A 115,343-nucleotide genomic window follows, 5' to 3' on the forward strand; every position below is an offset into this window, starting at 1 on the left:
ATGGCGGTGGCCATCTTCTGCAATGTCTCTGCGGTGGAACTGATTTCGGACGGCTCGCCGCGGACGAGCTCTTTGGGATCCTCGGTCTCGCCGAGTTCTTCCTCGTCGACGGCGCCGCCGGTGCCCGAGGCGATATTGTCGCCGAGGTCGTCCAATCCTTCGGCGAGACCGTCCAGGCCGACATATTTCGCGCCATCGGACAGGACGTCCAAACCGTCGTCGATGACCTGACCGGCGCCTTCGACAACTTTTTCGACACCCTTCTCGATCGCATCGCCGATATCGTTGACGACATCCCAGAGTCCCAAAGCTACTTGCCCTCTGCATCCTTCATGATTTTCGCGGCCTGCTCCGACGCACCGGTGTTCCAGCCGGGTGTCTGACCGGTGAGCAAGCTGCCGGTGACGGGGGAAATGTTCGCGAAGGCCTGCGGGCCGACCGCTTCGATCACCTTGAAGTTCGTCTGGATCGTCTTGTTCGCTTTCTCGAACGACTGCATGCTGTAGTCCGCGTTGCGAATATGGTTGAAGGAGTTGTCGGCGAACGTATCTCCCCACGAGCGCTTGGTGATTTGTTCATCGGTCAGGTGCGGGTTGCCCGCCAGGTGCGTCCACATCTTCTTCAGCATGCCCTCGGCTTTGGCGTCCATCTCGTGATACCGACCGGCCGCCAAACCCAGCGTCTTGGCGATCGAGTTGCCTGCCTGCACCAGTGCTCGCACGCCCCAGGACCACCGTTCGGTGAACTCCTCGAACGTCTTCTGGACCGTGTGCTTGCCCGCCTCCATCGTCGACAGGGTCAGCAGCGAGAACCCGCGCCCCATGTTGCCGGTTTCACCGATGCCCATGCCCGACAGCTCACCGATGGTCGCTTGGATCCCTTTAGCGGCTTGCTGCAATACCGCAGGGTCGAGCTTTACCTGCTGCGTCACGATGCCCCCTCGATTCGGTTGTTACTCGGTTACTTCAGGCGGAAATGCCATGGGGGTCGACCCGATGATGTCGACCGCGACGCCCGTGGGCTGGTCTCTCGACTCGGCGTAGTCGAGGAGTCGCCAGCCCGACAGCGTGTGATATCGATACTCGCGCTCGGCCTCGATGCCGCCCTCGGTCAGGTAGCCGCGCGTCATCATGAATCGGGCGTACTCCTCGATGCTGGTGAATGCACACAGCCAATCGATGCCGCCCAGGTGTGAAATGGTGACGCGCTCCTCGTCGGTCACCGGCACGAACAGCGCCGCCTGGCGAAATGCGGCCTGCAAGGCTTCAGGCTGACCGAAACCGGCATAGAACGCGTGGATTTCACTGCGCAGAGTATCCCGGCCGTCGGTATCGGACATCCCCCGAACCTTCCCTGTGTGCACTGTCCGCTGAACGAGCTCATCAGAGTGTAAGCATGCCCGCCAGTGCACCGGATGCACCAGGTGTTTGCTATTGCACTCGCAGTTTCCGTGGTGCAGCCGGTCTGAGCTGGGACGCAATACGTGTTGACAGGATGTGGCAATTTTCGGGCATTGGCTGATGCCAATGGAACTGGGGGCACAGAGTCCCTTTTTCCGCTCAGGTCAACTGTGCTGCCAGCCGCTTCGCGTTCATGTAGGCGATCGCCTCGATCGAGATCATCGGGTTGACGCCGGAGGCGGTGGGGAAGCAGGAGCCGTCGGCGACGACGATATTGGCGACCTCCCAGGTGGCGCCGTCGGGATCGGTGGCCGAGAGCTGCGGCGAGCCGCCCATGCGGGCCGAGCCCATGATGTGCAGGGCGCCCATCGCGCACTGCCCCGGTCCGTAGCCCGCGTCGCGGCAGGAGGCGGCGAACTCGGCGTGCGAGCCGCGGCGGCCTGGTTCGTATGCCACGCCGGTTTGATGGCCGGAGAAGATGCGGCGTGCGCCAGCTGTCTCCAGAATGCTTGCGGCGCCTTCGATTCCGGTGTGCAGGTGGGCGGCGTCGTAGGCCGAGAGGCGGTAGTTGACGATCGGTTCGCCGGATTTGTCGACGGTGACGGTGCCCGAGTCGCGGTCGCGAGTGATGACGCCGATCGGGGTGGTGCGGGCGAAGTCGAGCAGCGTGCCGCGGTGCGCGTCCGCGCCGCGCCAGCCCATGAAGCCGATGGCCAGGCCGGGATGGACCGGACCCGTCTCGTAGATGACGCCGTAGCCGTTGCCGTCGAGATCCGCGTGCTGACGGCAGATGCGTCCCTGTAGCGCGCCCTCCCAGCCGCGCAGCTCCTCGTCGAAGACGCCGAACACCGCGGCGGCCGGATGCAGGCGCAGGTGGCGGCCGATGTTCTCGTTGCGCAGACCGGATCGGCGCAGCAGCGCGGGAGTCTGCACCGCGCCCGCCGCGACCACGACGGCGCGGGCTCGCACCTCGATCTGAGCCCCGGATTGGGTGATTGCCGAAACGCTTTCGGCACGACCATTTTTCACCTCGATGCGACGGACGTTCGCGTCGATGACCAGTCGAGCGCCTGCCGTGGCCGCATCGGCGAGCCAGGTCTTGGTAGCCGACTGCTTGGCGCCGAGACGGCAGCCGTAACCACAGCTGCCGCATTCGGTTCCGGCATCGCAAGCCTCGGAGACGTTGCGCGGCAACGCGTCTACTTCCCAGCCGAGTCCGTGCGCTCCGCGCTCCAGGACGGCGTCGCGGGCCGACAGCGGCGAGCGGGTGTCGGTGACGGCGAGTCTGCGGCTCACCGCGGCGAGGGCTTCGCCGAACTCAGCCTCGGCGAACTGTGTTGCACCCAGTTCGGCCCATTCCGCGCGGACGTCATCGGGGGTGGGCAGTGAGGTGCTCCAGTTGACCACGGTGCCGCCGCCCAGGCAGGCTCCGGCGACCAGGGTGATCTGTCCCTCGGATGAACTGGCGCCGGGGGCGTAGAGCTGTTCCAGGGCGGCGAGTTCGCCCGCGCCGAAATCCTTGTCGTCGTAGTAGTTTCCGCGTTCGAGCACGATCACGTCGAGACCGGCTTCGGCAAGCACGGCCGCCGCGGTGCCGCCGCCCGCGCCCGAGCCGACGATCACGACATCGCAGGTGAGCGTGGTGTTCTCGGCATGCCTTGTCGGTGCCAGTGTCGGCTGTGGTGCGGTGCTGAGCGGGCCGGTCGGTGCCGGGTAGCCGATCTCTTTCCATAGTGGGTTTGTGCCGGTGGGGCCGGGAGTCACGTTGTAGGACAACAGCGCCGCCTGCTTCAGCGCTTGGAAGATCGCGCGCACGGGCGCCAACCGTGAATCGCCGAGGCGCAGCAGCGCCCGCTCCCGCCCCGATTGTGACAGCGTGGAGAACCGGCGCGGGCCCGCACCGAGGAGCAACCCGGTGAGACGAGAATCCCACCACCCCAACAGCATTGCCAGCTGCTTGCGATCGGCCTCCCGCGGGCTGCGGCTCAACAACCGGAAGACGGTGTCGACCGCGCCGAGCTCGCTCGCCGGTGGCAAGGTCAATCCGTCGCCGGGAACGAAGGTATCGCAGATCATGCTCAGCGCTGCCCGCTGCGCGGCCGTAGGCTCCATGTGAAACTCCCCTTTTCCAGTGGCGGTCGAGTTAATCATGTCGACCCGACTCGGCGCACTGGTTGGGATGAAGATGCAGGTGGAGGCGTTGCGAGGGTGGAATGACAATTCACTTGCTGGGCCGGACTCGAGTCGATCCGAGATCGCGAGGACGGTGGTTGACGCAGAAAACCGAGGCGTGGGGCCGAAGGCGCCACGCCTCGGTCATCTCGGCTCGGTCAGCGGACGGAGCCTGCGGCGGAGGAGGCGTCGGCGCCGTAGTTGGTGAGCCGGCCGCCGGTGTTCACCCGGACGCCGTTGCGTTCGGCATAACCGGCGTAGGCCCTGCTGCCTTCGTAGAAGGTCCAGCCGCCAAGGGTTTTGCCGTTCACCGCGACCGCGCCACCGTTGGTGTTGTACAGCGACATGTGCACATGCGCGCCGCTGGCACTACCGCCACACGGTAGCTGGGTGCCGATCCTGCCGAGGTAGGTGCCTGCCGCGATCTGGGTACCGTCCTGGGCGTTGATCAGGTTCGTCATGTGGTAGTAGGTGGTGGTGTAGCCGTTGTCGTGCACGAGTTTGACTTCCGCGCTGTTGGCGCGCACACAGGTCTTGTAGACCCGGCCTGCGCGCGGGGCCAGTACCCGTCCGTCACCGCCGTTGAAGTCGATCGAGTTGAAGGGGCGGCTGTTACCGCTGTAGCCGTGCGGTCCGCCGCCCATGTACCAGCTGTCGCCCTGCCGCCAGGGCAACGCCATCCCGATGTTGATGCCTCGGGTCTGCGGCGCGGTGAAGGCCCTCTTTTCGCCACTGCTCACGACGGATTCGGGCGCGCGCTGGACCATGCTGCCGAACTCGGCGGTCCCTTCCAGCGCCACCTTCCATTTGTCGCCGCTGCGTTCGGCGACATACAACGAGGAGATCGGTGCCTCGTCGGCGTTTCCGACAGGGATCGTCGCGGCGCCGAAGGCCCAGTTGCCCTGCTCGCGCATGTGGTCGATCACCGGTGCCGGTGTACGCGCGCGATCGGACTTCTTCTGCTCGAGCACGGTGGCGGTGACTGCTTCGTCCAATCCCGGTGGTGCGGCGGTGACCTGGGCGGTGGTCAGCGGTAGGAACATCGCCATCGCGATGGTCAGTGTCAGAATTATGCTGCGGGTAAGCCGCCTGGTGGATCTGCGTTTGTTGAATTCCATTGTCTTGTAGGCTTTCTGGAGGGTGCTTCGTGCAGTGTGGGAATGATGTTGTGCCGACCTGCAATTCGCGTATTCGAGCTGCTTGTGTGGTCGTCGCGTAAGCCCTGTGCTCGGGCGAACATGCCCGGTCGGGGACATACCTCACTGTAAATCTCCGGTACGCGTTCGAAGCTCCCCAATGGAAGTGGGGAGTATTCCGAAACAGCTAGACTGCCTATAGGATTCGCGCACGTTTCAGTGACTGTGCTGCGGCGTGTAGCCATTCGTTTGTGTCTGTGGCCGCGCGCGTTTCGCGCTGAAGCGAAATTTCGCATGTTCCGGCACCGGTATGACGCCCAACCCGACAGGGGTGCTGTTACCGAACGAATGCACCAGCCTGACGACCAACGATCCGGACGCGTGGCACTGCGCTGCCGCCTGGCCACCGCTGGCCGGAGCTGACGCGCCCGGCATCACCCGCCGCGCTGCGGCCTGAGCGGTCGAGTCGGCGGACGCAGGACGCTCAGGGGGCGTGCCGCGATGTCGGCTGCGGGACGTGAGAGGTGCAGGGCGGTGTGGAAATACCCTGCTGTTTCCTTGCCTCGGGGTTCTGCTCCCAGCGCGGTTACCTCCTCGATGGCGTACTGCTGCTCTTCGGTGCTGGTGAAGCGGCGCTGGGGAAAGGTCGAAGCAGCTGTTTCGGTGATGAGTCCATGGCGAGCCAATCCGTCGGCGATCGGCTGGTAAGACCCGGTCCGCAGGACAAACGCGGCAACCCATGCCGGTGCGTCGGTGCCGGTGAGAATCGCTTGGAATGTGCGGGGCGATAGAAAACTGGCTCCGCCGGTGATGGTGATCAGGCGGGCGTGCCGCGCGGCGCGGCGAAAATCCTGGCTGGGTGGCGCGGTCTCGAGGTTTTCAGCAAAGCCCGCATCCAGCAGGCCTACGGCGGTGGCGTAGTCGATCGCGTTGCGGGCCGCATCGAGTCCGATGACCGGGATCGGGTCCGGGCGTCGATGGGCCGCGTAGAAGGCACGGTCGTATTCGATCAGCTGTGCGGTCGTCAGCGTGGCCACCGCAGGCGAGACGTAATGGGCGTACAGGTCGTTCAGTGTCAGGTCGTGGTTGAGCAGAGCGGCATTGATTCCGTATGAGCAGCAGATATCGAGCACCGTGATCGGTCCGGAGCTGCCGGTGGTCGCCGGGTAAGTATCGACCAGGCGGCGAAAAATCCGTTGGGCGTGCTGCGGGGTCTGGTAATCGAACTCGCCCAGTACTCGAAAGTAGGCTCGCGGGTCGGGCTGGTCGTAGATGTTGTCGAAGGGAGTCATGTTCTGCTGCGCGGAAGGGTGCGCCTCCGTGCGATGGTTCGCGGTCCCTGCTGTGGGTTGTCCGTCAGCCATCAGGTGCTCCCTGTCTCGCCAGCCCGCAAGTCTCTGCCGATGTACCGGACCACTATGCACCACAAGATCATTCGGATGGGGCTGGAACGAGTGGTCCGTGCCAGGCAAGAGACCCACGGACCGTCGACGCGGAGCGAGCTGAAGGAATCCGGATTGGGTAAGAATCGCCTGTGCCCGTGGAGCGCGCTGGCGCCAGGAGCGCGGCGTTGTCTGGAAAGATAGTGGTCGTGGGAGTGCAGCCGAAGGACTACTCGAACGTGCGAATTGTTGTGCGTCCGTTCGGTGAGATGATTAGAGCCCGGCCTGAAATGTACTTCGGGCGCTGCCGCCGTGAGAATCCCCGGTTGGCCGGCGCGGTGGTCGATGCGGTGGTGGCGGATACGCTATCGCTGCCGGATCAAGCGGCCCTGCAGGTTGACGTGGTCATCGAGTCGGACCACCGGTTCACCGTCACGGACAACGTTGTCAACGAGATGAGCAAGCTCGACGAGTACGGGTTGCCATTCAATCGATGGGCACTCGGCGCGTTGCTTGCGGTCAGCGCACGAACCTGGATCGAGATCCGAACCGCGGATCGACACTGGCTGCAGGAGTTTGCGGGGACAACGCCCGTCGAACCCCCACGCGAACAGCAGCCGACCGAGAGATTCGGCACTCGAATCACGTGCGAGCTCGACCACGACTATTTTCCTGCGACGACAGTGCTGCCCGCTGCCGCAGACCTGCTGCACGCACGGGACGACCGGGTGATCGTCATGGATCTGCGGGATCAGCGGCCCACCCACTGAACCTGGCCGTAGCCGATGGGCGAGGCGTTGTCATCGGCGATACATCCACTCGCGTAGTTCTTCCCGGCCAGAGCCGTAGCGGGCACGTCGGCGGATTCTTCGGTAGGAATGGAACAGCCTCGTGGTGAGCCCGCAGCGCTCGTCCTCGCTCCGTCGGACCTGTGCCTAACGCTGTTCATGTCCGCGAACAAGTTGGAGGAGTACCCAGTGGAACTACGGGATTCGCGCAACGCCACCGTGCTGTCGATCGGCTTGGCGCCCAGCGCCATCGACTACAGTCGCTACCCCGGTCTCGACGAAGCGACACTCACCGCCCGCATCGAGGCGGGCGAAAACGCGCTCCGCGCAGCGGGATTCGACCTCGTTTCGTGCCAGGTGCCCGCGGACCCCGACGCCGCCGAGGCGAAGCTGCGCGAGTGTGCCGCGGGTAGCTCGTTCCGGGTAGCCATGATCGGTGCGGGAGTACGCATGGCACCCGAGCACACCCTGCTGTTCGAGCGTCTGGTGAACGTGGTCACCGAGATCGTCCCTGGAATTCGGCTGTGCTTCAACACTTCTCCGGAAACCACGATCGATGCCCTGCGCCGCTGGGTCCAGCCCATCGAGAGCTGAGATCGGACGAGGTCGTCGCGGGCCGACCGCAGGACTTGCGTCTGCGGTGCCGGCGCCGCCCCTCCGGTCAGGAGTGGGACCTCTGGATCAATTCGGTGGCGCCGATGATCGCACGGGCGCAATGATGACGATATGAGACCCGCCGTCGGTGCCGCTCTGCTGCGATGCGACGAGTGCGGCGGATACGAGTACGGCGGCGCCCCCGACTGCCGTCGATGCCGGCACCTCGTCGACGACATCATCGAGGAGGAGTGGCATGACTTCTTCGATCAGTGGCAGGGCGAAGACGAACACGACGTCGCCCAGCTGATAGTCACCGAGCCCGACCGGCACGACTGGCGAATCATCGACGCCGCACTCGACCGTATCGTCTGCGACGAGTGCGGCAGCCGCCTGAGCCGCGGCCCGATGAACTGCTCCACCTGCAACCTCGCGCATGGATTCCGTTACGCCGCAATTGAAACCGACCGCCCAGGCGTCCCACCGCGCAACGAACACGCGATCCGCGTCAACGTCTCGGTAGTCCGCAGGCCGCAGATGACATCAGCACAAGAACTACTGGCCCGCCGCCTCTTCCTCCCCGCCCTCCTGGTCGGTTTCTTGCCCACCACCGCAGAAGCCCAGCGCATCAGCGCACTGATCAAGACGGACCCGACCCCACAACAAGCCTGCGGTTTGGTAGACGACTGGTTCCGCAATCAGCGGAAGTCGTGAATGCACGGCCGCCGTGTCCTCCTCACTCGGGAGAGTTGAGATCGACCCCAGACCACCAACCCGACCTCGGCACGTGTGCACGTTTCGCTTGCAGCCTCTGAGATGCGCGGCTGAACAAGCGATCAGGGGGAACTGAGGTAACTCGCCTCTCGGCCGATGCCATCCTCGATTCCCCCTGATCGACCGACCAACACAAAGTCAGTGCCGTGGGCGCGCGATCGCACGGTGCGGTGGCGGTATGACTGCGGTCGCCTGGTGTAGGTATCGAACGTCGGCAAGGGGCGCGTCATTTGGTGCGTGACTCGCGGGGGAATGCGAGTGAATTCGCCGAAAAGCCGAATGCAACGTCGCTGGATCTGGTACAACATCGCCGATGGTGGCTGCCAGCGGTGGGCTGGGTCGCAGGCGGATCTTGCCGGGTCGGCCGTGTCGATGGTTGTGGGTCGCGAGGTAGTGGACTCGGGCGGCGAGTCCGGTCCAGCCGCGGGCAGTGTTGATTGATTGTGCGTTAAGCTCTCGGAACTTGAGGTTGCTCCTCCGTTTACGGCTGTGTCTGCAAGAGGTTGATAGCGGGCGTCGGGGGAGTCGTTCGCATGCACAGCGGGCCGCGAAGGTGCTGTACGGGCCCTGAACTCAGCACTACCCGGTACCTCTAGGAGAACCCATTCGTGTCCGTATACCTCTATCGGTGGGGCAAATTCGCCTTCCGCCGCAAGTGGATCGTTCTGCCGGTGTGGCTGGTGCTGCTCGGTGCGCTCGGCACCGCCAGCGGAATGCTGAGTACATCGATGAGCGACGAGTTCAGCATGCCGTCGCTGCCGTCGGAACGCGCCACGCAGATCTTGGACAAGCAGTTCCCGGGCATGTCCGATCAGTTCAGCATCGACGCCGTCAGCGGTACCTACGTCATCAAGGCGCCCGACGGTACCAAGCTGACGGACAAGAAGAACAGTGCCGCCATCGATGGGCTGATTACCGAGTTGAAGGCGCTGTCGGTAGCGGACCATGAACTTGTCGCCGAGAAAGACGCTGCGGCGCTCAAGAATCCGGTCGCCGCGACCGAGGCGATGGGCTGCCTGAAAAGCGCCGACCCGGCCGTGTGCGCAGGCGCCCCACTCAATGTGCTGAGCGCGGACGCACCGGCCACTGTCGCTGTGCTGTCGGTGCAGTTCGACATCGCGTCGTCGATGGACATCACCGATGAAGAACGCAGCGCCGCTTACGATGTGGCGAACCCGGCCCGCGAGCAGGGCCTGATCGTCGAGCTCGGCGGAGCCATCGAGCAGCAGCAGGAGCAGCCCAGCGGCCAGGCCGAGATGATCGGCATGGGTGTGGCGCTGGTCGTCATGGTGATCGCCTTCGGCGCCATCGTGGCCGCGTTCGTGCCGATCATCACCGCGGTCGTCGGCCTGGGCGCCGCCATGTTGCTGATCTCGCTGAGCACCTCGCTCATCGAGGTCCCGAGCTTCACGACGTTCCTGGCATCGATGATCGGTATCGCGCTGAGCATCGACTACGCACTGTTCATCGTCTCGCGCTACAAGCACGAACTGCGGGTCTCGGCCAATCCCGAAGAGGCGGCGGGCATTTCGGTCGGCACCGCCGGGTCCGCGGTGGTGTTCGCCGGTCTCACGGTGATCGTCGCCCTGGGTGCGCTGAGTATCGTCGGGGTGAACTTCCTGACCTTCATGGGCCTGGGTGGCGCCATCGCAGCCTTGTTTGCCGTGCTCACCGCCATCACCCTGATGCCAGCGCTGCTCGGCGCCTTCGGCCGCTTCCTGTTCAAGCCGAAGCTCCCGCTGGTCGCCCGGCACGACCCGGAGGACGACACCTCCGTCACCAACGGCATGCGGGTGGGCCGGCTGATCGGTAGGCGGCCATGGATCGCGCTGACCATCGCCGTGGCCGCCTTGGCCGCACTGTCCATACCGGCGCTCGGGTTGCAGTTGGGTCTGCCGGGTGAGGACAGTTTCCCGCCCGAATCCACGGTCCGCCAGGCCTACGACATCCGGACGCAGGGCTTCGGCGAAGGCAGCAACGGCGTCCTGACCGTGGCCGCCGACCTGGAAAACGTGCCGGAAAGCGCGCGGGCAACCGCGGTCACCGCGCTGCGCGACCGGCTGGCCGAGTTCCCGGCGATGGATTACGTCACCACGCCGCAGTTCAGTGCGAACAAGCTCGGTGTAATGCTCAGCGGTGTCCCGAAATCCGGTCCGAACAATCAGGACACCAAGGATCTGGTGCGCGACGCCCGCGCTGCCGAAGGCGCACTGACCGAGCAGTACGGCATCGAGTACGGAATCACCGGCACTACCGCGATTTACGCCGATATGGACCACGTCCTGCTCGGCAAGATCGTCCCCTACCTGGCGATCGTGGCGGGTGCGGCCTTCGTACTGTTGATCCTGGTGTTCCGGTCCATCCTGGTTCCGCTCACCGCGGCCCTGGGTTTCCTGCTGTCGATGGCGGCCACCTTCGGTGCGACCGTATTGATCTTCCAGGAGGGAGCTTTCGGTCTGATCGCCGATCCGCAGCCGATCGTCAGCTTCCTGCCGATCATGTTGATCGGGTTGGTATTCGGGCTCGCGATGGACTACCAGGTGTTCCTGGTGACCCGCATGCGCGAGGAGTACGTACAGGGCCAGTCGCCGAGGTACGCCATGATCTCCGGCTACCATCACGGAGCCCGGGTGGTCACCTCGGCGGCGATCATCATGATCTCGGTATTCGGTTCGTTCCTGCTGGAATCCGACGCCACCGCCAAGTCCATGGGCTTCGCCTTGGCCTGCGGTGTCGCCATCGACGCCTTTGTGGTGCGCATGGTGCTGGTCCCGGCGCTGCTGGTGATCATGGGCAAGGCGTCCTGGTGGATGCCGCGGTGGCTCGACCGCCTGCTGCCGGACATCGATGTGGAGGGGGCGAAGCTGCGCGAACTGCGCTCCGCTCGCACCGAGCCCGAACCGGAACCCCGGCGCGAGTCGGTGTTCGGACCGATTGTCGCTGCGGACTCCGAGCAGGTGGAGTCGGTGCGGGTCGGGGAGGAGATCTGGGAACCTGCCGCCCCGGCCACCGCCGAACCGGAGCCGACCACAGCTGTGCATGAAGCGACGAACAATATTGGAGCGCAACGGATGTCGAGCATCGCGACCGAAAAGTTCGTCGCCTCGACAAGCCGCCGGACGATCGGCGGCTGCATTCGCCGTGACGATGGGCACCCGGTGCCGGACGCGGCCTTGACGCTGATCGACCAACGCGGACAACAGGTTTCGCGCAGTACCGGCGACAGCCACGGTAATTACCACATCGAACCGCCCACCCCGGGCAGCTACGTCCTGATCGTCTCGGCTAACGGGCATCAACCGGCCGCGGTGAACGTCACCGCCTCGGGCTGGGCTGCGCAGCACGTCGACGTCACGTTGCAAGGGGCCGGCGAGTTGTCGGGTGTGGTGCGCACCGCCGCGCGCGAGCCGGTGTCGGATGCCACGGTCACCGTGACCGACCTGGCCGGCGAGGTGGTCGGATGTGCCAAGACAGCCGCGGACGGCGCTTACGCCTGTAAGGGCGTGCTGGCGGGAACCTACACGCTGGTGGCGGTGGCCGCCCGGATGCGGCCCACCGCAACGACATTGACCGTGCCGGACAGTGGCCGGTTGCGCTTCGACGTCGAGTTGGCGCCGATGGCGATGCTGTGGGGAACGGTGCGGGCCGGCGACCGGGCGGTGTGCGACGCCCGGGTCACCGTGCTCGACTGGTCCGGTACGGCCGTCGGCACCGCCCATACCGACGAGAACGGCCGGTACGCGGTGACCGACCTGCCCGAGGGTGAATACACCGTGCTGACTCGGGGTTATCCGCTGGTGACCGGCCGGGTGACCATCACCGGCAGCCGAGTCGACCACGATGTCCGGCTGGGTTTCGACGTCGACGAGTACGTGAATCAGCTGTGACCCCGGCACTTTTCGCGCAGGACGCCGGATTGCGTACCCCGCAGGCCGGTACCGTGCCGGCCGGCGGACATCAGGCTGGTTGAGGTCAGGAGCCTACGTCCCGCTACGACAAGATCTCGACGTATCCGTCCGTGCCGTTCACGCGGATGCGCTGCCCGTCGCGGATCAGCTCGGTGGCATGCTCCACGCCGACGACGGCGGGCAGGCCGTACTCGCGGGCGATCACCGCGCCGTGCGTCATCAGTCCGCCGACTTCGGTCACCAGCCCTTTGATGGCGACGAACAGCGGGGTCCAACTCGGATCGGTGTAGGCGGTGACCAGGATGTCGCCCGCTGCGAGATCGGCCTGCGCGATGTCGGTCAGGACGCGGGCGCGTCCCTCGATCGTCCCGGCGGACACCGCCATACCGGGCAGGGCACCTGATGGCAGGTCCGCGCGCCGATACGCGCCGGTGAGGGCCGCACCGTCGGAGGTCAGCACGCGTGGCGGCGTGAGCGCCTGAAACGCGCGGAACTCGTCTTTGCGCTGGTCGATGAGTTCAGCACTCGCGCGCTGGCTGCTTACCACCTCGCGGAGCTCATCGAATCTCAGGTAGAAGATGTCATCGGGCGCACGAAGAACACCGGCCGCCACCAGACGTTCGGCCTCACGCAATAGGGCCTGCTTGTAGACGAAGTAGCGGCTGATCATGCCGTACTTCGGATACTCTCGATACCCGGAGAACGTCCGGACGCGGTCGATCATCCGCTCGGTCTCTGCCGCCTTCTGCGCGCCATCCGGCAAGGCGCGCAGGCGTTTCAGGAGTTGCTCCTTCTTCTGCGCGGCGTCGCGCAATCCCTTCTCGAAGCGTTGCCTGCCCGCACCGGGCCCGAAGTTCTTGATATTGCCGAGAATCGTCGGCACGAGGGTGACGGGGCTTTCGCGCCACCGCGGTCTGGTGATGTCGATCTCGCCGGCACAACGCATGCCGTACCTGTCGAGAAAGTTCTCGATCGCGGCTCGTGTCTCGCGGCCGCCGGGGTATTCGGCCAGCTCGTCGAGGAAGCCGTCCTGCGCGTGCTGCAGGTAGGCCACCACTTCGGGATGCGGGCGGATGACATCGGCGACGTCCAGCAGTGCCAGGCCCATCTCCGATGTCACGTTTCCGGGAACCGACTGGGTGAGCGCGTCGGCGGCGTTCTTCTCGCCCAGCCATTCTCGCAGCCGGTCGTTGAGCCATTCTGAGGCATCCATCGCGGCGGTGATCACCTGTAAACCGCGCGGTGTGAACAGGACTCGGCGCAGCTCCTGGATATCGGCGTGGATGAAGTCGAGCAGCGCCGGTCCGGACTGGGTCCGGATATCCTGTTTCAGAGCGGTGAGGGAGGCTTCACTGTCCGCGATCAGCTCGGTGACGATGTCGGGATCGGTCTCGATGGCCGAGGGTGCGGCCTGGGGCGCCGGTGCTTGGGCCGAATCTTCTTCCGGCACTTGGCGAACGAAGTCATGGTCGATCACGGCTTGCAGCGCGTCTGCGATCAGTGGATCGGACTCGCCGAGTGCCGCGACCAAGCCGGCGCTGGTTGTCGGGGACGACAGCGCTGTGGTGACATCCACGAACAACCGGCCGCCGGCGTCGCGCATGGGCGCCCGGCTGGTGAGCTGCCACAGTGAAATGCCAAGGGGCTTCATCGCATCGGTCATCATCTGCTGGTGGCCGACCGATACGTAGACGCGATTCTCTTCGTCCGCGGCCACCGGAATCGGGAACAGTGTGGTGATCGGCCTGCTCTGCACGATGCGGATATCCGCGCCGTCCAGACACCATTCGATGTCCTGCGGGCTGCCGAAATGTGCTTCGATGCGGCGGCCCAGCTGTGCGAGCCGCAGCACTTCGGCATCGGAGAGCACCGGTTCGTTGCGCTGTTCCTCGGTGATCTCCCGCACCTGTGTTCCGCCTGTCGGAGCAGGCTCGACAGCGAGTTTCTTGGTGGCGATCGTGCTGCTGCTGATGGTGTTGTTGCGAACCTGATAGACGTCGGCGTTGACGAGGCCGGACACGAGGGCCTCGCCCAGGCCGAAGCCCGCATCGATGGAGACGACGGTCCGGTCGGAGGTGAGTGGGTCGGCGGTGACCAGGATGCCCGCGGCGCGCGGGAACACCATCCGTTGCACGACCACCGCCATGCGAATTGCTCTGTCGCCGAGACCGTTTCGTAGACGGTAAGTGACTGCCCGCTCGGTGAACAGCGAGCCCCAGCAGCGGCTGACATGTTCGAGGATCGCAGCGGATCCCACGATATTGAGATAGGTGTCCTGCTGGCCCGCGAAGGACGCGGTGGGCAGATCCTCGGCCGTCGCGCTGGAACGGACGGCGTAGGCGCCTTCCGCACCGAGCCGGGTGTGTGCGCCGATGATCTCTGCCGCGACATCCTCGGGAACGGTGAGTTCTTCGATCGCGCATCGGATCTGCGCGCTCAGTACGCGGATCGCTTCCTGATCGTGCGGTTCGAGGCGCGACAGCTCATCTATCCGGTCCGCGATCGACGGGGCGCCCGCCACGGTCCGCGCGAAGGCGTCCGTGGACACGCAGAAGCCGTCCGGCACCTCGACGCCGTCGATCCGCGTGAGCTCACCGAGGTTCGCACCCTTGCCGCCGACGATCGCGGTCTGTGTCCGGTCGATCTCCCCGAAGCCGAGCACGTAGGCCATTCCGCTACTCCTCACCTGGTGGTTTCGCATATCGCGAGCGATTATGGACTACAAATCGGCGTCTCATGAGGACCCGGGATCGTGTATAAAATAGAAGGGGGAAGGGATCATGCCGCCGGTCGCGGCGGTACCTCCTGCGTCAGCCTGATCTGTCGTGGAGGCCCAGGTGCGTAGTAGGCGCCGTCCAGGCAAATCTCTTGATGACGCAGTTATCGCTGCGCGGCTGTGGTTTTCATGGATACGGCCTTCTCCTTGCGGACCCCTCACGTGGTGGAATTTAAGCTCAGCTTCACTCCATCAATCGCCGAGCTAATTATCCCGCCTCGATTGGAATTCGGCACTGCATGACACTGTAGAAACTGTTACGTTCGTTACCCAAGGAAAGGAGTATGGGTGACTCGCAACACTACGGTGCGTGAACAGGGCCGCCGGTATGCGCCGCGCCGGAATCGTAGGATCGGAAACGTCATTGCCGCGGTCTTACTCGCCGGCTTCGCGATGAACACAACGAGTCCGGCCGCGGTCGCCGCGCCGAATCATTGTGAAACGAACGCTTGGGAATCGATAACCTCCACCATCCCGGAGGCGCGGCTCACCGATTCGATGCGACAGCAGATCCGCAAGGGACCCGATGTCGGGGGATCGTGGGATCTGAGCTCGACCGACGGGTTCGTCATCTGGGCGATGGCGCCCCGGTTGGGCGGGCCGTCGCTGCTGCCGAAGGAAGTCGCCGACGGCGCGCTGCCGCTGGCGAAATATGGCTTCGCCACCAGGTATTCGAACACACCCGTCGGTCCCTACAACGAGATCACCGGGATGCTCTCCTACGCCCGCCTGCGCAACCCCGGCATGTTCGCGCACTCGCCGTTCATGGTGGTGGACAGCCCGGAGACCGCGAAGAACGGACGCAACAACTGGGGCTTCCCGAAGTCGCTGGCCGACTTCGTCGGCACCCCGCGCATCGGGGAAACGCTCACCGCCAGTGGTGAAGGCTGGTCGGTGTCGGTGTCCTCGAAGCCCCTGCTCTTCGATATCCATATGACCCTCCCCGAATTCCTCGGTTATATCCAGATGCCGGAGCAGATATCGTTCGAACAGCCCTCGCCCGCATGCGGCACGAAGAAGATGCGCAGTCTGCGTCTCGGTGGGATGTCGGGATCGGTGCAAGTTGCCCTGATCACCGTGAAAACAGAAGGCAGTGACGAACTACGTGCGTTGCTGCCGAGCGGTGTATATCCGGGCGGATACATCACTTTCGATCATCTGGGTTTCGACAAGCCCGGTATGAACTAGCACATTCCGCAGGACTGATCGGGCGGCAGCGGTGCGTCGCCTGATCAGTCGTGCCCGAGTGACGTCTCAGGAGAGGCTCGAATCTCGATGCATCGATCATCGTTGACCCGCCGCACCCTGCTGACCCGTGGGGCGGCGATTGCTGCCGCGACATGGAGTGCCCCACTACTGCTTCCGGCGCGGGCGCGGGCACAGCCTCGAACACACCACGACGCGATCGTCATCGGTAGCGGCTTCGGCGGGGCCATCGCGGCGTATCGGCTGGCGACGGCAGGCATCGATGTCCTCACCCTCGAGCGCGGCCGCGCCTGGTGCCAGAGCGACGACGCGATCGTCTTCGACTCCGCCTTGGACTACCGCGACCCCCGCTGGTTGTGGGAACCGAAGGTGACCAGAACATCAGGGCTGATGCAGCCCTACCTCGCGGGCTCGGTCGGGATCGCGACCACGGCATGTGTCGGCGGCGGGTCCATCATCTACGCGGGCGCCACGGTGCCGCCGGTCCGCCGGTATTTCGAGAAGATCTTTCCGGCGGCACTGAGCTACGACGAACTCGAAACGGTGTACTGGCCGCGGGCTCTCGCGCGTTTGGACGCGACGCAGGCACCCGCCGACCTTCTCGGCAGCGCACCCTTCGCGCACGTCCGGTCGGCCGACGCGCAGCTGACGCGCGCGGGAATGGTGACCGAGCCGGTGCGGTCCACGTTCGACTGGGACATCGTGCGACAGGTATTCGATCGCCCGGGTGGGTCGCGGACCGTCGACACGGCGGGGTGCTCCTGGAACAGGAACTCCGCGAAGAAATCCGTGACCCGAAATTACCTCCGCTGGGCCGCCGATCGCCCCAGCTGGAGTCTGCTGCCGCTGCGGGACGTGCAGAACATCGCGCACGAGAACGGCAAATTCGTCGTCGATGTGGCGGTGATCGACGAGGCCGGCGGCAGCGAAACCTACACCTGTAACCATCTATTCGTCGCTGCCGGTTCCATCGGAACTACACGTCTGCTGCTCCGGGCCCGGGCCCGCGGCGGACTGCCCGACCTCAACGAGCACCTCGGCACGATGGTCGGCGACAACGGCGACCAAGTGACCTGGCGCGTCGCCGACGAGTTGGCCGCCGCAGGCCCGCAAGCGAGCGCGATCGTCACCTCGGCCCTGGTCGACGACGAACCCGACCACCCGCCGATCCGCGTCGAGTCGATCGGTCTCCCCGGACCTCCCGGCGAAGCGCCGATTCTCGCCCAGTTGTCGACCACCGCGGACTGGGAGAACCGAGCCTCCTGGACCATGCAAGGCTCCGAACCGACACTGTCGTTCGCACCGGACAGTTGGCGCGATTCCCTGTCCGCCGCGCTCCGCGTGCACGAGCGGGTCGGCGTGTCCGCCAGCGCACTGTCCCGTGCGGGCGGAGCCCCTTTCGTCCCCGGAATGTCGCTCACCGCGCACCCGCTCGGCGGCGTGCCGATCGGCCGAGCAACGGATATCGACGGACGCGTAATCGGCTACCCGAACCTGTACGTCATCGACGGCTCACTGATCCCGGGCAACTGCGCCGCCGCCAATCCGTCACTCACGATCGCCGGAATCGCGGAACGAGTGATGGATCGAGTGATCGCCGACGTCGTCCGGTAGCGTCTCGCAGTTCCCAGCGCCGCTGCCGAGGTCGGGACGTCCGCCGAGTTCGTCGGAACGCCTCTGCCGCAGTCTCTTTCATCGTCCTTCCTCGATGGTGTACCGGAAATGGCGGCGGACGATCGTGACGGTCGACTCCGAATCGGGTGACGGGGGCTCCGGGTGAGCGATCGGGGTGGCGGTGATGGTCAGCTGGGCTGGATCGACCGGATGCCTCTGTGCCAGCGCGATAATCAACTCGTCCCTCGCGGAAGGGCCGCCGTAGCTGCGAAGTCCGTCGCCGCCGATCAGTACGAGGCTGTGCTGGTCCGCGTCGAGTAGGCCGAAGGCGATGTCGACCGGGTCGGCGAGGGTGAAGACCTGGATTGCGCGGGGGTCGTGCAGGGCGAGGGTGGCGAACCAGTGTTCGGACAGGGTGGGTACTGGTTCGGTGGTCGGCGTGGTTGCGAGGAGCGTGCGAAGGGTGTCCAGGCGTTCGGCGGACAACCCCTCGCAGGTGGCGAATTGGGAGTCGGTGATGCTGCGGTAGCTGTCCGGGCCTGCGTGCTCGCCGCGCAGGCGCAGGAACGCGCAGTGCACTGCGGATCGGCCGACGAGCACGCCGTCGGTTTTGCTGAACCGCACCGAGAGTTCGATCCCCGGGCGCAGCCACAGCGGGGCGACCAGGGTGCCGCCTTCGCGGAGCTGGTCGAGCCAGCGTGGTGACAGGTCGAAAACGCCTACGGTGGCGATGATTCGGTCGAACGGGGCCGCGGCGGGCAGCCCGTCCCACCCGTCGCCGACGTGCACGTCGACCGGTAAGCCGAGCTCTCGCAGACGCGTCTCGGCCGCGGCGGCGAGGGACGGATCGATCTCGACGCTGAATACCCGGCCGTCGGCGCCGACGAGGTGTTGCAACAGTGCGGCGTTATAGCCACTGGCCGTGCCGATCTCGAGTATCCGATCGCCCGGTTCGGCGGCCAGTTGCTCGAGCATGGCAGCCACCATCGTCGGCTGGCTGGCGGTGCTGAGGGGAAACCCGTCGTCGCCGACGGCCAAGGTCACCGGCTTGTCCGCGTAAGCGAGCTCGACGGGGATCTCTGCGGGCAGGAAATCCTCGCGCGGTACCGCGGACAGTGCGGCGCCGATAGCGTCGGGCAGCCCGGCGACGGTCCGTTGTAACTCGGCAACCATGCCCGCACGCGCAGCCGCGGACGACCTCTCTCGGTTCATGCCACAACCCCTTTCCATGCTTGCCGCAACGGTCTTCGGTGAGGTCACGGTAGCCGCCACGACACCGTCTCACCACGCTCACGCTCCGAACCCAGCGCTCGTCTCGCAAGGGTCCCCGGTCGATATCTCACCGTACCTGCCGAAACCGCGAAATATGCTGCACTGTAGCCGTTTGCATATCCGTTCGAGGAAAGCTGCACCGGACAGCACTCAACGCAGCACAGTACACAAGTTCCACTTGGAATTTTGCAAAGAACAACTCGCCAACATGAATGTTTGCCGTAGGTTATCCCTTGGTAGACAACCACTTTCGACCATTGCCCACAAGATCTATCCCCAGTACGATGAAGCTGCCGACCAGCCTGGAGCTCCGGCACGGGGAGTAATCGAAGTATGTTCGAGCTCTGCGCTTTTGGGGATTCGCACTGCGCCGGTCGGCTCGCTCGATACCAGAAGGGAGGGTCGCAATCATGGAAAAGATGCTGTGGGAGAAGCCGCGTGTGCGGGAACTGCCGGTCGCCGAACTCGAAAGTATGGCGGAACTGGACGTTGCCTTTGCCGTGATCACGCTGTGCACGGACTTCAACTGAGGCGTGTCGCCAAGCGTGCCCTGGCGAGCTGAATTCTGTGATCGGGCCCGGCCGATTCAGGCCGGGTCCATCACGTGCCTGCACGATTCACAACCGGCATCGGGGGAGTTGTTGAGCATTTCTTCGGGCGAGAACCCAACCAAATACGTAGTGCGCTCCCCGTATATCACCGTGTACCTGTCGGATTCCGACATGATCGCGGTGGCAGGCACCAGCGGCAGGCGGCACCGGTTGAGCGAAGCGGCACGGCAGGTCCTGCTCGCGGCCGGCGTGCCCGCCACTCCGGACAAGCTGGCCGAAACGGGTGGAACAAGCCTGGACGTGGTGCTGGCCCTTATCGCCGCGGAACTGTTGATCGACCCGGACCGGCTGCCGGATCGCTCATGGTGGGACCCGCACGAGCTGGTGATCCAACGGATGCGCAGCGCGGGCCGCAAACGGCCGACGCTGCAGGCCGAGGAAATGCCGTCACCGCGCAAACCACTGCGGGACGAGGTTGTGACGCTGCCGCAGACCGCCCTCGACACCGATCCCGCATTCTTCGCAGACGTGCTGTCGCACCGTCGTTCGTGCCGCCGATTCGCCGACCACCCCCTCGACCTGGCGACCCTGGGAGCCTTCCTGCGCAGGTCGCTGTCGGTGCAGCACAGCGCGGAATCGTATGACAGCGGGGTCAACTGGCGACCGACCCCGTCCGGCGGCGGCAGGCATCCATTGGAGGTCTACCTCTGGCCGGTCCGGGTCACCGATCTCGCACCGGCCATCTATCGATACGACCCCTTCGAATCGGTGTTGTGCAGGCACAGCGACGTCGACGAATGGTTCGCCCGAATGCCCGAACAGCTTCGGCAGCAAAGCGACCTGCTCGAAGGCGATCCCGCAGTGGTACTCCTGGTGACTGCGGTGGCCGGTCGGACCATGTGGAAATACGAAAACAACGGGCTCAGCATCATTTACCAGGATCTCGGCGCGCTCTATCAAACGTGGTATCTGGTCGCGACGGCGCTCGGCCTCGGTGGTTGCGTACTCAACGGCGGCAACGAGTTCGTCAACGCGCGCATGCTCGGCTTGGACCCGCTGATCGAGTGCCATGTCGGCGGGTTCCTGCTCGGCACCCCACGCGACGACCGCTACCAGGACCCGCTGTCCGAGCTGCTGACCACCCGGGACCAGCCGTGACCGCCCACCGCTACGGCCGCCTCGCGGCACGCTGGTTGGCCGGTCCGCGCATCCGCGCCGTCAGCAGCCAGGAAGCCGGCCGAGCGTTGCGCAGGCAATGGGACGCCGGCGCGGTTCGCGAACATCGCGACGCCCTACTGGCCGAGGTGGTGGCTGCCGCACGGCACACGGCCTACTATCCGCGCGCCTTCGGCGACGCCGCGCTGGCCGAACTCACCCACGCGCACGAGTTGCCCCGGCTCGCCGTGCTGCCCCGAAACACGCTGCGCGCGAACGCCGCCCACCTCGTCAATACGGCGATACCCGCGCAGGACGTCGATGTCACGTTCACCTCCGGCACCAACGGCGCGGCCAGCCATGTGGTTCGCCCCCGCACATCGCTGCATCGTCGCGCGATCTGCGAGCGCCGCTGGTACCACGAGCTCGGCCTGCCGTGGGTATTCGAATTGACCTGCGCGACACCATGGGCGGGACAAGGGCGCGACAACACCACGGTGCGCGACCCCCGAGTCGGCTACCGCGAAGAAGGCCTCGATGCTGTGCTCGACCGGCTCGACAGCGGCCGTTCAGCGGGGGAGTTGCTCCTCGTCAGCCCGGACATGCTGCCGACAGTGGCGAAACGCGTGACCAATTGGGGCGACATCACTGCGGTGGCATCGACTTTCGAAGTGCTGCGACCAGAACACGCGCGCGACTGGCCATCCGGGGCGCCGCCGCTGGTCGAGATGTACTGTGCCGCCGAAATCTGCGTGCCGCTGGCTTTCTCGTTCCCTGGGTGCCGCGGAATGCACGTCAACGCGGACCACCTGTATGTAGAAATCGTCGACGACGACGGGGCGCCGCAGGACTACCACCAGGCCGGGCATCTGGTGGTCACCGATCTGGTCAACACCGCAATGCCGTTGCTGCGCTACCGGATCGGCGACGCCGGAATACTGCGGCCACCGTCGGCGTGCGGCTGCGGGCGGATGCTGCCGCTGGTGGAAGTTCTCGGCCGCCTGCCGGATAGTAAACACGCCATCGGAGGAGTACCGGCCGGGCAACTCCTGGATGCGGTCGCGACGGTCACCGAGCACGGGTTCGTGCTCGAACAGCGCGACGAGACAACAACTGTGGTGCATCTGGACCCGCACGATCAGGCGGAACGCGCGGTGAAGGCGGTGCGGTCCGAACTCCCCGAGCTGGCAGTACACACCCAATATTTGGCTGGGTCGCTCGCTCACCTGGCACGCCCGGGCGGTCGCTTACTCGCGGTGGCACCGCGACATCCTTACCGCGCCGACACGACGGCCTCGATGCCGCCCCGCATCCACGCCTTGCACGAACCACCGGAATCGGCTGTCGCCGTCGCCCGTTCGGCGCGCAGCATCGCCCGGCGACTGCTGCGCGACCGCTATCAAGCAACGGCGACCACCACCGACATCCCGATCCTGGATGCTTCCCGCAGCATGTATCCGCTGTTCGACACCGCCACCCGAGTCACCGTCGCCTGGGGCAAGCCGGACCCGGCGACCGCGGTCGGCACCATCGCGCTGGTGGAGCTTCCGCAGGACATTCTCGCCGCGCACCGGGTCGCCGACTGGCGTATCCGCGATGGCACCCCTGAAATACTGCAGTGCGCGGACAATTACGATCGGCACAACCCTTTCTCCGCGTTCTGGGTGCCGCTGGACTCCGTACTCGGCACCGTGACCGCGGCAACGACCACGTACCGCGCCGGCCCGACCACCGTGGCCCTCACCGGCGGCCTCACCCAACGGACCGGTCGAATCGTCGCCGCTGCAGACCGCTGGCTGATTTCGTCCCAGCAACGGCGTAGGCCGCTGCCTGTCGTACTCACCGCCACGATCGCCCAGCGACTCATTTTCCGCGCCACGAACCTCCTACTCCGGTTGCGCGGCAAGGTATCTCATCGACTCCGAAAGTGAGATCACGACCATGACGACGAGCAGCACCCGATACCTGCCCGACCCGACGATCACGGCCCAGGACCTGGGCGACCGCATCCTGCTCGCCCCACTCAACGGCGCCTACCTGGTGCTGGAGGGAAGCGCGGCCACCCTCTGGCGACTGCTCGACCAACCCCGTTCGGCAACGGAGTTGGCCGACGAATGCGCCCGCCGATACGCCGGAGTTCCCGACCGGATCCGCACCGACATCGCCGACACCTTGCAGGAGTGGACCGAGCGCGGCCTGCTGCGCCCCGACACCTCGAACCCGCCATCAGTCGAGACTCCGAGGGAGACGGCGTGAGTGAGGGGCAGCGCACCGAGGAACTCCTGCGCCTGCGCGTCTTCGGCAGCCCCGACCAGCTGGCCAGAGTCGAGCCGGCACTGAATGCCGCCTTCACCCAGTGGAGTTCGATCTGGCAACCACCCGCCGAGATCGATATCCGGTACTTCCACAGTCGCCCCGAACTGCACGGCCATGTCCTCCTACTCGGCCAGTCCGACCTCGGGCCGAACCAACCACCCATGCAAGTCGCAGGCTGCGCGGTCGATCCCGACGCCGCAGCCACCTCATGCGTCGGCGAACTGGTCGAACGCCATCTCGGCCGAGCATGGATCGATCCCGCCCCCAAGCACGCAACAGCCGCGAGCTTCGCGCCGGAGGATGCGTTTTCGGTCGCCGATTACCTTGGCACACCGGTCTTTCCGGATCGCTGGCCATATCCACGTTTCACCGCCGACCGACCCCTGACCTGGACGCAGGCCCGCTGTTACCCGGACGGTGACCCCATCTGGGTGCCCGAGTCACTGATCGGCCTCGGCGCGCCCGCCCCGGCGGAACGCCTCGGCGAGGTCACCACCGTCGGACTCGCGGCCGGGTCGAGCTACCGGCAGGCCGCCGTCCACGCCCTCTACGAACTGCTCGAGCGGGCAACCGTCATGGATTACTGGCAGACCCACCGCCCATTCGAACTGCTCACCGGCGCTGCGATAGTCGACCACACCGATTTCCTGGCCACCGACAAAATGCTGGGCTGGCACACGCAACTGCTGCAAGCTCGGTCCGCCGCAGGCACCGGCGTGGTGATCGCGCTGACCCGGCACACGGAAATCCCTGCCTTCGGAGTCGGATTGAGCGCTCATCCAGACCCTGCCGAACGCCTGCGGCACGCCCTCGCCGAAGCCCTCCAGGTCCGGCTCCTCGCCAGCCTCCAGCAGGGCCACACCACCGACACTCTGACCAGCTTCCAAGACCATCTCACCTACTACTGTCACCCCCGACGCTTCGCCGAACTCGACACCCTGGTCGGTCCGCCCACCGACGAAGTGATCGAGCAGCCCACCGAGGACGACGCCCAACTGGCCGGACGGCTCACCGACGCCGGATCCCGAGTGGTAGCAGTGGAACTCGCCGGCGGAACAGTCGACGGACCGGCAGTCGTTCGCGTACGGGCCACCCGACTCCCGCACATGGAAGTCCGGGAGAGCTGCGCCTGCCTGCCCGCACCGGCCCTGACCACGGCCGCAGCACCAGGCCCCTATCGACCCCACCCCTACCCGTGAACATCTGGCGTCCATACCTTCGAACGCTCCCGACCGACCGGGCCGGTAGCGTGCACGCGTGACCTCACCGATCTCGGCGACCCCCATCGTCGCGATAGCGAGCGGAAAAGGCGGTGTCGGTAAATCCAGCGTCGCATTGGCCTTGGCGCGAGCCCTCACCGAGGGTGGTGTCCGCGTCGGCCTGGTCGACGCCGACCTCTCCGGCCCCGACATTCCCCGGATGGTCGGCTTACGCCGCGATGTCCCGACCGCATCGCTGCGCGTCGCCGACTTCGGCCCCCACCGGACCGATCTCGAACCGATCGAGGTCGACGGTATCGAGATCGTCTCCGCCGGATTCATGATGGCGGGCACGCAAGCCTTCACCGCGGGCGAGGGCATCGCCGACATGCTGCTCGCCCGGCTGATCACCCGTACTCGCTGGAAGCGCCGCGAGATTCTGATCGTCGACCTGCCACCCGCAACCACCGGCGTCGGACACGCGCTGCGGATCGCCGGGCGCCTCGCCGTCATCCTTGTCGTCACACCCGCCGAGGTGTCGCACCTCGACAGCCATCGACTCACCACCGTGCTGAACCATTTGAAAGTGCCAGTGCTCGGCGGTGTCGAGAATATGGCGTACCTCAGCTGTCCCGACTGCACGCACCAGATCGAACTGCATCCGCCGACACCGGCCGATCGCACCATCTGGCACCGCGGCGTCAGCAAGCTCGCCAGTCTGCCCTACCGGCCGGGCAGCCTACCGACCATCGCGGACCTCGCACCGGTCACCACCGTCGTTCGCGACTACCTTGGTCGCGACGACTGATCGCCAGTCCCCGTTGGCATTTCAGCGCGGGCGGTAACCCTGCCATGATTCGGACGGCGTTCGTTCACCGGATAATGCCGGATCCCCGGCGGCGCCGAGACGTTCGCTGTCTCGGTGGGCGGCCGTGTTCGCAGCGGCTCAGCGCCCCGCAGCGGTGAGCTGGTAATCCGCTTCGAGCAACATCCACCCGCTCAGCTGTACCGAGAGGTCGCGGCTGAAATTCGCCGACGAAGCGGCGGACGAATGCATCAGCTGGGGAAAGACTCCCGAATGCTCGGGTACCGTGACCGGTCGGCCCCAGTCCACGCCGAACAGCGGTAGCCCGTCCACCTCGGCGCGGTGTTCCCAAGCCGCCCGCGCGGAAGCGTGCACGATCTTCGCGGCGGTGCTATCGCCCAGTGCCAGTGCGGCTTCCGCGAGAAATCTGGCGAGGATGCCCATGAACAACCCGGAGTCGTCCCCGCCGGCCGGGGCGATGACCCCGGCGTGGGTGAGCCCGCCCGCGGCGGCGGCCACGAGGGCAGCCGCGCGCTCGCGATGCTCCGATTCCCGAGTGCGCACTGCCAGTTCGGTTTCCAGCCCGATGGTCACACCCTGGTTGTAGGTGAGGACCGTGCGCTCTACTCGTCCGCCGGGCTCGTGGACGCCGTCGAGGATCAGGCCGGTGTCGGTGTCGAGCAGGCGGGTGTGCAGGAAGTCGGCCAGTTGCCGGGCCCGCGGCAGCTCACCCAACCGGGCCATCGCGAGACCGGTCGGACCGATCGCGGGAGTGTTGTAGTACTTGTCGCCGGACCGCCAGGGCACCGCACCGACATCCGGGTTCCAGCCATCGATCAACTCGGCGGTCAAGTCGCCGACCGCGTCGCCGAACCGGACGCCGAGCAATCGCTCCGCGCGTTCGAGCGCCAGCACCAGCCACGCCATATCGTCGTAGTACCGGTTGGTCCAGCCGGTGAGGTTGCGGGTCCGGATACCGCGGGCAAGAGCAGCCACTCGGGCGACGCGTTCGGGGGTGCGGGCGCGGTACGCGGCATCCACCGCGCAGTCGACCAGGTGGGCCTGCCACCAGTAACACCACTTCACGAACGACTCGTCCAGCAGCGACGACGGCCAGACGAGCGCGCCGAGCCGCACCTGTGGCTGGCCCCAGACCGTGCGCACGTGCCGCTGCACCAGCGCCTGTTCCGCCAGGTCCGCCCGCTGCGCGGGGTCCTCGGGCCCGGCGGACGCCGCCCGCGTGATCGTCACCGCCGCCGTCGGTTGCGCCATGGGGGTGAGCGCGATCGAGGCCCCTGCCGCCATCAGTACTCGGCGTCGGCTGATCCCCGTGTTCCGGCGATCCATTCGCGCGGACTCCCTCTTTTGAACAACGAGCAGTTTGAGCCGAAACCGTGCACTTAGATGCTATCTCGGAACTATCGGCACGGCGCGGCGTCGACCGCTCGCCGGTGGACTACCGGCGCAGCGTGGCGATGATCTGCCGGGCCTGGTCCTGGGCGCCGAGCTCGTTCGGGTGAATGGGGGCGGCCAAGTCGGTGGGGACGGGTCCTTCGAGCCATTTCGTGCCCGGCGCCTGGCACATGTCGTGGCCGATGCTGCTGGTGTAGGTGTCCACAAAGGTGGCGCCGTGGCTGGTTGCCTGCTCGCGGAGGACTTGGTTGAGCAGTTTGGTCTTCTCCCGCAGGAACGGCACGTCGCCGTCGGAGATCGGGACGATCGGCCAGCAGCCGTTGCCGGTTTCGGGCAGCTGCACCGGATAGCCGACCAGCAGCACCTGGGCCTTCGGCGAACGCCGGTGGACGCCGTCCAGCACCGCGCCGACTTTGGGGCCGACCGCGCGGACCTGCTCGGCCAGCGTGTCGACGCCGTTTCTGGTGTAGAAGTCCTTGCACGGGGAGCCGTGCGGCACCGACGCGCCCCGCACCGCACAATTGAAGACGGCCTCGAACGCAGGCACATCGTTCCCGCCGATGCCGACGGTGACCAGTGCGGTGTCCCGCTTCAGCGCCTCGAACTGCGGCGGATTGCCGGTGGGTGATTGGGTGTCGGTCATGGCCTTGGTGGTCGCGCCGATACAACTGACATCGGTGAAGGATCCGGGCTTGATCGCAGCGGCGACCAAGCGGGGATAGTTGCGATCGGCCCGGCCGCAGCGAGGCTCGACCACGGGGAGAAACGCGCCGGCGGTGTAGGAATCACCGAGCGCGACGTAGGACGGGTAGGTGGGCGGGGGCGCCGCCGAAACGACCGGCGCCGCAACGGTGCCCGCGACGAGGGTAGTCAGGATGGCCGTGAAAGTCGGTCGCTTGTACATCGAAATTCTCCTGTGCATTTCAGTGCGAAGTGTTGTCGGCCCGTGCGATCGGCCGGACTGGGACACTCATCCAATGGTGTCCCATGTCACACTAGGATCGATGACCTCTCGACCGCCAGAGTCCCCAATTCCCCAGTTGACCTCGGTCGATGCGGTACTGCGCGCCGCCGTGGAAATGTTCCTGCGAGACGGCTGGATCGACGCCAGGGCGCTGGCCGCCGCGGCCGGTATCGGCCGGTCCACGTTGTATCGGCGCTACGGCGACCGCACCCGCATACTCGGCGAAGTCATCTGGGTGATCGCTACCGCGGGATTCGAGGACATCCGGCGGGAGTGCGGTGGGCAAGGCGCGGCCGGAGTCGCCGAGATAGTCCGGCGCAGTCTGTATTTGGCCGCCGGCTACCCGGCGATGCGGACCTTCGTCGCGCAGCACACCGACACCGCATTAAAGGTCCTGACCTCACGCGACGGTGTCATCCAACGACGGTTCGTGGCCTCCATCGCGCAAGTCATCCGCGAGGAAGTCGGCGAGCCCGACGACATCGACGCCCACACCCTCGCCTACGCCATCGTGCGGATCGGCGAGTCGTTCTACTTCCGTGAACTGATCACCGGCGAACCCGACGACATCGATGCCGCGGCGGCGGTCATTCGGCGACTACTCGAATAAGTTCGGTAGTCGGTCGGTCAACGGATGCGTTGTGGCACTGCCGGATTCAGTATGCACACTGGGCGGACTCGAAGTCGGGAGTTCAGCAGCGATGAGTTTCGCCGAGGTCTCCGGTCTGTATGGGTACATCCGACAATCGAACTCTAGGAGAACCACATGGCCGCCACCTACACCTTCGACGTCTTCACCAGCCTCGACGGCTTCGGCTCTTGCAGCGGCGACGGCGACTGGGGCGGCTATTGGGGCAAGCAAGGTCCTGAGCTGCTCGAACATCGCCTTGCAGTGTATGGCGCGGAGCAGCGAATGGTGTTCGGCGCCAACACCTATCGGCAATTCGTGGAAATGCTGGCCACGAGTTCGGCGGACTCCGAGGTGTTCGACCCGTGGGTCACTCGGATGTGGAACCTGCCGACCACGGTGGTGTCACGCACGCTCGAAGGGCCGCTCGGCCGGCCGGACGCGACGGTGGTCAGTGGTGATGCGGTCGACGTGGTCGCCCGGCTCAAGGAGGAATCCACGGTGCCGTTGCGCTCACACGGCAGTTTGTCGATGAACCGGGCGCTGATGGCCGCCGGCCTGGTCGACCGCGTGCACGTGACGGTCTTTCCGGTGATCACCGGTCGGACGGGAACGGACCCGATTTTCCAGGGTGCGGCCGACTTCGATCTCGAGTTGCTCGAGACTCGAACGCTCGATGGGCGCACTCAAGAGCTTATCTACCGGCCCACGTTGCATATCTGATTCGATGATCCCATGCGGGCAATGACCGATGGCGCGAAAGTGGCTGCTGCTGTTGATCTCTCCATGTTGGTGGCTGAGCTGAGGAAGTCGCTGTGCGCGGGGCAGCGCCATCAGGCGGCGACGCCATTGCGATGACCGGAACTGTCATCGCGCCGGTACGACGGTCGCGCCTGCTGCTGGCTGTGCTGCTGCTGGCGATGCTCGTGGCACCGATGGCGCAGACTGCCGTCATGCCGATGTTGCCCGCTCTGGCGGGCGAATTCGGCGTATCCGCCTCTGCGGTCAGTTGGGTGATGACGGCGAATCTGCTGGCGGCGGCGGTGGGGACACCGTTGTTCGGCAGGTTGGGCGATCTGCGCGGCTTGTACGGATCATTCATCGCCATCAGCAGCCTCGCGCAGACGCCGAGGGAATCCGGTATCACCACAACGGCATTGGGTGCGGGCCTGATGCTGCTGCCGAGCGCCGCGGGGAACCTGCTCGCGGGCATGACCGGTGGCGTACTGCTCAACAGGTTCGGATCTCGTCCGATACCGGTGCTCGGCGGCATACTCAGCGCGGCCGGAGTGGCTCTCCTCGTCATCGAAACCCCGACGGTGAGCTGATCGGACGCCAGTGGTCAGGTCAGGAGTCTTACGCGTACCAGCAGCATGATCGGGCACTCCGGCAGCGTGCTGCCCTCCACCCACAATCGGGTGCATTCAGTGTGCTTGACCGGGGTGCTGTAACCGGTGTGCTCGAGTGCGATGACGATTCCGCCGATGGTCAGTGCGAGCGCCGCCGCCGCACCGATCAGCGGCCGCAACAGCTCGAGTGGTCGCTGCGAGGTGAGTTCGGTGCACCGCGCTCGCGTCAGTTGCCATCGCTGCCATAAGCGCCGCATCGGCGATAGTCCACTTTTGTCCATCCCACAGTCCTGCCCTCGCCTGTGGGATGAATCGCGATGGGGAACAACATGTTACGTAGCGGCACGCCGGGGTTGGCGACGGCTCGATTCGATGCCGGCAACGGTTCGGCATACGGTACGGCGAGTGATCAGCGGTTCACCGGCTGCGGCAGCTCGGTGAGCGTCGTGTTGCTGCGGCGGATCAACGGAGCCAGCGTGCGCTGGACAATGAAGTACTCGGCAACAAGCACGTTGCCGAGGAGTGACGCCCACGTGCTGGCGGTGTAGATATCTCGGTACTCGAGCGACGGAATGATCTTCGCCAACTGCGTACCGGTCAGCAGGTAGAGACGTAGCGTCACGGCGGCGAAGGTGAGTGCGTAGTTGCGGATCATCCAGATCCGGTGCAACTGCACCTCTCTACGTCGGATCGTGCGATAGGCCTGTGCGGCCGAGTACAACCACGCGACCACCAGCAGGTAAAAGGCGACCTGCAACGGGAAGCCGCTCGGCGTCACTGCCGCGGCGTACGACGCTGCGGCCGCGGCGGCCACGACCGACATCAGATACACCCGGCCTGCCATTCGGTGCCACTGTGGAAATCGAGTTCGCAACTGCGGCAAGAACTGCCACGGTCCGATGAGCAATGCCAAACCGGCCGGGGCCGCATGCACCACCAAGCTCACGTAATACCCCGGGATGGTTCTGTCGATCGGCACGGTCGAACCACCGGTCAGGTACGGCGTTACGAAGAAGACCGCGATATAGATCGCCAGCACGGCCAGCAAGCTCCACAGGAACCACCACCAGCGCCGGCGGACAGTCTGTGACACGACTGCGGACATAGGTGAATCTCCAATACTCCGAGAGAAATGCAGTAGTCCGCCGGTGTCAGTTGCCCTGCGCTGCAATAGAAACCGTCTGCCACTCGTTCCATGTGGCAAGCCGGGACTCGTATTCCTCGGTCACGATCCGCAGCGCTCCGTCTCCCAGCAGCAGGCGCAGCGGCGGCTTCTCGGCGTCGACCAGGGCAAGGATGGCATCGCGGGTCGCGCTGGGGATGCCGAAGCGCTGCGCCGCGTAATCGGGGTCGGCGCGAACTGGGTCGTACGCCGGATTCTCGGTAGCGAATGTCGCCAACGTGAATCCGGTGTCGTAGGTGGCGGGTTCGAGCAGGGTGACGTGAATGCCGAAGCCGGCGACCTCGGCGGCCAAGGACTGCGACAACCCCTCCAACGCCCACTTCGACGCGTTGTATGCTCCGACATTCGGCGATGCCACAATCCCCCAGAGGCTGGAAACCTGGATGATGTGGCCGCTGCCCTGCGCCCGCAGCATCGGCAGCGCTGCCTGGGTAACCCACAGCGAGCCAAGGAGATTGGTCTCCAACTCCGCCCGGATCTGGTGCTCGGTGAGCTCTTCGACCATGCCGAACTGCATGAACCCGGCATTGTTCAGGACTACGTCGAGCCGCCCGAAATACCGCGCGACCTGGTCGACCGCGGCGAAATCAGCGGCCCGGTCGGTCACTTCCAACGACAACGGCAGGAACGTTTCCGGGAATGCGGCGGCCAGATCGGCCAATGCGGCGATGTCGCGAGCGGTGCCGGCCACCCGATCGCCCCGTTCCAGCGCGGCACAGGCCCACTCCCGCCCCAGTCCTCTCGACACCCCGGTAATCAACCACACCTTGCTCACGTGACCTGCCTCTATTCGTCCGACTCAGTTGGATAACGCCCGTAAGGCTACGCCTGTAAGTCGAATCGAGGCAAGAGCTAACACCTGTAAGTTTTTCGATGCAATGTGACAGCGCTGTCTACGCTGCTCGGCTGATTTCTCGCGAATCGCGAGAGCCGTCAGTCATCCGTCGCCGACGCCCCGGTGACGGCGGTCGCCCGTCCCGGCGGAAATATCCTGCTGAGGATTCGCTTGTCCCCCTGGAGATTTCCCACGGCGAGGGCCTGGTCGATCGTGAGCCCGCCTGCCGCGAGCCCGACGACGACCTCCGGCGCGGCGGTGAAGACCGTATCCGGCTGCTGGCCGGGCGAGGCGGTCGCGCTGGGCCCGTCCTCGTCGATGCGCAGGACCATGCGGAATCCGTCCGTGTCGATGCCCAGCTCCACCGGCGGAGTCGCAGTGATTCCGCGCAGCAGGGCGGGCAGGGCGAGTGCCAGCCAGCGCGGCTGGAACGAATCGTCGTTGCGCCCTGTCATCAGCAGTGGCGCGCCCCATCTGCCGAGCGCCTCCATGGGCTCTCGGAGGCTCGCACCCCACGGCGTCAAGGCGTAGAGAACTCCCGAGTCGCCGAGTTGCCGCTGCACGATGCCGTTCGACTCCAGCGTCCGTAGCCGCTCTGCCAGGAGGTTGGTCGCGATCCCCGCGAGTGAGTTCTTCAGCTCCGTGTAGCGCATCGGGCCGGGGAGCAACTCGCGCACGATCAGCAAGGTCCAGCGCTCGCCCACGATGTCGAGGGCGCGCGCGAGGGCGCAGAACTGCCCGTAGGAACGGGCACTCTTGGCTTCGTGCTTGACTTCATCCATCACGGTTGATTATATCAACTGCAAGGAGGGACCTCGCGCAGAGGAGATCCGCATCAGCTGACCGGCCATCGTGGTGTCTGGCTGAAATCGGTACCGGGGACACCTGATTCGAAGAACTTTCCTCTGAGAAAGAGCACCTTGTGATGACACGCGCGGTGGAAAATTCGTCTGTTCTGTCGCCCAGGCGCGGCAAGTTGGTTCTGGCGCTGCTGTGTTCGATCGGTTTCCTGGATTTCATGGATGCGGTGATCGTGAATGTGGCGTTGCCGTCGATGCAGCATCAGCTCGGCTTCTCCGAGCAGGGCTTGCAGTGGGTCGCCACTGGTTATCTGCTGACCTACGGCGGTTTCATGTTGTTGGGTGGGCGCGCGGCGGATTTGGTCGGGCGTCGGCGGGTGCTCGTCGCCGGTGTGGTGGTGTTTGCCCTGGCGTCCCTGGTCGGCGGGTTCGCTACCACCGCCGAACAGCTGGTCGGTGCTCGTATTGTGCAGGGCGCGGGTGCTGCGTTGATGATGCCTGCGGCGTTGTCGCTGGTGACGACCTCGTTCAAGGAGGGTTCGGATCGACATCGGGCTCTGGGGGTCTGGGGTGGCATGATCGGGGCGGCTTCGGCGAGCGGGGTATTGCTCGGTGGGGTGCTGACCGAGTATTTCGGTTGGCGTTCGGTGCTTTTGATCAACCCGATCATCTGTGTATTGCTGCTGGTCGCGATCTATGGGTTGTTGCCTGATGATCGGCGCAGTGCCTCGCGGGCGAGTTTCGATTTGCCGGGTGCGGTTCTGGGGACCGGGGGCATGCTGTTGCTGGTGTACGCCATCGTTGAGGCGCCGCATGCGGGGTGGGACTCGTTGAGCACGATCTCTCTGTTCGCGGGTGCGGTGCTGTTGTTGGTGGCGTTCGTGGTGAACGAGCATCGCAGCCGGAATCCGTTGATGCCGTTGTCGATTTTCCGGGTTCGTGGGCTCGCGGCGGCTGATGCGACGCAGTTGATCGCGATCGCGGGGTTCATGTCGATGTTCTTTTTCCTTAGCCTCTATATGCAGAACGTGCTCGGGTATTCGGCGCTGCGGACCGGGATCGTGTATCTGCCGGTCACGATGGGTATCGGGGTCGGCGCGCTGGTCGCGACGAAGTTGATTCCGTTGGTGGGGACGCGGCCGTTGATCGTGGGTGGGTCGGTGGTCGCCTCGATCGGTGTGTTCTTGTTGTCGGGTTTGCCGGTCGACGGTGACTACATGACCGATCTGCTGCCCGGCATGATGGTGATGTCGGTGGGTCTCGGCTTCGTCATGGTGTCGGTCACCAACGCGGCCAATGCTGGAGTGCCGGCGGACAAGTCGGGGTTGGCGGCGTCGTTGTTGAACAGTTCCCAGCAACTCGGTGGCGCGTTCGGTCTGGCGGTGCTGACCACGGTGGCGACCTCGTATACCGCCGATCTACTGGCTACCGGTACGCCGCCGCCGGAGGCGCTGGCCTCGGGGTTCAGTCGTGCTTTGCTGGCCAGCGGCATCGCCATCCTCGTCGCGGCGGTGATCGGCCTGCGTACCTACAACACTCGCAGCAACGACGCACCCATGTGACCATGCTCGTCGGAGGTCGGCCGCACCGAAATGCGGTTAGCCGGGCGGAAGCCGAACGCTATGGTTGTCCGCGCGAAAGCTGTTGATTTCTACCCTCATCGCATTACTCCCTTGCGAATTACGCACTGCGCGAACCGAACCGAACCGCTGCGGTGGCGGAAGCGAGATCGCGCCGCGCCGGGCCGACTTCCGTCGAGCGGCCGGGCATTCCGTCCATCGGCAGTTTTCGCCGTGCGACCCAACAGTCGAGTGGGGGCTTCGGCACTGTCGAAGACGCTCGGCCGCAAGTAAAATGGCTGCCATATACGGCGCGCGCAAGGAGGGGCTATGTCACCCGATCCGCGAAATCAGCAGCACGGGTGGCGCCGAGCCGCCCGAGTCGTCCGAGCCGCCATCGTTCTCGCGGCGCTCAGCACCCTCGCCGCACCCCAGGCCGTCGCGCAGCCATACCCGATCTACGGGGCGATCCGAGTCGAATACGACGAGGCCGGCGGTTTCGTCTTCTTCGGCAACGCGATCAACCCGGAGTCCGATGCCGCACGCGGCGGTCGTTGGCAAGCGTTCGAGAAGGACAGCTCGATCTATTGGCATCCGCTGGTTTCCGGCGGTCACGCCAATCAGATCGGCGGTGCGATTCGCGCCAAATGGGGCGAACTCGGCTGGGAGAACGGCGCGTTGCGCTATCCCACCAGCAGAGAGCTGCCAACTCGTAAACCCGGTCGTTTCGGCCACTTCGAGGGCGGCACGATCCACTGGTCCCGAGCGACCGGCGCGCACAACACCTGGGGAGCGATCCGCGACAAGTGGGCCACCCTGTCCTGGGAGGACGGCAGACTCGGCTTCCCGGTCATCGACGAGTTCCGCGCCAAGAACAACGGCGCCGGACAGCATTTCGAGGGCGGCTCCATCTACTGGTCCATCGACACCGGCGCCCGCGTGGTAGCCGGGCCGATCAGAGACATCTGGGCGAGCCAGAACTGGGAGAACGGCCGCTACGGCTACCCGATCAGCGACGAATACGACTACAACGACGGCCGCGCCCAGGACTTCCAGGGTGGGCGTATCGAGTGGCGTCCCCGTTGATCGAGTCGGAGCGTTGGCCGCGGACCGCCGCATCGTCACTGCGCGCCAAGGGTTTTCGCCGGGACTGACCCGACACGTGGGTTGCCGTGCTTCGAGCGCAGCTAAGCACCGTCGTCGCCATCGCGCAGGGAATGGATCATCCTCCGCAGGATCCGGAACGCGGCGGCCTGCTCGGACTCGGTCAGCCCGGCCAGCATTCTGAGCTCGACGGACCGGACGGCTGCACTCGCCTTCTCGAGCTTCCGTCGGCCGCGGGGCGTGAGCCGCGTGGGAAGCACCTTCCCGACGGGTGCCTGTGCGGGCCTGGTCACGTGGCCTTCGCGTTCCAGGGCCTGGAGCAGCACATTCATCGACTGCCGCGTCACGAACGCGCCCCGCGCGAGCTCGGAGTTCGACAGGCCCGGTCGTTGCGCCAGCAGCTCGAGGCAGGAGTAGTGCGTCACGCTCATCCCGAGCGGCCGCAGCGCCTCCTCCATGGCTGCGCGCAGCGCGCTCGACGCCTCTTTCATCAGATAGCCCAGTGATTTGTTCAGGTCGACGCCGTCTTGACTCATGTCAGTATTCTGACATACATTGATCCGTGTCAGAAGACTGACACGAAAAGAAGGAGTAACACCATGCCCGCCACCGGCCCCGACTTCATCTCGCTACAAGCGCGCGACCTCGACACTTCACAGGCGTTCTACGAGCAGTACCTCGGCCTCGTCCGCTCGCAGGCCGGACCGCCGCACGCCGTCGTCTTCGAGACGAAGCCGATCGCCTTCGCGCTCCGCGAGGTCATTCCCGGCACTGACCTCGAGTCCGTTGCCCGGCCCGGTATCGGTGCCGCGATCTGGCTGCACGCCACCGACGTCCAAGACATTCACGATGCTCTCGTCGCCGACGGCCACCCCATCGTCTCCGCGCCGATAGACGGCCCCTTCGGCCGGACATTCACCTTCGCCGACCCCGACGGCTACCAGATCACGCTGCACGATCGCGCCTGACGGGTCGAAGGCCGAGCTATTTATGCATCGTGTGCATATGTCTGCGCGTCGAGGGTAGGCGGTACTAGCAGCTACTTCGACGAATGGAGGCTCTGATGAACGTCGATGAGAAAGTTTCCGCAGACCGCGGTCCGGCGCTCAGAATTCCGCGTAGCCGGGGAGCCCTCGGCGGGCTCGCGGTCTTACTCCTGGGCGTCTGGGGTGCGCTGATCCCGTTCCTCGGACCGTACTTCGATTTCGCGTTCACGCCGGATGATGCCTGGGTGTGGACCTCGGCGCGTGGCTGGCTCGAGGTGCTTCCCGGCATCACCGCGATCGTAGGCGGTTTGCTGATGCTGGCGAGTCGCAACCGTCTCGTCGCCGGCTTCGGTGGTTGGCTGGCCGCGGCGGCGGGCCTGTGGTTCATCATCGGACCGTTCTTGACGGACCTGCTGAACATCGGCGCACTCGGCGATCCGGTCGCGACCTCCGACCTGAAACGCGCTGTCCTGCAACTGACCTTCTTCTACGGCCTCGGCGCGCTGATCCTGTTCTTCGCCGCGACCTCGCTGGGCCGGCTGTCCGTACGCAGCGCACGCGATATCGCCTTTGCGCGACGCGAGGTCGATGCCAAGACCGCGGCTCGAACGGACACCCGGGGCGCCATAGTCGAGCGGCCGGAACCGGTGGACACGACCGAACGACCCGCGTTCGGCACCCAGCCGCAACTGCACAAGCCGGGACTGGGTGGCGGGCACGCTTGACCCGCGGTTCTGCCGCAACCAATCACCGAAAGCCGAAATCCCTTGTAGGCCAGGGATTTCGGCTTTCGGCATTTCGCACCATCATGGCACGGGGGCCCGGGCGACCAAAACCTTCACTAGCTACAGCCAAATAGCTACGGTTGCGGAGCTACGGATCCGTAGCTAAAGTCTGCGGTATGCCCGAGACCGAAGAGCAACCCGGACGCCGCCGTTCCCTCGCCGATGTCCTGAATGCTTGCCGGACAGCGGTGATCGCCGAAGTAGCCGAGACAGGACTGGGGCGGCTCTCGATCGAAGGGATCTCCCGCCGAGCGGGGGTGGCGAAGACCTCGATCTACCGGCATTGGCCCTCGATCGAGGAGCTCCTGCTCGACGCACTCGACCACGCCCATCCCGTCGAGACGGTCGACCTCGACGGCGGTGGCTTGCGCGTGGATCTGCTGCGCTCGCTCGAACAGCTGGTCGGCTGGCTCGCCGGACCCAACGCCTCCGCCGTCGCGGCGATCCTCGCCGAGCGGCAGCGGCGGCCCGAACTCGTCGAAGCCCTCTACACCCGAGTATTCGACACCCACGGCAACCGATTCACCCGCACCGTCATCGAGCACTACGCCGAACGCGGTGACATCGACGCACGGCTGGTCACCCCGGTCGTCGTCGACATCGGCGAAGCCCTCGTGATCAAACACCAGATCGACACCGGGAACCTGCCCGATGCGCACACTCTTGCCGCGATTGTCGACCAGGCGATCCTGCCTGCCCTCGGCCTCGCGCGCACGCCAGAAGAAGGAAGCCCTGAATGACCACCATCAATCCCGTGGCACCGCCCGCCACGGTGCAGGTGAATTGGGAAGAGACGATCGGTACGTCCCGGACGACCCTCACCACCCACCTGTGGACGGCGCCACCGCTGCGCCGCGAATCCCCGATCCACGACAAAGCCTTCGACGCCCTGCGCGAGCTGCGAGTCGATTTCGCGCGCTTCTTGCCGTGGTTCAGCCACCCGCGGGTCGCGGTTGCCGAGCTCGCCCCACCGACCGCCACCGAAACGTCGTGGAACTTCGAGCTGCTAGACCCCTTCGTGGAAGACTTCGTCGCGGCCTCGGAGGGCAGGCCGATCGTGGCGAATTTCGCCACGATCCCCACCTGGATGTTCGTCACACCGGAGCCCGTGGCAATTGCCGAGGATCCCGACGAAATCCACTGGCACTACGAGCAGGGCTCCGAGCTGCGCGACCCCACGTGTGCTGAAGTCGCCGATTACTTCTACCGGCTCGCCAGCTGGTACATCGCAGGTGGTTTCACCGACGAGCTGGGCCGACGGCGCGAGTCGGGCCACCGCTACCGCTTCGCCTACTGGGAGGTGCTCTGCGAACCCGATATCGGCCACCGGCTCTCGCCGGAGACCTACACCAAGCTCTACGACGCCGTCGTCACGCGCCTGGCCCCGCTGGACCCGGACATGAAATTCATCGGACTCTCCCTCAGCCACGTCCACCACCAGCCCGAATACTTCTGGCATTTCCTCGATTCCGCCAACCACGCCGACGGCGTCCGGATCGACGCGTTCTCCTATCACTTCTATGCTCAACCCGAGATCGCCAATCCCTTTGGGCCAGAAGGAAACGCGCCCAGTGCGCACTGGCGCGACATCTTCTTCGCCCAAGCCGACGCCTTCCTCGACCAGGTCCGCTTCATCGACTCCATCCGCCGGCGCCTAGCGCCCGATACCGCGACATTCATCAACGAATTGGGCACCTACCCGGCCGACGTGATGAATCCGGCACCCGAAATCCCCGACACGTACTGGGCGTTGAGCGCCTCGGTCCAGTCGTACCTGTGGTGCAAGCTCGTCGAACTCGGTATCGACCTGGTCGGCATCGCCGAGTTCATGGACTATCCCGGCATGATCCCCGGCGTCAGCCTCCTCGACTGGGAAACCGGCGCCCCGAACGCCCGCTACCACGCGCTGGCACTGCTACTACGGCACTTCGCTGAAGGAGATGCGCTGGCAGCCACCACAACTGGCGTGTTCCCGGACCCCCGCATTCACGCCCAAGCATTCGTCACCGCCACCGGCCGCCGCAAACTCCTCCTGGTCAACAAGACCGACGAACCGGTCACCGTGGCCGTCCCCGAGGTACGCGGGGGAGCCGACTTCGAACAGGTCGGTGCCGACGGGCATCGAACGACCTTGGCGGACAACACCGCAGTACTCGAGGCCTATGCGACCTCTGTCGTTTCCTACTGAACCCATAACGCACTACTGCGTGGGTAGTCGCACCGTGACGCAGAGACCGCCGGCCTGGCGAGGAGTGAGGGTGAGGGTTCCACCATGTGCTCTGGTGATGCTTTTGACGATTGCCAGGCCGAGGCCGACTCCCGCATGGTCGGTGCGGATGCGTTGGGTGCCGCGCTGAAACGGCTCGACCAGCGTGGAAACCGCGTGGGGAGTGAGCTTTTCGCCGGTGTTCTCGACAGTGAGCACCGCGGACTCGGGGTGAGTACTGGTGGTGACCCACACGATGCCCTGCTCGGGCAGATTGTGGACGATCGCGTTGTGCACCAGGTTCGTCGTCAGCTGCAACAGGAGGGCGGGGGAGCCGAAGGCGCTGGCCATATCGCCGGAGGTCTCCAGGATGACGCCGTGCTTTTCCGCGAGGGGAAGCAGTGTTTCGGTCGCTTCTTCCGCGAGGAGGGATAGATCGACCTCTTCGCGGGCGAAGGACCGCTGATCGGCGCGACTGAGCACCAGCAATGCTTCGGTGAGGTTGATCGCTCGGGTGTTGACCGCGTGCAGCAGGGCCAGCAGCTCGCCGGTGTCGCGATTCGGATCATTGCGGGCTACGTCGAGCAGGGTTTGGATGATCGCGAGCGGGGTGCGCAGTTCATGCGAGGCATTGGCGGCGAATCGCTGTTGTTCGGCGACGTGCGCTTCGAGCCGCGCGAGCATGGTGTCGAAGACGTCGGCGAGTTCGCGGAACTCGTCTCGGCGGCCCGGCAGCCGGATCCGGTGGGAGAGTGTGCCATCCGCGGCCGTGCGGGTGGCCTCGGTGATGCGGGTCAGCGGGGCGAGCATGCGGCCGGCGAGCAGCCACCCGCCCAGGAGGCCGAAGATCAGCAGGAAGGCCAGCACCAAGGCCATGAACGGAGCGAAGGCGCGCAGCAGGACGGAGCGGTTGATCCAGAAGTTGCCGGTGGTGTCGAGCCAGCCGTCGGGCATGAAGTAGAGGTAGAAGACCAACCCGGCCGCGAGCACCAAGGTGCCTGCGAGCATGAGGAACCCGGCGTAGCTGAGGGTGAGCTTGAGCTGGACGCTCAAACCCGGTGCTCTATCCACGGACACCCGCTGCATGCCCGATGTCCGGCTGGACGTCGATGCGGTATCCGACGCCGGCCACGGTGGCGATGATCCAGGGTTCGCCGAGGCGTTTGCGCAGCGCCGAGACCGTGATGCGCACGGCGTTGGTGAACGGGTCCGCGTTCTCGTCCCACGCCCGTTCCAGCAGCTCCTCGGCGCTGACGACCCCGCCCTCGGCAGCGACGAGGACTTCGAGCACCGCGAATTGTTTCCTGGTCAGCGCGACGTAGCGGCCGTCGCGGAAAACCTCCCGGCGGAACGGATCCAACCGCAGGCCCGCGAGCTCCCGCACGGGTGGTCGGTTGTGGGCGCGCCTGCGGTCGAGTGCTCTGAGCCGGAGTACGAGTTCGCGCAGGTCGAAGGGTTTGGTGAGGTAGTCGTCGGCGCCGAGCGCGAAACCGGTCGCCTTGTCGTCGAGCCGGTCGGCCGCGGTGAGCATCAGGATCGGCATGCCGCTGCCGGAGCCGACGATGCGTTCGGCGATCTCGTCGCCGGAGGGGCCGGGGATGTCGCGGTCGAGGACGGCGATGTCGTAGGCGTTGATGTTCAGCAGCTCCAGCGCGGTGTCGCCGTCACCGGCGATGTCCGCGGCGATCGCCTCGAGCCGCAGGCCATCGCGGATGGCCGATGCCAGCAGGGGTTCGTCCTCGACGATCAATACGCGCATTAGGTTCTCGATTCTCCCAGTCGGGCAATATCGCCGGCGTATCGAAAATCCCATACGGGCCGGCAACACCACGCTGTCTTGACTGACGGCATGAACAACCACAAACCAGCACGCACGGCATCTCGCCGGCTCCGCGCGACCATCCTCGCGGGTCTCGTCGTCGTCACCGCGGCGCCCGTCGGTGTCCTCGTCTACCAGTCGTTGAACTCGCTGTCGACCTCCGCCGCATGGTCTTTCGATCTGCCGTTCGGTGACCGCCACGGTCCGCCCGGTGCGGCGCGCCCGCATTTACCGTGGCTGAACGGCGAGACCGAGCCAGGGGGCACCGTCGCGGAGGGCGCTGTCCCGAGTGGCCTGACGGTATTCGACGACGAGATTCCGTCCGTGGCCAACCTCGACCCCGACTTGCTCGCCGCGCTGCGCAGCGCCGCCACGGATGCCGCGGACGACGGGATCGAGTTCGTCGTCAACAGCGGCTGGCGTTCGCCGGAATACCAGGAACGCCTACTGCGCGAGGCGGTCGCGAAGTACGGCTCGGAAAAGGAAGCCGCCCGCTGGGTGGCCGCTCCCGAGACGTCCGCGCACGTGTCGGGGGAGGCGGTCGACATCGGGCCCACTGCGGCCGCGGCGTGGTTGTCCAGGCACGGCGCCGAGTACGGGCTGTGTCAGATCTACAACAACGAACCCTGGCATTACGAACTGCGCCCCGAAGCATCCGTGCGCGGCTGTCCGGTCCGGTACGCCGATCCCACCCAGGACCCGAGGATGCATCAGTGAGCAGCACCGTCGACACCGACACCGACACCGACACCGCCTCGGGCGCGGCCGGCTGGTCTCCGTGGACGCGGATGGCGTTCCGATTCTGTGTCGGCTATTTCGGCCTGTACTGCCTGCTCCTCGCGATGGTTCCGTTCGCGCTGCTCGGGCCCCTGAGTCGCTCGCTGCACGGATTCATCGGGCCGTGGGGGGTGACCGCGCTGCTGAACCCCGTCACCCGTTGGGTGGGCACCACGGTCTTCGGAGTCGACGCGATGCTGCGCCAGGACTCCGGAGCCGGCGACCAGACGGCCGTTTGGGTGCAGGTCTTCTGTGTCCTGGTCGTTGCGGTGGCGGCCACCGCGGTGTGGACGGTCCTCGACCGTCGTTCCTGCTACCCGCACCTGCTGGCTTGGTTCACCCTTTTCCTCCGGGTCTGTCTGGGCGTGCAGATGGTGGGGTTCGGGTTCGCCAAGTTGATCCCCACGCAGATGCCCGCGCCCACGCTGGCACAGCTGTTGCTGCCGTACGGCGATCTGAGCCCGGCCTCGGTGCTGTGGTTACAGGTCGGCAGCTCCTATCCGTATGAAATGGCGCTCGGCGCAGTGGAAGTCGTGGCCGGGCTGCTGCTGTTCGTGCCCCGGACCGCGGTGCTGGGCGCCGTGACGAGTCTGGTGAGCACGGCGCAGATCCTCCTGCTGAACATGACGTTCGATATACCGGAGAAGCTGCTCGCCGGGCACCTGCTGCTGATCAGCCTGGTTCTGCTGGCCCCGTACCTGCGGCGACTGGTCGACGTGTTGGTGCTGCAGCGCAGGTGCGAGCCGCTGACGCAGCCCGTACTGTTCGCCGACGATCGGAAGAACCGCATCGCTGCGTGGATTCAGGTGGCCCTAGGGATCTGGATCGCGCTGGGTAGCGGCTACGACCGATGGGTGGTGTGGCAGGAACAATACGGCGCCGCCAGCCCCAAGTCCGAGCTGTACGGAATTTGGAACGTGCAGGAATTCGCCCTCGACGGGCAGCCGGTTCCGCCGCTGACCACCGACGAAAAGCGTTGGCAGCGTCTTGTTTTCGACGACCCGGAGCAAGCCACTTACCAACGGATGAACGGTGAACTGGTGCCGGCGTACGCCGACTTCCGCCGGAACGGACAGCTGGAACTCGCCACGATCGACGGAAAGGCCGGTCCACAGCCACCATTCGCGACGCTGACCAGCGAGCGACCCGCCCCGGACCGGCTGTTGTTGCGCGGGAGGCTGCATGACCAGACGGTGGTGATCACCTTGGAACGCATGGACCTGAACAGCTTCACCTTGCGCAGCCGCGAATTCCACTGGGTGCAGGACTACCCGTACTTCCGCTAGCCGAGTACGAAGCACGCAGTCTTCAGCGAAGACGCCCCAGCCAGGGTATGAACCGTCCGGTGCGCGCTGCGTAGGCGGCGTAGTCCTTGCCGAGGACCCGCAGCAGATACGGTTCCTCGACCAGGCGAACCTGAACCTGCAGGCTTCCCAAGATGATTACCAGTGCAGCCAAGGCCACAGGATTGGGCGTCAGGAGTGCCAGGCCGACAAAGGTGGTCACAACACCGGTAAGCGCCGGATTGCGTACCCAGCGAAACGGGCCGTCGGTGACCAGCGTCGTCTGCGCGTGCGGATTCACGTCGGCACGCCACGCGGTGCCCATCGCGGATTGGGCCGCCGCGGTGAGGCTCGTGCCCAGGACCACGAGTCCCGCGCCTGCGCCACCGACCGCGGTCCGATCGAGCGCCGAAAACGGTTGCAGCCCAAGTAGGTCTGCGATCGGTGCGGCGACCAACGTCAGAAACCCGACGATGCCGGCGACCTTCGCCCACCATTGCGTGGTACCCGGTGGGTCACGGAACTGGATCTCGGCCCCGCTGGCCCGGCGGATCTGCACCGCGCCGCGTAGCCAGACGACCATCGCCAGCCAGACACCGATCAGGACCAAACTCGTTACAGCCATCCGAAATTCCCCCATCGAGATCGTGCGGGCGCGGTCTCGGCGCAGTGCTGGAAAGCCACCGCCGCATCGGCTATGTGGGCAACCGTTGGGCTGCAACGACATCGATCGGACACGTTCATCCCCCTGTTCTTCGGCTGGCCGCTGAGCGATCCAGCGTAAGTACAATATCCTGACCGCTACCGGCACGGGGTGGCGTCGGCCACGATGCGGTACTCGATGCCGCTCGGCCGCATTCGGACATTGGTGATCCGAGTCGGGTCACCGGTCGGCGTTTCCCGGTCGCCGATCAGGAAGCGGCCCGCGGATTGCCCGATGATCCAGATCGGTTGCTCGCGACCGTTGTCGATGAGGCAGGCGGCGTACCGGGTGCCGCCCGCTGTGACGGATTGCTGCTGCACTATCAGCTCCGCCGGTCTGCCCGCTTCGACCATGGCGCTCAACATTCCGACGGTCGCGCACATGAGTAGCAACAGCGCGAAGGCCGATCGCCATACCGGGGTGATCCGTGGCGAGAACAGCCAGTAGATCGCGATCAACGCCCCCGACCCGAGCGCGGCCATGATGAACCCGCGCGCGTTGACAATGACATCGTGCCAACCGATTTCGAAGGCGAACGCCGGATAGCCGAGCGGTTGGTAGAAGAAATAAGACGGCAAGCGCACCATGGCCCCGCCGACTCCCGCCAGCAGCACCGAGGCGGCCGTCCGCCGGACGATGAGTCGAGAGCCCGAACGTTGACGTGGCCGCACGGCATCGATCACCAGAATCCAGGCCAGCAGTAACCCGACGGTCAGCAGTGTCGCGGCGATCAACCGCGAGTTGAACCAGATCGTCTGCACCGAAAGGAAAAGCAGCGCTCCCGCGCCCGCCATCGCGATCATCCGCAGCACGAGAGTGCCTGCCGTCCAGCACATTCGGATGGCATGATGGCGTTCCGCGCCGATCAAACGCGCCACATCGGTTCGGTTGGCGTTCGCCCAGCGCTCCGCTTGCCAACGCGAATAGCCCTGGGGCAGTGCGGCATCCGCTCGATGCACAGCTACCCTGGTGAACAGGTTCAATGCGCCGAGAACGAGCAGCAGCACAGTCGAGATGCCGATGAGACCCAAGGCCGGCTCCGGGCCGGTCGGCCGGTCGGGGAACCGGTCGGCTACGGCCACCCCGGCGGCCACACCGAGACCGCCGCTGGCGGCGAGTAGCCCGAATCGAACCCAGATAAAGCGTGCCGAGTCATCGGCGATGACGCGAATAGCCAGCTGTCGGAACCATAGTGGTGTTGCACGCCGGAATATCCGAGCGATGAATCTGGCGCTCTTTTCCAGACAGTCGTACCAGAAAGCCGGTATCCGAATCAGTCGCGCCAGCAGGGTGCTCGGCGGACGAGCAGGTGGCGGCTGTTGCTGCTGGACGAGAGGAATTGGGGCAACCGAGATCTCGGCGAGTGCGTCGACCCGCTTGCCATCGTGCTCGAGCGGTGCGGGCCGATGGGTGAAACGTAGGCCCGCATAACGGATGCGCTCCAGCGAGGCCTTGTCGATGGCGGCCCGGGAATGCGTATCGACGATATGCGTGTGGACGTGGCGCACCACTTCCTCGATCGTGCTGCTGGACAACGAACCTCGAATATCCCGTACGTAGGTGTCGCTGTCCGCATGCGCCACCGCCGACCAGCCGCCCGCGACGAGCGCATCGCGCGCCCGCCGGCGGTCGTCGGCGGAACCGGAAATATCGACTCGGCATCGGACCCGCGCCAGGAATACCCCGATCAGGTACTGACCGCGATAGGACGAAAAATTCCGAATCGCATTGACGCCCAACACTTGCCCCTATTGCTCGCTCAATTCGACGAGTTGACCGCAGGATACCGCTGCCGGGTCGCGCCTCCGGTGCTGGTTGGATGCCCAATCCGTACCGGTCGCACTACGATTCGAACGGCCCCGCCGATAAAAGCGAGATCCCGACCGGTCGGAACGTGAAAAATCGACTTGATTATCCATCCGAGATTACGTCGCATGGGTTTTCGGGCATCGGGTATCCGCCGGGCATATCCCCACCCTAGAAAGGTGTTTTCAATGGCTAACCGGCTTACTCGCTTCGCGTTATCCATGGTTGTCGCCGGGGCGGCAGCTGTTGCGGCGACCGGGCAGGCGGCGGCAGCGCCCGCCAGCGTGTCGATCAACGGCAACATGCAAGTGCTGGGCATGAATGTCCTGCATATCGAGGCGCAGGGGCAGGGGGACGGACCCGCGACCGGAACCTACATGGCCGTTGGTCAACTCGGGAATATGCCGCTGCCGGTGAAGGTCACCGGCCCGGTCACGTGCCTGACAGTCGTCGGCAATACCGTGTCACTGGTCTATCCGATCAGCACGGCCCAACCCGTGATGGTGTTCGCGCCCGACGCGATGGCCATCCAGATCACCGTCACCAAAGGTCAAGGCGGTCAGCCGAACATGATTGGTTACGGCCTGCCGATGCCGACGAACATGCTCCGAACCTGCAACCCGGGTCCCGCCCCGATGGTCTTCGACGGCACGATCGATATCCGCTAACCCGAATTGCTCTGCACCTGACCGTGTCTCGACGCGACAGTGGCGCGCGTCGGGATACGGTCCTTCGCGATATCCGGGCGCCGTCAGCGGAATGCGTTGCGGTAGGCGCGCGGCGCGGTGCCGACTTCGCGGGTGAAGTGGCGGCGCAAGGTCACCGCGGTGCCGAAACCGGCGGCCTCGGCGACCTGGTCGATGGGCAACTCGGTGGTTTCCAGTAATTGCCGGGCCCGGTCGAGGCGGGCGTGCAGCAGCCAGTGCTGGGCGGTGGTGCCGAGTTGGTCGTGGAAGTGTCTTTGCAAGCTGCGCAACGACATTCCGGCCGCGCGCGCGATCTCGCTTTGTGTCAGCGGGCGTTCGAGATTGTGCTCGATCCACGCCAGCACCGGTTGCAGCGCCGACCGATCGGTGGGCGGCGGGGTGCGCGGGATGAACTGGGCTTGGCCGCCGGCGCGCTGCAAAGGCATCACCAGGTATCGGGCGGCGTCGGCGGCGATCTCGGCACCGTAGTCGTTGCGAACCATGTGCAGGCACATATCCATTACCGCGGCCGACCCGGCGGAGGTGAGCACCGACCCGTTGTCGACGAACAGCACCGTGGGGTCGACCTCGATATCCGGATAGCGTTCGGCGAGCTCGGTGCAGGCCAGCCAGTGGGTCGTCGCCCGCTGCCCGGCCAGCAACCCGGTGGCGGCCAGCGTGAATGCGCCGGTGCACAACGAGGCGATCCGCGCGCCGCGCTGGGCGGCTCGACGCACGCGATCGAGCACCCACTGTTCGGTGTCGTACGGCGGTTGCCCGCCCGGAATCAGCACCGTATCCGCTTCGTGGAGTGCGGCAGACGGCCATGACGGGCGCAGACCGAAACCCAGCTGGCCGCGAGCCATGGCCGTCGTCTCGCCGTCTCCGCAGACGCGGACTTCGTAGAGCTTGGTGCCGTCGGCCCGTCGAGCTACCGCGAAAACCTGGAGGGCGAGCACCAGGTCGAACACCTCCACGCGATCCGGCAGCGTGGCCGCCACGACATGCATCTCGCCATCGTATGGCCAGGTATCCGCAGCGACAGCAAACGCGCCGCGCCATTGGCACGAACTGATCGGATAGTGGCGCTCGCTGATCTGGAAACGCGATCATGGTCGGCCGACCATGGATCAGGCAAATGTTCAGCAAATCCGCGATGACCGCTCCTGACCGCTAGTCGAAGGAGAATTCCATGCGTAAAACGATCCTCGTTTCGGCCGCTTTCGCCACCGTGATCAGCGGATACACCCTGGTGTCGGCCAGCGCCGCAAGTGCGGCAGACCGAGCAGCATCCTGCGCCGAAATAGTAAAGATCTCCACAAAGTTCAACAGCGATATCGATGCCCTGAACGGCGACGATCCGCAATACACCGCCAAACTGAAAACGGTCTACAAGGGCACGAGCGCCTCCTTCACCGACGTGGCGGCCAAATCTGACGACGGCGAACTGAAGCGCACCATCAACACAGCCGCCGACCAGATGAACCGGCTCAGTTCGGAATCCGACGAGGTTTTCCTCAAAACCCCGCAGGACAAGAACTCCGAATTCATGCAGGCCCTCGTCAAGCTCGACAACGCCTGCCCGACCGCCTGACCACCGCGCAAGCGTCAGGGTTCGGCCGACGGCACCGGTACGCCGGAGCGGGAATGCGGCGGCTGTTGATACTTCGGGAAACCGTCGGCAAACATTCGGTCGCTTCGTTATGCTCGATTCCGCTGTGACCTGTCTCGCTCCCTAGTGGAAGGCGATCGGAATCATGAGCAATAACGCTATGAGTGATGCCGCTTCGAGCAGGATCCGTATGCGATTCGACCTGCTGGATGCGAACGGGAACGGCGTGCTGGAGGAGGAAGATTTCCAGCTGCTGGCCGAACGTATCATCACCGGTCTCGGTGAACCGCCCACCTCGGCGAAGGCGCGGGCACTGGTGGCTTCGCATCAAGGGTATTGGCAAGGTTTGTCGGCCCACGCCGATACCAACGGCGATGGCGTGGTGAGCATCGAGGAGTACTTCGCCGCGGTCACCGATCCGTCCGTGAACACGGCGTACCTTCGTCCGTATGCGGAGGCGGTCGTCGCGATGTGCGACCGCAATGACGACGGCATGATCGACCGTGCCGAGTACACCGATTACATGCGGCTGGTCGGGTTCGACGCAGACAGAGCCGCCGCGATGTTCGCGAAGCTCGACACCGCGGGGCTCGGCGAAATCCCCGCGACGGAGTGGGTCGAGGTGATCTGCAGGTACTACACCAGCTCCGCACAGGACTCGGTGGCCGACCTGCTTACCCACGCTTGAACACCCCGGTCGCTGTAGCCACCGCGACCACGACGGGGCCGTTCGACGTACACGGCTTCGGCGCGATCGTGTTCGCGGTGGGCAATGCGTTCCAGTCCGCACATTTCTTCGCCAGTGCCTTCGGGATGTCGCCGGTGGCGTATCGAGGGCCGGAGACGGGGTGTCTGGACGAGTGCTCGTATGTACTGCGTTCCGGCACAGCTTGTTTCGTGGTTACCGGCGCGGCCCGAGCGGGCACGGAACTGGGTGAGTTCGTTCATCGGCATGGCGACGGGGTGGTCGACGTCGGTCTGGAGGTGTCCGATGTCGGCGCCGCCTACGACCACGCGCTGGCCCAGGGCGCGCGCGGGCTGGCCGAGCCGCACCAGATCGGCGATGCGGATGGGACTGCGATGCTCGCGTCGATCGCGGCATACGGGCAGGTCCGGCATACCTTCGTCGACCGGTCCCGCTATCGAGGCGTGCATCTCCCTGGCTACGCGGCGGCGACATTCGCGATGTCCGGTGCTGCGGTCCCTTATTTTCATGCGGTCGATCACTGTGTGGCCGCCGTGGAGGCAGGCCGTATGGACGAATGGGTGGACTTCTACCAGCGGGTCCTCGGCTTCGCCACCATGGCGGAGTTCGTCGACGGGGAGATCTCCACGAAATATTCGGCGCTGCGCTCCCGAGTCGTCGCCGACCCGCGGCGGCAGGTGAAATTCCCGGTGGTCGAACCGGCGGAATCCGCCCGCAACAGTCAGGTCGATGAGTTCCTTCAGTTCTACGGTTGCCCCGGAGTGCAACACGTCGCGCTGGCCACCGACGACATCCTGGCGGCCATCGACGGCATGCGCGCGGGCGGTGTGGAGTTCCTGCCGACACCGGACACCTACTACGACGACCCGGAACTGCTCGACCGCTTGGGCCCCATCACCACGCCGGTCACCGAACTCGCCCGGTGCGGCGCGTTGGTGGACCGCGACGAACACGGCCACCTCCTGCAGATCCTTACCCGCCCGCCACAGGACCGGCCGACCGGGTTCTTCGAACTCATCGAGCGGCACGGCTCGCAGGGTTTCGGCGTCGGCAATTTCGCCGCGCTGTTCCAGGCGATCGAACGCGAACAGGACCGCCGCGGAAATCTGTGAACCCGGCGTCAGGGCTCGACGAGCGGGATCACCTCGGGCTGGAATCCCGGAGCGGTCGGCTCACGAACGTCTCGTGCATCGGTAGCTATCGCGTAGCGAGTCGAATCCCGTAACCGGGGTATTCGCCTGATATGACACATTTCAGGCGCTGGGGAGCTGTCTATGTGCTGCTCATGTTGTTTCTCGGATCGTGGGCCGCCCAGTTCTTCACTCAACTCATCGAATATCGCAACGCGCAGCACGACCATGGGCAACCTTTCGAGTGGTCCGGCTACTGGCCGGACTTCCTCGCCAGTACCTTCGAGAACTGGCAGAGCGAATGGCTGCAGCTCGTCTTCCAGGCGATCCTGCTGCTGGGTGCCAAGCACTGGATCTTCCGGGTCGACGCGGAGAACACCGAACGCATCGAAGCCAAGATCGATGATCTGCGGGCGTACCTGGTTCCGTTGGAGCGGCAGCGGCCGGTTCCGCACGATTGACGGCTCGCGCCGGTGGTAAGGCCTGTCGTCGCAGGAGACGGGCGCGCTCCTGTTATGTGTCGAGTACCTTGCCCGGGTTGAGCAGGTTATCGGGGTCGAGGGTGCGTTTGATGGCGATCATGAGGTCGACGGCGGCGCCGTGTTCTTCGCGCAGGTACTTCTTCTTGGTGAGGCCGATGCCGTGTTCGCCGGTCGCGGTGCCGCCTACCGACAGGGTGTGGTGGACCAGGGTGTCGGAGAACTGCTGTACCGCATCATGATTCAGGTCGGTGTAGGGGACGATGGTGTGCACGTTGCCGTCGCCGATGTGTCCGGCGACGCTGACCGTCAGGCCGAGTTCATCGCCGAGCCGGGTGGCAGTGTCGACCGCCGCGGCGATCTGCGAGTAGGGGACGGCGGTGTCGGTCACCATGAAACGGCTGCCGGGGTGGCGCGCCTTGAGCGCGAAGAAGAGGTTGTGCCGGTCTTCCCAGAGTGCGTGCCGTTCGGTGTGGGAGCGTGCGGCAGTGAAGTCGATGGCTTTGTGCGCCTTGACGATCCGCTGGATCTCTTGCTCTTCGGCAATGGCCGCGGGTTCGGACGACGATTCGACATCGATGAACAGCGCCGGTGTCTCGGCGTAGTGGTCGGCGCCATGAAACGCGTTGAGCGCGGCCATGCCGGGGGCATCGACGAGTTCGAGTCTGCTCACCGGCAGTGCGGCACCGAGCATCTCGACGGCCGCGTCGACCGCCGCAGCCACGGTGGGGAACGAAACGCGCAGCGAGCGTAGGCATTCCGGGATCGGATGCAGCCGGACCGTGAGTTCGGTGATGATGCCGAGCGTTCCGGCCGAGCCGATCAGCAGATCCTTCAGGTCGTAGCCGCTCGACGATTTGCGAACCGCGCGACCGAGCCGCACCACCGAGCCGTCGGCGAGTACCGCCTGCGACGCAAGGACATTCGCGTGCATGCCACCGTAGCGGACAGTGGTGGTACCGCTGGCATTGGTCGCCGCCATGCCACCTAGCGAAGCGTCGGCCCCCGGGTCCACCGTGAACTGCAACCCCGACTCCACCGTGGCCGCGTTCAGTTGGGTGCGCGTGACCCCCGGTTGCACCGTCGCGGTGAAGTCGGTGGGGGAGACGTCCAGGATCGAATTCGACTGCGACAGGTCGACGATGAGCTCGTTTCCCTGCGCGAGCAGGTGACCTTCCAGACTGGTTCCGGCGCCCCGGCAGATGAGCGGTGTCCCCGTGGCGCGCGCCCATCGGACCGTCGCGGCCACCTCGTCGACATCGGCCGGGTATACGACGCCGCGCGGTCGTTGCCCGGCCCGGCCGGTCTCATCGATCGTGTACTGGTCGAGAATCCCTGGGCGAGTGTCGATCTCAAGGGGCGGGCCGTCGAACGCGGTGGTCATCGCGGAACCGATATCGTGCGCACCATGCTCCTCCATCCGGGTCGCCCTCGCTCGACCCCGTGTTCGCATGGTAGATCCCGCGCGTCGGCCACCGCTGGCGATCGGCGTCGCGGAACCGAACCGCTGTGTCGATGGAGGCGAGCTCGATGGGGCCCGTCAGAGGTGATCGGCTGATATCAGGGCACGTCCAGCACAGTCGCGGGGACACCGTAGGGCAGGAACCGGACGCGACGGTTTTCGTCGGTATTGTCGCGATGCGCCCGCAAGGCCTCGAGCTCGCTCGGGAACACCTGCTCGACCCTGGCCTCGCCGGCGTCGTCGACGCGGTAGATGACCCACACCCCGCTGCCGGTCTCGCCGGTGGTCTCGTCCTCCGGCTTCGGCGGCCGCGCGCGCTCCGGCTGCACGAACTGACCGAACAGCGACGCCAGCGTATTCACGCCGGTGCGGTCGACTTTGCCGAGGAAGTCCCGGATTTCGATCCCCGCCTCCCGCAACGCGCGTTCGAGGTCTTCCGGACCGATCCCAAAAGGTCTGTCAGGTGCCATCACATTGCTCCTCGAGACGGATTCGTCGCTTCGCCTTCAGTGTCCTCGCGTAGCCGCGATTTCGCCACGACGGGATTGTCCCAGCATTACCCCCGGATGAGCTGATCGCCCCGATGCGCTCGTGCGTCGACCGGTTCTTCGGCACCTCGCGCACTCCGGGACAGGCGGTCGCCGGCTATCGCGAGATGGACGGACTGGTCGGCGACCTCGTCTCCTACCGCAGGGACCGGCCCCGGCGACCAGCGTGAGTCGCGTCGATGGAATAGGGCTCGATTCACGTCCGGCCAATTCTCGGAGCCACCGATGTGCGGTTTTGATAAAAGTGCATGAAGGAATGTTCGACCCTTTGTGTTTCTGCACATATGCGCGCTCGGTAATGAGAATGCCGACTTACCGCCATTGAGCTCCGCTTCAATCGGGCGGCGCCGCCGGAGTGGACGCTTGACCAATTCGCCGAGAGATATAAATGGCTGCGGCCGGTTGGCTTGCGCGGCAACGGAAACCGGGCACGGAGCGGCGTAAGCCTGACCTCGCAAATCGGCCGGCGGGCAGGTGATATCTAAATAGATCCGACGATTCGGCATCGGGGTCGAACGGTGATCCAGGCAACAGTAGAATTTAGTGTTACCCGAGGTTTGACTAACAGTCATCTCCAGTAGATACTGCTTGCGCAAGCCGGAGTAACAACTCGACGGCGGCTCCGTCGAGGACTCGCTATTCGAATTCATAGGATGAACGGCGCGCAAAAGAATTCGAATGGACCGTGGCTGTGGATTGCCGATGGCTCGACACGAAGGTTGCCGATGTCTGAAAACCCTATACTCAGTTCCACCGCGATCACGCTGCGACAGTTCGACTACTTCGTGCACGCGGTGGAACTGGGTTCGCTGTCCGCGGCGGCGCGGCGGTTCGGCATCACGCCGTCCGCGATGTCGCAGCAGATCGATGTGCTGGAAACCTCGTTGGGCCGCAACGTGTTCGATCCACAGTCGCGCCGATCCAGGCTCACCGATTTCGGCAGGGCGTTCTTCGTCCAGGCCTCCAAAGTCGTCGAATCCGCCCGGCAGGCGATGGCCATGGGGGAATCGTTCGGCGACGGTGTGATGACCGTCGGCACCACGCCGACGATCGCGCAGAAGCTGTTGCCGCCGCTGGTCTACCGGATGCGCCACGAACGCAATCTCGACAGCGTCGAGGTCAGGGCGTTCACCGACCTCCGTGAGCTCGACGCGACGTTGGAAGACGGCGGCCTCGATCTCGCCGTCGGACCACTCGGGCAGGCGGGCTCGCGCCTCGTGCACTGCTTCGGCGAGGAAGAGCTCGTCGTGGTGTGCCACCCCAGCCAGCGCGGTAGCTTCGACGGCTCGTGGAAACAACTGGTCGAGGCGCCGTGGATTCGCTGCGGCGCGAACTCCGATCTCACCGACACGCTACTGCGCGAGGGGGCCCGCGCGGGTGTACCGATCCGATTCGCGGTCCGCGCACCCGATGTGTCCACCGCGCTGAGCATGGTGGAGTACGGCGTCGGCATCGCACTGGTGCCGAGGATGGCGCTGCACGGTTCGGCCAGACTGCTGTCGGTCATCCGGTTGTCCCGTCCGGTCCGGCGCGAATTGGCGGTTCACGCACGAGACAAGTCACCTCAGGTCGTGAAATTCCTGGAGGTCATCAGCGACCCGGAACTCATCCGAAAGTTCGGCGTCGCAGGTTTATTGGCGACCCGGACTTCCGATCATCAAGCGCCGCAACACCGGCCGACCATGCCGATCGGTCCGCTGCTCACCTGACGTACGGACGCTCTTCTGCTGCGGGAGAAGAACTTTCGCAGTGCGCGAGACGTCGATTCTGGCACGGGGGTGTGCTTCCGGCTGGTAGTTTCAGGCTACGGTGGGGGGAGGCGCAGATGAGTGCAGAGCTCGTGGTCCAGACGCTGGAGCACGCGAACCCGGAAAGCGCACAGACCGACCGTGCTCGCCGCCGCGTCCGAACGACGCTCAGGGCGTTGGCAGCGATCGTCGCGGTGACGGTGATCTCCGGGTGCGGTCTCACGGTGCAGAAGCTGCCGTTGCCCATGCCGGGTATGTCCGGCGAAACCTACACGGTGCACGCGATATTCGAGGACGCGCTGAGCCTGGCGGATCAGGCGAAGGTGCGGATCGGCGGCTCGAATGTCGGTGTGGTCACCAAGATCAGTACGAAGAACTTCCGGGCGATCGTGGACCTGACCATCAGCACGGACGTCGATCTGCCCGAGGGCAGCACGGCCGAACTGCGCCAGGACACCCCGCTCGGCGAGATGTTCGTCGCGGTGTCCACGCCGACCACCAGGCCGGGTGCGCCGATGCTCCGCGACGGCGCCACCCTCGGCCTCGACAAGACGTCCTCGGCCGCGTCCGCCGAACAGCTGCTGATCTCGATCTCCTTGCTGTTCAACGGCGGTGGTGTGGCCGCACTCGCCGAGCTGGCCTCGGAGCTGGATGCGGTCGTGGGCGGCCGTGGCGGCCAGTTGTCCCACCTGATCACCGAAATGACCGGTGTGGTCCGCAGTTTGAACGACAACAGCGCCCGAGTGGACGCGGTGCTCGCCGAGTTCGGCACGCTGGCAGGCAGCATCGAGGTCCGGCACGCCGAACTGGGCCGGGTGGCGGGCGCGCTGCCCGAGATGCTCGGCACGCTCGCCGAAAACAACAGAGCCATCGGCGATTTGCTGACGAAGGTATCGGTGACCAGCGCGGCGCTCGGCGATTACGCCGATACCACCGGCCGGCACCTCGCCGACCTACTCGACAACACCCGCCGGTTGATGGGCGAGCTGGCCGCGGCCGGTGACGATCTCGGTACGATGCTCGACCTCATGCACACGCTGCGCCTCAGGCTCGATACGGCTGTCCGCGGCAAGAGTATCGGCATCTTCTTCACCGTGACCGCGCTGGACGTCAGCGTGCTGACCGATCCCCATGGTCAATTGCTACCGGATGCGCAGGACTTCGTCGGCAGCCTGATCCAGGTGCTGCAACTCGTGCAGTCCCGGGTGCAGGGCGGCCACCGATGATCAGTGCGGGGACGTCCTAGCCTCGTCCTTGCCAGCCCGCCGGGTCGACACCACCGGGGATGGGCTCGACCGGCTCGTAAGGCGCGCGGGTGAACACGTAGCTCACGAGCTCCAGCCGCTGTGCCACGCCGTCGGGGCCACGCACCACCTCCATGCGTTCACCGGCGTAGTACCCGTCGAGTCCGGTCCAGGAGCCGTCGGCCCCGGGCCGGAACCGCGACTCCCGCCCGCCGTGCGCGAGGGCTTCGAGTGACAGCAGACCATCGGCCCGCAGGTGCAGCGCGATCGAGGCGCTGCCCCAGTACCAGGTTCCGGTGAGCGCCAGCAGTTTCGGGTCCACCTCGGGCGCGGGCAACCACTCTTCGGGCAGGTTCGGTTCGTGCTCGGCCAGGATGTCCAGCATCGCACCGGCCAGCTTGCCGCGGATGCCGCCGTAGGTGGTGTTGGACAGGAACAGCACACCGGTGCGGTCCTTCGGGTCGGCCCAGGCCTCGGCGATGAAGCCGGGCATGGCCCCGGTGTGCCCGGCCAGCCGACGGCCGTCGCGGCGTTGCAACTGCAGGCCGAGCCCGTAGCCTGCGTCCCACCGGTCGCCGTCCGTGACGATGGCGGGCTCGCGCATCTCCGCCAGCGTGTCGGCGGCGAGCACCTCGCCGGTGTCGCCGCCGAGGAACGCCGCCCAGCGGGCCAGGTCGGACACCGTGGACCACAGCTGACCCGCCGCGCCCATCGCCCCGTGGTCGTGCGCAGGCTCCGGCAGCACGACGTCGGCCCAGGGATGCACCGCCCAGCCGGTGGCGTGCGGGGCGGCGGGCGACACGGTGGTGCGGCCCATACCCAGCGGGACGAGCACCTCGGCGCGCAAAGCCTCGAACCAGCTCCGGCCGCGCAGCTGGGCGACCAACTCGCCGAGCGCGGCGAAACCGACATTGGAATAGTGGAATCGGCGGCCCGCCCGATGCAGCAGTGCCTTGCTGCCGGGGTCGCCGTTCATGCTGTCGGCGAGATCGGCCCAATCCCCGCCCTCGGTGCGCTCCCACCACTCGCCGGGGGACTCCGCGCGCAGGCCCGCGGTGTGCGAGAGCAGTTGGGCGACAGTGCGATCCCCGAGCGGCGCGCCGGGCACGTGCTTGGTCAGTGGGTCGGCCAGATCGAGCTTGCCCTCGTCGCGCAACCGCAGCACCATGGTGGCCACCATCGACTTGGTGATCGAGCCGATGCGGTACTGCGTATCGGTGGTCGGGCGACCTCCGTCGACCCGGCCCCTTGCCCCCGACCACACCAGCTCGCCGTCGCGCACCACGGCGGCGATCAGCGACGGCACCCGGTACTCCGCTTGCTCGACGGCGACCCGGTGCAACAACGCTCGCTCGGTCGATGGCAACAGCATCCTGCGACTTCCCTTCACTAGGACGGATCGGCGTTTCCCGGGACCGGCAGCGCACCGTCGGCCGCCGACCTGTTCCGCTGGGTCAGCCAAACATGTTCGAGCACGCCCAGTTCGGTGCGGGGTGGTTCGTGGTAGCACCATTCGCGGCCGATGCGGTGCCAGTTGCCGCTGGCGCGGAGCTTGCCGAGCAGGGCGAGGGTGCCGTATTCCACCCGGCGCGCGAAAGCGTGTTCGGCGGGCGCGTACTCGCGCCGCCAGCGGTCGAAGTAGCCGCGGCGCGGGTCGACGAAGGCGAGCACGGCGTGCGCGGCGGCATCCTCGGCGACCCGGATCTCGGCGTCGGTGAGCAGCCAGCCGGAGACCTCGTGCACCAGGCGCAGGCAGTCGTCCGCGCTGGCCAGCGAATCCTGCTCCAGTACACCGTATTCCACCAGCAACGCGCGCAGGTCGGCGCCGCGGTACTCGGCCGCGGCCCGTACGCAGTCCAATTCGAACTCGACTGCGGCCTCGTCCATGTGCTTGAACAGGCCGAAGTCGAGGAAGGCGACCTTGCCGTCGGCGGCGAGCAGGATGTTGCCCGGGTGCGGATCGCCGGAGAAGCAGTGTTCCCGCGCCATGGTGCCCAGGTAGAAGCGGTGCAGGATCTCGCCGACGCGGTCACGCTCCGGATCGGGCAGTGCGACGATCTCGGCGAAACTCCGTCCCTCGACCAGTTCGGTGACGAGCACCCGTGCCGTGCACAGCTCGGTCACCACCTCGGGGATGCGGATGAACGGATGGTCACGGTAGATGTCCGCGACGAGCCGGTGGTGCTCGGCTTCGGCGCGATAGTCGGTCTCGTCGGCGAAATGCGTGGTGAGCTCGCGGAACAGCGCGTGGTCGGCGACCGCGGGCGCGACCGTGCGTAGCATCCGCATGACCAGGCTCAGGTTCTTCAGATCGGCTCGGACCGCGACGTCGATGCCGGGGTACTGCACCTTGACCGCCACCGCGCGGCCGTCGGTGAGCCGCGCGCGGTAGACCTGGCCGATCGAGGCCGCGCCGATCGGCTCGGACTCGAACTCGGCGAACACCTCACCGATCGGGCGGGCGTAGTCGGTCTCGATGACCGTGCGCATCCGCGCGAACGGCAGCTGCGGAGCCTGGTCGTAGAGGGCGGCGAGCTTGCGCTGGAATCGCTCGCGCTGGGCAGCGGGCAGGGTCTCGATGCCGAACGCGGCCAGCAGATCGAACATCGACAGCAGCTGGCCTGCCTTCATGGCCAGTCCCTTCATGCTGCCCAGCACGGTGACGATGTCCTCGGCCGCGTCGGCGAGCGCGCGTTCGGTGCGGGCGATCCGCTCCGCATCGGTACCACCGACCATCGACAGCTTGACGCCGGCGCCGCGAACCGCCTGTCCGGCAACGAGTTTGCCGAACACGGCGCCGCGCCGCACCCGTGAGGTGGGTATCTGCTCCGCCATCGAACGCCCTTCCGCAGGGATCGGCCGAGATTAGCAGACGCCTGCGTCGATTAATTCGCCGCTGGCTCGGCGCCGCGCAGGCCGGGGGTGAGCACGGCCAGCACGGTGTCGGTGTACCTGCGCCGGTCGAGCTCGCCGCCACCTTGCAAGGTGCGCATCACCGGGGGAATGGTCAGCGCCATCAGCATCCACGCGACATCGGTGGTGTTCACATCGGCGCGCAGGACACCGGCGTCGACGGCGCGGGACAGGAAGCGCTCGACCGCGGCCGCGAGGATGCCGCCGAGCCCGATCAGCCGGGTGTTGAGTTCGTCGTCGATGCCGGGCAGTTCGAACAGCATGGCCTGCATCAGGGCCGGGTCGGACTCGGCGATCCGGCACATCCGGTCCACCGCGCCGGACCAGGTCTGGACCAGCCGGTCGACGGTCATCTCGGACTCGATCGAGGCGGGCTCGAACACGTCGTCCGCGACCTCGGTGAGGATCCGATCGAGGCCGTAGTCGACCACCTCGTCGAGGATCGCCCGCTTGCTGTCGAAGTAGCGGTAGAAGGTGCCGTAGCCGATGCCGACCGCCGCGGTGATGTCCGCGGTCGACGCCGCGGCGTAGCCCTTCGTGGTGAACACCTGGTAGGCGGCGGCGATCAGCTCGCGCCTGCGTCGCTCGGTGTTCTGTTCGTCGCGCGGCCTGCCCGGCCCGCGGCCGCGCTTGGCTGCTTCGGTCATCCAGCACATCGTATGCCCTGGCGGCGGACCCGCTCTTGCGCTTCTGTCTGAGACAGTTTACTTTTAGTGACATCAGCGTCAATTAATTGATCGCTGCTCGCTCAGCTGTTCCGGCAGAGGACGACACAGGAGTCGCGGCATGATTCATTTCCCCTTGTTCGCCAGTGCACGACCAGGTTGTCGATCATGACCGTAACGGTGGTGACCGGGGCCGGTAGCGGGATCGGCCGGGCCACCGCCCTGCGGTTCGCGAAGCGCGGCGCGACGGTGATCGTCGCCGACATCGACGAACACGGTGGTAAGGAAACGGCCGGGCTGGTCCGCGCGGCGGGCGGGCAGGGGGAGTACTACCCGCTCGATGTCGCCGACGCCGCCGACCTCGCGGTGTTCGCCGCGCAGGTGTCGCAGACACACGGCGTCCCGGATGTGGTGGTCAACAACGCAGGCATCTTGATCTCGGGCGGCTTCCTCGAACAGACCGGCGATGACTGGCGGCGCATGATCGCCGTCAACATGATGGGCCCGCTGCTGGGGTCGCGGCTGTTCGTGCAGCAGATGGCCGAGGCGGGCAAGCGCGGCGCCATCGTCAACATCTGCTCGGTCGGCGCCTTCCTGCCCACACCGCTCGCGCCGTCGTACGTGACCGCGAAAGCCGGTGCGTGGCTGGGCACGCAGGCGCTGCGCGCCGAATTCGCCGGTCGCGGTATCCGAGTGAGTGCGGTGTGTCCAGGGCTGATCGATACGCACCTGTCCGCCAACGGAACCCGGGCGGGCACGGACGAGCAGCACGGCGCCGAGTGGGCCGCGAAACTCGCGCGCGGGCAGCGGATCTTCGGCCGCTCCCCGGACCGGGTCGCCGCGGCGGTCGAGCGGGCGGTGCGCTGGAACCTCGCCACCGTGCCGGTAGGCCTCGAAGCCTGGGCCGGTTGGTATCTGGCGCGCCTGTCGCCGGGGCTCATGCGCGGCATCGTCGGGCTGGCCCGGATGCCGTTGGCGGAGCGAGCGGTTCAGCTGTCGGATCGAGTGCTGGGTGGGCGGCGATGAGAACAGCGATCGTCACCGGCGGTGGCGCGGGCATCGGCCGTGAGACCGCGCTGCTGCTCGCGGACACCGGATATCGAGTGGTAGTGGCCGATATCGACGACCACACCGCGCAGTCGGTGGCCGACGAGATCGTCGCCGCCGGCGGGCGCGGACATCCTTACCGGCTGGATGTGGCGAGCGAGGCGCAATGGGACACGTGCGCCGAGTGGGTGCGCGGCGAGTTCGGACCGGCGCACGTCCTGGTGAACAACGCGGGAGTCATGGATACCGGCGGGTTCTACGAAACCAGTGCGGCACAGTGGCAGCGCACCGTCGACATCGATCTGATGAGCGTGATCTACGGGTCGCGGGTGTTCGCCCGGCAGATGATCGATGCCGGTATCGACGGGCACATCGTCAACGTGTCCTCCGGGGCGGCGTTCTTCCCGGCCAAGTACATCCCGGCCTACGCGGCGGCCAAGGCCGCGGTGCTGATGGCCAGCCAGGCGCTGCGGGTGGAGTTGCGGCCCAGGGGGATCGGCGTCACGGCCATCTGTCCCGGCGCCATCCGGACCGACCTGCTCGCGCACGGTGAGCGAGCGGGGCTCGACGCCGATCAGCAGGCAGCCTGGCGCGCGGACATCGGCCGGGTCCAGAGCCTGTCGTTTGCCGGGCCGGACAAGGTCGCGCGCGCCATCGAACGCGCGATCCGCCGGAACCGGGCGATCGTGCCGGTGAATCCCGAGGCCTGGCTCGGTTACGGACTGTTCCGCCTGTCGCCCGGCCTGATCCGCACGGTGGGCAGCATCGGGTCCTTCGATCTGGCCGACAAGCTGCTACCCCGCATTCAGCCGTTGCTGAACCGAATCACGAAGTGAGACAGCCATGAAAGAAACAGCACAGCCGCAGTACGAGGTCGCCGTCATCGGCGCGGGCCCGGGCGGCATCGCGGCCGGGGTGAAACTGCGCAAGGCGGGCATCGACGACTTCATCGTGCTGGAGCGCTCCGACGAGGTCGGTGGCAGCTGGCACGAGAACCATTATCCCGGTCTGGGCGTGGATATTCCGGCGCTGGCCTACCAGTACTCCTTCGCCCGTAAGGCGAACTGGAGCCGGGTGTTTCCGCTGGGTCCGGAGGTCAAGCAGTACCACGTCGACGTCGCGAACCGGTTCGGCGTGCGCGAGCGGGTGCGCTTCGGCGCCGAGGTCGATCGGGAAGAGTGGGACGACGACTCGGGCTACTGGAAGCTGCGCCTGACGGACGGGTCGGTGGTGACCGCGCGCTTCGTGATCAGCGCGGTCGGCGCCTTCGTCCGCCCCAAGGACGAGGTCGGCATCCCCGGTACCCGGTCGTTCAAGGGGAAGGTCCTGCGCCCCAGCGATTGGGATCACGACTACGACTTGTCCGGCAAGACGGTCGGCATCATCGGCACGGGCGCCAGTGCGGTGCAGATCATTCCGTCCATCGCGCCCGTGGTCGGGCAGCTGACCGTCTTCCAGCGCACGCCGGTGTGGTCGCTGCCCAAGCCGGACTTCCGGATTCCCGTTGCGCTGCAACGGATCCTGGGTGTGCCCGGACTCCAGCCGATGCTGCACGGCGGTGCGTTGGTGGTGGTCGATCTCGCGCTGCGCGCCATCGTCGGCCTGCCCGGCGGCGTGGTGCATCCGGTGATGGACCGCTTCGACGCCGTCTGCCAGGCGCTGTATCGGCGCTACCTGGCGCGCGTGATCACCGACCCGACCACGCGAGAGGCGCTGACCCCGAACTTCGGGCTGGTGGCCAAGCGCCCGACCCTGTCGAACAGTTATCTGCGGGCCTACAACCGGGACAATGTCGCGCTGGTGACCACGCCGATCGAGAAGATCACGCCGACCGGGGTCCGCACCGTCGACAAGGCGCTGCACCGGTTCGACGCGCTCATCCTGGCCACCGGCTACGAGGTGTTCTCCGACCCGGAGACCTATCGGCCGGGAACAGTGCTGGGCCGCAACGGTTTCGATTTGGCCAAGTTCTACAACGAAGAAGGCTTGCAGGCGTACCAGAGCGTCTCGGTGCACGGTCTGCCGAACCGGTGGACGCTGGTCGGCCCGTATTCGTGGACCGGCTCGGGTTGGCACGCCTTCGTGGAGATGACCGCCGATCACGCGGTGCGCGCCATCGGTGAGGCGCGTCGCCGCGGTGCGGTGTGGTGTGAGGTGCGCAAGGAAGCGGCCGACGCCTACCATCGCGAGATCCACCGCAGGGGCGAGTCGCTGCGCTACTACCTGGCCGACCTCAACGGTCATGTCCCTACCTACTACCGGAATTCGCAGGGCGACAGCACTTACGTCCGGCCCTCGGGGTTCTTCGAGGCGCGCCGGGGCAGTCGTCGATTCCCGCTCGACGACTACCGCTACCAGGTTCCCGCGCTGGCGGGAGCGTCGGCATGACCGCCGCGCCGCTCGCCCTGCCCACGACTCGCGACGGCGTGCACGTCGAGTTCGCCAGCCGGGCCAGCCTGCGGCTGCGTCTGGCGCACGCGCTGCTGCGCGGCACACTGCGGCCCGCCGTCGACATCCTCTGCGTTTTCGCTGAGTCGGCCGCGCTGCGCGGCACCCGCGCGTTCCGGATAGCCAATCTGGTCGACCTGCTGGCGATCCCGTTGCGGCCTGCTCGCGGCACCAAGCGCCGAGCCGTCCTGTTCCCGGATTTCCGTGCCGAATGGCTCTGGCACCGCGACCATCTCGGTCCCGACGACACCGAACAGGGTGCGGCGATCCTGTACTTCCACGGTGGCGGGTTCCTGGCCGGTGGCCTGCACAGCCATCGCAGACTGGCCGCTCGGATCGCCCGCTCGGCCGGCGTCGCACTGCTGAACGTGGACTATCGGCAGCTGCCCAAAGGGCATATCACCGACACCGTCGACGATGCGATCACCGCCTATCGTCACTTGTTGAACAGCGGGTTCGCCCCCGAACGTATTGTCTTCGCCGGGGATTCGGCAGGCGGCGGCATCGCCTTCGCCGCCGCACTCGCCACCCGGGCACTGGCGCTGCCCATGCCCGCGGCCATCGCGGCGATCGCGCCGTGGGCCGATCTCGACCCGGCCATCCGGCGGGGGCACCCGAACGATCGGCGCGACGCGCTGCTGTCGGCGCGGGCACTCGCCGTGCCTGCCTTGATCGGCTTCGCCCGCGAGGGCGTGCTCGACCCGGCCTGGTCGCCGGTGAACCACGACTTCGCCGGCCTGCCACCGACCTTGATCCAGGTGAGCAATATCGAAGTGCTGCTGCCGGATTCGGAGGCGCTCGCCCGTCGCTGCGCCCAAGCCGGTGTGCCGCACACCTTGCAGATCTGGGACAACGCCATCCATGTCTTCCACGCGGGCGCGGACCTGCTGCCGGACGCGCGCGCGGCCATCGCCGAGATCGGTGCGTTCCTGCGCCGCGTGCTCGACGCGTCGGCCGCGGGCGCGGCCACCGACCAGACCACCGCGGCATGACCCGCCGCACGACCACGGGTAGGTTCCCATGAGCTCCACCAGCATTCCCGAGCACGACGTGCTCGTGATCGGCGCGGGATTCGGCGGTATCGGCACCGGGGTGGCGCTGCGCCGCGCCGGTATCGAGAACTTCCTGATCATCGACAAGTGGCACCGCGTCGGCGGTACCTGGAACGCTAACACCTATCCCGGTGTGGCCGTCGATGTGCCGTCGCCGATCTACAACTTCTCCTTCCAGCAGCGCTCGCGCTGGTCCCGATTCTTCGCCCCCGGCAACGAGATCCAGCGTTATGCCGAGGAAGTGGTGGACCGGCAGGGTTTGCGCGGCAAGCTCCGGCTCGGCTGCGGTGCGGCCGAGGCACGGTTCGATGAGACGGCCGACCTGTGGCGGGTACGGACCACCGACGGCGCCGAGATCACCGCACGTTTCCTGGTCAGCGCGGTCGGCGCACTCGAACAGCCGAAACCGCCGGCGATTCCGGGCATTGCCGATTACACGGGCACTCTCATGCACACCGCGCGCTGGGATCACTCCTACGACCATCGCGGTAAACGTGTCGCGGTGATCGGCACCGGAGCTACTGCCTTGCAAGTGATTCCGCAGTTGGCCGCGCAGGCGGAGCAGCTGACCGTGTTCCAGCGCACCGCCATCTGGGTTGCCCCCAAGCCGGACTTCCCGTTGGGCAGGCTGAGCCACCGGGTACTCGACCTGCCGCCCGCGCAGCAGGCCGTCCGGTTGATCGGGAATGTCGCCGTCAACGCCTTTCTCGGTGTCGGGCTCGCGCTGTCGGACTATCCGCGCCTCACCTCCGCGGTGCTCGGCGCCGGCGAAGTGGCATTGAAGGCCTATCTGTTCACCCAGGTCCGCGATCGCACGCTGCGGCGCGCGCTCACGCCCACCTATCGGCTCGGCTGCAAGCGGCCGTCGATCTCCAACAACTACTTCAAGACCTATACCAAGCCGCACGTCGACCTGGTCACCACGGCGATCGAGCGGTTCACCGAGCGCGGCGTCGTCACTGAGGACGCCGTGCACCGCGAGTTCGATCTAGTGGTGACGGCCACCGGGTTCCAGGTGATGGACCGCGGCGCGACCCCGCCGTACCCCGTATATGGCTGCGGCGAAACCGAATTGGGCGAGTTCTGGGACACGAACAGGTATCAGGCCTACGAGGGCGTGTCCGTGCCCGGTTTCCCCAATATGTTCCACATCTTCGGACCCTACGGTTACGCACCGGGTTCGGTGATTCCGCTCATCGAAGCCACCGCAGCGCACAGCGCACGGGTTATCGGTGAGGCGTTGCGCAGGGGCGCCACCCGCGCGGAGATCCGCCGGGAACCGCACGACGAGTACTTCACCCGAATGTATGCCCGCAACAAGAACACCTACCTGTTCAAGCAGGGCTGCGCGGAGTCACGCACTTACTACATCAATTATCAGGGCGACGGTCCGGCTTTTCGGGCCACCACACAGCTCGGAATGTACTGGAGCAACCGGCATTTCCCGCTGGACCACTACCGGTACACGACTACCCGGCCGGTCGATGCGGATGCCGCGCCCCGGCACGCCGTCGCCCGCTGAGCGCCCTTCCCCGAATTGGAGACGATGATGAGTATCACCTCTTTCTTGCAGAAGCAGTATCCCGCGGTTCAGCCCGTCGACGATTCCGTCTTCGACACCGCCGCATTGGTTTTCACGGTCGAAGACGTCTTCGACGCACCACGCTGGGCCGTGTGGACCGCACTGGACGACGAGCACGCGTGGCGGTGGCTGCCGATCCCGCGCACCGGCGTGCGTTACGACTCGCCGGCTCGCGGCGCGGGCGTGATCCGCGAGATGGGTTCGGTCTTCGCGCCGTTGCGGGTCCTGTGGGTGGAGCGCGAGCGGTTCTGGCGTTATGAACCGAACCGTCGCATCACCTTCGGCGTGGTGAGCGCCACCTGGCTGCAGTATCTGCTCGTCCGCCAGTACGCCGAGAACATGACTTTCGACGACGTCGGTGCCGATCAGACCAAGGTGGCGTGGACGGTCGCGGTCACCCCGCGCCTGCCGCTGCGCTTCGCGACCTGGTTCCCACCGCTCTGGCGGGCGGCTTATCGAATCGCCGGACTGGGACCGCTGTTTCGCCGCCGCGTCGCCGAAGTCGTGCGCACCGGTCAGCCGCCGCGCGACATCGCCACCAACGGCCGGACCGCGGACCGACCGAGCGCCCATCGTGCCGAGGAAGGTGTCCAGTGACCGAAACGAACGGTATCGCCGCGGAATTCGTGGACACAGTGCAGTCGCCCCAGTACGAGGTCGTCGCGATCGGCGCGGGCATCGGCGGCATCTGTGCCGGGGTGAAACTGCAGGAGATCGGGATCAACAACTTCCTGATCGTGGACCGGATCGGCGGGCTCGGTGGCACCTGGTACAGCCACAGCTACCCCGACGCGGGCTGCGACATCCCCAGTACGACTTATCAATTCTCCTTCGCGCGTAAACCGGACTGGGATCGGTTCTTCGCCAAACGCGATCAGATCTTGCAGTATCTCGAGGAGGTCGCCGCCGAGCACGACCTGCCGCGCCGAATGCGCTTCCACACCACCATCGTTCGCGAAGAATGGGACGACGACCATGCGCTGTGGCGGTTGCATACCGACACCGGCGAGGTGATCACCGCTCGCTTCGTGATCAGTGCGGTCGGCGCCTACATCAATCCGAAGACCGAGCCGAACATCCCCGGATTGGCCGCCTACACCGGGGTTTCCATGCACCCGGCCCACTGGAATCACGACTTCGATTTCACCGGCAAGCGGGTGGCCATCATCGGCGTCGGCGCCAGCACCATGCAGATCGCGCCGAAGCTCGCCGCGCAGGTCGACCGGCTCGACATCTATCAGCGCACGCCGCAGGTGTACCTGCCGAAGCCGGATTTCGTCTTGCGCCCGTGGATGCAACGGCTGCTCGCCCTGCCCGGCGGTTCCGCTGCCGTCAACGGGATCGCTCAGACGGTCATCGACACGCTGTTGCGCATCGCGGTCTTCACGCCCGCGCCGCTGTGGAAGATGGGCGCCCGCCTGGTCGACGCCGTCGGACGTGCAGCCTACGCGGGGTGGCTGCGAATCAAGGTGAAGGACAAGGAGACCCGCCGTGTGCTGCGGCCCGGCTTCGGCATCGCGTGCATCCGTGGCGGTGCGGGCGGCGACTATCTGCCGACGCTCAACCGCGACAATGTCGAGCTGATCACCGCGGGCATCGCGGAGATCCAGCCGAACGGCATCCGCAGCGCGGACGGCGTCGAGCGGGAGATCGACGCGCTGGTGCTGGCGACCGGCTACGAGGTGTTCTCCGACCCGGAGAGCTACAAACCCGGAACCGTCATCGGCCGAGACGGATTCGACCTCGGCGTCTTCTACAACACCGAGGAGTTGAAGGCGTACTACAGCACCTCCGTCGCCGGCGTCCCGAACCGCTTCATCATGATCGGCCCCTACTCCTGGACCGGCACCGCGTTCCACTACTTCGTGGAGAACGCCATGCGCCACATCGCCACCGTCATCGACGAGACCCGGCGGCGCGGCGCCACCACGGTGGAGGTGCGGCCCGAAGCGCAGGAGCGGTTCCATCAGGAGATGCTGCGTAGCGGCCGGAATCTGTCGTACTACCTGGAAACTCGCTGTGAGGGGTCGAACAGCTACTTCGTCAATTCCCAAGGCAAGTCGCCCTATATCCGTCCGTGGTCGTTGCTGAAGACCTACCGCAAGGCCGTCCGTTTCGACCGTGACGACTACAGCTACCGCCATGCCGTCCGGTACGACGACCCGATCGACACCTCGCCGGTCGAACTGGCCGACGCCGAACTCGGGTAGCCCGACCGCGCTCCTCCGCCCGCTCAACGGCTGGCGGAGGGGCGCTGATGGATACTGGCCGCATGGCTCTCGTAGACCCACCCGCGGTGCCGGCTGCGGTGCGTCCGTACCTGGCAGAGCTCGTGCAGCGGGCGCACAAGACCTGTGGGCCGCGGCTGCGCAGCGCCTTCGCGGTCGGATCCATCGCGCTGGCGGATTACCGTCACGGGCGCAGCGACATCGACGTGATCCTGGTGGTCGACCCGTCGCTATCCGGATCTGCGATACCCGAACTGGCCGAAGTGCTCGCGCACCCTGCCCTGTCGTGTCCTGCGGCCGGGCTCGAATTGGTCGTCTACGACGCCACTTTCGCCGCCCAGCCGTCCGCCGCAGCGGGGTATCTGCTGGATCTCAATACCGGTCCGCTGCTGTCGAATCGGGCCGGCTTCGATCCGGCGCAATCACCGGCCTTCTGGTACGTCATCGATCGGTCGATCGCCCATCAATCGGGCTGTCTCCTCTACGGCAGCCCGGTGCGGCAGGTGCTCGCACCACCCACGCCGCGCGACCTTTTCGCCGCGCTCCTCGCCTCGGTCCGCGAGCACGCCACGGGCCAGGGGCACCTGAGCGACAATCAGGTGCTCAACGGCTGCCGCTCGGTGGCGTTCTGCCGCACCGGACGATGGCTCGCCAAAAGCGCAGCTGCCCAGCTGATCATGGAATCCGAGGCAGACTTCCGGGTTCTCATCGACGCCGCATTGCGCAGTTTTCAGCGCCCCCGTACGGCAGCACTGGCGCTACCCGCCGCCGACGTGCAGACGTTCCTGGCGTGGGTGCGCGGGCAGGTCGAAAAGGCCGCGACCGAAAGATGATTCGGCCGAGTACTTACGGCTAGGTCGACCGAGGAACGCCCACACCGCCGAGGAAAGTGCGAATCGCGTTGTCCGCGACCGCATGTGAGGGCGCGGTACCCCGCTGGGCCGCTTCGGCGGCGAGGAAGATGTGCGCGTTGTAGACCCCGTCGATCCACTCCGTCGGTAACTCGGGGTCGAGCGTGCCCTCGGCCTGTGCGGCGGCGATGAGCGTCCGCACGCTCGCATCGTTCGCATCGCCCCAGTGCGGGTTGCCCGCGAAGCGGCGTGGGTCGGCGAAGAGAAAGACCACGCGGTCGCTGACTTCGATGAGGGACCGCAACAGGTAGATCAGATGGTCGAGCGGGGCGCGGGTCCCATTGTTCGCCGCGGTGGCCACGGCATCGACAACCTGCAACGAATCGATGAGGACGGCATCGATGAGATCTTGCCGTTCCGGGAAGTAACGGTGCAGGGTGCTCCGGCTGACCTCGGCGCGATCGGCGATGTCGGTGAGCGAAGCGGAGAAGTCGCGCGTCCACGCCGCGAGCGCGGCGGTCATGATGGCGGTCCGGGTGCGGCCCCGAGGGCCGCTGGACGGAGCGTGTGTCGCGTCGGCGTGCCCGCGGCTGACCATGGCCGAACATTAGCACCCCCAAGGAATCGATGGGACGAACGCTGTTGTTTATGGGACAGTTGTGTCCTATTTTGGAGTAAGCCTGTACTGGACAGGCGCCCGACCGCCGGCCGAGATCGGCCGGAAATCAGGAGAGGCCGTCCGATGAAGTCACGTCTCGCTGCCGGAAGCTGCGCGCTCGTCGCAGTGCTGATCGCAGTCCTGCTCACCGGGTGTGCGCAGGACCGAGCCGACCCGGCGGTAGTACATACGCCGGGTGGCGTTGTTCGTGGCACGGTGCACCCCGATCATCGTCTCTTTCAGGGGATTCCGTTCGCGCAGCCACCTGTGGGCGAATTACGTTGGCAGCCACCGCGACCCGCGCCGGCCTGGACGGGGGAGCGAGACGCGACCACGCCAGGCTCGTTGTGCATGCAGAATCCGGCCGATCCGTCCGATGGACCGCAATCCGAGGACTGCCTCTACCTCAACGTCACTACGCCGGCAGCGAAACCCACTCGTCCGCGACCGGTGCTGGTGTGGCTGCACGGCGGCGGTTTCTACCAGGGCAACGCGGCCGAGTACGGCGCGGCCCGGCTGGCGAGTCAGGGTGACGTGGTCGTGCTGACCGCCAACTATCGCCTCGGCGTCTTCGGCTTCCTGCGCCTACCCGGTATGGCCGACGGCGGCACGTTCGGACTCCAGGACCAGCAACTCGCCCTGCGCTGGGCCGCGGCCAATGCGGCGGCCTTCGGCGGCGATCCCGGCAATATCACCCTGTTCGGCGAGTCGGCCGGTGCGATGAGCACCTGCGCGCAGCTGACTTCGCCCGGTGCGACAGGTCTGTTCCACAAGGCCATCATGCAGAGCAGGACCTGCATGTCGGAGTGGCCGCCCTACGCCGCCGACGGCACCGGCAGCACCGCGTTCGATACTCCGGCCTACGCCGAACAGCAAAGTCGCACATTGTCCGAGAGCCTCGGCTGCCCGCCGGACGGCGCCGACCTCACCTGCCTCCGGCGTGCCCCGACCGACCGATTGCTGGCCGGCCAGGCGCAGTTCAGCCCGAGTTACGGCAACGCACTGCTACCCGAACACCCGGCAATCGCGTTGCGCGAGGGCCGATTCGCGCGCATACCGATCATCCTCGGCAACAACCGCGACGAGGCACGCGTGTCGATCGTCGGTACGGTGCCGTCACCATTGACCGCGGCCGAATACCGGCGAGTGCTCGACGCCGACTTCGGCATCCACGCCGACGCCGTAGCCGCCGCCTATCCCGCGCAGTCCGGCGACAACGCGAAGACGCTGGCCCAGCTCAACACCGATCGCACGTGGGCGTACCCGACCAGGAACGCCCGCGACGCCCTGGCCCGGTCGGTCACCGTTTTCGCCTACGAGTTCGCCGACCCGGCGCCGCCGCAGTTCACGGACCTGCCCGCCGCATCATTTCCGTACGGCGCCTACCACGGATCCGAATTGGCTTACCTGTTCGACCTGCCCGGTCTGGCGCGCGGACTCGATGACGCGCAACGCGAGCTCGCCGATGCGATGATCGACTACTGGTCGGCGTTCGCGCACGAGGGTGTGCCCGCTGTCCCGAACCGGCCCGCGTGGGCGCCGGTCGCGGGGGAGCGGCCGTTCGTCCAGTCGCTGGCCCCCGGGCCGGGCGGGATCGGACCCACCGACTTCGACGCCGGACACCGCATCGACTTCTGGATTCGCCTCGGGCACCGCTGATGCAATCCAATGCTCCGAACTGCCACGACCCTATCGGGAAGGTGCTCGATGAATGACGAAAAAGCCCTCGCGCCCAGCACAAGTCGGTCACGTTGGGGCAAGCGGCGACTGCTGACGATCACCGCCGGGGTGGTCACGCTCGGCCTGGTAGCTTGGCTCGCGGTCCGCGACACCTCCCCGGTCGGCCACTTCACCTCCGCGGCGGGCCACGACCGATTCTTCGACGCCTACACACGAGCGATGCGCGACCTGCCCGCGCCGAACGCGGCGCTGGATCTGCGGACCGACTACGGCGTGGTCCGGGTGTACCGCTTCGACGGCGCCGACCCGGCCGCGCCCCCACTGGTTTTGCTGCCTGGACGCGCCGCCGCCACACCGATGTGGGCGGACAACCTGCCCACGTTGACCAAACTGCGCACCGTCTACGCCATCGACCTGCTCGGTGAGCCCGGCGCGAGTATCCAGACCCGCCCGATCGAGCACGATGACGACCAAGCGCGCTGGCTGCACCAGGCCCTCCAGCAGTTACCCGAGAAACAGCTGTACCTGGTCGGCGTCTCGATCGGCGGCTGGACGGCCACCAATCTCGCGATCCGGCAACCGGACAAGATCGCGGGCGTCATCCTGCTCGATCCGGCGATGACGTTCGCGGGCATGCCCTTTCGCACGATCATCCGGTCGATACCGGCCTCCGTCCGCTGGTTCCCGAAGATCTGGCGCGACGACTTCAACAGCTGGACCGCGGGCGGCGCACCGGTCGAGGATGTCCCCGTCGCGGACATGATCGAAGCCGGCATGCAGACCTACGCGCTGCACCTGCCCGCGCCGACGGAGTTCTCCGATGACCAGCTGAGGAGCCTGAAGATGCCCGTCCTGGTCGTGCTGGCGGGCCGGTCGGTAATGCACGACAGTGCGGCGGCGGCTCGGCGGGCCGAGTCCGTGCTCGCCGACGCCACCGTCTGGGTCTACCCGGACGCCTCACACGCGATCAACGGTGAGTATCCCGACGAGATCGCCTCCGACACAGCCGCATTCCTCGACAGAGTGCGCTGACGAGATCACAACAGCGCGAAAGGGCCCGGAACCAGGGCGGTTCCGGGCCTTTCGCGTCAGCCCGCGAGATCCAGATCGGTCAGCTTCGGACTCCCGCTACCGACACGTTCGCAGGACAGTCCCGCGAGGTGCAGGGCCAGCGGGTCCAGGTGATTGCGGGCGTCGATCACCGAGCGGCCGACGAGCAAGCCCGCCATCCGTTTCCAGTCCAGATCGCGGAACTCGGGCCATTCGGTGAGCACCATCATCGCGGCCGAACCGTGTGCCGCGTGATACGCCGTCTCCATGACTCGCACGCCATCGGTGCTGCCCGGCACCGCTTTTCGGACGCTGGGGTCGTACGCGCGTAAGTCCGCGCCCTCGGCGACCAGCCGCTGCGCGATCGCCAATGCCGGCGAGTCCCGCAGATCGTCGGTGCCCGCCTTGAACGTCAACCCCAGCATGCCGATTCGGACCCCCGTCAATCGGCCGCCGACCGCATGGCGAACCTTGTCCACCACCAGCTCGTGCTGCCGGGTATTGGTGTCGATGGCGGCCCGCAGCAGCGGGAACTCGCAGCCGACGGTCTGCGCCGACCGCAACAGCGCCACCGTGTCCTTGGGCAGGCAGGAGCCGCCCCAGCCCGGACCTGGACGCAGGAACTCCTTGCCGATCCGCTGGTCGTATCCCATGCCCGCGGTCACGTCGCTGATGTCCGCGCCGAGATACTCACACAACTCGGCGATGGCGTTCACATAGGACAGGCGAGTGGCCAGGTAGCAGTTGGCCGCGTACTTGATCATCTCCGCGCTCGCCGAACCGGTCAGCAGAACCGGCGCGTCGAGCCGCCGGTACAGCGCGGCGACACGTTCGGCGGAGTCCGGATCGTCCGCGCCGACCACGATCCGATCGGGATTCAGGAAGTCGTAGATCGCGGATCCTTCCCGCAGGAACTCCGGGTTGGACACGACCGTGACATCCTCGCGGCCGATCAAATCGTTGATACGGACCGCGGTACCCACCGGCACCGTCGACTTGTTCACCACGACACAACCGGGCAGCAGCTGGTGCCGCAACTCCGCCACGACGGACTCGAGCGTGCTCAGATTCGCCGCTCCGTCGCGCCCCATCGGTGTCGGGACGCACAGGATGACGAACTCGGCCTCGGCGACCGCCGCGCTCGCGCCGAGCACGAAATCCAGTCGCCCGTCGGCCAATCCGTCCACGACGAGCTCGCACATGCCCGGTTCCGCGATGGTGGATTCACCGCCGGATAATGTCTTCACCTTCGCCGGATCGACATCCGCGCAGATCACTCGGTGGCCCAGCGAAGCCAGGCACACCGCCGTCGTCAGTCCGACGTAGCCGGCGCCGACCACGGCGACAGTTGTATTGAACACAGCATTCATCTCCTTGTACTTCTCACCTCCCAGCACCGAGCAGTGAACGAGTGACACGCGGGGCCTACGGGCAGAGAAAATCTCACGAACTAAAGGGGCAAAGCGGAGTACGGACGGGCGAGCTCAGAGCGGAATGGCTCGAATGCCCTTGAACGGAGCCTCTTTTCCGAGATAGTCGACGGTTTCGAACAAACCGACCGCGTCCATCGGGAATCGGGCACCGGCCTCGGCGGCGAAGATGCACGGCTGGATCGTCTTGCGTTCCGAGGCGCCGGAGCCACCGCTCTTGCGAATGTGCTTGTGCGTGTGGATCAGGATGGGCATGAACCCGCCGCCGAGGAACGAACCGTTCTGCAGGATGGCGCCGCCCACGCAGTCGATCACCAAACCCTTGCCGAGAATGGAGTCGCGACCCTGGTAGTAGTAGGACGGTGTCGCTAGGGTGCCGTGTTCGACGTGGAAGACACCGGCCGAGAGGCCGATGATCGAGCGGCCGCTGATCCGCAGGACGGACTTGTAGAAGTCCACCAGAATCGGCCGGACCTTGGCGTCCGGAAGCTTGAATTCCGGGCACAGCAGGACGATTCGCATCAGTTCCGCGAGCGTGATCCCGGCGCCGTCCGGACCGGGAAACTCCTGGTCCCAGGGCACCAGGTAGTCCGACGGGGCGATCATGGTCGTGCCCGCATCCTCGACGATCAGACGTTCCGCGTCCGTCGTGGCGGCCGGCACCTGAGTGTGCCCGAGGACCCGCCCGGCGAGCAGGTACCGGCTCTCGAGAGTCTTGGCCTTGCTCGCGGTGATCAGCAGGTCGATCCGCGCCTCGGCGGAGTCCGGAATGGTGAACAGGTGATCGATGCCGTCGGTCGGCACGTTGATCTTCGCCTCGAGACTGCGCGCAGGCAGCGGCTCGTAGGAGTCCACGACCTCCTGGAATGCGCCGGCGAACTCGCCGAGCCCGAGCCGAACCAGCTCTTGCGCGGCGTGTGCTCGATAGTCGTAGGGGATGGACATCGAGGTCGACAGCACGACGCCGGCCAGCAGGGCCCGGTGCCGATCGTCGTCCAGCGACTCCGCGGCCAGTTCCAGCGACAGATACGCCGACCGTTCGCCGGGCCGGTGCACCCAGCTCACGGTGTAAGGGTGCTCGAATCGGCAAGCCTGCGCGAACAAGTCGTATGCGGACTCCTCGGATTTGATCTCCGTCGCGATCCGCGTGCGGGCCGACTCCACATCGGTGACCTCGGGCAGCATGTCGGGGGCCACGCGCAGGAGTGTCGAAACTTCCTCGAAGGTTTGCATGGTGAATCTCTTTCGATCGTGCGAATTGATCGCGTTTTCTAAACTTTTATGAACTGACCGCCGAGGTCTGCCATGAACTGATGCTCCGGCAGTCGCAGCGGGGGAGTGGATACCGCGGTGCGGCACAATAGATCCAACTGGATGAGCAGCGCCTCCTTGAAATGGTTTCCGGAGACCGTGAAACGATGCTGCGACGCGGCATCGCGGATATGGACGGCGTGTTCGTTCTTGTAGTCGACCGCCACGCCGTAGTGCGGTTCGAATACCAGGGTCACGTGCCTGCCGGAGGCGAACTCCACGTCCGCGAAGCGGTAGCGCAGCTCGTCGCCGTAGGGAATCAGCGAACGATGGATGTGGTCCTTCGCGATATCTCCGGAGAAGGCGAAACCGGCCAGGTCCGCGAACCCGATAACGCCTTTGGACGAGGCGTAGATTTCGACCTCGGGCAAGCCCGGGATCGACGTGCACACCCGCATCTCCGGTGTCACCGATATCGGCACCGTGCGCAGGTAGGTCTGATACTGGTCGGCCGGCAGGACCGAACGGAGAATGCTCAGCATGTGGAAGAACTCGTAACCCGGCTCGCCGTACTGCGTATCGACGAACCTGCCGTTCGCGACGTCGCGCTCCCGGTTCTTGGTGAACTCGATCGTGATCTTCCTGATCTGGTCCGATGCGCGGAACTGCCGCACCGACTCCGTGAAACGCCGTACGGCGGCGCTGTAGGCGTAGACGTCGTTGACGACGATCCGCGCGCGCGGATACCGCCGGACCAGGCGCGTCAGATCGGCGAATTCCGTTGGGTAGCAGGCCGGCTTCTCGAGCAGAATGCGTGCGTCCCGTTGGTAACTCAGCACCTCGCCCAGCACCGGGAGGTGCGTGGCGGTCGGTGTGGCGACGACCCACGCCGCCACCTCCGCCGGGTCGGGTACCAGCGCCAATCGGTCGAAGTCCGCCGTAGCCTTCTGATCGACGGTGCTGACCTGGTGACCCGCCTGCGCGAAGTACGCGGCGTGCCGTGCGCCGATCATTCCGGCGCCGATGACAACGATGCGCATGTCAGACCGCCCTGGCGCGCAGGGCGTATTCGGCGGCGTGCGTTCCGGCCGCGCGGCCGAGCACCGCACCGGCCATCAGTCCGGTGCCCGCTGGATAGCCTTGGTCGTACAGTCCGCCGACGATTACGCCGGCCGCGTACAGTCCGTCGATCGGCTCGCCACCGCCGCGCACCTCGGCGTTTTCCGTCACCGAGAGCCCGCCGTAGGTGAAGGTCAATCCGGAGACCACCGGAACGAACAGGAACGGCGGCGCGTCGAGATGGGTGACCGCTTGCGGGTCACTGTTCAGGCGTGTCACCTCGTCGAGCAGCTGGCCGGCGTCGATGCCGAGTTGCCGAGCGCCGTCCTCCAGGGTCGGGGTGATGATGGACGCGGGGTCGCTGAAATAGCTGTCCGGCAGCAGCCCGGCATTGATGACCTTGCTGTCGAAGATCTGGTAGGCGATCTTGCCCGGCTGGTCCATGATCTTCTGCCCGAGCGTGACGTAGGCCAGGTTGCTGTATTCGGCGCACTCGTCGAAGAATCGGCGTCCGGATCGGTTGACGACGATGCCGTGCGGAAAGGCGTAGCGCGTCAGCTCATGTGACCTCGACATCTGCCCTGGCAACAGGTAACTCGGCAGCCCGATGCCTTGCGGCGTCGTGTGACATTTCCGCCAATTGCCCGCGGTATCCGCGCCGACCGCGATGGCCGCCGCCAGCGGAAGTCCGTCGTTGAACGGCACGCCGCGCAATTTCACCTCTCGCCACGGATCGCCGAGATGGTGTCCGCGCATCTGCGCATTTCCCTCGAATCCGCCGGAGGCGAGGATCAGCGCATCGCAGACGACGGGAAACGCCGGGCCGGAACCGTGCAGGCGGTACTTCCCGCCGACCGGCTCGATACCGGTCACCGGACTGTCGTAGCAGACGACACCGCCGAGGCGTTCGTACTGCTCGAAGTTGCGTTCTTGCAGGGCTTGTCCGCCGCCATCGAAAACCACGGGTACGTCGCCGGGCAGCGGATTCTTCCTCGGTACCCAACGCTGGCCGAGGCCGTGCAGCCAAGTAATGGCGTTGTTGGCGCGGTGAATAATGGACTCGATGAGTGCGGCATCGACTTGGCTGCCGGAGACGCGGAGCCAGTCGTCGAGATAGTCGTCCTCGGTGTATTCGCGCCGCCCGGCCAGCAGGTCATCCACGCGGTGGTCGTCCGGCTCGCCGAGCAGTGTGGCGATGTAGGAGCGGTCGTGCCAAGGAAAACGCACGCTCTTCGTCAACGCGCTGTTTCCGCCGCGCAGTTCTTTCGGCGCCGACTCGAGTACGGCGACAGAATGCACGCCGGCCTGCAACGCCGCTATTCCCGCACAGAGACCCGCATTGCCTGCCCCGACGACAACGACCTGCCATTCATGTGGCATACTTTTTCGGGCGTTCATTCAGGACCCTCCTTTAGGTGAATTCCCCCGGGGCAGTAGGCGGCATCGCCGAATAGCCCGTAAGCGCCGTGAGACGCACGTCTTCTGCTCGAGTGGGGATGGGCTGTTGCTCGCGGACCGCAATGTGCACGGGCGGGCCCATCGTGGGTGAACCGATGACCGGGGTGGATATCCGTGGTCCAGCGGGCGCGGTTCCGTCGGGGAGTACGAGATCCCTCCGACATCCGAGCTCCGGCGGGGCGGATGGCAGCGGCGTTTGGTGGTTTCAGTCTTGCGGCGGCCCAGCGGCCCGACAAGCGTTCGCGCTGTTCAGGCCATGTTCGGGACAAATCGGACATGTTCGTGAACGTGCTCGAACATCCATCGGCCGCCTCGACTTGCCCCGGCTACCAGCACCGACGCGCGGTTTCGGCAGCCGCGGTTCCGGCGGTGCGCGCCCCTGTCCGAAGTCGGGCGTGAACGAACGTTCGGCGCGGCACTGGCCGCTCGTACTCGCAAAGTATGTGTGAAATACGGTGCCGGACAACGCTATGTGAGTAGCCCCGAATGGGGGGCTTGGAAACACAAGTGGTGCAGTGGATTTGATCAACAGCAAGTACTTGCTACTAGGCATTTCAGCGCAATCGGTTGCGCACCAATCAGTTCGGGACGTTAAAGACGGGTGAAGTTGGGTATACCGATTCGAAAAACTTCTGCCATGCTGGAGGCTATGGAGCGTGAGGAGGGGGAACCCGCCCTATCGTCGACCTGCCTACCCGAGCCGGAAGGGGTCGGTTCTCCCACGGAGTTCATCACCGCACTGCGGCTGTTGAAGGCATGGTCCGGGTTGGCTTACCGGCAATTGGAAGGCAAGGCCGCGGCGTCCGGCGATGTGCTTCCGTCCAGCACGATCGCGACCACGCTGGGGCGCGACACCTTGCCCCGGGAACGATTCGTCATCGCGTTCACCCACGCGTGTGGACTGGACGACGACCAGGTGAAGAAGTGGCTCGATGCCCGCAGGCGGATCGCGGTGCGGGATCAGTCGCAGCAGGTCAGGGCCGCCGCCGAGAGCATCCCGGTCGATGAGCCGGAAGCGGTCGCCGAAATGACGGAAGACCCACCCGGACGCCGCCTTTCGCGCTGGTTGCAGTTCGTCAACCTGGTGGTGGCCGCGGTGCTCGGCGTAGCGGTCACCCTGAGTGTGCAGGACCTCGTGCTGCACGGCCGCGACGACACGGTGCCAACGGCGAGTCAGCCGGTGGCGGGCTTGGCGCTCGCCGATGTGGGAAGTTGGGTCCGCATCCAACCGGCCCGGACACCGGAGCTGTGCCTGGCCGAGGGCCGCGACCGTACCCAGCGCTACCCCACCGCCATCGCGGCCCAGCGCCCCTGCACGCAGTCGGCGCCGCGCGTCTACCTCGACCCGATCGACGAGGGGGTGGTGCAGATCCAGTGGCACCACTCGAGATACGGCATCGGCTGCCTCACCGTCCTGGTCGAGGGGCCCGGCGACAATTTGCTGGAACCACGGGACGACTGCGCCGACGACAACCCCGCCCAGCAGTTCCGGATAGAGCCGACCGGTCCGTCGACTGCGGCACGCTTCCGTATCCGCACCACCGCCACCAATCACTGTCTGGCGTTACGCGATCAGGACACCGTCGACGGCGCGGAGATCGTGCAGGGCAGGTGTTCCGGAGCTCGCGACCAGGAATTCCTGATCCATCTGATTCCGCCCGCATAGCCGAGCGGTTGCCATGGCCGGACTGAAATCCGGAGCAGGGCAGTCGATTACGACTGCACACCGGCGCGCCAGCGCGCCGTCTCCCGCCCGATCTCGGTGACCGGCGGCTCGTCGTAGAGCCATTCCCTGGCGATCCGGTGCCAGTTGTTGGTGATCTCCAGTTGGCCGAGCGCGGCGAAGGTGAACAGGTCCGACCGGCGAGAGAACACATGCTCCGGGGGTAGTCGCTGCTGTCGCATACCGCGGAACTCCCCGGCCCTGGGGTCGACGGCGAGAATCAAAGCGCCGGTGGCGAGTTCGGGCGTGATGGTGATCTCCTCGTCGACCAGATGCCAGCCGGCGGCCGCCCACACATACTCCAGGCATTCCTGTGCGGTGACACCCGACTGAGGGTCGACGATGCCGCGCTGGACCCACATGTCGTACAGATCGTCGCCGCGGTACTCGCCCGCCGCCCGCAGGCACGCCCGCTCCAGCTCGACATGCACCGGGTCCATGCTGTGGTAGAGCCCGAAATCCACGAAACCGAGCTTGCCGTCCGCCGCGAGCATGACATTGCCGGGATGCGGATCACCGCAGAACTCGAAGTCCGCGAAGAGCGAACTGATGTAGAAACGATAGATCAGCTCACCGATCCGATTGCGTTCCGCGTCCGGCAGCGCCCTGATCCGTTGGTACGGTTCGCCTTCGAGAAACTCGGTCACCAAAACATGTGGCCCGCAATACTCTTCGATGCTGTCCGGGACCGTGACGAACGGATGGCCCCGATAGCGCCCGGCGACCCGGTGCTGGGTCCGCGCCTCGCGCACATAGTCGAGCTCGCTGCCGATGTTGCGCGCGATCTCGTCGAGCACGTCGGTGTCGGCCGCGCTCGGCAGCATGGACTTCCACAGCCTGCTGAACGTCGCCAGATTGCGCATGTCCGCCTCGACGGCGTCGTCCACACCCGGATATTTGACCTTGACCGCGACCGCGCGCCCGTCGTGCAGCCGGGCCCGATACACCTGACCGATCGATGCCGCGGCGATCGGCGTCTCGTCGAAGTCGGCGAATACGCGCGCCATCGGCCCGAGATCGTCCTCGATCACCGCCCGCATAGCCGGGAACGCCACGGTGGGTGCTTGATCGCGCAGCTCGGCGAGCTTGACCCGGAACATTTCCCGGTGCGCTTCCGGCAGCAGGTCCACGTCGAGCACCGACAGCATCTGGCCCAGCTTCATCGCCGCGCCCTTCAATCCGCCTAGCACGGTGACGAGTTGTTGCGCCGCTTGCAAAGTCGACCGTTCGGCGAGCACCTGCCGTGCCTGTTCGGTGCGCCCGATCATCGACAACCGCGTGCCCATCCCGCGCAGCGCCTGGCCCGCCGCCAATCGGCCGAGCTTGCTGCCGCGCGCGAGACGACCCTTCGGCACCCGATCGCCCACTGTCGTACCTCCATCGGCCCACCGGCCGCTCGTCGCGGTGGCATCACTCTCGCACATTCGACGCCCGGACTAAACTGAGCAAAGCTCACTTCGAAGGAGTACGCGATGCCGCCGAAAGCTGTGGGTCAGCGCCGCCGTCCCACACAGGAACGGGCCAAGGCGACCCGCGAGCACATCCTGGACACTGCCGCGCAGCTGTTCGGCGAACGCGGTATCGCCAATACCTCGACCAACAAGATCGCGGCGGCGGCCGGGGTGAGCATCGGCACGGTTTACCGGTATTTCGCCGACCGCTCGGTCATGGTCGAAGAACTGCTGCGGCGCCTGCTGGAGAACATCGAACAACGGTTCTCCCAGCGGGTCTTCGGCCTCGGCGAGAAGCCGAGCGTCGAGGTGATCACCGGGATCCTGGAGGTCATCGCCGACGAGCTGGTGGAGAACGCCCAGCTGGTGCGGGCACTGGTCGCCGGCGTGCAGTTCTACAGCAGCGGGATCCCCGAATTCGAACCACGGCTGCGGCTGCTGGTGAAGGTGATGGTGATCCAAATGCTCGGTCCCGGCGACGATCACGAGTACGACGTGATGACCTTCGTCATCATCAACACCGGGTTCGCGGCGGTGCTGCGGGCGACCGCGCTGGAGGTGGACAGTGCGGCGCGGGCGGAGGCGCTGCAGATGACCGCGCGGATGATCGCGGCGTGGGTCGATGTGGAGACCCAGGCCACGGTGCGCGGCAAAAAGTGAGCACCTCGCTATCTACCGCCGCGATCGCCGGTACGCAGGCCTGCTCCTGATTCGGTATCTCGCCTGGTGAGCGGGCCAGAATAACGTCGGCGGCGAGCGCTGAAAGAGGAGTAGAAGGTGAGCTGGCGCTCGGTTTACCGTTGCTTCCACACAGCAAGAGTCCGATAACAGCGAAGTTCTCGGCGTGGCAGAAGCTCAGTTGCTTGCCGCCGCCGTAGTCGCCGCGGTTCACGGCAGACAAGGAGGCCACCGGTGACGATCGAAAGTCTCGACCGACCCGAGCTCGGTGTGCTCGAGCGACAGATTTCCTCGACGGCGCGCGATCTCGATGAACTGACCCGCGCCGTGCTCGACCACGTCGCGGCGGCCGGGCCGTTGCCCGCGGCCGCGCTGCACGGCGAGGTCAAGGTCGTGGTCCGGATCTGCCTCGGCTGGCTGATCCACCGGTTGAACGGGCACCCGGTGCGCACCGGGACCGACGGGCTAGAAGCCGCGGCGGCAGGCTGTGCCAGGGCCGGTGTTCCCGTCGATACGGTGCTGCACGCCGTCAACGTGGGCTGCAAGATGGGGCTCGACCTGATCGCGCGTTCAGGTCCGGCGGACATGCTCGGCGTCGTCACCGGCATGGGCCGGGTCGTCGAGCTGTCCAAGCTGGTCACCGCCACGGTGTGCAAAGCCTATGTGCGCGAACACAAAGCCGACGCGGCCGAACACCACACGGCCACCCACAACTTGACATCGGTGCTGCTCGGCGGTCAGCCGATGCCGCCGGAGATGCGCTTCGCCGCAGAGTATTTCGTGCTCGCCATCGCACTGCCCGCGCATCCCGACGAAACTCGTCCCGGCCTCGACCGCCAGGTCGTCGCCCGGCGTAAATTGCGCCGCCTGCAATCGGCGCTCGCGACGCTGCTCGGCGGCGAGGCGCTGTCACTGCTGTCCGTCGACGGGGGAACGGTGCTCGTGCCGACAACCGCGCGGACCGACGCCGAACTCGATGGCCTGGTACAGGCTTTGGCCGAAGCAGCATGCGTGCCGATCACCGCCACCGTGGTCACCGCCCGGCCCGACGAGGTGTCCACCGCCGCGCGCCAAGCCCACGAACTCCTCGATACGGCGCAACGGATGGGCCTGGAGCCCGGCGTGCACCGCTTCGCCGAATTGGCGCTGCAACACCAACTCAGCCGCCCCGGTGTCGCCCGCGACCTGCTCGGCGACCACCTCGCGCCGCTGGACGACCACCCCGAACTTCGCGAGACTTTGCAGATCTACATCGACACCGATCTGAGCCGGCTGCGGTCGGCCGAACGCCTCGGCATCCACCCGAACACCGTCGACTACCGCCTGCGCCGCATCGGCGAACTCACCGGTTTCGACCCGGCCCGAGCCAGCGGAGTGTGGTACCTGCGTTCGGCATTGGTCGCCCGGCTGGGTGTCGCGCACGGTCGGCGGCCGAATGGTTCGCACTAGTTCGACTGTGCCTGCAGGCGAACCGAATTCGTGCACGTTGATCATGGCTGGGTCAGGCCGAGTATCAGTCGCTTCAGGTACGCGTGAGCGACGAGGGTGCAGTAATGCTGTCCCTTGAAGGCTTCGGGGATGCCGGGAGTTGTGAACGACACATAGAGCGACTTGGATCCCAGATGTAGTTTTCCCGCGGAATCCTTAGTGGCAGCCGGAAATTCAGTCAGCCAATCAGGGCCGTTGAATGCCGGGGTGTCCGAGTCGATCAGAATAGTGTTCGGCCGGTGCACCAGGGCGTCGCGTTCTGCAGGGGTGAGCATTCTCGCTGTCTCGGCGACGGTCTGGCGGTTCGCCTCGGCGCAGGTACCCTCCGGGCCCGCGATGTCGGCACCGTAGACGGCGGTAAGGTGATCGGCGGACTTACCTTTGCATCGCACTTGTTTCGGCTGCGTCGCCGCCGCGTCCTCGTAGCTGGTGTAGCGGGCGACGGTCAGTGGTTGAACCGGTGGTTTGGCGGCGGCGAAAGCGGTGAGGTCTGAATACAGGGTCTTTTCCAGAGCTCCGCCCGCACGTCGAAACGCGACCACATTCAGGTTCGCCGTCTGCGACTGCGTCCGTATGCACAAGTCACCGAACATTGTCGGATCGGGGGGAGCTGCTTCGGCGGTAGCGGGGCTCAATAGCCCGATCATGCCGACGGTGAGGAGCGCTACCAGGCGGCGGGCGGGTATGAACATCGGAGCTCCGATTCTCGAGGAGTGTCGAGCGTGTGGCGCCGGACTCGGTGTGGGGGCCGACGAGTTGCGTTGACCCCCACCCGGGTTCAGTGGACTATTGCAGGGTTTGGATAACTCCGGCGGAGCGCTGGGCTTCGTAGTAGGTGCCGCCGGGGTAGTAATCGGCGGTTGCCGAGCCGCTGACGAAATCGCCCGCCCATGCGGTGGCCAGCGTTTGCAGGGCTGTGACGTTCTTCGCCTGCGGTGTGCCGCAGGCGGTTTTGTCCGGGCCGGGTGCGCTCGATGCCTCCACATCGATATGTGATCCGGTGGTGAGCCGGACCCCCAGGAAAGGCCGGGAGATCTGGCCGAGCAGTTCCTTGGTGCCGTTACCGTCGCGGTTGCAGCTGTACGGGGGAGCGGAGATGGCCAGGATCGGCAACGCGGTATTGCTCAGATGATTGAGCGAACTGCTGAGGTTGTTGCCGACGAAACTCTTCGCGGGGTCGAACAGGATGAGCCCGCGGACCGCGGCGAAAGCGGCCGCGTAATCCGAGCGCAGCACCTGGGTGACATACGGCACGGCCTCACCGGCGGCGGAATGCCCGGCGAACACCATGGCCTTCGGGAGCGCCAGATCGGGCCGCCCCGCCTTCTTCTTCGCGTCGGCGAAGCTGCGGCCGAGTTTGTCGCCGGGGTCGGCGGCCTTACCGAACAGATCGGCCACGTTGTGCAGAAAATTGGTGTTGTTGCCCAGGTTTTCCAGCGTGCAGCCGAAGACGTTGGCGGTGGGCAGGGTCGGGGCGAAGACCAGAAAGCCTTGCGCGGCAAAATTTCTCGCGGTCTCGTCGACCGCGTCGTTGGAACTGGCGAAGCCGTGCTGCAACCACAGCAGCGCCTTGGGGGTGCCTGCGGGGAAGTACCAGTCGCTGCTTTGCCGCAACATGGTGAATGCGCAACGGACTTCGACGGTGTTCTCCACCTTGGCCGCGGCCGATTCGGCGCGCGCGGTGGGAATGGTGAATGCGGTGGCGGCGGCGATCAGGCCGATGGCGACCAGCAGACGTTGGATGATGACCAACGTGACTCCTGTGTTTCACTGTGAGAAACGGTGTTTCGTGTCTCGGAAGATAAATTTGGGGCCGCGGACCCCGCTGGGTCAAGGGCGCGGACAGAATGGAGTTGGTCCGTTGTCCATTTCTGTTCGGCGCTGGAAAGTTTCTCGTGGGGCCCCGCCGATCGGCGCGCCGCTGGTCCGGGCCTCGAACAACGCTGAGGGGCAACGGTATTGCGGGCCGAAGAGACGCCGGGATGCTGGCTAGGGGACTGGACGACAGGCTGGTCGAATCAGCCGTTCTGTCGTCGCGCGACGGCGTCGAGCCAGTCGCCGATCATGTCGGCGGTTTCGGCGATCAGGAGATCGCGGTTGAGGTCCGGGGTGGGGCCGAGCGCGAAACGCAAGCAGGCGGCCAGTCCGGCGTTGACCATCACGAAGGCTCTGACCTCGAGTTCCTGCGGTGGTGTCGGGCCGAGTCGGTGCAGCAGATAGGCCCTCGTGAGCAGTAGTAGGCGGCGTTCGAGGTCGGGCAGGCCGACGCCGTGCGCGGTGGTGTCGGCGGCGAGCGCCCGGACCAGGCCCTCGCGCTCGGACACCACGTCCAGCACCGCGGTGAGGCTGTTCGCCACCGCCTCGCGCGGCGTGACGGTCACGCCGGTCACCACGGTTTCGGCGAAGCGCTCCTCCAATTCGGTGAGCAGCTCGGCGCGGAGCACGTCGATGATGGCGTTCTTGTCGGCGAAATAGCGGTAGAGCGATCCGATGCTGATGCCCGCTCGGGCGGCGATGTGATTGGTCGACGTCTCGGCAATGCCGCGTTCGGCAAAAAGCTGAGCAGCGTTCGCCACGATATGGTCCCGGGTTTCCCAGGAACGCGCTTGCTGCGGCCGTTTTCGCTGATCAGAGCGGTCGCTCGGGGTCATCGGGCGGCCGTCACAAACTGGAGTAGAAGGTGAGCATTTACTCAACTTACAGTCTATTCATGACGATCGACGCCGAACGGGCCCCCGCCGAGTTCCGCTACTGGGCCCGCATCACCGATCCGCGCGTGCAGCGGATGCGTCGGCTGATCCGGCGCGTCGCACGATTCGATCCACAACCGGACGAGGAACTGGTCCGGAACTTCGCCGCCGCCTACTATCAGGCCGACCCCGTCGCCGAGGCCTTCGTCGACGAGGTGTACCTGGGCGACCTCGGACCCAAGGCAGGCCGGGCGATGCTCGATCGAGCCCTCACGCACGGCATCGACGCGGTACCCGACGCACCGCGCTCGCTGATCCGCTTGTTCGAGGAGTTCGACACCGCGCCACCGTGGTTGGACCGGGACCTGGTGGACCTCGGCGCCCGGGTCTTCCGCCGTTGGGGCACATCGGTATTCAGCTTCGCCACGACGAGCACCCTCGAAATGTACTCGGAGAGCTCCATCGCCAAACCACTGTCCTACACCGGCGGCTACGCCGGCGAACGCGCCCACAAGCGACAGCTCGAAACCGTTCGATTCTGGATCGACGTCTCCGACGCAGGCGGCCTGGCACCCGGCGCCCGAGGCCGCCAGACCGCGATGCGAGTACGCATCATGCATGTGTTCATCCGGCGCAAACTGATGCAGCGCCCCGAATGGGACCTCGACGCCTGGGGCGTGCCCATCAGCGTCGGCGACGCAACCCTCACCCTGATGGCAGGCAGCGTGGTACCCGGTTTGGCGCTCTGGAGCCTGGGCTACCAGACCATCATCCGCGAGATCGAAGCGACCATGCACTTCTGGCGCTACGTCGGCCACCTACTCGGCGTCCAACCCGACTGGTACCCCACGGATTTCAAGGAGGGCGCCCAGCTGATGTTCGCCGCGATGGTCAAGCGCGCCGACACCGCAGGCGCCGACGGCGCCGAACTCGTCGAGTCCTACCTCCCCGCCTTCGCCCCAAAACCCGGCACGCCCTGGCGCAAACGCCTCCGCGACGAACTCAACTACCGCATCCAAATCGGCTACACCGCCGTCTGGCTACCTCCGGCCACGTACGCCAAACACGCTATGCCCCATCGCTTCCCATGGATCCTTCACCCCATCGCCCAGGCCCCCCTCATTTTCACCTGGGAAACCCTGCGCCGCACGATCCCCGGAGTGGACAACCTCACCGACCAGGTCCAGTGCCGACGACGCGAGGCGTGGTATCGCCACGAGGTGGGGGATCGGCACGCGGAGTTCCGTCCGATCGAGGAGTTCCGGCGCTGACCGCCGAGCGGTTCAGTGCCCACAGGGCGGTGGCGCAGGCGGCACCGATCAGGGTGAGGGTGGCCCAGATCAGGGATGGGTAGCCGGATTCGGTGAGGTGGTCGAAGACGGCGCCGGTGGTGAGGTTGCCGAGGAGGATGCCGGTTCCGACGATGGTGTTGTAGAAGCCGTAGTGGGTGGCGACGAGGCGGTTGTGGGCGAGGGTGACGACGGTGTCCATCTCGCAGGGGAATACGGCTGCGGTGGCTAGGGCCAAGAGTGCGGCGCAGGTGAGTAGGGCGGTGGTGGCGACCGGGATGCCGCCGGGGATCGTGGCGTTCGGGGCGAAGAGCAGGGGAACGAAGGCGGCCGACATGAGGGCCATGCCGAGCACCAGGCCGCGGCCGGAGCCGCCGCGGCGGGCGAGCCATCTGGTCATCGGGAGTTGCCCGGCGATGGCGACGATGCTGCTGACGGCGAAGATCGCCGCGATCAGTCCGGTGTCGGAACCCCCTGGGCCGACGACGATTCCGGCTTGCAGCGGCAGGGCGAGATACACCTGGAAAGACAGCACGTAGCAGCCGACCATGACGACCGAGAACAACAGGAACGGCCGATTGCGCACCACCAGACGCCAATTGGCGAGCACCGAATCGCGCACGCCGGTGCGGTCGGTGTCGCGGGTGGTCGGCAACCAACGCAGCTGCACCGCCGTGAGGACGGCGAACACTACGGCGGCCACGCCGGCGGTGGCGCGGAAATCCCACGCCGTCAATGCCAATCCGACCAGCGGGCCCGCGAGGATGCCTGCCTGATAGAAGATGTTGAACATGGCGAAGGCCGCTACTCGGCGTTCGTCGCCGGCGTCGGCGGCCAGGTAGGCGCGCACAGCGGGGTTGAACAGGGCACCGGCGAATCCGGTTGCCGCTACCGCGATCAACACGGCGGGTAAGGTGTCGGCCAGTGCGAGTAACACGAAACTCGCTGTGCGCAAGGCGCATCCGGCGACGATGAGTGGCTTGTAACCGAATCGGTCGGCCAGTGTGCCGCCGACCAGAAACATGCCCTGCTGGGTGAAGTTGCGCACGCCGAGCACGAGACCGACTGTCCAGGCGGCCATTCCGAGCCCGCTGGACAGGTGCGAGGCGAGGTAGGGCATCAGCATGTAGAAGCCCAGATTGATGCCGAACTGGTTGACCATCAGCACCTGGCTCGGCCGGTCGAAGACGGCCCAGCGCCGCCACAACCCGCTCATCGCGACACCGCCGCGGCCGGTGCGACGACCGTGGTGCAGCGGGTCCAGTGCCGCACCACCTGCTCGTTGGGGTCGCCGACCACATCGGGTTCGGTCGGCACCGGCAGGTCGAAGAATCCGTGTTCGGCGCAGTAGTCGTCGTTGTAGACGGTGTCGGTGTAGCGGTGCGGGCCATCCGGGAACACCGCGGCGATCCGGGTACCCGCCGGCTGGGTGCGCGCGAGCCACCCGGCGACCAGTGCCACCGCGCCGACGCTCCACCCGCCACTGCAATAGTGCGTGGACGCCAATGTTCTTGCCGCCCACACCGCTTCGTGCGGAGCGACCCAGTGCACCTCGGCGAACGCCGGATAGTCCACGTTCGCGGGATGAATGCTGGAGCCGAGCCCGCGCATCAGCCGGGCCGCGGCGGGTTGCCCGAAGATGGTCGACCCGATCGTGTCGACCCCGATCAGCCGAAGGTCGGGCTGGAAGCGGCGCAGCACCCGCGCCACCCCGGCCGAGTGGCCGCCGGTGCCGACCGAGCACACCAGCACATCGATGTGCCCGAGTTGGGTGAGCAGCTCCAGCGCCAGCGATTGGTAGCCGTCGACATTGTCCGGATTGTTGTACTGGTCGGGACACCAAGAACCCGGATAGGTGGCCAGTAGCTGCGCCACCCGATCGCGACGCGCCTGTTGCCAGCCGCCGATCGCGCAGGGTTCGGTGACCAGGTCGACGGTCGCGCCGTAGGCGGTCAGCATCCGCCGCAGCATGGGCTCCATGCCCGGGTCGGTCACCAGGGTGACCGGATGGCGATGCGCGATACCGGCCAGTGCCAGACCCAAACCAAGGGTGCCACTGGTGGATTCGATGACTCGCGCACCCGGCCGCAGCGTGCCGCGCGCCACCGCGCGTTCGACCATGTGCAGCGCGGGGCGGTCCTTCATCCCGCCCGGATTGTGACCCTCGAGTTTGGCCCAGAACCCCTGACCAGCCATGGCGAACGGCTCCCCGATCCAGAGCACCGGGGTGTCCCCGACGAGCGTCGCCGGGCGGCGGCGCGCCTGTTCCTGGGCGTGGAGATGATCGGCGGACAAGACGACACGATCGACAACGGCACTGCACATGCGTGAACTCCTAGCATCGAATCGGCATCCGAGATGCCGGGTGAGTATCGGACGAACCCGCGCGTCGGCCCCGCCGTTATCCGGCGGCCGACCGGGCGCCCGTCAGCACCGATCGATACAGAGATCTCGCAGAATGCCACGGCCGTCCGGCGCGGCGATCCGCCACGGCCCCCAGCCGGCGAATCTCGGCCGTCGGCTCGTATCCGCTTGTGCGTCAGCACTATCGAGTTCTGTGGTGGTTGTGCCGACCTCGTGCTCGGCTTCGCGCTGCGGCGTCCTGGCCAGACAACCCTGCTCGTGGCCTTCGGTGGCCGGATCCGCGTGGGTGGTCGCGCCGAGCGACTTCTCCGCGGCGACGAGGGTGGGCACCGGCTCGGCCGTCCCGGAAACGCCGGGCAGCCCCAGCACGCACATGAACAGCGCGTGGGCGAGCAACAGTGCGGCAGCGGCGAGCGCGACGGCGATGCCACGCCTGCGTGGTGCCTCGACTCGCACTGTCACAAAAATCACGATAGCGGAAAACAACGCCGTACCAAGGTCGGTGGCTCCCCAGTTGCTGCCGTTTCACAGAACGTTCGGCGAGCCGTCACCTCCAGCGCACCAACCCATCTGTACAAGATTGCTGGCGAATGAATCGTAGGGGTGCGGCGTTGCCGCTCGGCATACGGAACGGTCTCTATGATCGGTCGAGTGACATGGGTGGGTGTTGATGTCGTGGCCGACAATCTCGCTGCACGCGGGTCGTCGGGGTGCGCGTTCGAGAACGTCGACCTGGAGGTTGCGGCCGGTCGGTTGGCGGTGATCGTCGGGTCGGCCGGTTCGGGCCGCACGTCGCTGCTGTGGGCGTTGTCGGGGCGGATGCGGCTGGTCACGGGTCGCCTCGTCGTCGGCGGTCACCGCTACGACGAAGATCCCGGCGCGACCCAGGATGCGGTGGCGATCGCGCGGCTCGATCCCGGCTGCGTGCTCGATCCGTGGCTGCGGGTCGAGGAGGTGATCGCCGAGCGCACACTGATCGGCGGACCACGGTTCACCGAGTCCGCCTTGGCGACGACCTTCGCCGCGATGGGAGCGGCCGCACCCGCCGGGCAGCGGCTGGTGGGGGAGCTGGCGCCGGGCGAAGCGTTGGTACTCGCGGTGGCTTTGGCGGCCGCGCAGCAGCCGGGCGCCGTGGTGGTCGACGATGTCGGCGCTGGCTGCACCAGTAGCGAGACGCGATGGGTCTGGGAGTGCTTGCGGGCATTGACCTTTCACGGCTGCACCGTCATCGCCGCCGCCACCGCGCCGCCGCCGTTCGACGACATCACCGTGCTCACCCTGACTCCGCCGCACCCGACCGACGCGCGGGCCGCCGACCGATCCGACCTCCAGGAGAACGCGTGAAGGCACTACGGCTGGCGCTGCTCGAGTTCCGGCGATTCCGCGGTCCGCTGCTGCGCAAGCTCGTGCCGATCGGGCTCGCGCTGATACCGCTGCTGTACGGCTCGCTGTATCTGTGGTCGAACTGGGATCCCTACGGCAAGACCGATCAGATCCCGGTTGCCGTCGTCATCGAAGACCAGCCGGTCACCGCGAACGGGCAGGTGGTCGACGCGGGCAAACAGTTCGAGCAACAGTTGCGTGCCACCCCGAAGTTCCAGTGGCACTTCGTGGATCGGCACGCCGCCGAGGACGGCCTCGTCCACGGGCGCTTCTACTTCACCATCACCGTCCCGCCGGACTTCAGCCGGAAACTGATCAGCGCCGAGAAACCGATCCCGGAGCGGGCCACCCTCGGCATCACACTCAACGACGCCAACAATTTCATCGTCGGCGTGGTCGCCGACGTGGCGCGCTCCGAGCTGCAGAACCAGGTGAACAGCGCCGCCCACGCGGCCTATGCCAAGGCCATCTACGGCGACCTCACGCTGGTGAAACAGCAGCTCGAGGTCGCGGCAACCGGCGTGCATGCGCTGGTGGACTCGTCGGTGCTCGCCCAGCAGGGCACGGCCGCGCTGGCCGCCGGACTGGACGGGTCGACCGCAGGCACGGCCCAGATCTCCGACGGGGTCGCGCGACTCGCGCAGGCGAGCAACGAGGTCGACACCGCGGTGACCCAGCTCGTCGACACCGGCACGGCGACCCTGCCGACGGCCGCCGGGGCACTGTCCAATGCGACCGGTGCCGCCGCGCAATCGCTCGAACTCGTCAGGGGCGGTGCCGATCTGGTGCGTCAGCAGGCCGACCAGGGCAGCGCCGACCTGCGCCAGCTGGCGGTCGCGCACCCCGAACTACTGCTCGACCCGACGTTCCGTCAGGCGCTCGACCACGTGCAGGCCGTCGGATCGACCGCGGGCAACGTCGCCGACACCGCCCGGCAGGCCCACGACGCCGCGGCGCAGGCCAGCAACCAGGCAGGTCAGCTGGCGGGCAGTGTCGACGTCGTGCGGCAGAATCTGCGCGCCGCCGCGGCACCGTTGCATGCCCTGACCGCAGGCGCCTCGACCGTGTCCGGTGGTGCCATCCAGATCACCAACAGCCTCGCGTCCTTGCAGGCGAGTAGCCGGACCTTGCAGACCGGTGCGGACCAATTGCATTCCGGTGCAACCAAAGTCGCCGACACCGTCGACTCGGCATTGGTGAAGATTCCGGATACCAGCCCCGAGCAGACCGCAGCCGCGGCGGATGTACTCGGCTCGCCGGTGGGTATCGTCAGCCACAATCTCAACCCGGCCGGGTTGTATGGGCGTGGTCTCACACCGTTCTTCTTCGCGATCGCCCTGTGGGTGCTGGGGTTGCTGGCTTATCTGTTCATCCAACCGCTCAATCAGCGCGCGGTGGCGAGCCGGATCAGTCCGTGGACCGTGGCGGTCGCGGGGTGGCTGCCGGTGGCGGGTATCGCTGTCGCGGGCGGTCTCATCCTCTACGGAGTGGTCCAGGTGGGGCTGCGGCTCGACCCGGTGCGTCCGATACAGACGGCGGGGTTGATGATCCTCGCGGCGGCGGCCTTCGTGGCGATCGATCACTTCCTGCGCGTGGCGTTCGGTGTTGTCGGCGAAGCGCTTTCGCTGGTGCTGCTGATCTTGCAGCTGACCTCTTGCGGCGGTCTGTATCCGATCGAGACAACGCCTGCGCCGTTCCGGATCATTCATCCGTTCCTGCCGATGACCTACCTGGTCGATGGGCTGCGGGTCACGATTTCCGGTGGGCTCACCGGTAATCTGCTGCGGGACTGCGTGATCCTGCTCGCGTTCTTGCTCGGCTCCCTCGCCTGTACCGCTCTCGTGGTGCGTCGGCAGCGGGTCTGGACGATCAACCGCCTGCACCCCGCCGTCGAGGTCTGAGTGGCGGTAAGGCCGGACTCCCTTGCGATACAAGGGAGCCCGGCCTGCGTGCTCGAGGTGTTTACCGGCTAGAAGAGGCCGCCGCCGTCGAATCCGCCGCCGACGCTCGCGAGATCGCCGAATCCGCCGCCGAAGAGATCTCCGCCGCCGGACTGGTTCCGCCGGCCACCGCCGCCGAACCAATCGAAGTCGTCACCGCCGCCGGTGCTGAACAGGTCACCACCGCTGCTGAACAGGTCGCCGGTGTTGAACATGTCGCCGCTGTCGCCACCGCTGAACATGTCGCCGACATCGCCGAACATATCGCCACCGGTGCTGAAGGTATCGCCGCCGTCGCTGCTGAACATGTCATTGTCGCCGCCGGTGCTGAACATGTCGTTGCCGTCGCTGCTGAACATGTCGCCGCCGTCGCTGAACATGTCGCCGCCGTCAGAGGAATCACTGGACCAGCTGTCGTCGGACCAGTCGAATCCGTCGCCACCGTCGCCATCACCGAACATGTCGCTGCCGTCGCCGCTATCGTCACCGAACGGGTTACCGCCGCCGTCGTCGTTGTCGTCGCCGAACGGGTTACCGCCGCCGTCGTCGTTGTCGTCGCCGAACGGGTTGCTGCTGTCGCCGTTGTCGTCACCGAACGGGTCGCCGCTGTCGTCACCGTAGGGGTTACTGCCGTCGCCGTTGTCGTCGCCGTACGGGTTCCCACCGTCGGAGGCATTGTCGCCGTCGCCGGACGGATCGGACCCGTCACCGGGCCGGCTCGACTGATCATCCCCGCCGTCTTGCCCCGGCTGACTCGGCGATGGTTTCGGGCGCTGATTGTTCGGACTACCCGGTTTGCTGCTGTCGCCGGGCTTGCTGCTGTCGCCTGGCTTTGTCTGGTCGTTCGGCTTGTTCGGCTTGGACGGGTCGCTCGAATTACCGGGCTTCCCAGACTTGTACATACTGTTCAGCTGATTGATCTCATTTTTGCTGAGCGGCGTCGGACCATTGTTGCACCGGTTGACCGAACTGGCCATGATGCTACAGCCGCTGTCATTGTGATCGAGGCCGATGGAGTGGAGCAGTTCGTGTGCGGCGACCTCGGTGCGGTCCGCCGGATCGTAATTGCGCGTCTTCGGGTCGAGTTTCACGAATGGGCCGTTGTCCCACCCGCCGAGGCCGGCCACATCACCCTGGAATGTTTCATTGCTGATGTCGATGGCGCCGTTGCCCGTTCCGGGCTTCAACACGAAGTTCAGGCCCGGCGTCGAGTTCAGGTGTTTGACGGCGTTCTCGATCCCCGCGTCTTTGATCTTGTTGTTGTAGTGGATGATTGCCTTGCCGTCGGAGTCATAGCCCTGGATCTTCGCTCGGAAGCCGAAGCTGGGTGCCTGAGCTGCCGCGGTGGCGGTGCTCGTCAGGGTGAGCGCGGCGGGCCCGATCAGGGTGCCTGCGACCAGTGCAGCGAATAGCCGGGGTGTGGCATTCGTGGGTGACTTCTTGGCGCGATGTTTTCCGCGGTAGTGGCGACGGTTGGCAGCGGGCGGCATAGCGCGGAGACCTCCGATGAGTGCTAAAGGTGGGATTTCTGCCGAGCCCGAATAGCGGCTGATGCCGGAACTATTATCAGCCGCGAATCATGAAGAGCGCGTTATGTGCTCGTGATCGGCACGGACGACTGTACCGAGGAAACGGCGAAAGAGCACAGCATGTAAGGGAGGTCTTAACTGGTGAAGATATATCTACGGAGCAGTTAAGCCTGTATTGCAAGATTTATTAGTTCGATTGCGGCCCAGTGCTTTCGGGCTACCGGGTGTCGAGCGCACGGGCCAGTTGCGGCCAGGAGTTGCGCAGGTCCGTTTCGAACAGGCCCCAGGTGTGCGACCCCGTCCGGCGGTCGACATGGACGGCGGGCACACCGAGCGCAGCGAGTCTGCCCGCGAAGGCGGCGGTGCACCTGCTCGCGATCGCCTCGATCGGTGGCATGGGCAGGCCGCTCCGATCGATCACGCCGGGGATACCGGACGCGGCCGAGAGGTAGATGGCTTTGCCGGCGAGCGCGCCCGCCCGCGCGAACGCGTCATGCGCGTGCCACCCGTCCGAGCCCGGCGCACCCCACATGTTCACCGGGTTACCGCCGCCGCGCAACACCTGCGCGCTGATCATCGCCACCCCGAATACATCTGCGGACCACGGACATCCGCTGTACGCGGCAACGGCGCGGTAGAGGTGCGGCGCCTGGATCGCGAGATCGATCGCCGAGCCCCCACTCATCGACACCCCGGCGATCGCGCTCCGGCCGGTGGTGTGCAGGTAGGCATCGACGATCGCGGGAAGTTCGCGGGTGAGGTAGGTCTGCCAGCGGGCGCGACCGATTATCGGATCGTCGGCACGCCAATCGGTGTACATGCTGAACGCCCCGCCGATCGGCAGCACCACATTCACGTTCTTATCGGCAAAGAATTCCCGGACCTCGGTGTTGTGCCACCACGAGATACCGTCCTCGCCGCCACCGATGCCGGTGAGCAGGTACAGCGTCGGCGCCGGGCCATCGGCCGCCCGGATCACATGATTGCTGACGACCTGATCCATCGATGGTGAGTAGACGTCGATGCGGGTGACGGCCCGGGTGACCGGCGTTTCGCTGATCACGCGGACCTCGGCGGGAGCCGCGGTGGCGGGCGCCGACAAAGCGGTGACCGCGACTGCGGTCACCAGCAAGCTGACGAGTGCCATCCAACACCGTGAATTCGCCATCCCCTCGGTTATACCGCCGCACGAATCGCTGGTCGGCGCGGAACACGCGCGCCACGTAGCAGTGTTATCGAACGGCTATGCACTGCTTGACACTCGGTGATCCGGCCGCTCGACCGGGTATGCCGAGAGAAATAGGCCTTCTCCACAAAGTGAGGTTCCGCGCGATGCTCGAGGCAGAACACATCACAAAGTTCATCGAGGACGGATTCGTGCACGTAGCCGGATCATTTTCTCGCGCGATCGCTGGGCGCTGTGTCGAGATCATGTGGCCGGGCACCGGGTGTGTTCCGCACGATCGGACCACCTGGACAAAGCCGCTGGTCCGCTTACCCGAATACACCGACGAGCCATTCCGCACCGCCATCCAGATGCCCGGCTTGGAAAAAGCTTTCGACCAGCTGGTCGGCCCCGGTCGGTGGCGCCGCAGGTCCGGGATCGGCCCCATCCCGGTCCGTTTCCCGCACACCGAGTCCCCGGGCGACGACTATTGGCACTTCGAGGGCAGTTACCTCCCCGAGGGCTGGAAAGGGCACTCGTTCACCAACTACCGTTCCCGTGGCTGCGCGCTGCTCATGCTGTTCTTGTTCACCGATGTCGCCGAGTCCGACGCACCGACCAGAATGCGCGTCGGCTCCCACCTGGCTCTACCCGGCCCACTGCGCCGCTACGGGGACGAGGGCATCGATGCCACCCGCATCGGCGAGACCGGCGTACTCGAGGCCACCGCCGACCTGCCGGTCGCGTACGCCACCGGCAACGCAGGGGATGTCTACCTGTGTCATCCGTTCCTGATCCACGCCGCCCAGCCCCACCACGGCGACACGCCGCGTTTCATGGCGACCCCCACTCTCGAACCCGCCGTTCCGCTGGAATTGGATCGGGCCGACGGCACCCATTCACCTGTCGAGGAGTCCATTCGGGTGGGGCTCGGTATGCAGGGGAGCGAAAACCTTTGCAGGGAAACGCTACCTGGAGTTGGGCGATAGCTGGGTGGTGTCCCGGGCGGCGGTGACGGTGCGGTGGACGTAGTCGGGATGGGCAAGGGGCACTTCGAGGAGGGCTGCGGGTACGTCCAGTAGCGCGAGGACCTCGGCATGCAGGTCGGCGCACTGGTCGCTGAGCGTGGCCCGCTGGTTCAGCAAACCGCGGATTCCCGCGCCGTCGAGAAGTCCTTCCGCCACCAGGTGGTCGGTCAGGCTCAGTAGGCAGGTCACCGCGTAGAGGCGCCGGACGGTGTCGTCGACGGAGCCGCCGGAATGAGCCGTCCATCGGCGCAGTAGTTGAGCGCCGCAGGTCGCGTGGACGTGCGGGCGGCACAGTGCACCGCGTTGCGACTCGCGCCAGCGCCGTAACAGGCGCTCCGCCAACGCTTCCAGCAGATCTATGCCTTGCTCGCACGAGCGCAGGCCGTCCTCGGTGACGGCAGGCACGGTGTTCGACGCGGCCTCCGGTGGCGCGGTTCTTGCTGCGACACGGACACTTTCGTAACACAGCACGTTGTTGTCGCCGCCGAAGGTGGTATTGATCTCGCCGTCCACCCGAGCGGTGACGATCTCGTTGTAGCTGTGGAACCCGTGTCCGCCACAGAGTTCCCGCAGCACGACCAGGGCGGTGTTCGCTGCCCACGAGGCGTGCGCCTTGGCCCCGGAGGTCAGGCCGTAGAGCGTGCGGCCGTGCAGGGTGATCGGCTCGGTCGGGTATCGGGTGGTCCACTCCTCGATGAGGTGTTCGGTGAGATGGTGCAGGGCGAGCGCCTCGGCGACCACGGGCATGAGGCGCTCGCGGTAGTGCTGGAAGGCCAGCAGCGTCTTACCGGACGACTCTCGATAGGTGCTGTAGCGCAGCGTGATCGCCGCGAAGCGGCGCAGACAGCAGGCGGCTCCGGTGACGGGGAAGATGCGTTCCTGAGAGAACGTCCCGAGGCAGCGCAGATAGCGCTCGCGCCTGGGGATTTCGCATACATACGCGCCGGAGTCGTCGATGTGCGCCCAGGCACTCAGCAGGGCGTCCGAGGGCAGCTGGTACTGGTCGAAATGAATCATGCCGGTCTGATTTCCCGGCAGCCCGCCTTTGGGATCAGCGCGGCGAATACGCACACCGGGGAACGGCAATGCGCCTTCGGCCGGCCGCAGCGGCACCCGGAACCAATGGTGCCCCTCGTCGGCACCGTCGATCACCAAGCGCGCCAAGACCATCGCGTGCGTCGCGGAGAACAGACTGTTGCCGATCCAGTACTTCGCCGCGTCATCGGACGGCGTAGTGATGCGCAGCGCGCGGTCCTCGTGCCGGTAGTGCACCTCGGTACCGATGGACATGAGGTTGGTTCCCCGGCCGATCTCGGTCGCTGCGAACGCGTAAACCCGTTCCATGCGGTCGATTTCGTCGCGGAGGGCCGCCACCTGCGCGGGACTGCCGTGGGAAAGCAGTGCGTTGCCGGCCAGCTGCTGATTCCCGGTCGTCGCGACGAGCGAGATGTCGAAGGCGCTGAGCCAGCCCAGAGTGCGTACCAGGTCCGGGAATCGGTCGTCCCGGCTCCCGCCGCACCAGGCCTCGCTGCCGACGATTCCCTTCGCGTGCAAGGCCTTCGCACGTTCGACGGTGAGCAGCATCAGGTCATCGACGTCCAGTTCATAGCGCACACGTGGGTCGAAGAGGGGATCGCTGAGATAGTCGGTCGCCGTCTCGGGCACCGTCACTCCTTCCGGTCGGTTGTCGGTCCGGTCGTGCCCGAAACAAGCCGCTGGGCGACGAAACCCGACGCTTCAGTGCCCTGAGCAGTCGCGGGCGGGGGTTGCTTGGGACCCGGCAGATCATGGCGGGTCAGGTGCAGGGCCGCGAGGGTGGGCGCGACGATGTCACGCAGATACACCCGGCCGTTGATGCCGGTGGACCGCATCAGGTCGGTCCGTGCCTCGGCATCCGGCAGGAGTTGTTCCGCGGGCATGCGGAACGTCCGCAGCACATGCGCCAGATCGTGCAGCGTGCCCGCTCGATCTTCGTCGAGGTGCAGGGCGACCATGCGCTGGTAGAACCTGGTGTGCGCCATCTCGTCCCGTCCGATGAGACGGTAGATGTCGGCGAGAACCGAGTGCCCGGTGTCGATGGCCAGGGTGCGCTGCGAGCGATACACCACGAAGGTGGTGAGTTCCTGAATCATCCCGTAGATCACCATCTCCCGGGGACTCGCGTAGGGCCGCTCCCACCGCTTGGCCAGGATGGTGTCGGCATAGTCGTGCAGTTGTTCCTCGGTGCGCTGCCCGCTGCGCCGCAGGTACTCCCGAAGGACCAGTGAGTGTTTGGATTCCTCGTACCCCCAATTGGCGGCGAACCAGGCCTGGGCATAATTGCGGCCGAACAGCTCCAGATGCGTATTGAGGTAGTCGGGCAGGAACATCTCCACGCCGCAGAACGTCTCGGCATTGGTGGCGAGTTGCAGGTCGGTGCCCGAGGTGTCGAGTGCGTCCCAGTCGATGTCGTTGACCGGATTCCACCGGCGGGTGCGCTCGGCATTCTCGAAGAACGTCATGTACTCGCGGTGGAAGGACTCGCGCAGCTCCCGGTTCATGCGCGGCTCGCGAGTTCGGCGGAGATGAGCTCGCACAGCCCGCGGACATCGGTCACCGTGTAGAGCTTTTCGTCGGGCAGGCGGATGTCGAGCTCCTTCTCGGTCCAGGTGACCAACTCCAGTAATTGCAGCGAGTCGATGCCGGAGGAGTGCAGATCGGAGTCCGCGGTGAGCATGGGGTGCGCGGCGGAGGTGAGGTGGCGCAGACCGCGGCCGAGGAGGGCAAGCAGGTCGTCCTGGGTCATCGAGAGTCCTCTTTCCTGCGGTGGAACCGGTGGTGGCGGTGCGAGATTCACTCGGGATCGTCGACCCGGCGCAGGCACCACTGCGACAGCGTCATGTGCCTGCGGGCGAAGGAGTTGATGCAGCAGGTCAGGTAGCGGTCGTAGGTGTCGAAGAGCTCGCGGCCCCAGCGGTCGCTGATGTGTTCTTCATTGGCGCGCAGCCGATTTCGCCAGTGCGTGGTGGTCCGCTGGTAGTCCTCGCGCCTGGTGCGCAGCTGCATGACCTCCCAGTAGGGACCGACGGCCATGATGATGTCCTCGGCACGGGGCGTCATGCCGCCGGGGAAGATGGTCCGGCCCAGCCAGCTCAGCTCGCGCGCGTCCTCGGGCCGGCGCGGCAGGCGGTCGCGCAATCCGGTTTGCAGCGCGAAGTAGGCGCCGGGACTGGTCCACTGCCACGCCTTGTGGAAATAGTCGCGGTAGCGGGCGACGGCATGGCCCGCGCGGGCCTCCTCGGGCGTGCAGACGTGTTCGATCATGCAGATGGACTGCACCGCATCGAAGGTGTCCGACGGCGCGAAGTCGCGAAAGTCTATGCAGGAGACGGTGACTCCCGGCAGGTCGCGGCGCAGGATCTCCTCGTATTGCGCCTCCGAGAGGGTGATGCCGTGCGCCTCGGCAACGCCGCGTTCCTGGGTGAGGTAGGCCAGGTTGTTGCCCCAGCCGCAGCCGATGTCGAGGACCCGGCTCTGCGGTGCGATGTGGGCGAAGTCGTGCAGCACAGCGAGTTTGGCGACCTGGGCGGTGTCGAGATCGTCCGTGTCGTCGAAAACGCCGCAGGTGTAGTTCATTCGGCTGTCGAGCCACAGCCGGAAGAACTCCGGATCGAGGTCGTAACTGACCGCTATGTCAGCTCTGCTGGACATGCAGCGCACCTTCCAGATATCGGCGACGGGTTTCCTGTCGCCGCGGTTTGCCCGAGGTCGTTCTCGGGACGGTGCCGGGCGGCACAGTGACCACGTCGTGCACGGGCAGGCCCAGGCCGACGGCCACCGTTTCCCGAAGGGCGGCAACCACATCCGGGTCATCCGGGCTGCGGCACTCGGCGACGACGACCAACTGCTCGGACTCCGTACCGGGGCGGGTGCAGGCGACGACGCCACCCGAACGGACGCCGGGGACGGTCTCGGCGAGCCACTCCACCCGCTGCGGATCGACGTTGCGGCCGTTGAGGATCAGCAGATCCTTGACCCGGCCGGTGACGAACAGTTCGCCCTCGGCCAGATAGCCGAGGTCGCCGGTGCGGAGCCAGCCGTCGGGGCGAAAGGTCGTGGAAGTTTCGGGCGGGGCTCCGGCGTAGGTGTGCGCGATGGAGGGGCCGCGGACCCAGATCTCGCCGACGGCGCGCGTATCGAGGGGGTTGCCAGAGCTGTCGCGGATGACGATGTCGTGGCCGGGCAGGGGTGGTCCGCAGCCGACCAGGGTTTCCACGCCGTCGGTGGCAGTGGCATCGCCCAGGGGAACGGGAGTGGCCTGCCCGGCAGACAACGCCGCCGTGTCGACGTGGTCCACCCGGTATCGGCGGCCCAGCGGAGCGAGTGCGACCGCGAGGGTGGCCTCGGCTAGGCCGTAGCACGGCGTCAGCGCCTCGGGTTGCAATCCGGCGGTAGCGAATATGCTCAGGAACCGTTGCAGCACAGCCTGGTTGATCGGCTCGGCCCCGCAGCCGAGAACGCGCACCCGGCGAAGGTCGAGCGCGGCGAGCTCGGCAGGAGCGGTACGGCGAGCGGTGTGCGCGAACGCGAAGTTGGGCGCGAAGCTGATCGTGGCGCGCCGTTCGGACATGCCGCGCAGCCACAGCCTCGGATCCCGGACGAAGAAGCGGGTCGGCACGAAGGAGACGGGGACGCCGACCAGCAAAGGGGCCAGCACGAATCCGACCAAGCCCATGTCGTGATTCAGTGGCAGCCAGGACAGCCCGCGATCGGTGGCGGGATCGCTGCGCAGACCGTCGCGCATGATGGCCAGGCCGTTGGCCTGGACGGCGGCGACCCGCGCCGGGACGCCGCGGGGCGATCCGGTACTGCCGCTGCTGAACTGGATGTAGGCGGTGTCGTCCGGCTCCGGGGGGTGCGGCGACGAGTCATCCGGCGGGGTAGCGACCACGTCGTCCAGGACCACCGGACGCCCACTGTCCGTGGGTGGTTCGGTACCCGCGCGCAGCGCGATCACCCTGGGCTGCGCCGTCTGTGCCAACGCCGACACGTGGGCGTTCCATGCAGCGCGGCGTTCGGTGGTCGGCGGCAACGGCACGGGGACCACGCCGGACCACAGCGCGCCGAGAAAGGCGGGGACGAAGACGTGCGGGTCGGTCGCCTCGATGGCCACCCGGTCGCCGGGCCCCAGACCGACCTCGCGCCACCCCCGTGCGGCCGACCGGACGCGCCGCAGCAGCTCGTGCCGGCTGACCGTGTCCCATGAACCGTTGTCTCGCAGGTATTCATGAGCGGGCCGGTGGTCGTTCTCGTAGCCGGCCAGCACGTCGGTCACCCATGCTGTGCGCGTGTGTAGCGGACCCGCGTCTACTCGATCGATAGTCAATTCTCCAGTGCTCCCGATGTAGGTCGTGCCCGGCGCATCGCGACCGGGTGGTGGATCTAGATCAGTCGTGGAGTCCAGTACACGCGGCTGCCGGGCGCGAAACCATGCGGAGAATTGCCGAGGATCGATGAGATCTTGCGGTGCGCCGCAGACCGAAGCTGACCGTGCCGCAGGATGTTCCGGCTCGGTCAGGCGGCGCTGCGCACCGCGTCAGCCGTCCTCGGCGAGAATCCGCAACGTTTCGCCCAGCTTTGCGGCGAGGTGCTCGAGTTGGTCCGGCGTAATGCTTTTGCCGAAGGCCGCGGTATCGAGGAGCTGGCGCCGGACTTCGTCGATCTGCGCCTGCGCGAACGCGATTCGGGAGAGGTCGAGAGCTGGGGGAGTGGGTCTCATCGAGAAATCCGTTCTGTCGGTGCTGTGCTGTTCACAACTGCTGGTTGGGTATTGGGGCGTGTCGTTTGTTGGACACCGGGTCGCGAATCGAGTCGAATCAACCTCGTGTCGGGTCTGGATTGCGAGCTCGTATTGCGGGATATGCCATGCCATCGGTGCGGTGACGCCTTGTTCTGCGCGGTGCGAATGCCGCATTCGTTTTTGCGCGCCGACGATACCGAGGTGAGTGGGACTCGCACAGTCGGACTTTGCGCCGGCTGTGACAAAGAAAATCCGGCAGCCCGAGCGCTTATCGACTATTTCGCGGGGTGTGGCGAGGTAGCGAGTGAGCCCGAGGCGGCGACACTGCTCGGGGACTGGCTGCGCGAGGTCCTGCCCGCGCGGATCGACGACGCTCAGCTGGCGATGCTCCGGACCGACGGCACCGTTCGCACCTGACGGTCGGCGCGGACGGTGACGAAACCGACTGTCACGTCAGCACTTTGATGCCGCGCACGGCCCGCAGCTCACCGAGCAGGGCCGAACTGACCGTCACCGGGTAATTGTCGACCGCGAGTGTGGTCCGCCGGTCGCGGTAGCACAGCACGAGGCGCACCGGGGTCCCGCCGCGGTGGGAACGCAGCGCCGACTTCAATTCGAGGACACTGTCGCGACGGGTGGACTCGGCGTTGATTTCCAGCGTCAGCGGCGGCGCGTGCTCGCCACGTTCCACGGAACTGATGTCGAGCGGAGCGAGATGGGTGCCGAAGATGCCCATTCTGTCCTCCCGCCAATTCACTCGGCCTTCCACTGCCACAACGGCGTCCACGACCAGGTCGGTCGTGAACACGGTGTAACTCTTCGGAAAGAACAGCACTTCGACCGAGGCGTCCAGGTCCTCGATGACCGCGATCGCCCAGCATTCACCCTTTTTGTTGACCCGGCGTTCCAGGGCGGAGATCATGCCCGAAATCACGATCGTTCCCTCCCGTGGCGCGTTGGCCAGCACATGGGCGATCGGCTTCGGTGCCGCCTTGCGGAGAATGTGATTCGTGCCGTCGAGTGGATGCCCGGAAACATAGAGCCCCAACATTTCTCGCTCCAGCCCGAGCAAGATCTTGCGCGGCCACTCCTCGCCGTCGAATGTCAGATGGCTCAGCGGTGAGGAATGGCTGGACGTCTCCTCGGCGCCACTCTCGACGCCGAACAAATCGAACTGCCCCATCGCCTCTTGACGTTTGAGTCCGGTGACCGCGTCCACCGCTTCCTCGTGCACGTCGATGAGCGCCTTGCGCGGGTGATCGAACGAGTCGAACGCGCCGGCCTTGATGAGCGACTCCAGCACGCGCTTGTTGCAGCAGACCAGCTCCGACTTCTCGAGGAAATCGGCGAACGAGGTGTACTTGCCCTTGGTGGTGCGGGTCTTGATGATCGACTCGACCACATTGGCCCCGACATTGCGGATCCCGCCGAGCCCGAACCTGATGTCGGTGCCCACGGCGGAGAACCGCAGCGACGACTCGTTGACATCCGGCGCAAGCACTTTGAGTCCGAGCTGACGGCACTCGGCCAGGTAGATCGCCGACTTGTCCTTGTTGTCGGCCACCGAAGTGAGCAGGGCCGCCATGTATTCGGCCTGATAGTTGGCCTTGAGGTAGGCGGTCCAGTAGCCGACCAGCGCGTACCCCGCCGCGTGTGACTTGTTGAACGCGTACCCGGCGAACGGCAGCACGGTGTCCCACAGGGCCCGCACCGCCTCGTCGGAGAACCCGTTCTCCCGCATACCCGCGCGGAAGCCCTCGAACTCCTTCTCCAGGACCTCGAGCTTCTTCTTGCCCATCGCCCGGCGCAGCACGTCGGCGCGGCCCATCGAGAAGCCCGCCACCCGCTGGGCGATCTGCATGATCTGTTCCTGGTACACGACCAGGCCGTAGGTCTCGGCGAGGATGTCGCGCAGCGGCTCGGCCAGTTCCGCGTGGATCGGCTCGATCGCCTGCCTGGCGTTCTTGCGGTCGGCGTAATTGTTGTGCGTGTTCATCGCCATCGGCCCCGGCCGATACAGCGCGTTGACGGCGATGATGTCCTCGAATCCGGTGGGGCCCAATCGCCGAAGCAGTTCGCGCATCGCGTTGCCATCGAGCTGGAAGACGCCGAGGCTGTCGCCGCGACCGAGCAGCTCGTAGGTCTTCGGATCGTCGGTGCCGAGCGAGTCGAGGTCGACCGTCTCGCCGCGGTTGGCCTCGATGTTCTCGATCGCGTCGCCGATCACGGTGAGGTTGCGCAGGCCGAGGAAGTCCATCTTGAGCAGGCCGATGGCCTCACAGGACGGGTAGTCCCACCCGGTGATCATCGAGCCGTCCTCGCGCCGCCACAGCGGGATCACGTTCGCCAGCGGCTCCGAGGACATGATCACCGCACAGGCGTGCACGCCCGCGTTGCGGATCAGGCCCTCCAGGCCGCGCGCGGTCTCGAAGATGGTGGCAACGTCCTTGTCGGTCTCGATCAGCGAACGGACCTCGGCCGCTTCGGGATAGCGCTCGTGCTTGGGATCCACGATGCCCGACAGCGGGATATCCTTCGCGGCGACCGGCGGCGGCAGCGCCTTGGAAATCCGGTCCGCGATGGCGAAACCCGGCTGGCCGAAGTGGACCCGCGCCGAATCCTTGATGGCCGCCTTCGTTTTGATCTTGCCGAAGGTGATCACCTGGGCGATGCGGTCGCTGCCGTATTTCTCCGTCGCGTAGCGCACCATCTCACCGCGGCGGCGGTCGTCGAAGTCCATATCGATATCGGGCATCGACATGCGCTCGGGATTCAGGAATCGCTCGAACAGCAGACCGTGGTGGATGGGATCCAGGTTCGTGATGCCCATCGCGTAAGACACCAGCGACCCGGCTGCGGAGCCACGCCCGGGACCGACCCGAATGCCTTGCTGGCGTGCGTAATTCATCAGGTCGGCGGTGATGAGGAAGTAGGCAGGAAACCCCTTCTGCACGATGATCTCGATCTCGAACTCAGCGCGGCGCAGGTACTCCTCGGGTACGCCGCCAGGCAGTCGCCAGGCGAGGCCGCGCATGACTTCCGCGCGGAACCACGAGGTCACGTCATAGCCCTCAGGCGCTTCGTAGATCGGCATCCGATCGGTGTGCTCCCACACCTCGGCGTAGGACTCGACCCGTTCGGCGATCAGCAGGGTGTTGTCGGCCGCGCCGGGCACCTGGGTATCCCAGTACGCTCGCATCTCGTCGGCCGACTGCAGGTAGTAACCGTCGCCGTCGAACTTGAACCGCGTCGGATCGCTGAGTGTCTTCCCCGCTTGGACACATAGCAGCGCGGCATGCGCCTCGGACTGATCCTTGGTGACGTAGTGAGAGTCGTTGGTGGCCAACGGGGGAATGTCCAGTTTCGCGCTGATCTCGAGCAGCCCTTCGCGGACCGACCGCTCGATCGGCAGACCATGGTCCATCAGTTCGACGAAGAAGTTCTCCTTGCCGAAGATGTCGCGATAGTCGGCGGCCGCCTCGATCGCCTCGGCGTGCTGGCCGAGTCGCAGCCGGGTCTGCACCTCGCCGGACGGGCAGCCGGTGGTGGCGATGATGCCTTCGGCGTGCCCGGCGACCAGTTCCCGGTCCATCCGCGGCTTGCGGTAGTAGCCCTCGATGCTGGCCAGCGAGGACAGCTTGAACAGGTTGCGCAAACCGCGCGCGTCGCGCGCGAGCATCGTCATGTGCGTGTACGCACCACCACCGGAGACGTCGCCGCCGACGCCTTCCCCGTTCGACCCGCGCTGATTCGCTTGCCCCCAGAACACCGGCTTCTTGTGGAATCGGCTGCCCGGGGCCAGGTACGCCTCGATGCCGATGATCGGCTTGATACCCATCTTCGTGGCGACCTGATAGAACTCGTCGGCCCCGAACATGTTCCCGTGGTCGGTCATCCCCACCGCGGTCATCCCGAGCCGCCCGGCCTCCTCGAACAGCGGCTTGATCTTCGCCGCACCGTCCAGCATCGAGTACTCGGTGTGCACATGCAGGTGAACGAACGTGGACAACGGAGGCCTCCAGGCGCGACTCGGACTCGGATCGGCCTATTCGAGCCGAGCGGGCGATCGCGGGTCAAACAATCAACACGCACCGCGTGACAACCAGTGGTTGTCCTGGCTGGCCCTGTGCCGCAAGCCATTCCGTTCGCAGGCCCGAAGCGTCAGTGCCGACTGCCTCGCCCCGTGAACGGTTGTCCGTCAAGCGGATCGGCCCCAGCTGTCGCTGCGGATCTCGGTCTGCGGGAGCCAGTGGCGTTCGGGGGCGAACGGGGCGAAGTCGGCGGCGATATGGCTGCGGAGGCGGGGCAGCACGGGATGGCGATTGCTCCGGAGCCAGAGCATGGAGTGTGGATAGCAGGGCGTCGGCTCGGCGAGCGGGATCCGGCGGATGTCGGGATGCCAAGGGACGCGCAACAATTCACCGGAGAAGAGGTAGCCGTCGGCGGATTCGGCGATCTCGTCGAGCAGGTGATCCAGGCCGAAGTCCGGACCCGTGGTATCGATGGTGAGTCCGAAGTCCTCGGCGAGATCGTCGTAGAACTGCGCCCATTCGCTGCCCGGCTCGTTGCCGGGCATCCGGGCGATCGAACCCGCGAGGTCGGCAAGGGCGACCCGGCGTCGATCGGCCAGGTGGTGTTTGTGGCCGACCAGGATGTGCAGGGGTTCGAGGTACGCGGGCATGTGGTCGATAGCGGGGTCCAGCGCGCCGACCACCCGCGCGAAGGCGACGTCGATGGTGCCGTTGACGAGGGCGGATCGGCCGCTGCGCAGTCCGCTGGACGTCACGATGTCGATCTCCACCCCGCGGTGGGTCTCGTGGAACGTCCGGATGAGCTCGGTGGGCGCGAGACGGGTACCGAGCACGTCCACCCGCAGCGGACGGTCGTTTCCCTGTATCGACGCGACGGCCTGATCGGCCAGCGCGATCAGAGCGCGGGCATGGACGAGAAAGGCGGCCCCGGCCTCGGTGACGTCGCTGCCTTGGCGGGTGCGGTGGAACAGTGCCGTGCCCAGCGCGGCTTCCAACTTTGCGATGCGCTTGGAGACGGCCTGCTGGGTCAGTCCCAAATGGTCTGCCGCCGCGCCGAAGTGCTGGCAATCGGCGAGGACGAGGAAGGCTCGGACCGCGCCGAGATCCAGTTCCAACTCGGTTCCTTTCACAACAGGGGGTTGTCGGCCGAAGAGCCACACTAGGCGCGTCGGGCGTGGAGGGCCATCTCCGGTGGCTCGCCGAAACATCGCCGGGGCGCCGCCGGGCATCGGCAAGAGGTGCAGCGTCTTTCGGGCAACACATATTTTCTCGCGGGTAGATCATTCGGCGACGGCAGCTGTATTCCCCACTCGTCATCTGGGGTTTCACCCAGCCGACGCCGCGGCTTAATCTCCGCCCATCGGGAATTCATACGTCCCTTTGGAGGAGTCGATATGTCCCGTATCTTCCGGCCGACTCGATCCAGGTGCCCGGCCTCGTGCCGGGCGGCGTCCTGTGTGCGGGCGCGGCGGGCATCGGGACAGGCGAAGTCCGCGTCGGGGACGGCGAACAACCTCACGCTGCGCAATGCGGTGGCCGGCGGTTGTGCGAGAGACAAGGGAAGTCCATGAGCAGAGTACGCAATATTCTGGCATCTTTGACCGCGGTGACGGTGTGCGGTTTTTCGACGCTGGCCCTGAATCCGGCGGCGGCGCACGGCCAGGATGACTCGCCTTACTACTGGGAAGTTCCGGTGCCGACCCAGGCGCAGAAGGACATCATCGAGGAGGCCGGGATCGAAATGGTTCCGGCCGGTCCGGGGCAGGTGACCATCGCCGCGGACGAGGCGACCGCCAAGGCGCTGCGGGAACGCGGACTCCAACCGAAAAAGGGTGCGCCGGTATACAAGTCGTTACCGCAGGAGCGAAAAGCTCCGGACCCGACGTATTACGGCGGTTATCACACCGCGGCGGACCTGCTCAAGCATGCCTCGGATGTGGCGGCCAAATACCCGGGCATCGCCCAGGTGCACGACATCGGCAAGAGCTGGAAGGCCGAACGAGGCACCGGCGGGCACACCATGAAGGTCATCTGCCTGACCGGAATCGCGAAGAAGGCCACCGATCAGGAGAAGGCCACGGCGAAAACAACGCTTGCCCCGAACGGCTGCGCGATGTCGCCCACTGCCTCGACCAAGCCGCGTTTCCTGTTGACCGCGCAGATCCACGCCCGCGAGCTGGCGACCGGCGAACTGGCCTGGAAGTGGATCGACTACCTCGCCAACGGCTACGGCACCGACGCCACGGCGACCTCGATCCTGGACAACACCGAGATCTGGGTGGTCCCGGTGACCAACCCGGACGGGGTCGACGTGACGGCCAGCGGCGGGAACCGGCCGAAGATGCAGCGTAAGAACGTCAACAACACCCAGACTCCCTCGTCCTGCTCGGTCGTGGACGGGTCCGGCAACGGTCCCGGCGTCGATCTGAACCGCAACTTCACCATCCGCTGGGGTGGTGACTCGCGGAACCCCTGTTCGCAGACGTTCCAGGGCCCGCGCGCCGCTTCCGAACCGGAAACCCAAGCGGTACAGCGGCTTTACGCGAGCCTGTTCACCAATCAGCGCCCCGCGGGCAGCCGGGATGTTCCGGATACTGCCAAGGGAATCGTGATCGATCTGCACGCATACGGTAATTACGGAATCATTCCGAGCGGCGCCACCACGAAGAACGCCAGCCAGTTGCGCGCATTGGCCAGGAAGATCGTTCCCGGGTTCACCGTCGGCACCTCCGAGGAAACCGTCGGATACTCGACCACCGGAACGACCGACGATCAGGCACACGGCGCATTGGGACTGGCCGCCCTCACCATTGAAATCGGCCCGAACAATTCGTCGTCCTGCGGCGGCTTCATGCCCCGCTACTCCTGCGTGAACGACACCTTCTGGCCGCAGATCAAGCGGGCGTTCACCACCGCGGCGCAATCCGCGGGCGCACCGTACAAGCAGACACAACCGAGTCCGGCAGACAACCAAACACAGCAGCTTCCCGCAGGTAGCTGATTCCATTCCCGCGCGCCGACCTGGTCCCTGGTGGCCGGGTCGGCGCTCGGCTGCGTGTGCCGGGAACGGTGACGTTGGTAACTGGACAGATTCTTCCGAATGTAAAGCTGATAGCTTGTGCTGGCCATGCTTGCGCCACGCGGGCGATCGCTCCGGTAGTCGAATTCCGGTCATGATCTCACCGCCGATGTAAGGGCGGTATCGCGATGACCAACAACCGCTTGTCATTTCGGTCCCGGTGGCAATACCGGGTCGATTACCACTGGGTGGTCGATTTTCTCGAATACCATTCCGTGCTCGGCCGGATCAAGGTCGTGATCGGCGCGGGTGGCCTCATGATGCTGGTGAACGCCGCGCTGATGGCGGTCTCGCCGGCCGGTGTGCACGGGAGGGCCGGCACCGCGGTAACCATGTTGTCCGCCGTTATCGGCGGTCTATGGGCCGTGCGCTGGTGGGCGCTGTCGTGGCCGCGCGAGGCCGAATCGCTGGCCTGGATCGCCGCCATCGACGTCGTCACCACCATCGACAGCATGCTCGTCCAGGATCGTGTCCTCGGCGCCCTCGGAATGATCATGCTGGTCGCGACGGGCACCTATGTGGCGGTCTTCCACAGTCCGCGGATCCTGGCCCTGAGCCTCGGCTGGTCGCTGCTGTCGATCCTGGTGCTGTCGGCCACGATGGTGCTCGGCACCGGACGCTGGCGCGGCGATATCGCGCTCGGCATCGCGGTCGTGGTGGCCAATCTCGCTGTAATCGGTGTGGTGTTGCCGACCGTGCAGCTCTCGCACTGGCTGCTGCGGATGGACGCGCTGTCCGATCCGCTCACCAGACTGCTGAACCGACGCGGCCTGGACTCGCACTGGTCGGAACGCGCCGGATGGGCCGGGCGCCCAACGGGTTACGCGATCGCGTTGGACCTGGACCGGTTCAAAGCTGTGAACGATACGTTCGGCCACCCGTTCGGCGACGAGGTCTTGCAGCGGACCGCGGATCGGCTGCGATCGGCGGCCGACTCCGATGCCCTCATCGCGCGCACCGGCGGCGAGGAGTTCGCGGTGGTCGGCTGGGTGCGTGACGTGCCTGCCGCCGTGGTCGCCGAGCGGCTGCGTGCCGCGATCGCGACGATGCCCGGCCTGCCGATCACCATCACCGCCAGCGTCGGCGCCGCATTGTTCACGGCGTCCCGGACCGGCGAACTGCCGCCGCATCAGCACGTCCTGCGCGCCGCCGATGCGGCGATGTATCGAGCGAAGCGACTGGGCGGCAACACCATTGTCCTCACCGACGTGGGGTCGACCGCACAGGAACCGGACTCGAGCTGTTTCGCCAAGGCCGGCGCCGAGGTTTCCAGGCTCACTCGACCGCGACACGAGCAGCACCGCCGATCCTGACCTCGTACGGTCTACCCACGAGGAATGGATACAGCGATGACAGCAGCGTCCGACAACGTCAGGCCCGCGGCCGCGGTCGACAACGGTCGTGCCGGACCACCCGACGCCGCCGAGGTGGCGCAACTGAACGACCTGCTCGATCATGTCCGAGCCAACGCACTGCGCCTGCAAGCCGACTTCGGTGTCCCGCCGAGCGTGCTGCGCATCCGCGCGGGAGAGGTCACGGTCGAGGCCGAGTGGCCGCAAACCCCCGCGCCTGATCTGGGAGTTGCTGCACACCAGAATGTTTCGAGTTCCACTGAGGGCGAAGCAGCGGTGGTGGTGGACTCGCGTTATCTCGTGCGCGCTCCTTCCGTAGGCGTGTTCTACCGGGCTCCCAAACCTGGCGCCGCGCCGTTCGTCGCCGTCGGCGACCACGTCGAGCCGCAAACTCAGGTGGCGATCGTGGAAGTCATGAAGCTGATGATCCCGGTGCACGCCGGAGTCGCCGGACGGGTGGCGGAGGTGCTGGGTCCGGAGGGTGGCCCGGTCGAGTTCGACGAGCCGTTGTTCGCCATCGAACCGGATGCGGCCACCGCCTGAACGCTTCGTTCAGGCGGTGGCCGCCGGGAGCTCAGGCAGGCACGATGGCGACGACGCGAGTCCAGCCCGCGCCTGCCCCGCCCACCGGTATCGGGAAACACGCGATGGTGAACCCGGTAGCGGTGGGCAGTTCTTCGAGATGTGCCAGCTTCTCCAGTTGCAGATATTCGCGTTGCCGTCCATAGATGTGGGCGGGCCACAGCGCGCGGGGATCGCGGCTACGGCGGTACTCGTCGATCATCTGCCGCATCGGCCGGTCGAGACCCCACGCGTCGATGCCGATCACCCGAATGCCTTGCTCCACCAGGAATTGCGTGCCTTCACCGCTGAGGCCCGGATAGTGGTCCAGGTAGGCCGCCGTACCCCAGAACCGGTCGGCACCGGTCCACAACAGCACGATCTCGCCGGGGGCCAGCTGGTGGTCGATGCTGTCGAGCGCACCCGCCAGATCCGCCGGCGTGATCGCCTCGCCCGCAGGCACGGCCCGCATGTCCAGGCGAACGCCGGGACCGTAGCACCACTCGAGCGGCACCTGATCGATGCTGCGGGCCGGCTGCCCCGCACAGAGCGGACCGTAGTGCAGCGGTGCGTCCATATGAGTTCCGGTGTGCGTGGTCAGCGTGACGGTCTCATTGGAGATCGCCATCCCGTCCGGAAAGTCCTCGGGCGCAAGGCCGAGCACGGTCGCACCGCTGCGATGATCGAGCAGATCGATCTTCACCGGCGTCGCCTCGCTCGGCGCGTCCCGGAGCACCACGCTCAGATCGATCAGGCGAGTCATGCTGCGGTCCCGGCCAATTCCGCGGTGATCCGCTCCGCCTCCGTCTTGACCGCGGCCAGATCGGCGACGCTGTTGCGCTCGACCGCGGCCTGCAACATCTCGTCGGCCTCGGCGTAGGTGTACTTCCCGGCGACCTTGCCGTCGACGGGTTCGCGCGCCACGAAGTCGTGGGTCAGCACCAGTTGGGTGTGGTCGTCGTCCAGCGGCAGCGCCCGCCACTCACCGCCCATGTGCCCCATCAGCGGCGCCTTCTCCAGCTGCTGGTAGGCGATGACGTGCCGGTCGGCGTCGAGGTCGCGGCGGGAGACCCACGATTGGTTCGCCCCGCTCACCTCGACGACGAGCCGGGCGATCTGATGCGTCGGCGACTCCTCGAGGATGGTGACCTGCTGGGTCGGCGGGAAGATCTTGGCGTATCCCTCGACATCGGCGAGGACGCCCCAGACGACGTCGACCGGTGCCTCGACGGTGACTGTGTGCTCGGTGTGGTGCATGGTGGCTCCGTTCGTCGGTGTGCGGCGGGCGAGGAGATCCTCGTGGTTGGCGTAGGCGGCGTCGTAGGTGATCTTCGAGCGCCACTGGGAGATGAAGCCGTGGACGTGCGGCAGTTCGGAGAAGGTCCGCAGGTCCGCGATGGTCCGGCAGGAGAACTGCGCGATGGCGTCGGCGGTGACGCCCTGGGCGCCGTCGTCGACGGGCAGCCGAATGTGCGGGCCGTGGCCGAATTGTTCGATGAGATCCGAACTTTCGGCGAGCGCGCGCAGTCCGGTGAAGAACTGGTCGCGGTCCTGTTCGCTGACCGAGTTCGCGAAACGGTAGATGATTGTGTGGATTATCAAGCGAGCCTCCGCTGGTCGAGTGCTGTCACGCTCGATCGTGCGCGGGCGGGCTCGAGGTTCACTCGTACGCGAGTTGAGACGGCGCGGCAGGCACCGGTCCGGCCGGCCGACCACCACAACCCCTCACGCGCTGCGTACGGAACGCTCCGTACGCAGCGCCGCGGTGGTCGGCCGGTCGAGGTGCCATCGGTCCTGCCGCACCGAACGCCGACGGTAGTCCCGCCGATACGCACCAACGGGTGCCTAACGACTTGGCAGGCTGAGATTCATGACGACGCCAGCCGATTCCCGGTACACCTCGTCCCCGGACGCTGTCGCGGGCCGTTGCCCGCCGCGGCTGGTGGCCCCCCTGTTCGGCAACTCCTGGCTGACGGTCACGGCGTACGCGCTGCGCGAGGGGCCGATGCGCACGGGTCAGTTGCGTCGCAGCATCGGCGGCATCAGTCAGAAGATGCTCACCCAGACGCTGCGGCGGATGGAAGACATGGCCTTGGTCGAACGCAGGCGTTATCCGGAAGCCCCGCCGCGCGTCGAATATCAGCTCACCGCGGCGGGGAAAGACCTGCTGCTTCCCATTTTCGCGTTGGGTGCGTGGGCGCACCGCCACGGTGATGCGGTGCGCTCCGCGATGGCCGAGCATCCCGCCGGACGGTAAAGGCCCGGCGGGATCGCTGCTAATAAGCCACCCGGTCCTCGGTCAGCAGTTCCTGCTGGATCGACTGGAGCTCCGAGGTCGGCCGCACACCCAATTCCGCGTCGAGTACCTGCCACAGATCCCGATACGCCGCCAGCGCCTCCGCCCGGCGCCCGCATTTGTGCAGCACCTTTATCAATTGGGCGTGCAGATTTTCGTTGAGCGGGTTTTCGGCCACCAGTAACCGAAGTTGCGGAATAAGTCCTCGGTAATTACCGGTGCGCTGTTTGAGTTCGATATCGAGTTCTAGCGTCGTGAGTCGTACTTCTTTCAGATAGGTGACGTAGGCGTCGAGTACCTGACCCTTCGGAATACCGACCAAGAACGGCCCGCGCCATAATTTGCGGGTCACGTCCAAATGATCGATCACCGATTCCAGATCACCGAGTGCGTACGCTTTGGTGGCCTTGTCGACGTGCGCGATGTATGCCCGCACGTCGACCGACTCGTCGGCCACCTCGATCGCGTACCCGGACGGCCTGGTGACCAGGATGTCCTTGTCGCCGGACAGCGCCGCGAACATCTTGCGGGCGTGGTAGACGTAGGTTTGCAGGGTGGTGAGCGCGCTGCGGGGCATGTCCTCGCCCCAGAGTTCCTCGATCAAGGAATCCACGCTCACCGTCTCGCCGTTCTGAATCAATAACAAGCCGAGTAGTTGGCTTATTTTCGATTGTGTCAACAGGATCGGCCCTTCGTCGGCGACGATTTCGAACTGGCCGAGCAGCTTGAACCTCATTTTCCATTCCCCCCCGGGGTGTCGGACATGCGTCAAGACGGTCAACGTCGCACTGGTCGTAGCTGACCGTTGAATGTGTTCGAACCAAGAGTACGTCGCGCCCCGGCCGCGACGGCTCCGAATGCTGACACGGGGTCGATAGAGAAATTATCGCTCGATTCGACCCGAATCGTGCCGCTCGAATGCTATCGCGACTATTCTCTGCACCCCAAGCCCAGACTTCTGTGGTCGGCACCTATGGGTGCTCAACGATAGCCTGAGTTTCACATTTCGATTCGGTCACGTAATACCTATCGTCCGAAAGGCTCATGTCCTATTTATCTGATTCGTCAACGCAAACCGTGCCGCAACGCCGCAATCTGGTCGCGTACCATGCGTTGCGACACGGCGGCATGCGCGAGTCCGATCGACGCGTGGAACGTGCCGAGATAATGCACGATCTCGGTTTTCACGCCGGCCCGAATCAAGCGGTGCGCGAACGAAATTCCCTCGTCGCGCAGCGGGTCGTACTCGCAGACCCCGACGAACGCGGGCGGCAATCCGGAAATGTCCACGGCCCGCGCCGGTGCCGCGTACTCCGACGGCGGGCCAGCGCCCAGGTAGTGCCGCCAGCACAGGGTGAGCGCGGTGCGGTCGAGCATCGGCGTGTCCACGAAGGACCGCGCGGAGACGGTGGCGAGGCGGTCGTCGAGCTGCGGAAACAGCAGGTACAGGAACGCGATTCGGGGGCCGTGCCGGTCCCGTGCGAGCAGCGCGACCCCCGCGGCCAGCCCGCCGCCCGCGCTGAAGCCGCCGACACCGATCCGGTGTGGTTCCACTCCTAGTTCCACTGCCCGGTCCGCGGTCCATTCCAGGGCGGCGTAACAGTCGTGCAGGCCGGCCGGGAACGGATGCTCCGGCGCGAGCCGGTACTCGGGGGACACCACGACCGCGCCGACTTGGTCGGCGATCCGCGACGCGAAGGTCTGCGCGGTATCCAGGTCTCCGGTCACGAAGCCACCCCAGTGCGGAAATATCAAGGCAGGCAGAGGTTCCGGCCGATCGACCGGGCGATAGATCCGAACGGTCACCGGTCCGGCGCCGGGTGGTCCTGGTATCGGCCGGTCCACGATCGTCACCCGGGACGCGGCCTCGTAGGCGGGCTGCCGAGCCATCACTGCGCGCAGGGCGGCGCGGGCGGCCACCGGATCCGAATAGTCGAGCGGTCGCAGCCGCGGCACGAACGGTGCCAGCTCCGGGTCGAAATCGTAAGTCACCGGCCCACTCCCGTCATTCGTCGCCACCGCAGCAGCCGCCGCCCGGCCCGGCCGGACGCCGCGGGCGCCACCGCATGCAGGGTCAGCCGATCGTCGGCCAGCTCGATGTCGCGGTGTTGCCGGGTCCCGACCAGATAGTTGTGCGAGCTGACCAGTACCCGGTGGATCACCTGCCTGCCGGACAGCTCCCAGGTGCCCGCGTAGCCCATGAAGCCGTGGCCGGTGCCCGGCGAGCGCATCATGCTCACCGACATGTGACCGTCGGCGGCGTAGAAGAGCAGGCCGCACGGGTCGGCGCCGAGCGGACCCTCGTGCACGCCGCCGTCGTCGTCGATACTGTGATAGGCCGCCAGCCACCAGGTGCCGATGAGATCGTCCGCGTGCACCCCGCTCACCCGCCGACCGAGGACGACGTCATCAGGATTTCGTCGACCAGCGCGGTGGTGTGCGTAGCCGACCGGAAGCGCTCGTGGTCGAGCACCTCGGCGAGGAACGCCGCGGTGGTACGCAACTGCGGCCCCGACATCCGGAATTCATCCAGCGCGCAACGCATTCGGGCGATCGCGCCCTCGCGGTGCGGCGCCCACACGATCAACTTGGCGAGCAGGGAGTCGTAACTGGCCGGCACCACATACCCCGGATAGACGTGGGTATCGACGCGCACGAAAGGCCCACCGGGCGGCACGAATTCGGTGATGGCGCCCGGCGCCGGGGCGAAACCGTGCGCGGGATCCTCGGCGTTGATCCGGCATTCGATGGCGCAGCCGGTGGGCACCACATCGGCCTGGGACAGGCCGAGCACGCCGCCCGAGGCGATGTCGAGCTGGGCGGCGACCAGATCGATGCCGGTCACCATCTCGGTCACCGGATGCTCCACTTGGATCCGGCAGTTGACCTCCATGAAGTAGTAGTTGCCGTCGGGCGCGAGCAGGAATTCGAAGGTGCCCGCACCGACATAGCCCGCGGCCAGCGCCCCGTCCACCGCGGCGCGGCCCATCCGCTCCGCCAACCCGGTCGGCAGCTCGGGCGCCGGGCTTTCCTCGATCAGCTTCTGATGTCTGCGCTGCACCGTGCAGTCGCGCTCGCCGAGGTACACGCCGTTGCCATAGCTGTCGCAGAGCACCTGCACCTCAACGTGCCGGGTCTGCGGCAGATATCGCTCCACGTAGACGCGGCCGTCCCCGAACAAGGCCTGGGCGACCGCCTGCGTGCGATGGAAAGCCTCGTCGAAGTGCTCGCCGTGCTCCACCACGGTCATGCCGCGCCCGCCACCGCCGGCGGACGCCTTGA

General features: G+C 66.1%; 106 protein-coding genes (2 of these 106 running past the window's edge). 52 read left to right on the forward strand and 54 right to left on the reverse strand.

The features are described from left to right. The 6 genes from NN4_RS46535 to NN4_RS02365 form a co-directional block, all read right to left on the reverse strand. On the reverse strand, nt 1-308 hold the beginning of the coding sequence (locus tag NN4_RS46535; RefSeq protein WP_147128271.1) for a putative T7SS-secreted protein. 7,189 nt of this gene lie to the left of the window's left edge; only the first 308 of its 7,497 coding nucleotides appear in the window; its start codon is at nt 306-308; its stop codon lies off the left edge, out of view. A 2-nt stretch (nt 309-310) separates the two neighbouring features. Continuing rightward, complete coding sequence (locus tag NN4_RS02345) at nt 311-931, reverse strand: type VII secretion target (protein ID WP_147128272.1); 621 nt, start codon at nt 929-931, stop codon at nt 311-313. 21 nt (nt 932-952) lie between these two features. Further along, on the reverse strand, nt 953-1,339 hold the full coding sequence (locus NN4_RS02350; protein WP_147128273.1) for an SseB family protein: 387 nt from the start codon (nt 1,337-1,339) through the stop codon (nt 953-955). A gap of 220 nt (nt 1,340-1,559) precedes the next feature. Further along, nucleotides 1,560-3,512, reverse strand: coding sequence for a GMC family oxidoreductase (locus NN4_RS02355; RefSeq protein ID WP_147128274.1), 1,953 nt, complete (start codon nt 3,510-3,512; stop codon nt 1,560-1,562). A gap of 218 nt (nt 3,513-3,730) precedes the next feature. Then, nucleotides 3,731-4,690: a M23 family metallopeptidase gene (locus NN4_RS02360; RefSeq protein ID WP_186818221.1), complete on the reverse strand. Its 960-nt coding sequence runs from the start codon at nt 4,688-4,690 to the stop codon at nt 3,731-3,733. 452 nt (nt 4,691-5,142) lie between these two features. Continuing rightward, entirely contained in the window at nt 5,143-6,072 is a 930-nt protein-coding gene (locus NN4_RS02365; protein WP_222594946.1) for a hypothetical protein, read from the reverse strand. A 227-nt stretch (nt 6,073-6,299) separates the two neighbouring features. Between NN4_RS02365 and NN4_RS02370 the strand changes: the two genes are divergently transcribed. From NN4_RS02370 to NN4_RS02385, 4 genes are all read left to right on the forward strand, one after another. Next, nucleotides 6,300-6,860, forward strand: a complete 561-nt coding sequence (locus NN4_RS02370; RefSeq protein ID WP_147128276.1) for a hypothetical protein — start codon at nt 6,300-6,302, stop codon at nt 6,858-6,860. Nucleotides 6,861-7,067: 207 nt separating this feature from the next. Further along, complete coding sequence (locus NN4_RS02375; RefSeq protein ID WP_222594947.1) at nt 7,068-7,472, forward strand: hypothetical protein; 405 nt, start codon at nt 7,068-7,070, stop codon at nt 7,470-7,472. Between the two features lie 132 nt (nt 7,473-7,604). Beyond that, the gene (locus tag NN4_RS02380; protein ID WP_147128278.1) at nt 7,605-8,186 is read left to right on the forward strand and encodes a hypothetical protein; all 582 of its coding nucleotides are present in this window, start codon (nt 7,605-7,607) and stop codon (nt 8,184-8,186) included. A 668-nt stretch (nt 8,187-8,854) separates the two neighbouring features. Further along, a complete protein-coding gene (locus NN4_RS02385; protein WP_147128279.1) occupies nt 8,855-12,133 on the forward strand; it encodes an MMPL family transporter in 3,279 nt (1,092 codons plus the stop codon). Nucleotides 12,134-12,236: 103 nt separating this feature from the next. Here the strand turns inward: NN4_RS02385 and rph are convergent, their stop codons facing one another. Continuing rightward, nucleotides 12,237-14,825 (reverse strand): rifamycin-inactivating phosphotransferase, encoded by a 2,589-nt coding sequence (gene rph / locus NN4_RS02390; protein WP_147128280.1) that lies wholly within the window; start codon nt 14,823-14,825, stop codon nt 12,237-12,239. Nucleotides 14,826-15,218: 393 nt separating this feature from the next. Between rph and NN4_RS02395 the strand changes: the two genes are divergently transcribed. Both NN4_RS02395 and NN4_RS02400 read left to right on the forward strand, forming a co-directional pair. Next, nucleotides 15,219-16,118, forward strand: a complete 900-nt coding sequence (locus NN4_RS02395) for an acetoacetate decarboxylase family protein (protein WP_135231527.1) — start codon at nt 15,219-15,221, stop codon at nt 16,116-16,118. Between the two features lie 87 nt (nt 16,119-16,205). Then, nucleotides 16,206-17,750 (forward strand): GMC oxidoreductase, encoded by a 1,545-nt coding sequence (locus NN4_RS02400; protein ID WP_147128281.1) that lies wholly within the window; start codon nt 16,206-16,208, stop codon nt 17,748-17,750. A 78-nt stretch (nt 17,751-17,828) separates the two neighbouring features. Here NN4_RS02400 and NN4_RS02405 read toward each other — a convergent pair whose 3' ends face one another. Then, entirely contained in the window at nt 17,829-18,962 is a 1,134-nt protein-coding gene (locus tag NN4_RS02405) for a protein-L-isoaspartate O-methyltransferase family protein (protein ID WP_186818223.1), read from the reverse strand. 740 nt (nt 18,963-19,702) lie between these two features. Between NN4_RS02405 and NN4_RS02410 the strand changes: the two genes are divergently transcribed. From NN4_RS02410 to NN4_RS02430, 5 genes are read left to right on the forward strand one after another with little or no spacing between them, the layout of a single operon-like run. After that, a complete protein-coding gene (locus NN4_RS02410; RefSeq protein WP_147128283.1) occupies nt 19,703-20,731 on the forward strand; it encodes a SagB family peptide dehydrogenase in 1,029 nt (342 codons plus the stop codon). Continuing rightward, nucleotides 20,728-22,659: a phenylacetate--CoA ligase family protein gene (locus tag NN4_RS02415; RefSeq protein WP_147128284.1), complete on the forward strand. Its 1,932-nt coding sequence runs from the start codon at nt 20,728-20,730 to the stop codon at nt 22,657-22,659. The genes NN4_RS02410 and NN4_RS02415 overlap by 4 nt, the downstream gene beginning before the upstream one ends. A 10-nt stretch (nt 22,660-22,669) precedes the next feature. Next, on the forward strand, nt 22,670-22,984 hold the full coding sequence (locus tag NN4_RS02420) for a PqqD family protein (protein ID WP_147128285.1): 315 nt from the start codon (nt 22,670-22,672) through the stop codon (nt 22,982-22,984). Continuing rightward, the gene (locus NN4_RS02425) at nt 22,981-24,243 is read left to right on the forward strand and encodes a YcaO-like family protein (RefSeq protein WP_186818224.1); all 1,263 of its coding nucleotides are present in this window, start codon (nt 22,981-22,983) and stop codon (nt 24,241-24,243) included. Before NN4_RS02420 ends, NN4_RS02425 begins: the two co-directional genes overlap by 4 nt. 58 nt (nt 24,244-24,301) lie before the next feature. Further along, complete coding sequence (locus tag NN4_RS02430) at nt 24,302-25,051, forward strand: P-loop NTPase (RefSeq protein WP_147128287.1); 750 nt, start codon at nt 24,302-24,304, stop codon at nt 25,049-25,051. Between the two features lie 138 nt (nt 25,052-25,189). Here NN4_RS02430 and NN4_RS02435 read toward each other — a convergent pair whose 3' ends face one another. Next, nucleotides 25,190-26,395 carry a glycoside hydrolase family 76 protein gene (locus tag NN4_RS02435; RefSeq protein ID WP_147128288.1) on the reverse strand — a complete coding sequence of 402 codons (1,206 nt, stop codon included), beginning with the start codon at nt 26,393-26,395 and terminating at the stop codon, nt 25,190-25,192. Nucleotides 26,396-26,504: 109 nt separating this feature from the next. After that, nucleotides 26,505-27,365: an SGNH/GDSL hydrolase family protein gene (locus NN4_RS02440; protein WP_147128289.1), complete on the reverse strand. Its 861-nt coding sequence runs from the start codon at nt 27,363-27,365 to the stop codon at nt 26,505-26,507. Nucleotides 27,366-27,465: 100 nt separating this feature from the next. On the opposite strand from NN4_RS02440, the gene NN4_RS02445 reads away from it, so the two are divergent. The 3 genes from NN4_RS02445 (at nt 27,466) to NN4_RS02455 (ending at nt 29,381) form a co-directional block, all read left to right on the forward strand. Then, on the forward strand, nt 27,466-28,035 hold the full coding sequence (locus tag NN4_RS02445; RefSeq protein ID WP_246180669.1) for a QsdR family transcriptional regulator: 570 nt from the start codon (nt 27,466-27,468) through the stop codon (nt 28,033-28,035). 156 nt (nt 28,036-28,191) lie between these two features. Then, nucleotides 28,192-28,776, forward strand: a complete 585-nt coding sequence (locus NN4_RS02450) for a dihydrofolate reductase family protein (RefSeq protein WP_147128290.1) — start codon at nt 28,192-28,194, stop codon at nt 28,774-28,776. 131 nt (nt 28,777-28,907) lie between these two features. After that, nucleotides 28,908-29,381: an MFS transporter gene (locus NN4_RS02455; RefSeq protein WP_147128291.1), complete on the forward strand. Its 474-nt coding sequence runs from the start codon at nt 28,908-28,910 to the stop codon at nt 29,379-29,381. Nucleotides 29,382-29,395: 14 nt separating this feature from the next. Here the strand turns inward: NN4_RS02455 and NN4_RS02460 are convergent, their stop codons facing one another. The 4 genes from NN4_RS02460 to NN4_RS02475 all read right to left on the reverse strand — a co-directional run bounded on the left by NN4_RS02460 (nt 29,396) and on the right by NN4_RS02475 (nt 32,202). Next, entirely contained in the window at nt 29,396-29,659 is a 264-nt protein-coding gene (locus NN4_RS02460; RefSeq protein ID WP_147128292.1) for a hypothetical protein, read from the reverse strand. Between the two features lie 152 nt (nt 29,660-29,811). Next, the gene (locus tag NN4_RS02465) at nt 29,812-30,495 is read right to left on the reverse strand and encodes a DUF2306 domain-containing protein (protein ID WP_222594949.1); all 684 of its coding nucleotides are present in this window, start codon (nt 30,493-30,495) and stop codon (nt 29,812-29,814) included. A gap of 58 nt (nt 30,496-30,553) precedes the next feature. Next, nucleotides 30,554-31,360 (reverse strand): SDR family NAD(P)-dependent oxidoreductase, encoded by an 807-nt coding sequence (locus NN4_RS02470; RefSeq protein WP_147128294.1) that lies wholly within the window; start codon nt 31,358-31,360, stop codon nt 30,554-30,556. 158 nt (nt 31,361-31,518) lie between these two features. After that, complete coding sequence (locus NN4_RS02475) at nt 31,519-32,202, reverse strand: winged helix-turn-helix transcriptional regulator (protein WP_147128295.1); 684 nt, start codon at nt 32,200-32,202, stop codon at nt 31,519-31,521. A 143-nt stretch (nt 32,203-32,345) separates the two neighbouring features. On the opposite strand from NN4_RS02475, the gene NN4_RS02480 reads away from it, so the two are divergent. Further along, nucleotides 32,346-33,782 carry an MFS transporter gene (locus NN4_RS02480; protein WP_147128296.1) on the forward strand — a complete coding sequence of 479 codons (1,437 nt, stop codon included), beginning with the start codon at nt 32,346-32,348 and terminating at the stop codon, nt 33,780-33,782. A 327-nt stretch (nt 33,783-34,109) separates the two neighbouring features. After that, nucleotides 34,110-34,865 (forward strand): LGFP repeat-containing protein, encoded by a 756-nt coding sequence (locus tag NN4_RS02485; protein WP_147128297.1) that lies wholly within the window; start codon nt 34,110-34,112, stop codon nt 34,863-34,865. 101 nt (nt 34,866-34,966) lie between these two features. On the opposite strand, the gene NN4_RS02490 is transcribed toward NN4_RS02485, so the two are convergent. Then, the gene (locus tag NN4_RS02490) at nt 34,967-35,419 is read right to left on the reverse strand and encodes a MarR family winged helix-turn-helix transcriptional regulator (protein WP_147128298.1); all 453 of its coding nucleotides are present in this window, start codon (nt 35,417-35,419) and stop codon (nt 34,967-34,969) included. A gap of 63 nt (nt 35,420-35,482) precedes the next feature. On the opposite strand from NN4_RS02490, the gene NN4_RS02495 reads away from it, so the two are divergent. From NN4_RS02495 to NN4_RS02510, 4 genes are all read left to right on the forward strand, one after another. After that, on the forward strand, nt 35,483-35,851 hold the full coding sequence (locus NN4_RS02495) for a VOC family protein (protein ID WP_147128299.1): 369 nt from the start codon (nt 35,483-35,485) through the stop codon (nt 35,849-35,851). Between the two features lie 95 nt (nt 35,852-35,946). Next, entirely contained in the window at nt 35,947-36,594 is a 648-nt protein-coding gene (locus tag NN4_RS02500) for a hypothetical protein (protein ID WP_246180670.1), read from the forward strand. Nucleotides 36,595-36,770: 176 nt separating this feature from the next. Then, nucleotides 36,771-37,394 (forward strand): TetR/AcrR family transcriptional regulator, encoded by a 624-nt coding sequence (locus NN4_RS02505; protein WP_147128301.1) that lies wholly within the window; start codon nt 36,771-36,773, stop codon nt 37,392-37,394. Beyond that, the gene (locus NN4_RS02510; protein WP_147128302.1) at nt 37,391-38,842 is read left to right on the forward strand and encodes a hypothetical protein; all 1,452 of its coding nucleotides are present in this window, start codon (nt 37,391-37,393) and stop codon (nt 38,840-38,842) included. Before NN4_RS02505 ends, NN4_RS02510 begins: the two co-directional genes overlap by 4 nt. A gap of 12 nt (nt 38,843-38,854) precedes the next feature. Here NN4_RS02510 and NN4_RS02515 read toward each other — a convergent pair whose 3' ends face one another. Both NN4_RS02515 and NN4_RS02520 read right to left on the reverse strand, forming a co-directional pair. After that, nucleotides 38,855-39,913 carry a sensor histidine kinase gene (locus NN4_RS02515; RefSeq protein WP_147128303.1) on the reverse strand — a complete coding sequence of 353 codons (1,059 nt, stop codon included), beginning with the start codon at nt 39,911-39,913 and terminating at the stop codon, nt 38,855-38,857. 10 nt (nt 39,914-39,923) lie between these two features. Beyond that, entirely contained in the window at nt 39,924-40,619 is a 696-nt protein-coding gene (locus NN4_RS02520) for a response regulator transcription factor (protein WP_147128304.1), read from the reverse strand. Between the two features lie 90 nt (nt 40,620-40,709). Here NN4_RS02520 and NN4_RS02525 point away from each other — a divergent pair, with 90 nt between their 5' ends. Both NN4_RS02525 and NN4_RS02530 read left to right on the forward strand, forming a co-directional pair. Then, nucleotides 40,710-41,396: a M15 family metallopeptidase gene (locus tag NN4_RS02525; protein WP_147128305.1), complete on the forward strand. Its 687-nt coding sequence runs from the start codon at nt 40,710-40,712 to the stop codon at nt 41,394-41,396. Between the two features lie 71 nt (nt 41,397-41,467). Then, nucleotides 41,468-42,742, forward strand: a complete 1,275-nt coding sequence (locus NN4_RS02530; RefSeq protein ID WP_147128550.1) for a DoxX family protein — start codon at nt 41,468-41,470, stop codon at nt 42,740-42,742. 22 nt (nt 42,743-42,764) lie between these two features. Here NN4_RS02530 and NN4_RS02535 read toward each other — a convergent pair whose 3' ends face one another. Together NN4_RS02535 and NN4_RS02540 are read right to left on the reverse strand one after the other, a co-directional pair. Next, nucleotides 42,765-43,364 carry a methyltransferase family protein gene (locus NN4_RS02535; protein ID WP_186818226.1) on the reverse strand — a complete coding sequence of 200 codons (600 nt, stop codon included), beginning with the start codon at nt 43,362-43,364 and terminating at the stop codon, nt 42,765-42,767. 176 nt (nt 43,365-43,540) lie between these two features. After that, on the reverse strand, nt 43,541-45,181 hold the full coding sequence (locus tag NN4_RS02540) for a hypothetical protein (RefSeq protein ID WP_147128306.1): 1,641 nt from the start codon (nt 45,179-45,181) through the stop codon (nt 43,541-43,543). Nucleotides 45,182-45,469: 288 nt separating this feature from the next. Between NN4_RS02540 and NN4_RS02545 the strand changes: the two genes are divergently transcribed. Then, the gene (locus NN4_RS02545) at nt 45,470-45,916 is read left to right on the forward strand and encodes a hypothetical protein (protein ID WP_246180671.1); all 447 of its coding nucleotides are present in this window, start codon (nt 45,470-45,472) and stop codon (nt 45,914-45,916) included. An 83-nt stretch (nt 45,917-45,999) separates the two neighbouring features. On the opposite strand, the gene NN4_RS02550 is transcribed toward NN4_RS02545, so the two are convergent. Then, nucleotides 46,000-46,944, reverse strand: coding sequence for a GlxA family transcriptional regulator (locus tag NN4_RS02550; protein WP_147128307.1), 945 nt, complete (start codon nt 46,942-46,944; stop codon nt 46,000-46,002). A 182-nt stretch (nt 46,945-47,126) separates the two neighbouring features. Here NN4_RS02550 and NN4_RS02555 point away from each other — a divergent pair, with 182 nt between their 5' ends. From NN4_RS02555 to NN4_RS02570, 4 genes are all read left to right on the forward strand, one after another. Beyond that, nucleotides 47,127-47,528 (forward strand): DUF8711 family protein, encoded by a 402-nt coding sequence (locus NN4_RS02555; protein WP_147128308.1) that lies wholly within the window; start codon nt 47,127-47,129, stop codon nt 47,526-47,528. A gap of 208 nt (nt 47,529-47,736) precedes the next feature. After that, complete coding sequence (locus tag NN4_RS02560) at nt 47,737-48,234, forward strand: EF-hand domain-containing protein (protein ID WP_222594950.1); 498 nt, start codon at nt 47,737-47,739, stop codon at nt 48,232-48,234. Further along, nucleotides 48,231-49,364, forward strand: a complete 1,134-nt coding sequence (hppD, locus tag NN4_RS02565) for a 4-hydroxyphenylpyruvate dioxygenase (protein ID WP_147128310.1) — start codon at nt 48,231-48,233, stop codon at nt 49,362-49,364. The genes NN4_RS02560 and hppD overlap by 4 nt, the downstream gene beginning before the upstream one ends. A 131-nt stretch (nt 49,365-49,495) precedes the next feature. Next, nucleotides 49,496-49,843 carry a DUF6766 family protein gene (locus tag NN4_RS02570; RefSeq protein ID WP_147128311.1) on the forward strand — a complete coding sequence of 116 codons (348 nt, stop codon included), beginning with the start codon at nt 49,496-49,498 and terminating at the stop codon, nt 49,841-49,843. Between the two features lie 52 nt (nt 49,844-49,895). On the opposite strand, the gene NN4_RS02575 is transcribed toward NN4_RS02570, so the two are convergent. After that, nucleotides 49,896-51,281: an FAD-binding oxidoreductase gene (locus NN4_RS02575; RefSeq protein ID WP_246180672.1), complete on the reverse strand. Its 1,386-nt coding sequence runs from the start codon at nt 51,279-51,281 to the stop codon at nt 49,896-49,898. Between the two features lie 140 nt (nt 51,282-51,421). After that, complete coding sequence (locus tag NN4_RS02580) at nt 51,422-51,793, reverse strand: Rv0313 family protein (protein WP_135231494.1); 372 nt, start codon at nt 51,791-51,793, stop codon at nt 51,422-51,424. A 113-nt stretch (nt 51,794-51,906) separates the two neighbouring features. Here NN4_RS02580 and NN4_RS45635 point away from each other — a divergent pair, with 113 nt between their 5' ends. From NN4_RS45635 to NN4_RS02590, 3 genes are all read left to right on the forward strand, one after another. Then, nucleotides 51,907-52,041 carry a cytochrome P450 gene (locus NN4_RS45635; RefSeq protein WP_222594951.1) on the forward strand — a complete coding sequence of 45 codons (135 nt, stop codon included), beginning with the start codon at nt 51,907-51,909 and terminating at the stop codon, nt 52,039-52,041. A 555-nt stretch (nt 52,042-52,596) separates the two neighbouring features. Then, nucleotides 52,597-53,580, forward strand: coding sequence for a LysR family transcriptional regulator (locus NN4_RS02585; RefSeq protein WP_186818227.1), 984 nt, complete (start codon nt 52,597-52,599; stop codon nt 53,578-53,580). A gap of 116 nt (nt 53,581-53,696) precedes the next feature. After that, on the forward strand, nt 53,697-54,845 hold the full coding sequence (locus NN4_RS02590) for an MCE family protein (RefSeq protein WP_147128313.1): 1,149 nt from the start codon (nt 53,697-53,699) through the stop codon (nt 54,843-54,845). 16 nt (nt 54,846-54,861) lie between these two features. Here NN4_RS02590 and NN4_RS02595 read toward each other — a convergent pair whose 3' ends face one another. From NN4_RS02595 to NN4_RS02605, 3 genes are read right to left on the reverse strand one after another with little or no spacing between them, the layout of a single operon-like run. After that, entirely contained in the window at nt 54,862-56,235 is a 1,374-nt protein-coding gene (locus NN4_RS02595) for a serine hydrolase domain-containing protein (protein ID WP_147128314.1), read from the reverse strand. A gap of 17 nt (nt 56,236-56,252) precedes the next feature. Further along, the gene (locus NN4_RS02600; RefSeq protein WP_147128315.1) at nt 56,253-57,698 is read right to left on the reverse strand and encodes an ABC1 kinase family protein; all 1,446 of its coding nucleotides are present in this window, start codon (nt 57,696-57,698) and stop codon (nt 56,253-56,255) included. 50 nt (nt 57,699-57,748) lie between these two features. Further along, entirely contained in the window at nt 57,749-58,423 is a 675-nt protein-coding gene (locus NN4_RS02605; protein ID WP_186818228.1) for a TetR/AcrR family transcriptional regulator, read from the reverse strand. A gap of 186 nt (nt 58,424-58,609) precedes the next feature. Here NN4_RS02605 and NN4_RS02610 point away from each other — a divergent pair, with 186 nt between their 5' ends. The 8 genes from NN4_RS02610 to NN4_RS02645 all read left to right on the forward strand — a co-directional run bounded on the left by NN4_RS02610 (nt 58,610) and on the right by NN4_RS02645 (nt 67,631). Then, complete coding sequence (locus tag NN4_RS02610; RefSeq protein WP_147128317.1) at nt 58,610-59,467, forward strand: SDR family NAD(P)-dependent oxidoreductase; 858 nt, start codon at nt 58,610-58,612, stop codon at nt 59,465-59,467. Further along, entirely contained in the window at nt 59,464-60,324 is an 861-nt protein-coding gene (locus NN4_RS02615; RefSeq protein ID WP_147128318.1) for an SDR family NAD(P)-dependent oxidoreductase, read from the forward strand. Before NN4_RS02610 ends, NN4_RS02615 begins: the two co-directional genes overlap by 4 nt. A 7-nt stretch (nt 60,325-60,331) precedes the next feature. Next, the gene (locus NN4_RS02620) at nt 60,332-61,876 is read left to right on the forward strand and encodes a flavin-containing monooxygenase (protein WP_147128319.1); all 1,545 of its coding nucleotides are present in this window, start codon (nt 60,332-60,334) and stop codon (nt 61,874-61,876) included. Beyond that, entirely contained in the window at nt 61,873-62,928 is a 1,056-nt protein-coding gene (locus NN4_RS02625; RefSeq protein WP_147128320.1) for an alpha/beta hydrolase, read from the forward strand. Before NN4_RS02620 ends, NN4_RS02625 begins: the two co-directional genes overlap by 4 nt. A gap of 28 nt (nt 62,929-62,956) precedes the next feature. Beyond that, nucleotides 62,957-64,510 carry a flavin-containing monooxygenase gene (locus NN4_RS02630; protein ID WP_147128321.1) on the forward strand — a complete coding sequence of 518 codons (1,554 nt, stop codon included), beginning with the start codon at nt 62,957-62,959 and terminating at the stop codon, nt 64,508-64,510. Nucleotides 64,511-64,537: 27 nt separating this feature from the next. Next, nucleotides 64,538-65,167, forward strand: a complete 630-nt coding sequence (locus NN4_RS02635) for an SRPBCC family protein (protein WP_147128322.1) — start codon at nt 64,538-64,540, stop codon at nt 65,165-65,167. Further along, complete coding sequence (locus tag NN4_RS02640; RefSeq protein ID WP_246180673.1) at nt 65,164-66,780, forward strand: flavin-containing monooxygenase; 1,617 nt, start codon at nt 65,164-65,166, stop codon at nt 66,778-66,780. Before NN4_RS02635 ends, NN4_RS02640 begins: the two co-directional genes overlap by 4 nt. 62 nt (nt 66,781-66,842) lie before the next feature. Next, nucleotides 66,843-67,631 (forward strand): aminoglycoside adenylyltransferase domain-containing protein, encoded by a 789-nt coding sequence (locus NN4_RS02645; protein ID WP_147128323.1) that lies wholly within the window; start codon nt 66,843-66,845, stop codon nt 67,629-67,631. 19 nt (nt 67,632-67,650) lie between these two features. Here NN4_RS02645 and NN4_RS02650 read toward each other — a convergent pair whose 3' ends face one another. After that, nucleotides 67,651-68,247 carry a TetR/AcrR family transcriptional regulator gene (locus NN4_RS02650; RefSeq protein WP_147128324.1) on the reverse strand — a complete coding sequence of 199 codons (597 nt, stop codon included), beginning with the start codon at nt 68,245-68,247 and terminating at the stop codon, nt 67,651-67,653. Between the two features lie 150 nt (nt 68,248-68,397). Beyond that, nucleotides 68,398-68,529: a hypothetical protein gene (locus NN4_RS46540; RefSeq protein ID WP_281289305.1), complete on the reverse strand. Its 132-nt coding sequence runs from the start codon at nt 68,527-68,529 to the stop codon at nt 68,398-68,400. Between NN4_RS46540 and NN4_RS02655 the strand changes: the two genes are divergently transcribed. Together NN4_RS02655 and NN4_RS02660 are read left to right on the forward strand one after the other, a co-directional pair. After that, nucleotides 68,524-69,966 (forward strand): carboxylesterase/lipase family protein, encoded by a 1,443-nt coding sequence (locus tag NN4_RS02655; RefSeq protein ID WP_246180687.1) that lies wholly within the window; start codon nt 68,524-68,526, stop codon nt 69,964-69,966. The two genes, NN4_RS46540 and NN4_RS02655, sit on opposite strands and share 6 nt — an antisense overlap. Before the next feature lie 48 nt (nt 69,967-70,014). Next, entirely contained in the window at nt 70,015-71,019 is a 1,005-nt protein-coding gene (locus tag NN4_RS02660) for an alpha/beta fold hydrolase (RefSeq protein ID WP_147128326.1), read from the forward strand. A gap of 56 nt (nt 71,020-71,075) precedes the next feature. Here NN4_RS02660 and NN4_RS02665 read toward each other — a convergent pair whose 3' ends face one another. From NN4_RS02665 to NN4_RS02680, 4 genes are all read right to left on the reverse strand, one after another. Next, on the reverse strand, nt 71,076-72,407 hold the full coding sequence (locus NN4_RS02665) for a UDP-glucose dehydrogenase family protein (RefSeq protein WP_371865612.1): 1,332 nt from the start codon (nt 72,405-72,407) through the stop codon (nt 71,076-71,078). Between the two features lie 114 nt (nt 72,408-72,521). Continuing rightward, a complete protein-coding gene (locus tag NN4_RS02670) occupies nt 72,522-73,700 on the reverse strand; it encodes a hypothetical protein (RefSeq protein ID WP_147128328.1) in 1,179 nt (392 codons plus the stop codon). A gap of 38 nt (nt 73,701-73,738) precedes the next feature. Next, on the reverse strand, nt 73,739-74,758 hold the full coding sequence (locus tag NN4_RS02675) for a 3-hydroxyacyl-CoA dehydrogenase NAD-binding domain-containing protein (protein ID WP_147128329.1): 1,020 nt from the start codon (nt 74,756-74,758) through the stop codon (nt 73,739-73,741). 1 nt (nt 74,759) lies between these two features. After that, complete coding sequence (locus NN4_RS02680) at nt 74,760-76,175, reverse strand: FAD-dependent oxidoreductase (protein ID WP_246180674.1); 1,416 nt, start codon at nt 76,173-76,175, stop codon at nt 74,760-74,762. 709 nt (nt 76,176-76,884) lie between these two features. Here NN4_RS02680 and NN4_RS02685 point away from each other — a divergent pair. Then, complete coding sequence (locus NN4_RS02685) at nt 76,885-77,901, forward strand: RICIN domain-containing protein (RefSeq protein ID WP_246180675.1); 1,017 nt, start codon at nt 76,885-76,887, stop codon at nt 77,899-77,901. 47 nt (nt 77,902-77,948) lie between these two features. On the opposite strand, the gene NN4_RS02690 is transcribed toward NN4_RS02685, so the two are convergent. Further along, nucleotides 77,949-79,325 (reverse strand): ABC1 kinase family protein, encoded by a 1,377-nt coding sequence (locus NN4_RS02690; protein ID WP_147128331.1) that lies wholly within the window; start codon nt 79,323-79,325, stop codon nt 77,949-77,951. A 105-nt stretch (nt 79,326-79,430) separates the two neighbouring features. Here NN4_RS02690 and NN4_RS02695 point away from each other — a divergent pair, with 105 nt between their 5' ends. Continuing rightward, complete coding sequence (locus NN4_RS02695; RefSeq protein ID WP_147128332.1) at nt 79,431-80,069, forward strand: TetR/AcrR family transcriptional regulator; 639 nt, start codon at nt 79,431-79,433, stop codon at nt 80,067-80,069. Nucleotides 80,070-80,321: 252 nt separating this feature from the next. Beyond that, the gene (locus NN4_RS02700; RefSeq protein ID WP_147128333.1) at nt 80,322-81,536 is read left to right on the forward strand and encodes a PucR family transcriptional regulator; all 1,215 of its coding nucleotides are present in this window, start codon (nt 80,322-80,324) and stop codon (nt 81,534-81,536) included. Nucleotides 81,537-81,577: 41 nt separating this feature from the next. On the opposite strand, the gene NN4_RS02705 is transcribed toward NN4_RS02700, so the two are convergent. The 3 genes from NN4_RS02705 to NN4_RS02715 all read right to left on the reverse strand — a co-directional run bounded on the left by NN4_RS02705 (nt 81,578) and on the right by NN4_RS02715 (nt 84,151). Continuing rightward, nucleotides 81,578-82,168 carry a hypothetical protein gene (locus tag NN4_RS02705; protein ID WP_147128334.1) on the reverse strand — a complete coding sequence of 197 codons (591 nt, stop codon included), beginning with the start codon at nt 82,166-82,168 and terminating at the stop codon, nt 81,578-81,580. 193 nt (nt 82,169-82,361) lie between these two features. Further along, nucleotides 82,362-83,327 carry an alpha/beta fold hydrolase gene (locus NN4_RS02710; RefSeq protein ID WP_147128335.1) on the reverse strand — a complete coding sequence of 322 codons (966 nt, stop codon included), beginning with the start codon at nt 83,325-83,327 and terminating at the stop codon, nt 82,362-82,364. 266 nt (nt 83,328-83,593) lie between these two features. Further along, nucleotides 83,594-84,151 (reverse strand): TetR/AcrR family transcriptional regulator, encoded by a 558-nt coding sequence (locus NN4_RS02715; protein WP_186818230.1) that lies wholly within the window; start codon nt 84,149-84,151, stop codon nt 83,594-83,596. A 134-nt stretch (nt 84,152-84,285) separates the two neighbouring features. On the opposite strand from NN4_RS02715, the gene NN4_RS02720 reads away from it, so the two are divergent. Beyond that, nucleotides 84,286-85,536 (forward strand): oxygenase MpaB family protein, encoded by a 1,251-nt coding sequence (locus NN4_RS02720; RefSeq protein ID WP_147128337.1) that lies wholly within the window; start codon nt 84,286-84,288, stop codon nt 85,534-85,536. Here the strand turns inward: NN4_RS02720 and NN4_RS02725 are convergent. The 3 genes from NN4_RS02725 to NN4_RS02735 all read right to left on the reverse strand — a co-directional run bounded on the left by NN4_RS02725 (nt 85,436) and on the right by NN4_RS02735 (nt 88,380). Beyond that, nucleotides 85,436-86,770: an MFS transporter gene (locus NN4_RS02725; RefSeq protein ID WP_147128338.1), complete on the reverse strand. Its 1,335-nt coding sequence runs from the start codon at nt 86,768-86,770 to the stop codon at nt 85,436-85,438. The two genes, NN4_RS02720 and NN4_RS02725, sit on opposite strands and share 101 nt — an antisense overlap. Then, entirely contained in the window at nt 86,767-87,879 is a 1,113-nt protein-coding gene (locus NN4_RS02730; RefSeq protein WP_147128339.1) for a PLP-dependent cysteine synthase family protein, read from the reverse strand. The genes NN4_RS02725 and NN4_RS02730 overlap by 4 nt, the downstream gene beginning before the upstream one ends. 102 nt (nt 87,880-87,981) lie before the next feature. Then, the gene (locus NN4_RS02735) at nt 87,982-88,380 is read right to left on the reverse strand and encodes a hypothetical protein (protein WP_147128340.1); all 399 of its coding nucleotides are present in this window, start codon (nt 88,378-88,380) and stop codon (nt 87,982-87,984) included. A gap of 189 nt (nt 88,381-88,569) precedes the next feature. Between NN4_RS02735 and NN4_RS02740 the strand changes: the two genes are divergently transcribed. Continuing rightward, nucleotides 88,570-89,262 carry an ATP-binding cassette domain-containing protein gene (locus NN4_RS02740; protein ID WP_186818231.1) on the forward strand — a complete coding sequence of 231 codons (693 nt, stop codon included), beginning with the start codon at nt 88,570-88,572 and terminating at the stop codon, nt 89,260-89,262. Continuing rightward, a complete protein-coding gene (locus NN4_RS02745) occupies nt 89,259-91,202 on the forward strand; it encodes a YhgE/Pip domain-containing protein (protein WP_147128342.1) in 1,944 nt (647 codons plus the stop codon). The genes NN4_RS02740 and NN4_RS02745 overlap by 4 nt, the downstream gene beginning before the upstream one ends. Before the next feature lie 68 nt (nt 91,203-91,270). Here the strand turns inward: NN4_RS02745 and NN4_RS02750 are convergent, their stop codons facing one another. Both NN4_RS02750 and NN4_RS02755 read right to left on the reverse strand, forming a co-directional pair. Further along, entirely contained in the window at nt 91,271-92,731 is a 1,461-nt protein-coding gene (locus NN4_RS02750) for a matrixin family metalloprotease (protein WP_147128343.1), read from the reverse strand. Between the two features lie 256 nt (nt 92,732-92,987). Continuing rightward, nucleotides 92,988-93,917: an alpha/beta hydrolase gene (locus tag NN4_RS02755; protein ID WP_246180676.1), complete on the reverse strand. Its 930-nt coding sequence runs from the start codon at nt 93,915-93,917 to the stop codon at nt 92,988-92,990. Nucleotides 93,918-94,102: 185 nt separating this feature from the next. Here NN4_RS02755 and NN4_RS02760 point away from each other — a divergent pair, with 185 nt between their 5' ends. Continuing rightward, nucleotides 94,103-94,924 carry a phytanoyl-CoA dioxygenase family protein gene (locus NN4_RS02760; protein WP_147128345.1) on the forward strand — a complete coding sequence of 274 codons (822 nt, stop codon included), beginning with the start codon at nt 94,103-94,105 and terminating at the stop codon, nt 94,922-94,924. Here the strand turns inward: NN4_RS02760 and NN4_RS02765 are convergent. The 6 genes from NN4_RS02765 to NN4_RS02790 form a co-directional block, all read right to left on the reverse strand. Further along, nucleotides 94,904-96,628 carry an acyl-CoA dehydrogenase family protein gene (locus tag NN4_RS02765; RefSeq protein WP_147128346.1) on the reverse strand — a complete coding sequence of 575 codons (1,725 nt, stop codon included), beginning with the start codon at nt 96,626-96,628 and terminating at the stop codon, nt 94,904-94,906. The genes NN4_RS02760 and NN4_RS02765 overlap by 21 nt on opposite strands. 2 nt (nt 96,629-96,630) lie before the next feature. Then, entirely contained in the window at nt 96,631-97,503 is an 873-nt protein-coding gene (locus NN4_RS02770) for an acyl-ACP desaturase (protein WP_147128347.1), read from the reverse strand. After that, a complete protein-coding gene (locus NN4_RS02775) occupies nt 97,500-97,748 on the reverse strand; it encodes an acyl carrier protein (protein WP_147128348.1) in 249 nt (82 codons plus the stop codon). The genes NN4_RS02770 and NN4_RS02775 overlap by 4 nt, the downstream gene beginning before the upstream one ends. A gap of 47 nt (nt 97,749-97,795) precedes the next feature. Then, the gene (locus NN4_RS02780) at nt 97,796-98,653 is read right to left on the reverse strand and encodes a class I SAM-dependent methyltransferase (RefSeq protein WP_147128349.1); all 858 of its coding nucleotides are present in this window, start codon (nt 98,651-98,653) and stop codon (nt 97,796-97,798) included. Continuing rightward, nucleotides 98,637-100,328, reverse strand: coding sequence for a fatty acyl-AMP ligase (locus NN4_RS02785; RefSeq protein ID WP_147128350.1), 1,692 nt, complete (start codon nt 100,326-100,328; stop codon nt 98,637-98,639). Before NN4_RS02785 ends, NN4_RS02780 begins: the two co-directional genes overlap by 17 nt. Nucleotides 100,329-100,538: 210 nt before the next feature. Then, nucleotides 100,539-100,721 (reverse strand): DUF6374 family protein, encoded by a 183-nt coding sequence (locus tag NN4_RS02790; RefSeq protein ID WP_147128351.1) that lies wholly within the window; start codon nt 100,719-100,721, stop codon nt 100,539-100,541. A gap of 141 nt (nt 100,722-100,862) precedes the next feature. Between NN4_RS02790 and NN4_RS02795 the strand changes: the two genes are divergently transcribed. Next, complete coding sequence (locus NN4_RS02795) at nt 100,863-101,159, forward strand: DUF6300 family protein (RefSeq protein ID WP_281289304.1); 297 nt, start codon at nt 100,863-100,865, stop codon at nt 101,157-101,159. A gap of 31 nt (nt 101,160-101,190) precedes the next feature. Here the strand turns inward: NN4_RS02795 and dnaE are convergent, their stop codons facing one another. Together dnaE and NN4_RS02805 are read right to left on the reverse strand one after the other, a co-directional pair. Then, nucleotides 101,191-104,751, reverse strand: a complete 3,561-nt coding sequence (gene dnaE, locus NN4_RS02800) for a DNA polymerase III subunit alpha (RefSeq protein WP_147128353.1) — start codon at nt 104,749-104,751, stop codon at nt 101,191-101,193. A gap of 189 nt (nt 104,752-104,940) precedes the next feature. Next, on the reverse strand, nt 104,941-105,888 hold the full coding sequence (locus NN4_RS02805; protein WP_147128354.1) for a LysR family transcriptional regulator: 948 nt from the start codon (nt 105,886-105,888) through the stop codon (nt 104,941-104,943). Nucleotides 105,889-106,340: 452 nt separating this feature from the next. Here NN4_RS02805 and NN4_RS02810 point away from each other — a divergent pair, with 452 nt between their 5' ends. The 3 genes from NN4_RS02810 (at nt 106,341) to NN4_RS02820 (ending at nt 109,747) form a co-directional block, all read left to right on the forward strand. Further along, a complete protein-coding gene (locus NN4_RS02810; protein ID WP_147128355.1) occupies nt 106,341-107,774 on the forward strand; it encodes a M14 family zinc carboxypeptidase in 1,434 nt (477 codons plus the stop codon). Nucleotides 107,775-107,980: 206 nt separating this feature from the next. Continuing rightward, nucleotides 107,981-109,165, forward strand: coding sequence for a GGDEF domain-containing protein (locus tag NN4_RS02815; protein ID WP_147128356.1), 1,185 nt, complete (start codon nt 107,981-107,983; stop codon nt 109,163-109,165). A 36-nt stretch (nt 109,166-109,201) separates the two neighbouring features. Then, nucleotides 109,202-109,747, forward strand: a complete 546-nt coding sequence (locus NN4_RS02820; RefSeq protein WP_147128357.1) for an acetyl-CoA carboxylase biotin carboxyl carrier protein — start codon at nt 109,202-109,204, stop codon at nt 109,745-109,747. A gap of 31 nt (nt 109,748-109,778) precedes the next feature. Here the strand turns inward: NN4_RS02820 and NN4_RS02825 are convergent, their stop codons facing one another. Continuing rightward, a complete protein-coding gene (locus NN4_RS02825; RefSeq protein ID WP_147128358.1) occupies nt 109,779-110,528 on the reverse strand; it encodes a cyclase family protein in 750 nt (249 codons plus the stop codon). Then, a complete protein-coding gene (locus NN4_RS02830; protein WP_147128359.1) occupies nt 110,525-111,367 on the reverse strand; it encodes an aromatase/cyclase in 843 nt (280 codons plus the stop codon). The genes NN4_RS02825 and NN4_RS02830 overlap by 4 nt, the downstream gene beginning before the upstream one ends. A 268-nt stretch (nt 111,368-111,635) precedes the next feature. Between NN4_RS02830 and NN4_RS02835 the strand changes: the two genes are divergently transcribed. Then, complete coding sequence (locus NN4_RS02835; protein WP_147128360.1) at nt 111,636-112,022, forward strand: winged helix-turn-helix transcriptional regulator; 387 nt, start codon at nt 111,636-111,638, stop codon at nt 112,020-112,022. Nucleotides 112,023-112,041: 19 nt separating this feature from the next. Here the strand turns inward: NN4_RS02835 and NN4_RS02840 are convergent, their stop codons facing one another. The 4 genes from NN4_RS02840 to NN4_RS02855 form a co-directional block, all read right to left on the reverse strand. Next, nucleotides 112,042-112,797, reverse strand: coding sequence for an AfsR/SARP family transcriptional regulator (locus NN4_RS02840; RefSeq protein ID WP_147128361.1), 756 nt, complete (start codon nt 112,795-112,797; stop codon nt 112,042-112,044). A gap of 329 nt (nt 112,798-113,126) precedes the next feature. Further along, nucleotides 113,127-114,053, reverse strand: coding sequence for an alpha/beta hydrolase (locus tag NN4_RS02845; RefSeq protein ID WP_147128362.1), 927 nt, complete (start codon nt 114,051-114,053; stop codon nt 113,127-113,129). Continuing rightward, nucleotides 114,050-114,448, reverse strand: a complete 399-nt coding sequence (locus NN4_RS02850) for a lipocalin-like domain-containing protein (RefSeq protein WP_147128363.1) — start codon at nt 114,446-114,448, stop codon at nt 114,050-114,052. Before NN4_RS02850 ends, NN4_RS02845 begins: the two co-directional genes overlap by 4 nt. Further along, on the reverse strand, nt 114,445-115,343 hold the 3' portion of the coding sequence (locus tag NN4_RS02855; RefSeq protein ID WP_147128364.1) for an acetyl-CoA carboxylase biotin carboxylase subunit. The gene runs 466 nt beyond the window's last position; 899 of the gene's 1,365 nt are visible here — the last part of the coding sequence; its start codon lies off the right edge, out of view; it ends in the stop codon at nt 114,445-114,447. The genes NN4_RS02850 and NN4_RS02855 overlap by 4 nt, the downstream gene beginning before the upstream one ends.

Source organism: Nocardia ninae NBRC 108245 (assembly GCF_007990755.1).
In the GTDB taxonomy this organism is placed as follows: domain Bacteria; phylum Actinomycetota; class Actinomycetes; order Mycobacteriales; family Mycobacteriaceae; genus Nocardia; species Nocardia ninae.

Excerpts from the sequence above, each read along its gene's own strand:
- NN4_RS02350 (WP_147128273.1), bottom strand. The coding sequence starts at position 1,339 with ATGTCCGATACCGACGGCCGGGATACTCTGCGCAGTGAAATCCACGCG.
- NN4_RS02355 (WP_147128274.1), bottom strand. The coding sequence starts at position 3,512 with ATGGAGCCTACGGCCGCGCAGCGGGCAGCGCTGAGCATGATCTGCGAT.
- NN4_RS02360 (WP_186818221.1), bottom strand. The coding sequence starts at position 4,690 with ATGGAATTCAACAAACGCAGATCCACCAGGCGGCTTACCCGCAGCATA.
- NN4_RS02365 (WP_222594946.1), bottom strand. The coding sequence starts at position 6,072 with ATGGCTGACGGACAACCCACAGCAGGGACCGCGAACCATCGCACGGAG.
- NN4_RS02380 (WP_147128278.1), top strand. The coding sequence starts at position 7,605 with ATGAGACCCGCCGTCGGTGCCGCTCTGCTGCGATGCGACGAGTGCGGC.
- rph (WP_147128280.1), bottom strand. The coding sequence starts at position 14,825 with ATGGCCTACGTGCTCGGCTTCGGGGAGATCGACCGGACACAGACCGCG.
- NN4_RS02400 (WP_147128281.1), top strand. The coding sequence starts at position 16,206 with ATGCATCGATCATCGTTGACCCGCCGCACCCTGCTGACCCGTGGGGCG.
- NN4_RS02405 (WP_186818223.1), bottom strand. The coding sequence starts at position 18,962 with ATGAACCGAGAGAGGTCGTCCGCGGCTGCGCGTGCGGGCATGGTTGCC.
- NN4_RS02420 (WP_147128285.1), top strand. The coding sequence starts at position 22,670 with ATGACGACGAGCAGCACCCGATACCTGCCCGACCCGACGATCACGGCC.
- NN4_RS02435 (WP_147128288.1), bottom strand. The coding sequence starts at position 26,395 with ATGGATCGCCGGAACACGGGGATCAGCCGACGCCGAGTACTGATGGCG.
- NN4_RS02440 (WP_147128289.1), bottom strand. The coding sequence starts at position 27,365 with ATGTACAAGCGACCGACTTTCACGGCCATCCTGACTACCCTCGTCGCG.
- NN4_RS02445 (WP_246180669.1), top strand. The coding sequence starts at position 27,466 with ATGACCTCTCGACCGCCAGAGTCCCCAATTCCCCAGTTGACCTCGGTC.
- NN4_RS02450 (WP_147128290.1), top strand. The coding sequence starts at position 28,192 with ATGGCCGCCACCTACACCTTCGACGTCTTCACCAGCCTCGACGGCTTC.
- NN4_RS02455 (WP_147128291.1), top strand. The coding sequence starts at position 28,908 with ATGACCGGAACTGTCATCGCGCCGGTACGACGGTCGCGCCTGCTGCTG.
- NN4_RS02460 (WP_147128292.1), bottom strand. The coding sequence starts at position 29,659 with ATGCGGCGCTTATGGCAGCGATGGCAACTGACGCGAGCGCGGTGCACC.
- NN4_RS02475 (WP_147128295.1), bottom strand. The coding sequence starts at position 32,202 with ATGGATGAAGTCAAGCACGAAGCCAAGAGTGCCCGTTCCTACGGGCAG.
- NN4_RS02480 (WP_147128296.1), top strand. The coding sequence starts at position 32,346 with ATGACACGCGCGGTGGAAAATTCGTCTGTTCTGTCGCCCAGGCGCGGC.
- NN4_RS02485 (WP_147128297.1), top strand. The coding sequence starts at position 34,110 with ATGTCACCCGATCCGCGAAATCAGCAGCACGGGTGGCGCCGAGCCGCC.
- NN4_RS02490 (WP_147128298.1), bottom strand. The coding sequence starts at position 35,419 with ATGAGTCAAGACGGCGTCGACCTGAACAAATCACTGGGCTATCTGATG.
- NN4_RS02495 (WP_147128299.1), top strand. The coding sequence starts at position 35,483 with ATGCCCGCCACCGGCCCCGACTTCATCTCGCTACAAGCGCGCGACCTC.
- NN4_RS02500 (WP_246180670.1), top strand. The coding sequence starts at position 35,947 with ATGAACGTCGATGAGAAAGTTTCCGCAGACCGCGGTCCGGCGCTCAGA.
- NN4_RS02505 (WP_147128301.1), top strand. The coding sequence starts at position 36,771 with ATGCCCGAGACCGAAGAGCAACCCGGACGCCGCCGTTCCCTCGCCGAT.
- NN4_RS02510 (WP_147128302.1), top strand. The coding sequence starts at position 37,391 with ATGACCACCATCAATCCCGTGGCACCGCCCGCCACGGTGCAGGTGAAT.
- NN4_RS02520 (WP_147128304.1), bottom strand. The coding sequence starts at position 40,619 with ATGCGCGTATTGATCGTCGAGGACGAACCCCTGCTGGCATCGGCCATC.
- NN4_RS02525 (WP_147128305.1), top strand. The coding sequence starts at position 40,710 with ATGAACAACCACAAACCAGCACGCACGGCATCTCGCCGGCTCCGCGCG.
- NN4_RS02530 (WP_147128550.1), top strand. The coding sequence starts at position 41,468 with ATGGCGTTCCGATTCTGTGTCGGCTATTTCGGCCTGTACTGCCTGCTC.
- NN4_RS02535 (WP_186818226.1), bottom strand. The coding sequence starts at position 43,364 with ATGGCTGTAACGAGTTTGGTCCTGATCGGTGTCTGGCTGGCGATGGTC.
- NN4_RS02545 (WP_246180671.1), top strand. The coding sequence starts at position 45,470 with ATGGTTGTCGCCGGGGCGGCAGCTGTTGCGGCGACCGGGCAGGCGGCG.
- NN4_RS02550 (WP_147128307.1), bottom strand. The coding sequence starts at position 46,944 with ATGCATGTCGTGGCGGCCACGCTGCCGGATCGCGTGGAGGTGTTCGAC.
- NN4_RS02555 (WP_147128308.1), top strand. The coding sequence starts at position 47,127 with ATGCGTAAAACGATCCTCGTTTCGGCCGCTTTCGCCACCGTGATCAGC.
- NN4_RS02560 (WP_222594950.1), top strand. The coding sequence starts at position 47,737 with ATGCGATTCGACCTGCTGGATGCGAACGGGAACGGCGTGCTGGAGGAG.
- NN4_RS02570 (WP_147128311.1), top strand. The coding sequence starts at position 49,496 with ATGACACATTTCAGGCGCTGGGGAGCTGTCTATGTGCTGCTCATGTTG.
- NN4_RS02575 (WP_246180672.1), bottom strand. The coding sequence starts at position 51,281 with ATGGAGGAGCATGGTGCGCACGATATCGGTTCCGCGATGACCACCGCG.
- NN4_RS02580 (WP_135231494.1), bottom strand. The coding sequence starts at position 51,793 with ATGGCACCTGACAGACCTTTTGGGATCGGTCCGGAAGACCTCGAACGC.
- NN4_RS45635 (WP_222594951.1), top strand. The coding sequence starts at position 51,907 with ATGCGCTCGTGCGTCGACCGGTTCTTCGGCACCTCGCGCACTCCGGGA.
- NN4_RS02585 (WP_186818227.1), top strand. The coding sequence starts at position 52,597 with ATGTCTGAAAACCCTATACTCAGTTCCACCGCGATCACGCTGCGACAG.
- NN4_RS02590 (WP_147128313.1), top strand. The coding sequence starts at position 53,697 with ATGAGTGCAGAGCTCGTGGTCCAGACGCTGGAGCACGCGAACCCGGAA.
- NN4_RS02595 (WP_147128314.1), bottom strand. The coding sequence starts at position 56,235 with ATGCTGTTGCCATCGACCGAGCGAGCGTTGTTGCACCGGGTCGCCGTC.
- NN4_RS02600 (WP_147128315.1), bottom strand. The coding sequence starts at position 57,698 with ATGGCGGAGCAGATACCCACCTCACGGGTGCGGCGCGGCGCCGTGTTC.
- NN4_RS02605 (WP_186818228.1), bottom strand. The coding sequence starts at position 58,423 with ATGACCGAAGCAGCCAAGCGCGGCCGCGGGCCGGGCAGGCCGCGCGAC.
- NN4_RS02610 (WP_147128317.1), top strand. The coding sequence starts at position 58,610 with ATGACCGTAACGGTGGTGACCGGGGCCGGTAGCGGGATCGGCCGGGCC.
- NN4_RS02615 (WP_147128318.1), top strand. The coding sequence starts at position 59,464 with ATGAGAACAGCGATCGTCACCGGCGGTGGCGCGGGCATCGGCCGTGAG.
- NN4_RS02620 (WP_147128319.1), top strand. The coding sequence starts at position 60,332 with ATGAAAGAAACAGCACAGCCGCAGTACGAGGTCGCCGTCATCGGCGCG.
- NN4_RS02625 (WP_147128320.1), top strand. The coding sequence starts at position 61,873 with ATGACCGCCGCGCCGCTCGCCCTGCCCACGACTCGCGACGGCGTGCAC.
- NN4_RS02630 (WP_147128321.1), top strand. The coding sequence starts at position 62,957 with ATGAGCTCCACCAGCATTCCCGAGCACGACGTGCTCGTGATCGGCGCG.
- NN4_RS02635 (WP_147128322.1), top strand. The coding sequence starts at position 64,538 with ATGAGTATCACCTCTTTCTTGCAGAAGCAGTATCCCGCGGTTCAGCCC.
- NN4_RS02645 (WP_147128323.1), top strand. The coding sequence starts at position 66,843 with ATGGCTCTCGTAGACCCACCCGCGGTGCCGGCTGCGGTGCGTCCGTAC.
- NN4_RS02650 (WP_147128324.1), bottom strand. The coding sequence starts at position 68,247 with ATGGTCAGCCGCGGGCACGCCGACGCGACACACGCTCCGTCCAGCGGC.
- NN4_RS02660 (WP_147128326.1), top strand. The coding sequence starts at position 70,015 with ATGAATGACGAAAAAGCCCTCGCGCCCAGCACAAGTCGGTCACGTTGG.
- NN4_RS02665 (WP_371865612.1), bottom strand. The coding sequence starts at position 72,407 with ATGAATGCTGTGTTCAATACAACTGTCGCCGTGGTCGGCGCCGGCTAC.
- NN4_RS02670 (WP_147128328.1), bottom strand. The coding sequence starts at position 73,700 with ATGCAAACCTTCGAGGAAGTTTCGACACTCCTGCGCGTGGCCCCCGAC.
- NN4_RS02675 (WP_147128329.1), bottom strand. The coding sequence starts at position 74,758 with ATGCGCATCGTTGTCATCGGCGCCGGAATGATCGGCGCACGGCACGCC.
- NN4_RS02680 (WP_246180674.1), bottom strand. The coding sequence starts at position 76,175 with ATGAACGCCCGAAAAAGTATGCCACATGAATGGCAGGTCGTTGTCGTC.
- NN4_RS02685 (WP_246180675.1), top strand. The coding sequence starts at position 76,885 with ATGGAGCGTGAGGAGGGGGAACCCGCCCTATCGTCGACCTGCCTACCC.
- NN4_RS02695 (WP_147128332.1), top strand. The coding sequence starts at position 79,431 with ATGCCGCCGAAAGCTGTGGGTCAGCGCCGCCGTCCCACACAGGAACGG.
- NN4_RS02705 (WP_147128334.1), bottom strand. The coding sequence starts at position 82,168 with ATGTTCGGTGACTTGTGCATACGGACGCAGTCGCAGACGGCGAACCTG.
- NN4_RS02720 (WP_147128337.1), top strand. The coding sequence starts at position 84,286 with ATGACGATCGACGCCGAACGGGCCCCCGCCGAGTTCCGCTACTGGGCC.
- NN4_RS02725 (WP_147128338.1), bottom strand. The coding sequence starts at position 86,770 with ATGAGCGGGTTGTGGCGGCGCTGGGCCGTCTTCGACCGGCCGAGCCAG.
- NN4_RS02730 (WP_147128339.1), bottom strand. The coding sequence starts at position 87,879 with ATGTGCAGTGCCGTTGTCGATCGTGTCGTCTTGTCCGCCGATCATCTC.
- NN4_RS02750 (WP_147128343.1), bottom strand. The coding sequence starts at position 92,731 with ATGCCGCCCGCTGCCAACCGTCGCCACTACCGCGGAAAACATCGCGCC.
- NN4_RS02755 (WP_246180676.1), bottom strand. The coding sequence starts at position 93,917 with ATGGCACTCGTCAGCTTGCTGGTGACCGCAGTCGCGGTCACCGCTTTG.
- NN4_RS02760 (WP_147128345.1), top strand. The coding sequence starts at position 94,103 with ATGCTCGAGGCAGAACACATCACAAAGTTCATCGAGGACGGATTCGTG.
- NN4_RS02770 (WP_147128347.1), bottom strand. The coding sequence starts at position 97,503 with ATGAACCGGGAGCTGCGCGAGTCCTTCCACCGCGAGTACATGACGTTC.
- NN4_RS02775 (WP_147128348.1), bottom strand. The coding sequence starts at position 97,748 with ATGACCCAGGACGACCTGCTTGCCCTCCTCGGCCGCGGTCTGCGCCAC.
- NN4_RS02780 (WP_147128349.1), bottom strand. The coding sequence starts at position 98,653 with ATGTCCAGCAGAGCTGACATAGCGGTCAGTTACGACCTCGATCCGGAG.
- NN4_RS02790 (WP_147128351.1), bottom strand. The coding sequence starts at position 100,721 with ATGAGACCCACTCCCCCAGCTCTCGACCTCTCCCGAATCGCGTTCGCG.
- NN4_RS02795 (WP_281289304.1), top strand. The coding sequence starts at position 100,863 with ATGCCATGCCATCGGTGCGGTGACGCCTTGTTCTGCGCGGTGCGAATG.
- NN4_RS02810 (WP_147128355.1), top strand. The coding sequence starts at position 106,341 with ATGAGCAGAGTACGCAATATTCTGGCATCTTTGACCGCGGTGACGGTG.
- NN4_RS02815 (WP_147128356.1), top strand. The coding sequence starts at position 107,981 with ATGACCAACAACCGCTTGTCATTTCGGTCCCGGTGGCAATACCGGGTC.
- NN4_RS02820 (WP_147128357.1), top strand. The coding sequence starts at position 109,202 with ATGACAGCAGCGTCCGACAACGTCAGGCCCGCGGCCGCGGTCGACAAC.
- NN4_RS02825 (WP_147128358.1), bottom strand. The coding sequence starts at position 110,528 with ATGACTCGCCTGATCGATCTGAGCGTGGTGCTCCGGGACGCGCCGAGC.
- NN4_RS02835 (WP_147128360.1), top strand. The coding sequence starts at position 111,636 with ATGACGACGCCAGCCGATTCCCGGTACACCTCGTCCCCGGACGCTGTC.
- NN4_RS02840 (WP_147128361.1), bottom strand. The coding sequence starts at position 112,797 with ATGAGGTTCAAGCTGCTCGGCCAGTTCGAAATCGTCGCCGACGAAGGG.